The organism is Bifidobacterium breve DSM 20213 = JCM 1192 (assembly GCF_001025175.1).
GTDB lineage: Bacteria > Actinomycetota > Actinomycetes > Actinomycetales > Bifidobacteriaceae > Bifidobacterium > Bifidobacterium breve.
Map to the genome: position 1 here is coordinate 1 of NZ_AP012324.1, position 115343 is coordinate 115343.

The window sequence follows — 115343 nt, forward strand, 5'->3', positions numbered from 1 at the left end:
ATGGTTGATGTTTCCGGTGACCCCACAATCGAAGCTGCCCATATTTGGTCAAACACACTTACCCTTCTTAAGCGCAACAGCACTCTGACCGCACGAGAGAAGGGATGGCTTGAGGGAATAGTTCCTGAAGGTGTGTTCGGCTCAACCATCGTGCTGTGTGTGGATAACAATGACACACTGCAGGCCATTCAAGGCAATCTCAACGAATCATTGTTGCAAGCACTGCACACCGCAACCGGTGAGAACATGTTCCCCGCGTTCAAAGTAGTGCCGCGCAGTGAACCGCAACCGGTCTCCCCTTATCCAACGAATGCTTCGCCGACTCTCACTGATTTCGGCAAGGAACCGTATGGCGCGCCGGAACCTGTGATTCCTGCTGTTGAACAGCAGTTCTCTGTGCCGCAGCAAAAAATGAATCGCGATCCGGAAACTCATCTCAATAAGAGTTTCACTTTCGATTCGTTTGTTCCCGGTGACTCTAATCGCTTCGCGCGAACTGTTGCATTGGCTGTGGCAGAGGGATCAGGCCAGGATTTCAATCCGTTGTGTATTTATGGCGGTTCCGGTTTGGGCAAAACACATTTGCTCAACGCCATCGGCAATTACGCCTTGGTAAAGGATCCCGGCCTGAAGGTTCGATACGTCACTTCCGAGGAATTCACCAACGACTTTATTGACGCTCTGCAAAATACCAATCAGAGTCAAGGCCAGATAGCGGAATTCAACCGCCGATATCGCCAGGTAGATGTGCTGCTTATTGATGATATTCAGTTCCTAGGCGGCAAGGAAGCCACTCTGGATCAGTTCTTCCATACGTTCAATTCGCTGCATCAAGCGAATAAACGCATTGTCATTGCGTCTGATGTGGCTCCAAAAAACCTGAAAGGTTTTGAGGCTCGACTGATTTCCCGCTTTGAATCCGGCCTGACCGTGGATGTCAAGCCGCCGGATTTGGAGACACGTATCGCCATTCTGCGCATGATTGCCGCAATGAACGGATCGAAGATTCCCAATGACGTTCTGGATCTTATTGCCGAACGTTTCACGGAGAATATACGTGAATTGGAAGGCGCGCTGACCCGCGTCACCGCCGTTGCCTCGCTGAGCAACCAGCCGGTGACCCGCGCTTTGGCGGAGCAAACGCTTCAAGACTTCTTTACCACCGATGTGGAAATCAAGCCCACCGACATCATCGGTCAAGTGGCAAAGTACTTCCACTTGACGTTTGAGGATATCGTCGGCTCATCACGTACCAAGAACGTGGTGATTCCCCGACAGATAGCCATGTATCTCGCTCGCGAGATGACCAGCATGAGCCTGATGGATATCGGCGAGGTGTTTGGAGGTCGCGATCACACTACGGTAATGCATGCTTGCACCCGTATTGGCGACAAAATGCAGCAGAAACAGGAAATCTATAACTACGTTATGGAACTGACTGTGCGTTTGAAGCAGAACGCAGACTGAGTATGCCTATGGCTTCCTTTACGGGAGCCATTTTTTTATATCTGCGCATATCCGAGAGAATCGTTCCTGAAGACCGATTTCGGCACTTTTTCAAACCGAGCCAGAAAAAGTGCCGAAAACCGTCCTCAGAATCGATTCTCCTCGCCGATAATCATGTTCAACACGCCGTGCAAAGACCCAATAATCATGAAAGTTATCCACATAGTTGTTCACAAATGTGGGCAAACTCGGCGGATAACTCGTGGATTACCCACTATTTTTCGGTGGAAAATTGGTGCATAACATGGTCTTCTGTGTGGAAAACTTAACAATTGACTTTTTCCTGTGGATAAGTCGCCTATTTATCCACACGCTATACAGAAGTTATCCACAACACTCCCCAGTGGATAAGCCGTTACCGCAGTAGCCCTCCATCTACTTATCCACACTATCCACCGCACTTATTACGACGATTACTTACTTGCATACATAAGATCACCGTCATGGTGATAATCGGCCGCATCAAGCACGCAAGCAAAAGAACCAACCAACCGCTAGAATGTTCTTCAGCAAAACCGACGAAGGGAACAACCTGACATGAAAGTCGAAATCGATACCGCCGCATTGGCTGATGCCGTGGCCTGGACCTCCCGCGTCATTGACGCTCGTCCCTCCAACCCAATTCTCGCTGGCGTAAAACTTGAAGCCATTGACGGCACCCTGCAGTTCTCTGCATTCAATTACGAGATTTCCGCTCGTCACCACATCGAAGCTGGTGTTGATGAAGTCGGTTCCGCTCTGGTTCTGGGCAAGCTTCTGGCTGATATCACCAAGTCGCTGCGTTCCGAAAAAACCTACCTGACCACCGATGGCTCCACGCTAACCATCACCTCTGGCAAGTCGAAGTTCACGTTGCAGCTCATGCCCGATGCCGAATACCCTGATTTGCCGGTTGTGCCGCCTATGCTCGGCCAAGTTGATGCCCAAACTTTCGTCCAAGCCGTGAACCAGGCATCCGTCGCCGTCTCCCGCGAAGAAAACCGTCCGGTACTGACCGGCGTGCGCATGCAGTTCCAGGACGACAAAGTCATCATGACCTCCACCGACCGCTTCCGTTTGGCTCGTGCCGCGTTCACCTGGACCCCGCAAGACGCCAATGTGGACACCATCACCCTAGTGCGTGGCTCTTTGCTCAAGGACGTGGCTCGTTCTCTGGACGAACACCAGAACATCCGCCTTGATTTCGATGCCGATAACCCCACGTTGCTCGGTTTGAAAATGCCGGTCGCGTATCCACTTCGCAGCTCATCGACGGTGAGTTCCCGGCTGTCGACCGCTTGTTCGCCGATGAATACCCGATTCAGGCCGTAGTGAACAAACAAGATCTGCTTGACGCCATTAGCCGTGTGGCTCTAGTCGCCGAGCGCAACGCCCCGATCCGCATGATGTTCACCGGCCAGGAGCTCGCCTTGTCCGCCGGTTCCGCCGACGAAGCGCAAGCCAATGAAACACTCGATATCGATATGGATGGCGACGAAATCACCGTGGCATTCAACCCGTCCTACCTCAAGGAAGGTTTGTCCGCGATTGCCGAGCCGTTTGTACGCATCAAGATGACCACGCCGGTCAAGCCGGTGGAATTCAACGGGCAGCAGGAAGCCGATTCCGATGAATCGATGGACTACCGCTACCTGCTGGTGCCGATGCGCTTTAACAGCTGACGCAGAATCTCTCACATACTGCACATGCATATCTCCCGTCTTGCACTCGACCACTACCGCTCATGGAGCCAGGTAGTGGTCGATTTCGTACCAGGAGTCAATATCCTGGTCGGCAAGAACGGCTTGGGCAAAACCAATCTGGTGGAGGCCGTTGAAGTGCTCTCCACCGGAGCTAGTCATCGTGCCTCCAGCATGCTGCCGCTTATCGAACGCGGCCAAACCACTGCCACTATTCGCGCCAACGTAGTAGACGACGATGGGCAAAGCACCACGTATGAGGCATCGATTCATGCTCGCGGCGCGAATCGGGCACGCATCAATTCAGGAACCTCGCTCTATTTACGCGATATCATCGGCCGCATTCCCAGCGTTTCGTTTACTCCTGAAGACCAGAGATTGGTATCGGGTGATCCTGGTGCCCGGCGAACGTTGCTCAACCAAGCCGGAGCCCTGCTGGAACCCGGCTATATGCAGTCGTTGCATCAATTCACACGCATCGGCAAGCAGCGCGCCACATTGCTGAAGCAGCTTGGCGCCAGCGCGAATACTGGGCAACCGGTGGATGCCGTATTAAGCGGTTTGGAAATATGGACCGGACAGTTTATCGAAGCAGGTGTGGAACTGACCCGTATGCGTGCGAGAGTCATCGACTTGCTGGCTGAGCCGTTTGCCGCGCTGTACGCTGAGTTGACTGGCAACGATGACACCGTCAGCCTGACGTATGCGCCGTCATTTGACGAAGTGCTGATGCAAGACGATCCACGATTGAGCATCAGTGAACATTTCCAGCGCATCTACCCTGGAGAAGTGGCTCGAGGCGTCAATCTTATCGGCCCTCAACGTGACGATTTGACCCTGAATCTTGCTGATATGCCAGCCCGCGAATTCGCCTCGAACGGCGAGATGTGGACCATGGCGCTGGCCTTGAAAATGGCGCTATTCCAAGTGATACGCCAGAGATTGGGCCTTAAGCCCATCGTTATCCTTGATGATGTGTTCGCCCAGCTTGACGACAACCGTCGTACCCAGATTCTGGATTTTGCGCGCCGGCAAGATCAGGTGCTTATCACCGTGGCGTCAGAAGGCGATGTGCCCACGCATGAATCGGACAATGTGCTTGATATTGCGCAATTGATGCCATCCGCCGCGCAGTCTGGGGGCGGGAGCGAGACACAATCATGAAGCCTCCCATTGCCTGTCAGCTGCATGTGGACGAAACCAAACTACCCGCAGAAATATTTGAACGTCTCTCTCACCGCGGGGCGATACTGAAAGACCGACGCCGCAGACGCGAGGAAGCCTTTGAGAACTTCGGCAAGCCCGGCCGTGATCCGGCCGAGTTGGGCAGCGTGATGAGCTCAATCGCAGGCGGTGGCGTATGGGCTGCGAACATGAAATTGGCGCAATTGCGCAACCATTGGGATCAGGTGGTAGGCGAGGCAATCGCCAATCATTCGGCAGTCGCTGATTTCACCGATGGAGTCTTGACTATTCGTGCCGAATCCACAGTGTGGGCCACTCAACTGACCTATTTGATTCCGCAACTGACCGATACCATTCGCAGGAATCTCAAAGGACTGACCATCAACGAAATCAGAGTCACCGGTCCGGCGGTCGGATACAGCCGGAAATGGGCCCGGCGTCGATAACACCCTAGAATAGGGGAAATTCGTAGAAGCCCTGCTATGGCGCTCGTCGTAGTAGACGAGTAGAATCACATGCAATATGGTCAAATGGCTGGAAGAGCCCTTTACGGGCCTCATAAGCCATATCGCCTCTGCAAATGACCTTCATTACAGAGGTTGACCCCGTAGTCACGGAAGGAAGCCTGTTGGCAGAAGAAACCAGCAAAGAGGAGCAGCTGAAGGCGGCTGCGGAACGCATCAACAATGCGGAATTGACCGAAGGCGAGCTTGACGAATCCATGGCTCCCGAGCATTATGAGGCCTCTGACCTTCGAGTGCTTGAAGGTCTTGAAGCCGTGCGTATCCGTCCAGGTATGTACATCGGCTCCACCGGTCCGCGTGGTTTGCACCACTTGGTCTACGAAATCGTCGATAACTCGGTCGATGAGGCGCTGGCTGGATATGCCAGCCATATTGAAGTCACTATCCTGCCGGACAACGGTATCCGCGTGGTGGACGATGGCCGAGGCATTCCGGTTGATGAGGTTCCTGGCGAAGGCGTCTCCGGTGTTGAAACCGTGATGACCAAGCTGCACGCCGGCGGCAAGTTTGGTGGCGGCGGCTACGCGGTGTCCGGCGGTCTGCACGGCGTGGGCATCTCCGTGGTGAACGCCCTGTCCACTCACGTGGACATCGAAGTGCGCCGTCAGGGCTTCCACTGGACCCAGACTTATGTCGACCAACATCCGGTTGCGCCGCTGAAACAGGGCGAGCCGATGGCCGAGGACGAATCCACCGGTACATCCGTGACCTTCTGGGCCGACCCGAAGATCTTTGAAACCACCATCTATGATTTCGAGACGTTGCGTTCCCGCTTCCAACAGATGGCCTTCCTGAACAAGGGCCTGAAGCTTAGCCTGACTGACGAACGCGTCACTGACCAGGCCGGCGACGAAGTGGCCGGCGACGCCGAAGGCGAGCCCGGTGAGAAGCACCAAACCGTCACCTACCAGTACCTCAACGGCATCAAGGATTACGTCGACTACCTGGTCAAGGTGCGCAAGGCCACACCGGTGGAAGAGGATGTCATCAGCTTCGAGGCCGAAGACCTCAAGCTCGGCATTTCCGCTGAACTCGCCATGCAGTGGACTACCGCCTACTCCGAGGCTGTGCACACCTTTGCGAACACGATTTCCACCACTGAAGGCGGCACCCACGAGGAGGGCTTCCGTGCGGCACTGACCTCGCTGGTCAACCGTTACGCGCGTGACAAGGCCATCCTCAAAGACAAGGACGAGAACCTGTCCGGCGACGACGTGCGTGAAGGCCTGACGGCCGTGATCTCCGTCAAACTCACCAACCCGCAGTTCGAAGGCCAGACCAAGACCAAGCTCGGCAACTCCGAAGCCAAGACCTTTGTGCAGCGCGTGATGACCGACAAGCTCGGCGACTGGTTCGACGCCCACCCTGCCGAGGCCAAGAACATCATTCAGAAGGCCATCGAAGCCTCCCGCGCCCGTCTGGCCGCCAAGAAGGCCCGCGAAAACACCCGCCGCAAGTCCATCTTCGAGTCCGCCGGCATGCCCGACAAGCTCAAGGACTGCCAGTCCTCCAACCCGGAAGAGTGCGAGCTGTTCATCGTGGAGGGTGATTCCGCAGGCGGTTCCGCCATTCAGGGCCGCAACCCGATCACACAGGCCATCCTTCCGCTGCGAGGCAAGATCCTCAACACCGAACGTGCCAGCCTGGACCGTATGATGAAGTCCGACACCATCGAATCGCTGATCACCGCGGTCGGTGGTGGCTACGGCGAAGACTTCGACATCTCCAAGGTGCGCTATCACAAGGTCATCATCATGGCCGATGCCGATGTGGACGGTGCGCATATCGCCACCCTGAACCTGACGCTGTTCTTCCGCTACATGCGTCCGATGATCACCGCCGGTTACGTGTACGTGGCCATGCCGCCGCTGTACCGCTTGAAGTGGACCAAGGGTCCGCACGACTTCGTGTACACCGACGCTGAGCGTGACCGTGTGCTTGCCGAAGGCAAGGCCAACGGTCGCCAGCTGCCCAAGGGCGAAGGCATTCAGCGCTACAAGGGTCTGGGCGAGATGAGCTATCAGGAGCTGTGGGAAACCACCATGGATCCCGAACACCGCATTCTGAAGCAGGTACACATCGAGGATGCGGCCGCAGCCGACGAGACCTTCTCGATGCTGATGGGCGACGAAGTGGAGCCGCGCCGCCTCTTCATCCAGCGCAACGCCAAGAACGTGCGTTGGATCGACGCGTAAAGGAATCCTCCGCAAGCGGAGGACACAATTCCTTGGCTCCCCTCTTTGAGGGGAGCTGTCGAACGCAGTGAGACTGAGGGGAGCAGTCACTGCGACATGGACTCCCCTCGGTCAGCTTTGCTGACAGCTCCCCCTCAGAGAGGGGAGCCAGATAGGACTAAAGGAACGGTATAAGTGGCAGACGAAACAAACAACACCGGTGACGAACAGTTCACCCCGGATGGCTCGATGGAGCCGTTGAGCCCGCAGGAAGCGGACACCACTGACTACGGTCTGATGGAAAGCGGCGAACGCATCCAGCGCAAGGATTTGCAGCAGGAGATGCGCGAATCCTACCTAGCCTACGCCCTTTCCGTCATCGTGGAACGTGCTCTGCCGGACGTGCGCGACGGCATGAAACCCGTGCACCGCCGTGTGATCTACGCGATGTACGACGGCGGCTATCGCCCCGACCGCGGCTACAACAAGTGCTCCCGCGTGGTCGGCGACGTCATGGGTAAATACCATCCGCACGGCGACTCCGCCATCTATGACACTTTGGTGCGCATGGCCCAGTCCTGGTCGATGCGCAACCTGCTCGTCGACGGTCAGGGTAACTTCGGTTCCCCTGGCGACGACCCTGCCGCCGCCATGCGTTACACCGAATGCCGCATGGCCCCGCTGGCCATGGAAATGGTGCGCGACATCGACAAGGACACCGTCGACTTCGTGCCCAACTACGACGGCAAAACCCAGGAACCGACTGTATTGCCGGCCCGCTTCCCGAACCTGCTGGTCAACGGCTCCGCCGGCATCGCCGTGGGTATGGCCACCAATATTCCGCCGCACAACATGCGCGAGGTGGCCGAAGGCGTGCACTGGGCGCTTGAGCATCCGGACGCCAGCCGCGAAGAGCTGCTGGAAAACCTGATTCGCATCATCAAGGGACCGGACTTCCCCACCGGCGCCACCATCCTCGGTCACAAGGGCATCGAACAGGCCTACCGCACCGGCCGTGGCCTCATCACTATGCGTGCCGTGGTCAACACTGAGGAGATCAACGGCCGCATGTGCCTGGTGGTCACCGAGCTGCCGTACCAGGTCAACCCGGATCGTCTGGTCGTCTCCATTCGTGAGGCCGTGCGCGACGGCAAGATTCAGGGCATCGCCGACATGCGCGACGAAACCTCCGGCCGTACAGGCCAGCGCCTCGTATTGGTGCTGAAGCGTGACGCCGTGCCGAAGGTGGTGCTGAACAACCTGTACAAGCACTCCCAGCTGCAGCAGACCTTCGGTGCCAACATGCTGGCCCTGGTCGACGGCGTGCCGCGCACGCTGAGCCTGGACGCCTTCATCCGCCATTGGGTGAACCACCAGCTCGACGTGATCGCCCGCCGTACCGCATACCTGAAGCGTGAAGCCGAGGAACGCGACCACATCCTGCAGGGCTACCTCAAGGCTCTCGACATGCTGGACGAGGTCATCGCCCTGATCCGAGCCTCCGAAGACACCGATACCGCCCGTACCGGTTTGATGGAGCTTCTGGACATCGATCAGGTGCAGGCCGATGCCATCCTAGCCATGCAGCTGCGCACGCTGACCCGCATGAACCGCGACAAGATCGTGGCCGAACACGAGGAATTGCAGCGCAAGATCGCCGACTACATCGACATTCTTGCCAAGCCGGAACGCCAACGCAAGATCATCGGTGACGAACTCGACGAGATTGTGGGCAAGTACGGTGACGAACGCCGTACCAAGATCCTGCCGTTCTCCGGTGAGATGAACGTCGAAGACCTGATCGCCGAAGAGAACGTGGTGGTCACCGTGACCCACTCCGGCTTCATCAAGCGCACCAAGGCCGACGAATACCGCGCCCAGCACCGTGGCGGCAAGGGCATCAAGGGTACCAAGCTGCGCGAGGACGACGTGGTGGATCACTTCTTCCTGACCTCCACGCACAACTGGCTGCTGTTCTTCACGAACAAGGGTCGCGTCTACCGCATCAAGGCCTATGAGCTGCCCGAGGGTTCTCGTGATTCCAAGGGCCAGCACGTGGCTAACCTGCTGCAATTCGCGCCCGACGAGTCCATCCAGGCCGTGCTGTCCATCCCGAACTACGAGGTGGCCAAGTATCTGGTGCTCGCTACCCGTTCCGGCAAGGTCAAGAAGACCCCGCTGGCCGAGTACGACTCCCCGCGTCAGGGCGGCCTCATCGCCGTGCGCCTGATGGCCGACGAGAATGGCGAGAATGCCGACGAGCTGATCGGTGCCGCGCTGTGCAACGCCGAGGATGACATCATCTTGGTCTCCAAGCTCGGCATGAGCCTGAAGTTCCAGGCCAACGATGAGCAGCTGCGCCCGATGGGTCGTCAGACTGCCGGTGTGCAGGGCATGAAGTTCCGCGAGGGCGACGAGCTACTGGCCATGGATGTGGTATGGGGCGACTCCGACAAGGATCTGTTCGTAGTGACCAACGAAGGCTTCGCCAAGCGTACGGCCATCAGCGAATACCGCCTGCAGGGCCGTAACGGCCTGGGCATCAAGGCCGTGCAGCTGGTCGAAGGCCGCGGCTCTCTGGTCGGCGCGCTCGTGGTGTCCGAAGACGATCAGGTCATGGCCATCATGAAGTCCGGCAAGGTGATTCGTTCCAACGTGGACGAGGTCAAGCGCACCGGGCGCAACACCCAGGGTGTTACCTTCGCCAAGCCTGATAAGGGCGACGAAATCCTTTCCATCGCACGCAACGAAGAAAAGGATGACCCCGAAGAGGAGGTCGCCGACAACGGCACTGCCGAAGCAGGCCAGTCCCCCGCCGAACCGGTGAACGAGTCCAACGAGACCGCACAATCCGGTGAGAATGTGAACAACGTGGACGAGGCGTGAGCCGAGTCCCGAAAGGCTGGTAGCCTCACTAACAGCAGAGGCTACCAGCAGGCTCTTAAGGAGAAACGATGAACGATCAGTTCGACAATAACGAGTCCGAGGTGATTCAGCCCAATATCGGCAATACGGTGAATGATATGGTGACACCTGAACCCGTTCGGGAGGCACCGCGCAAGGCCCGTTCTGTTTCCAGCGAGCCGGAAGAGGTTACCAGCAGACCGAAGACTGTTCGTCCGGCAGCTCGTCGCAGCACTCCACGCGCCCGCCGCATGAGCCTGTCCCTGACCCGTGTGGATGCATGGTCCGTGGCCAAGGTGACATTCATGCTTTCGATTGCCGGCGCCATTATCCAGATTGTCGCCGCAGCCGTCGTCTGGCTGCTGCTCGATTTGGTCGGTGTATTCAGTCAGATTACCCAGATTGTTTCTTCCACTGGCTTGGATGCTGGCGGTCTTGATCTGAAGAATGTGCTGTCCCTGACCACCGTGGTGTCTGGTGTGACCATCTTCTCCATTATCGAAGTGGTGATTTTCACCATTCTGGCCACCATTATTGCGTTGATTTACAACGTGGTCAGCTCGCTGGTCGGTGGCGTGCACGTCACCCTCGGCGATGACTGAGTTTTAGCTATACCAACAAAACTCCCCTCAGTCCGATTCATGGACTGAGGGGAGTTTCGTATATTCATAGTCATTAGTGCTTGGCCGGCACAAAACTTTCGCGGGCGACCAGCTTGGTCGAGAGCATGGTGTGGCAGGTGATGTCATCATTGAAACTGATCGACTGGGAAAGCATCAGCAGCGCGTTTCTGGCTAATGCCGTCTGATCGATGGCATACGTGGTCAGCGGCGGTGAAATGTACTGGGCGATGGACTGGTTGTTGATGCTGATGATGCTGACATCGCGCGGCACCAAAATGCCGGCCTTGGTAAAGGCCTGAATCACGCCCACAGCCAGGGAATCAGTGGCCACGATAAAGCAGTCAGGCATATTGCTGCCGAGCTTGGCCACAATCGTTTCGCCGTGCTTGCGGCCGGTTTCCACGCTGACCTGGCCGCCGGTAAATATCAGCCCTGCGGTTTCCAGGCCAAGGCGTTCGCACCAGTCGCGGTATGCCATCGTACGGATGTCTTCGGGGTACTCGTAGGTGCCCATCATGCGGCCTTCGCCGCCGATAAATCCGATTCTGGTCATGCCGCGGGCTCTGGCTTCGCTCAAGGCGTCCAGTATGGTTTGCAGCAGATCCGGCTGCACGGAGCTGAAAAGATTCGGGGCTGGGTTCACATCGATGAACACACCATGTGGCAGTACTTCATGAAGCCTTTCCAGGCTCTCGTAGGAGTGCGGTTCGGGGCCGATGGATACGAAGCCGTCATACTGGGTGCTGTTGTCAATGAGTTTGTTGATATCGGTGTAGAACGACAGGGTGATATGCATCTGCTGCGCTGTGGCGATCAAGGTGCTGCGCAGCTCGCTGTAATAGGCGTTACTCAGCTCCTCATCACTGGGAATGGCGTCCAGTACGGCGATATCGTGCGGAGCCACCAGTCGCCTTTCCTGTGTTCCGTAACCGAGTTCTTCACAGACCTGCAGAATCTTGCGGCGGGTCTCTTCTTTGACGGAGAACGTCGGATCGCCGTTGAGCAGGCGTGACACGGTTGCCGGCGAGAATCCGGCCCGTTGAGCGATTTCTCTGATAGTGACCATGCGTATGCCCGATATATTCTTTCTGCGCCGTTTGCGTACTATGTACTTGTTCCTGCATTACTACCCGTCATTAGGTAATTGGTAATGTATGTTTACCTGATACCTATCGTAGCGCACATCAATCGGAGTGCGGCAAAGATGTGCGCCAGTTGGCGGAAAAACAACACACCGCCCGAATGAATAGCATCATTCGGGCGGTGTTGTGCGGCAATGTCTGCTTGCTGTTGAGTCACATTCGGCTAACGGCATTACCTATGCGTTACTTGGTTTACCGGGCTGCGGACTCCTTGTCGAGCAGCGCGGCCTTGGCGATGTCCTCGCCGTACTTGGCGGCATCGGACTCATCGTGCAGGTTGGCTTCGATCTTGGCCGCGATACGGGCGTGAACCTTTTCGTCGATCTTCACGAAGAAGGCGAAGATCAGAAAGCCGATGATGATGAATGCCAGCGGCGTCCAGAAGGCGAAGCCCTCGAAGGTGGTGATGTTGGCCTGGGTCATGTCGGCGGCGGTGGTCTTGTCGACGCCGGCGAACAGCGCGTTGGTGGCAAAGACCATGAAGTAGGTGCTCAGTGCGTTGTAGGACAGCGCCTGGCCGAAGTTACCGAATGCAAAGGCGGCAAGACGGCCTTTATTAAGCTTTTTCTGGGGTTCGGCAGTTGATGACGACATCAGTGTTTCCTCATTTCCCGTGATACTGACTGCGGGGCGGCCGGCGTTGGCCGTTATTTCTGTCGTTGAACAAGATAATGCGTTACCTATGCAAAGTAAAACCATAACTAAATGCATTATCTAATAGTGATACTAGGAATGTCCGCAATGTGATTGCGGTGACGATTACTGCTCCTTGGTATCTAGCTCGTATAGGTCTGCGTCAGACTGTGCGGTGATGCACCATGCGATACTGCCGAGCTTGATTTTCATCGATATGCAGGTTATATTTAGTAAACATTTTATTTACTAGTTCAGTCACGGTGCCGTGACGAATTCGATGCAAGGAAAGGCGAAAACCATTATGACCAACTTGCAGTCAGCTCAGCAGTTCTCTCAGGCCTGGCTTACCGACCCGCGTGTGTTTGCCGTCAACCGGCTTGCCGCGCATTCCAGCCACAAGTTCTATGATCACGCTCCCCAGTGCGGCGAAGCCATGGATCTCAAGCAGAGTCTGGACGGTCAATGGCGCGTGCAGATGGTGGATCTCGCTGATTTGGCGGACAACGAGCTTGCTGAGGCGGCGTTTGCTCAGCCGGGATACGACGCTGCCGGCTTCTCCCCCATCGAAGTTCCCTCCGCATTGGAGACCAAGGGATTCCTGAATCATCAGTATGTCAACCAGCAGTACCCGTGGTCCGGCCATGAGAGCCCAGTGGCACCGGATGTGCCGAAGCATAACCACGTGGCGCTGTACCGTCATGAGTTCTCTTTGGAACCCAAGGCAGCTGCCGTGTTGGAGGCCAATAAGACTGCTGCGGATGATACCGCCAAACGTCGCGTTACGTTGACATTCCAAGGCGCGGCCACGGCTATTGCCGTCTGGCTCAATGGCGCTTTCATCGGCTATGCCGAGGATTCCTTTACTCCCAGCGAGTTCGACGTGACTGATGTTCTGCGTGACGGCGTCAATACGTTGGCCGTGGCTTGCTTTGAATTCTCGTCCGCCAGCTGGCTCGAGGACCAGGACTTCTGGCGTCTGCACGGCATCTTCCGTTCCGTGGAGCTGGAAGCCCAGCCGTTGGTTCATGTGAACGACCTGCGCGTGCTGGCCGATTACGACCACACCACTGGCGAAGGTTCGTTGGACGTCGTCGCACTGGTGCGCAATGCTGGCACTGCTGCCGCCGTTGCCGCCACAGTGCTCGATGCTGCCGGCAACACTGTCTGGCACAGCAAGCTGACTGCCGGAGCTGATGCCGAGACGTTGACCGTGAAGGCCAATGTCGGCAAGGTCAACCCGTGGAGTGCCGAAGAGCCCACGCTGTACACCCTGCAGGTGGTGGCAACCGATGCCGCCGGTCAGGTAATCGAAGCAGCGCTGCAGCGCATCGGCTTCCGCCACTTCGCCATCGAAGACGGCCTGATGAAGCTCAACGGCAAGCGCATTGTGTTCAAGGGCGTCGACCGCCACGAATTCGATGCCCGCACCGGCCGCACGATTGCCGAAGCGGACATGATTGAGGACATCCACTCGTTCAAGCGCCTCAACATCAACGCCGTGCGCACCTCCCACTACCCCAACGAGACCCGCTGGTACGAGCTGTGCGACGAGTACGGCATCTATGTGCTGGACGAAACGAACCTCGAAACCCACGGCAGCTGGACCGATCCGGGCGATGTGTTCCAGCCCGCACGCGCCATCCCGGGCAGCAAGGACGAATGGCGCGCCGCCTGTGTGGACCGCACCGCAAGCATGGTGCGCCGCGACTACAACCACCCGAGCGTGGTGATCTGGTCGCTGGGCAACGAGGCGTTCGGCGGTGACGTGTTCTACTCGATGCGCGACTTCGTGCACGAGAACGACCCGTTCCGCCCGGTGCACTACGAGGGCACGTTCAACGACCCCGAATTCAGCGCCGCCACAGACATCATGAGCCGTATGTATGCCAAGCCTGATGAGATTGTCAAGCTATACCTCGGCGAGGACGGCAAGAAGCCGTACATTTCCTGCGAATACAGCCACTCGATGGGCAACTCCACCGGCGGCCTGCACCTGTACACCGAACTGGAGCGCTACCCGCTCTACCAGGGCGGCTTCATCTGGGATTACGTCGATCAGGCCTTGTGGCAGGACTGCGGCGACGGCACCGAGCGCCTGGCCTACGGCGGCGACTTCGAAGACCGTCCGAACGATTACGAGTTCAGCGGCGATGGCGTCATGTTCGCCGATCGCACCCCCTCCCCCAAGGCTCAGGAAGTCAAGCAGTTGTATGCCAATGTGAAGCTCGTGCCGGACGAGTCCGGTGTGACCATCACTAACGACAACCTGTTTGTCTCCACTGCCTCCAGCCTGTTCACCGCGCGCGTGTTGGTGGACGGTGTGGAGCGTTGGCATGCCAACTACCGCTTCGATGTGCCTGCCGGCGAGACCGTGCGTGAGCCGATCGCCTTCCCGAAGGTCACCGATTTGGTGGCTCTGTCCGGCAGCGCCGAAGTGACCTACGAAGTCGACCAGCGTCTGGCTGAGGCCACTGACTGGGCTCCGGCCGGCTACGAGCTGACCTTCGGCCAGTATGTCGCCGCGGTTTCGTTCGATGATGGTGCCGCGGATGCCGTTGTTGCCGGCGATGCCGAAGTGGCAGCCGATGGCTTCAACGCCGGTATTCACACCGACTTCGGCGAAGTGCTGCTCTCCAAGACGCAGGGTGGCATGGTCTCCTTCAAGCGCGATGGCCGTGAAATGGTGATTCGCCGCCCGAACCTGACCACCTTCCGTGCGCTGACCGACAATGATCGCGGTAACGGTTCCGGTTTCGAGCGCGCCCAGTGGATGGCCGCCGGACGCTATGCCCGTGTGACCGATACGTCGGTCGAGGAGACTGCCGATGGCAAGGGATTGAAGGCCACCTACAGCTATGAACTGGCCGACGCCAAGCACACGCCAGTCACCGTGCACTATGAAGTCGACGCCGCACTGCGCGTGCACCTGACGGTCGAGTACCCGGGCGAGGCGGATGCCGCCACGCTGCCGGCATTTGGTCTCGAATGGATCCTGCCCAAGCAGTACGACCGCCTGCGTTTCTACGGTCTGGGACCGGAGGAAACCTATGCCGACCGTCTGCACGGCGCCAAGTTGGGCGTCTTCTCCCGTACCGCTGCCGAGGATTGCGCGCCGTACCTGCTGCCGCAGGAGACTGGCAACCATGAGCAGGTGCGTTGGGCGGAAATCACCGACGAATACGGCCACGGCATGCGCGTGACCGCAGCCGGCGGCACCCGATTCGCCACCAGCCTGCTGCCGTACAGCTCGCTGATGCTTGAGGATGCTCTGCACCAGAATGAGCTGCCGAAGCCGCGCCACACCTTCCTGCGTCTGCTGGCCGCCCAGATGGGCGTCGGTGGCGACGACACGTGGGGTGCTCCGGTTCACGACGAGTTCCAGGTGCCGGCCGACCAGCCGCTCAAGCTGGATGTGACACTCGAACTAATCTGAGTTGCCGCGGCGCTCCTGTTGAGGAGTTGCCGTTGTAGACCTGTAGAACACTGAGGGCGGTTATCGGGATTCCGGTAACCGCCCTCAGCGTCAATAATTTAGGAAATAAGCGGCTTCGTCCTAAAATCTTGTCACTGACTCTGTCTCAGTGACAGAAATTTAGGGGCATGGGGCTGATTTCCTGAAATCCTGTCACTGAGTTGCCGCGAACGACAAAAATTTAGGACGAGTGGGCTATTTTCCTAAATTTCTGACGCTGTCGGAAAAAACAATTGGCCATCTGCGGGAGGCTCATAGTTGGGCACGTGTCGCTGCCGGGGAGTTGATCGGTCATCCATGGAGTCTCATGGTCGCGGTGGTGACTCGCATTGCGATTTTCTCCACCTTCAGAATGATGTCGTGTTTACTGGCGGCTTCGTATGATGACGAACGATGCTTACGTATTTGGGTTATTTTTCGACGTCGTTCACTATTGCAATCGTAATGTGGCCGATTCTTTCGGCCGTACTTACTTTGCCGATTCTGGCTGGGCTGTACCATCGCCACCATCGTATGAAGTTGTTGTCTGCGGGAGCCGCATATCTGACGGTACTGTATGTGCTCGGTTTGATTACATTCACACTGTATCCGATGCCGGATGACCCGGAAGCGTTCTGCGCGGCGAATGCCGGCCAGTTCGCACCACAGCTTGACCCGCTGCGTTTCATCTCAGACATCCAAAACGGCGGATTGAGCGGCATACTGCAGCTGGTAATGAACGTGGTGCTGTTCATGCCGCTTGGTTTCGTGCTCACTCGGTGGCTGCGCTGGCGTTGGTGGGCGGTGCTGATTGGCGGATTCGCCGTATCGTTGTTCATCGAAAGCTCGCAGCTCAGCGGTTTCTGGGGCCTCTACCCGTGCGCCTACCGTCAGTTCGACGTCAACGATCTGATGACCAATACGTTGGGTGCGATGGCGGGCCTCGCCGTGGCCGTGTTGTTCGGCAAGTGGGTGCCGATGGCCCACATGCCCGAACGCAGCGAGTATAATGAACACCCTGGCGCGGTGCATCGTCTGGTGACGTTCATCATCGATATGGTTTTTGTGGCCTTGGTATACGTCCCGCTCACCTTGTTGGTGACGTTCTTGTTCTACTGGGCGGCTGAGCCTTTGCAGAACGGTGATTTCATGCTGTTCGGTGGACATCTGACCGTTGGCGTTGGTTGGCTGAACTTCCTTGCGCCAATAGGAGCCAGTCTGGCGTTCCTCATTTTCGAGTTCCTGATTCCGTTGGGGCATAAGGGCCGCACGCTTGGCGGCATGTATACGCACATGACCATTGAAACCAAGCCGCGCAAGGGAATCGCGCGCGCCGTGTTCTACATTCTGCGCACGCTGATTATGGGCGCAATGGTGGTTATGTTCATTATCGGATTCGGACACAACGCGCATATCATGCACTACACCTTCTACGGCTTCGTCATCCTGTTCCTCTTCGCGGTGTTCGCCCATCGCATGCCTTGGGACTTTGTGCCAGGATCTTCGGTGGCGCCGGCCCCGGCTGTGTCCGTGTATGGAGCGGCGGACGTCGCTGCGGCACCGGCTGAGTCATCTGCCGCGAATGCACATTCGGACAAAGAGGGTGCGGCAACCGTGGCGGGTGATGATGCTGTACCTGGCGCGCCCGATTAGGATGCTGCGTCGAAGGGCGCGGTGAATACGAAGAATACGGGTGATGCGCGTGCCGAAGGCGATGAATCCGCCGCCACAAATCCGAATACTGTGGGACAAGATGAAAAATAGGCCGATTTTTGGCTGTTGTCCCATTCCCATAGTTGTGGCCTGATATGGCATAACCGTAGGAATGGCGGTATTCCAACGATTCTGATTTCTTGTGTTGGGACAATCGAACAGTCAATCGATTGATGCTGATGTTGTCCCACAGTCTCGTGGGACAACATCGCAAAAACAGCGATTATCGTATGTTGTCCCACGCTGAATAGCATCGGCCCCTGCCCTTCATGAGTGGAAGGACGGGGGCCGATTGGTTTATTCGCGATTGCGATCGCGGCAGTCTGTCAGAGGATCACAGCACGCCCTGGGCGACCATGGCGTTGGCCACCTTGACGAAGCCTGCGATGTTGGCGCCAGCCATCAGGTCGCCTTCCTCGCCGTATTCCTTGGAGGCAGCCAGGGAGTTGGCGACGATGGACTCCATGATGGACTTTAGCTTGGCGTCGACCTCCTCGAAGGTCCAGCTCAGGCGGTAGCTGTTCTGGCTCATCTCCAGGCCGGAGACGGCCACGCCACCGGCGTTGGCAGCCTTGGCCGGGCCGTACAGCAGGCCGGCGTTCTTGTAGACCTCAATGGCCTCCGGAGTGGACGGCATGTTGGCGCCTTCGCACACCACCTTGCAGCCGTTGGCAACAAGAGCCTTGGCGGACTCCTCGTTGATCTCGTTCTGGGTGGCGCACGGCAAGGCGATGTCGCACTTGACGGTCCACACGCCGGAGCAACCCTCGTGGTACTCAGCGGACGGCACACGCTCGGCGTACTCCTTGATACGACCGCGCTCGACTTCCTTGATTTGCTTGACCACAGCAACGTCGATGCCGTTCGGATCGTAGACGTAGCCGTTGGAATCGGACACGGTCACGACCTTGGCGCCCAGCTCCTCGGCCTTCTGCGCGGCGTAGATAGCCACGTTGCCGGAGCCGGAGATCACGACGGTCTTGCCCTTGAAGGAGTCGTTCCTCAGCACGCGCAGGGCTTCGGCGGTGTAGTAGCAGACGCCGTAGCCGGTGGCCTCAGTACGGGCCAGGGAGCCGCCGAATTCCAGACCCTTACCGGTCAGGACGCCGGAGTACTCGTCGCGGATGCGCTTGTACTGGCCGAACAGGTAGCCGATTTCGCGGCCGCCCACGTTGATGTCGCCGGCGGGAACGTCGGTGAACTGGCCGATGTGACGGCACAGCTCGGTCATGAAGGCCTGGCAGAAGCGCATGACCTCGGCGTCGGACTTGCCCTTCGGGTTGAAGTCGGAGCCGCCCTTGCCGCCGCCCATCGGCAGCGTGGTCAGGGAGTTCTTCAGGATTTGCTCAAAGCCGAGGAACTTGATGACGCCCTCGTTCACGGTCGGATGGAAGCGCAGACCGCCCTTGTATGGACCAATGGCGGAGTTGAACTGCACACGGTAGCCACGGTTGACCTGCACCTTGCCTTCGTCGTCAACCCAGGCCACGCGGAACTTGACCACGCGTTCAGGCTCGACGAGGCGCTCCAGAACGCCGTTCTTTTCGTATTCGGGGTGCTTGGCAATGACCGGCTGCAGGGTGTCGAGCACCTCGTAGACGGCCTGCAGGAACTCCGGCTGGTCACCATCGCGAGCAACGACCTGGTCGTACACGCGCTTCACGTACTCATCAGTGAGCATAATTCTCCCTAGAGGTTGGGTTATCAAATAAGGCGATTATATTGTATGTACGGTGTCAAGGGGTGACAAGAAATTGCTCAGGATGTGGCGTGGAGCGGATGTGGCCTACGCCACCAACTCCGATGCATCGGCGCGAGCGATGGCCTGCTCGTAGTCTTTGGTGCCCTTGAAGACTTCCTTGGTCCACGGGTTGATGCCCTGCTTCTTGGCGCGCAGCAGGATGTAGCCGAGTGCCAACACGTTGGCCACTAGCGCGATTAGGGACACCGCAAGGTTCACGTTCGGGTTGTTCACGGACTGGGTGGAGAACACGGAGTAGTCCTGGAACATCGGGAATACCTGCGCGAACATGCACCAGATGGCCAATGTATTGGCGCGATTCTGGATCCAGCCGCCCTTGTTCCAGAAGAAGTTGGCCACGGTGGGCGCCAGCAGCAGTGCAAGGCCGCAGTACCAGGAGTGGGTGGGCAGGCAATTGTAGGTGTAGCAGAAGTTCCACAGATCGTAGGCCACGATGAACACCCAGGTCATGTCCGGCCAGAGCATGTCGTCCTTCTTCTTGGAGGCGTAGATGCCGAACCAGCCGGTCATGCAGAAGATATTGAGGATGCCGGCCAAGCCGTTGAACACGTTGTGCCAGCCACCGTAGAGGGTCACGCCTTCAGTGGAGATCCAGGTGGTGCCCCAGCCGCGGATGGCGGATTCGAAGTCAGAGACCACGGCGATGAGGATGTTGATGGCCACGATCACGAACGGGAAGCACTTGAACCAGTGGGATTTGCCGATAGAGCCCCACTTGTATTTGAGGGCCATAAAGCCGATGCAGCCGATGGTGGCCGCGTAGAGCTTGGCGTAGTGGAACCAGCTGGTCATGTGCACGTAGGTCGGATTGTTGAGTGCCCAGTCGGCGCCCATTGCGGCGGCGGTGTAGATGGTGATGAAGTAGACGGTCAGCACAGCCGGGACGACGAGGAAGGCGACGATGCCGCCGGTTTTGGTGCGACGAGCCAGTTCATTGGCGCCAATAAGGCAGCAGAAGACGAGTATCCAGCCAATCCATTGGTAGATGGCGTTGTCGCCGTAGACCTGAAACAGCATGAGCGGTCCTTTCTGATATGTGGTGCGCCCCGCGATTCTCCATCGGATTCCGAGCGCCGACGCCGCTTATTGACGCAGCGTCAATTTCTCTCACGGCATAGTGTATCCCTATGTTGACATGGTGTCAATATGGGTTCTGTGCATGCGGTTTCGCATCATTACAAGGTTGACAGGCTGCTGAAATTTGTCTGTGATGCACTAGAATCGGATTGGATGTTGAGAAGTTGGTTGCGAAAAGATAAAAACCCTTGGAATCGGCATGATTCCAAGGGTTATCTGTGGAGCTAGCCGGGTTCGAACCGGCGACCCTCTGCTTGCAAAGCAGATGCGCTACCAGCTGCGCTATAGCCCCAGTGAAAAAAAGAGCGGCACGCGGGCCGCTTCACTTTTTTCTGTGGGCCCGGGAGGACTTGAACCTCCGACCTCATCCTTATCAGGGATGCGCTCTAACCAGCTGAGCTACGGGCCCGATTCATACGCTCTAAAAGCGCACAAGTAGTTATAATACCGATTCCCTTTGACTTGTCAATGCGTAAGAGACGGCGTGTCGCGGGTGGTGCCTTGCTGGGGGAGTGCGGTTGTGTCGTGCTGCGGACGGACAATATGCGGCATGAAGATTGATGGGCTGGAAGTGCAGGTGGTGCGTAAACCCATCAAGAATATGTACCTGCGCATCAAGCCGCCGAATGGTGTGGTCATGATTTCCGCGCCGCGGCGGATGGCCGAGCAGACCATTATTGATTTTGTCCGGGATCGGAGGCCTTGGATTGATAATCACCGGCGTCGTATGGCACTTGCCCGAGAGCGTTCGGTGATTGGCAGCTTGGGCGATTCCTGGCAGCGTGGCGCCGGCCATGGGGGAGTGGGCCTTGCTTCGGGCGGGTTCGATGGTGTAAACAACGGCAGTAGTGTGGCCACCGATAATGCGGCATTGACGTGGACTAAAGAGTTGCGTGAACGTGCGTCGGCCAATATCAACGCACAGTTGCCTGCGTTGCTGGCCAGATGGGGGCCGATTGTTGGCCGTACTCCTACGCATATCACGTTGCGGGTGATGACTTCTCGTTGGGGGTCATGCACGCCTCGTACCGGCCGAGTCCGCCTGAACCTTCAGTTGGGCCTTATGGAGCCGCAATTCCTGGAATATGTGCTGGTGCACGAAATGACCCATTTGTGGGAAAGCGGTCACGGTACCGGATTCCAGCGGCGCATGACTACGTATCTGCCGAATTGGAAGGCGTTGCGCCGCGATCTCAATCGTCGTGTGGTGCTGTAGGGGGTTATTCGGGATGAGGTAGTTGTGGTTCCTGCCATAACTGCATGGCAACGCTGGCCCGTAGTGTGACGGTGGTTGTCTGCTTCCTTTTATTCCGGATAGTCGCCGTCGCCACTCCTGGTAGTCCTTGGGGGTGGAAGGATGCCGGCCCCTTGCCGGTTCCTGACGATGGATCATGGTCGACACCCGAGTGTCGTTTCCTTGTCAGTTTCGGACGTTTGCGGGTCGGCCTGCCTTTCGGTGGGGTCGGGGCGACGTGCTTGTGTCCGAGATATCGGCATCCTTTCCCGGCGATGTTGACAGCCGAACCGTAGTCACGTGGGATGGTCCGCCCGCAGCCGGGGCACTGGTATTCCCTGGCTTTGCCGAGGTTCTTGTGGAGCGGACCTGCAGGCCATCGTCGACGAGATCAACGACACCCCCATGAAGGCCCTGGGCCGGGAAACGCCCAACGAGGCTTGGTATCGCGAACTCGGCAAGGTAATGTCGAGGACAAGCCACCCAAGGACGAGCGTTGCACTTACAAATTGAATCTGGATGTCGTTCCTCTTCCGACAGGTGCGAATACCCTTGGCCCAAGGTGCAACACCCCTTCGTTTGGTTATCTGGACAATCTCCAATCTAACGGGTGTTGCACTTTCAATTAGACAACGGGACCTGATGATCTACCAACAAGTGCGGCACATCGATGAACTCGAACGGCACATCAGCGAACTTCAGCTGGAGCTGAAGTAGCGTGAAGGCCAGCAAGAGTGAGCTGATCGGTCCAACCGAGCTACTCAGCCAACCAATCCAGCCAGTCCGATCAGACCGACCTAACTGATCAGAACGGGCCTTCTGACCAGTCCGAACCATCTGACCGACCTGTACTTGTTGACTAAGTGTGCGGCCCGTCATTCGTTATGGAACATGCCGGCCATGTATACAGGCAGGTAGGTTACATTCCCTTCGACTGAGACGTTGCACGGGCCAAGCACATAGCCTGTATTGAGATGGTATTCAGGGTGGGCGAGCACGTTGTCCATTGCGCGATGGCGTTTGTAGGATTTGCCGGACTTCACTTCAATCGGCAGCACGTGATCGTTGCGGTCTTGGATGAGGAAATCGAGCTCGCCAAGCTTCTTACTGTTGTAGTAATACAGGTCAAATCCGTGAGCGCGTAGCTCTTGGGCCACCGCATTTTCATAGATTGAACCGTAGTTGATATCAGGGTTGCCGTCGAGTACGTCGAGCGCGGTTTTCTTGAGAAACGAGCCGGTAAGCAGACCCACGTCGTTGTAAAAGAGTTTGAAGAGGTTACGTTCCTTGCTCATCTCCAACGGTGTGCACGGTTCGTCCACGTTGTACGCGGCGACGGCTACATCCGCATTGACCAGCCAATCGAAATCGGAAGCAACCGATTGGAATCTCATGTTCTTTTCGATTTTGGCGAAGGTAAAGCGCTTGTTTGGGTTATTTAACTCGCTGGGCACCAAATCGTAGATAGCGCGGATATGCAGCCGGTCTTCTTTGCGCGCGTATTGGCTGATATCGCGGCGATATTCACGCTTTATGTTCTCTTGTATAGTGCGCACGTCCGCAACGCTGCCGTTTGCCACGAACGAGTCGACTGCGGCAGGCATGCCGCCGATGACCAGATATGTGGAGTATAGCTCCATGAGCCTTTGATGAATGAACTCATCCACTTCCTGGTGCTTGGCAAAGCATTCGGCAAGCATATCGAATACGTCGTTGCCGATATGCTGCGACCAGCAGAACTCTTGGAAATCCAGTGGATACATATCCAGCTCGGTCAGGTACCCGACCGGTACCGAGCGTATATCTTCGAGCTCGACTCCAAGTAGCGAGCCGGAAAGCGCGTAATCGAACCGACCATCATCTACAAGGAACTTAATTGCGGTGACCATTTCCTTGCAACGCTGGACCTCGTCAAAGAAAATCAGGGTTTTGCCGGGTGCTAATGGCGTATTTACGGCCAGTTCCAGCCTCATCAGTAGGTTTTTGGCATCGCGGGGCCGGTCGAATAATGCAACGAGGTCAGGGTTCTCGATGAAATTGAGCTCGGCGATATGGTCGTAATGCTGTTGGGCAAAGTGCCTGATGATATAGGTTTTGCCAATCTGACGGGCTCCGGTGACCAGCAGTGCAGTGCGTTTCGGCGCGGATCTCCAAGCTTCCAGCTGTGTCTCGATTTTTCTTCGCAGCATGAGAATCTCCAGTCATTTGTAGGCCTTGCATCTATGCTGGGCACGTTTTCCAACTGTTTATAGAGCATATTTTACACTTTTCCAACTATAAGAATGCGGTTTTGGCTACGTTTTCCAACCTCAGAATGGGGAGTTTTATACACTTTTCCAACTTATGTATGTGGAGATTCTCTATTTCACGTGAGACGAAAGTGGCTCCCCTCTTTGAGGGGAGCCACGGAATACAGCTTTTACTTATGCCAGGTGAGAGCGCATGAACCACTGGAACTTTTCGAGTTCCTGCACGTGATCCTGAATAACGTTGGAGCTGATGACGTCCAGCTCATCCAGCTCAGCGATGGCCTTGCGGTCGTCGGCGATGAAGGCGTCGTAGTACTCGATCAGCGCCTTGAGGTACTCCTCGGTGCCCACGCGGCCCTCAGCGTCGAACGACTTCCACGTGCGGTTGCGCACGATGGCGTCCGCGCGGCCGTCCGGGGTGCCGCCCAGCGTAGCGATGCGTTCGGCGGTTTCGTCAGCCTGGGCCAGCACGGCCTCGACCTCGGGGTCAAGCATCTCGTGAACGGCGATGAAGTTCGGGCCGGTCACATTCCAGTGAGCGTGCTTCAGGACCAGAGCAGCCTCCTGCTCCTGGCTCAGTCGGTTCTGCAGAATCGCGATGGCCTTCTCGCTGGTCGCCTCATCGAGTCCCGGCATAACAAATGCAAGTGTCATAATGTTCCTTCTTTCTATCGGTGGAACGTTGCTCTTCAATTCTACGATCTGCGGTTCTGCCCCGGGCCGAACAAATAGGTGGTGAATATCACGTGACTATTAGGACCAATTGCAAAAAACTCTCACTGGCAGCGGCTCAGTGAGAGTTTTTGCAAAACGCGGTTAGTTGGCGTCGTCAGTTTGGGGTTCCTCCGGCAGTGGCGCATGGTCCGGGGCACCGGCTTTGCGGACTTCGATGGTTTCGATGCGGCGGCCATCCACCTTGGTGATGACCATGTTGTAGCCGTCGTCGGAATGCAGCACGTCGCCCATCGCACCCATCTTGCCGGTCTTGGACAGGAAGTAGCCGGCGACCGTCTCGTACGGGCCGTCCTCCAATTCGATGCCGGTCAGATCGGCGAAGTCCTCAATGGTCATGCTGGCCTCGATCGTGGCCACACCATTGACGAACGCGGTGCGGGTGGTGCGTTCGCCGCCCTTCTCGCTGGGCAGATCGTACTCATCGCGAATATCGCCCACAAGCTCCTCAGTCATATCCTCAAGCGTCACGATGCCGTCCGTGCCGCCGTACTCGTCGATGACCACGGCCAGATGGATGCCGCGCTTACGCAGCAGTTCCAGGCTCGGCAGCAGCTTGGAGGTGCCGGGCAGGGAGATGCCTTCGCGCACCACATCGCGCACGATCTTGGCGTTCGGATCGCGCACGTCCAGCAGATCGCGCACATGCACGAAGCCGATCACGTCGTCGAAATCCTTGCCGGTCACCGGGTAACGGGAGTACGGCTGGTCGCGTACGAACGCGGCGGCCTCGGCCAGGGGCTGGTCGCCCTCGATGAAGACCACGTCGGCACGCGGGCGCATCACCTCGGCGACGATGGTTTCGGACGCATCGAACACATCGTCCAGAATCGTGCGTTCGTCCTTGGAGAGGTTGGTGTTGGAGCTGACCAGCACGCGCAGCTCGTCGTCGGACACCTCGGACTCGGTCTGCTGCGGGTCGAAGCCGAGCAGGCGGACGATGCCGTTCGTGTTCTTGCCGATGAGCCAGATGATCGGGCGGCAGACGGCGGCGAAGGCGTCGATGGCGGGCACCACGGCGCGCGCGATCTGCTCGGTGCGCTGCATGGCGATGCGCTTGGGCACCATCTCGGAGATAACGATGGAGCAGTAGGAGATGATGAGGGTCAGGATGATGTTCACCAGGCCGCCGGCGATGCCGGGGTGCACACCCCAGCTTTCGACCACCGGAATCAGGTAGGGGGCGATGGAAGAGGCGCCGAATGAGGCGGACAGGAAGCCGGAGAGCGTCACACCGATCTGCACGGTGGAGAGGAAGGTGTTCGGGTCACGTGCGATTTTGGCGACTTTGGCGCCGCGAGCGTCCTCCTGCTCCATTTGCTCGATCTGCGAGCCGCGCAGAGAGACCAATGCCAACTCGGTGCCGGAGAACACGGAACCGATAACGAGAAATACAAAAATCAGGAGGATGTTCAAACCAAGTGACATGCCTTTAACTCTAGGGGAGTGGCACGTCAAATTGGGGTGTGCTGGCTGGGCAGGGTTTGCTGGCTGCGCTGGCTATGTGAGGCGTGATGTGTGCCGACGTGCGTGACGGTGTGAAATAGTATGCAATGGTACGCAATCGTGTCATATGGTGTAATTTCGTGTAATTTGGTACGCATTCGTGTAATATAGTACGCAATCGTGGCAGATGGTACGTGTTGTGGGCAGGAGTATGGTCATGGCAAGCAATCCCTTCAAACCAACCGCCGGTAAAATGCCGCCGATTCTTATTGGTCGGCACTCCATCATCGAGGATTTTTCCGAAGCGTTGACCAACGGAGTAGGGGCTCCTGGGCGCATTATGCTGGTCACCGGGCAGCGTGGCTTTGGAAAGACGGTGATGCTCACCGAATTTCGGCGTATCGCCAAAGCGCAGCATTGGGAAGTCATTGGAGAGACGGCGTCCGCGGGGCTTGTCACGAGACTCATAGCGGCATTATCGCCTTCGGGATTGCGCCTGGATCAGGCCAACATCAGTCCTTCCATTGGAATTTCCGGCATTGCCACGGCGAGTCTCGGGCAAGCGCACTTTTCTGCGGAATTCAATCCGCTGACGTTGCGCAACGCGTTGAATAAACAGTTGGGCAGTAAGAAGCTCGGTAAGGGGAAGGGCATTCTTATCACCATCGATGAGACGCAAGCGGCCTCACACGATGATTTGGTGGCTATTGCTACAGCCGTGCAGCACGTCATTACGGATGCCGATGAAAGTGATACGCCTGATGCCGACAAGAAAGGCGTTGCCATCGTATTTGCCGGCTTGCCGTATATGGTCAACGATTTGCTGGATAACGAGGTGACCACATTTTTGCGCCGCGCGTTGCGCCGTGAGCTAGATAATGTGCCGCTTCCAGACGTCAAGAATGCGTTCTTGGAGACGGTTGCGGATTCCGGTAAGACCATCAGCGAGGAGGACGCGCTGGAGGCCGCTCGCCAGTCCGACGGATATCCGTATATGGTGCAGCTCGTCGGCTATTACATGTGGCAATCCGCGCAGCGTCGAGGCTCGAATGTCATTACTGCTGATGATGTGACAACCGGTGTTTCCGATGCGTTGCTCGCCTTCGACGATGCCGTATGCGCTCCGGCGTTGGACGGTACCACCAGCGCAGAACGGTTGTTCCTTACGGCGATGGCCGAAGATTCGCCGAATCCCACGCAGGTTGGCGATATTGTGGATCGCACGCGCAGAAGCCGCAGCTGGGTGAGCAAGTACCGGGCGATTCTCATCAAGGATCAGCTCATTCGACCAGCTGGGCATGGGCGGCTGGAGTTTGCGGTGCCGCATTTGGGGCAATATTTGCAGTCACTATAGAACTGCAAACAAGGCTCAGAAGCTCAGCACTTCCACTTTGCCGGAGTCGAGCTGGTAGCGGGCGCCGACGATCATGAGCTTGTCGTCGGCGAGAGCCTGCTGGATAACGGGGGACTGCTCCGCCAGAGTCTCAATGGTATGGGCCACGTGCACGCGCTCAATATCCTCGTGCTCCTCAAGTTCCGCCTCGCGCGCTTGCCACACGGACATGCCGGCCTGGCGTAGGATAATCGACTCGGCGGTGGCGATGTGCTCATCGAGATCATCCATGGCGTCGGCGGCTTCCAACGAACCATCTGCCTCGGAGGTGATGGTGCGCATCAGGTCGTCAAGCTCCTGCGTGGCGGCCTCGATTGCGCCGCAATGCTCATGGCCCAACACGCAGATCAGACTGACATGCAGCTTCTTGACCGCATACTCCAACGAAGCGATGACGGCACTATCGATGAGCTGGCCGGCGGTGCGTACGGTGAACAGGTCGCCCAAGCCCTCATCGAAGATGATTTCCGGAGGCACGCGCGAATCCGAGCAGGCCAGCACGGCCGCATCCGGATTTTGGCCGTCTAGCAACGTCTGGCGAGTTTCCTTGTCTTGCCATGGATGGTCCGGCTTGCCTTCGGCGAATCGGCGATTGCCTTGGAGCATACGGCTCCACGTCGCATTTGCGGTCGATTCCTGTTCAACGTCTGCCTGAGCCATGAAAACCTCCATTATCAGCGGACTGCTGGTACCCATAGTAGCGATTGGAAGTGCGGATTCGCGGCTGCATGCATAATCTGGCTTTGCCCAAAGCATAATGAGAACGCTCACAATCTCAATCCTGTTTAAGGGTGGGCCGTGATGATAGTCAGCACAAGGGCTGTGGCTGGTGTGATAAGGCTCATATGTTCTGTCCGTGCGAGCCCTGTGCCGCCACACTACGATGGGTTCTGGTAATCGCCTGAAGAATCCTGAAAGGACCGAAAATGACTCTTCTGCAGCATGAATTGACCGATTTCAAGGTGAACGCATTCCAGAACAACGAGTTCCACGAGGTGACCAAGGACGATGTGCTCGGCCACTGGTCCCTGTTCTTCTTCTACCCGGCTGACTTCACGTTCGTGTGCCCCACCGAGCTTGAGGACTTGGCCGAGAACTACGCCAAGTTCAAGGAAATCGGCTGCGAGGTCTACTCCGTCTCCTGCGACACCCACTTCGTGCACAAGGCCTGGCATGACGCCAACGAGAAGATCGCCAAGATTGAATACCCGATGCTGGCCGACCCGACCGCCCTATTGGCCAAAGATCTCGACACCTACAACGAAGTTGATGGCATGGCCGAACGCGGTGACTTCATCGTGAGCCCTGAGGGCAAGGTTGTGGCTTACGAGGTCATCTCCTCCAACGTGGGTCGTAACGCCGAAGAGCTGCTGCGCCGCGTGCAGGCCTCCCAGTTTGTCTACGAGCACGGCGACCAGGTTTGCCCTGCCAACTGGACCCCGGGCGAGGAAACCATTGAGCCCAGCCTCGACCTCGTCGGCCAGCTGTGACGGTTTGAACTAAGGCATGTTGTTTGCCCCCCGCTGGCGGGGGGCTGTCGGCAACGCCGACTGGAGGTGGTCGCGGCAATAGGTGAACCAACCCCCACCCGCTTCGCGGGAGCCCCCGCCAGCGGGGGCCTGTGTATATGCAAGGAGTTTCAATCATGACTCAGACCAATAATCTTTATGACGTCGTAGTCATTGGTGGCGGACCTGCAGGCCTTACCGCGGGTCTGTACTTGGCCCGCGCTCGCTACCGTGTGCTGATTCTCGAAAAAGACGATTTCGGCGGGCAGATCACCATCACCAACGAGGTCGTCAACTATCCGGGAGTTGGCCGCACCACGGGTCGTGCGCTCACCCAGACCATGCGTCAGCAGGCACAGGGCTTTGGCGCTGAATTCCTTTCCGCCGAGGCCACCGGCCTTGACGTGGACGGCGACATCAAAACCGTGCACACTTTGCGTGGCGACATCAAGACCTTCGGCATCCTCATCGCCACCGGCGCCAGCCCGCGCAAGCTGGGCTTCGAGGGCGAGGCCGAATACGCAGGCCGTGGCGTGGCTTACTGCGCCACCTGCGACGGCGAGTTCTTCGCCGGCAAGGAGGTGCTGGTGGTTGGCGGCGGATTCGCTGCGGCCGAGGAATCCGTGTTCCTGACTAAGTACGCCTCCAAAGTCACTGTTCTCGTGCGTGAACCGGACTTCACTTGTGACGCCGCAGTGGCCGCCGAGGCCAAAAACAACCCGAAGATCGACGTGCGCTATCAGGTCGAACTGAAGGGTGTCACTGCCGGTCAGGGCGGCCTGCGTGAGGCTTCGATTCTTGATTTGGCTACCGGTCAGACCGAAACTTGGAAGCCCGCCGATTCGGGCACGTTTGGTGTCTTCGTGTTTGCTGGCTATGTGCCTGCCACTGATTTGGTGTGCGGCGTGGTGGAGCTCGATGATCACGGTTACGTGGTCACGCATGACTATCTTGAAACCTCGGTGCCAGGCGTGTATGCGGCTGGCGATTTGCGCGTCAAGAACCTGCGCCAGGTGGTCACCGCCACCGCCGATGGTGCGATTGCTGCCGTGGAGCTGGAGCGTTACGCCAAGCAGATGAGCGAGAAAACCGGCATGGTGCCGCCTCGCCCCACCGTCTCCGCTTACGAGGAGTCCGAAGCGAAGGCCGCCTCCGCCGCCTCGGCCGCCGGCACGACGCCCGCTCCGGCACCCGCCAAGCGCAGTGCCGATGCCGCAGCCGCAGCCAGTGCCGCCAAGAAGCCCGGCGAGCTGTTCTCTGCCGCCATCAAGCAGCAGCTTGATGTGGTATTCGGGCGCATGACTCGCCCGGTCACGATTGCCCTTGAGCTGGATGACACTCCACTTTCGGCGGAATTGCAAGGCTTTATCGGCGAGATGGTCGCCTTGTCTGGTGGCAAGTTGAACTCGGTTGCCGTCGATGCCGCAGGGCTGATTACTGCGGTGGACGGTTCGAGTGCGCCTACGTCGTTGGTAGTCGGCGAGCCGCTGACCGTCACTCTGCCGAGTGGCACCGAACTGCCTACTTATGGTTCGTTAGACGATTCCGGCCGCGCCACATTCGACGTTGCCGGTGTCCTGCCACTCGCCCGCCCGGCCGTGCGCATCTGCGTGCCAGCCGAGGGCGACGAGGCCGGCAAGGACGGCGATGGTTCGCTGGTCTTCACCGGTCTGGCCTTCCACGGCGTACCTTCCGGCCATGAGTTCAACTCGTTTGTGCTCGGCCTGTACAACGCGGCCGGTCCCGGCCAGCCGCTGGGCGACGATCTGATCGAACGCGCGAAGTCCATCACGGATTCGCTGAACATCATGATTCTCGTCTCGCTCACCTGCACGATGTGCCCGGAAACCGTGCTCGCCTCCCAGCGTATTGCCTCTCTGAGTCCGGCCGTGCGCGCCGAAGCCTACGACGTCTCGCACTTCCCCGAACTCAAAGACCAGTACGGCGCGATGAGCGTGCCCTGCATCGTCATCACCCACGCCGACGGCACCCAGCAAGTCGAATTCGGCAAAAAGAGCATCCCCCAAATGCTCGAACTGGTCGGCGCGTAAGCCGCACGGCCTCAGCCGTATTCAACAGCAACAACAACGATTCTGCCAAAACCATGACGTGCATCGATTGATGCGCCCGATTCCGGCAGAATCGTTGTTCCGTCATGTCTTCATTTCCCGGTTTGACATGTTTTCGTTTCTGACTTTGACATGATTTTGATTCTTAGAAAACGTCCGCAGCCCCCTACCGGTGATTTGTTTGTTAACGGATTACACTGGAGTACCGTAAGGCAGGAACAATGGAGGGTTTGTGGGCAGAACTACGCCATAACCCCGTTTAGAGGAGTATTCACTGGGGCGGCAGCATGGAAGTGCTTTTGATCGGTAATACCGATTACATTACCGAACAGTGGATTCAGCATGCCTTTCCCCGAGACCATGTGGTGATAGCGGAACGAGAAGGCACCGTAGACGGCAATGACCGTCTCAGAATCGTCAACATGTCTGACGCCAACACCCTTGCCGAAACCCTTACCACATACGAATTTGATCGCATCGTATTCTTTTCCGAAAATCTGACCCCACGCAGCGACCGGTACGGCGATCTGGGAGCATTGCGAAGATTTCTGCATGCCATTCGCAACAGGCAAACGCAAATGCTGATGGTCAGCGGCCCCGAATCCGAATTTACCTATCCGGAAAACGCCGACGTACGTGATACCAGCAAAAGCCTGATATCTCGAGCGTCGGAAGAACTCTGCCTGTACTACGCACGCACCTACCGTCTGGAAGCGAAGATCATTCGCTGCCCATACTTGTATGCACCCGAACGCAATGGGGCAACCGCATATTTCGGCAGGCTGTTCGAACAGGCGTCAGCAGGGTCGATCTCATTCCGTGAACGCGAACAGCAGCAGACATGCTTTCTCTGCGCCGACGATCTTGCCGAACTGATCTACCGCATGTTCGACGATTGGACCGCCGAAAGCGATATATTCCATGTGCCCAACGTGTTCAACTTCACATACGGTGATTTAGCTGATGTGATCAGCGCGGCATTTCCCGGATTGTCGGTGACTTTTGGCGAAGACAGGCCCCAAAGTTACCCAGCAGACGATCATGTGCTGCGATTGCGCTATGGCTGGTCGCCGCGATATTCGCTCAAACAGGATCTTCCCCTGGTGCTGCAACGCTGGAAAGAGGCGCGTGCTCAGGAACAATCCGGAAAGCACCCGATCTGGGATTTTCTGCGCAACCATTCAAAACCATGGATCGCATTCGAAATCTGCGTCACGTTCATACTGGAGGAACTGCTTCGCACCGCGGTACAAGGCGACAGTCAGCTGGGAACCGTGGATTTGCGCCTATTTTTCGTGGTGATCGTCGGCACGATGTACGGAATGAACGCAGGCGTGTTCGCGGCCGCGCTCGCATGTGCCGGCATGGCGTTGTCGTACGCGTCGAACGGCGCGTCATTCGCTCCGTTGTTTTACGACACGTCGAACTGGCTTGCGTTCGTAGTGTATTTCGTTGCCGGCGCAGTATGCGGATACGTGCAGATGCGCAATCGCGAAAACCTGCGATTCATGCGTGACGAAAACAGTTTGCTGCGTGAACGACTTGCGTTCCTGCGTGACCTGTACGACGATGTGCTTGATGATCGTCGTATGCTGCGCGGACAGATTATCGGCAGGCGCGACAGTCTCGGCAAAATGTATGCGATGACCCGTGAATTGGACGAAGTGCTGCCTCGAAAGCTGTATCACGCGACCATTCGCATTATGCAAGATACGTTGGGCGGCGATAGTTTCGGTATTTACCGAATCGATAATGGTGGTCGTTTCGCGCATTTAGTGGCCGCGAGTCCGCAGACCGAATCCTTATTCAGTAAATCGGTGCTGCTTGAGAATTATGCCAACATTGTCACGGCCTTGGATCATGGCGGATTGTGGGTAAACCGCAATCTTGAACAAAACCTTCCAATGTATGCGGCGGGCGTGCGTGCCGATGGCAAGCTGGCCGTGGTGATTGTGCTTGCCAAAGCGCAGCCCGACCAAATGAACCTGTACTTCCAGAACCTGTTCACCATCATATGCGGCTTGGTGGAATCCGCGATGGTGCGTGCCTTCGATTATGAGAATGTTGCGTGGCAGACGATGCTGGTGCCCGGCACGGAATTCTTGAACACTCAGGTGTTCCTGTCCAAAGTGCTGGCTGCAAACGAGCTCAAGCACGCTCATATGAGCAATCATCTGCTGTTGCGTGTGGAAGACGCCTGGCAAGACGATGGTAGCCGCCTGATGGGAGCCATTCGTCAAACGGATGAGGCCGGTGTACTGCAGGACGGCAATGTGTATGTGCTCATGGATCAGGCCAGCGAGCATGAGCTGCCGATCATCAACGGTCGTTTGGCCCAGGCTGGATTGCATGTGAAGCTGGTTTCAGGCCACGAGGAAGATTCGTTGCTGGCTGAGGCTTCGGAACAAGTAGCTGCCGAGTCGCAAGCGGATGAAACGCCGCGCAGTGACGCTGCGCCGAATGACTCCGCATCGCATGAAGGTGGCGCAGCATGAATGCGACGGTGATGGCGATGCTGCTTATCGCCGTGCATGTAATGATATGCGTGCTGCTGTGCGTATTGTCTCGCGTTGGCGTGCTTCGTGTGGAGGGGCGACTGCTTCCTTTCATGCTGCTGGTGCCATTGTGGGGGCCGTTATGCGTGCTGTTGCTGCATGCGAGCACGCTGATTCGCGTTGGCGCGCACACGGCTCCGGGGCTTGAGCAAATGCGTGTGGATGATGAGGAACGTCGAAGCGTTCTCGTTGAGGAACGAGCCGATTTCGCCAATACAGTGCCGTTGGAAGAGGCGTTGATCGTCAATGATTCGAGTCAGCGGCGCAGTCTGGTGATGTCCATTCTCAACGATAATCCCAGCCGTTATATCGATGTGTTGTCGCAGGCCCGACTGAATGAGGATGTGGAAGTCGTGCATTACGCGGCTACCGCCATGGCGCAGATCAGTGCCAAGGAAGATCTTGCATTGCAGCGCTGCCGTAACGATTATCTGCAGCATCGAAATTCCGAAACGATGTTGGAACGCTATTGCGATGCGCTGGAACGATATGTCAATTCCGGTATTGCGCAAGGATACGCTTTGCAGTTGCAGAAACAACGATATGCCGAAGTGTTGCAGGAACGACTTCGCCAACATGGCGATTATCACGTTGCGTGCCGTCTTGCGCAGATGCAGATTGATCTTGGACTCTTTGATGATGCCGCGCACACCGTTGACGGCGCTATGGAACGGTGGCCGGATCAAGGCGATGTATGGCTGATGCGTCTACGACTCGATGCCGCACGCAATGATGGCGATGCGTTGCGTCAAACCGTTCAGCAGATCGAAAGCAAGCATATTTATCTCGGTGGCCAAGGAAGACGAGCTCTGCGGTTCTGGACTAGAACCAAGGAGGCTGAACGCGCATGACCAGAGGATTCCTGTCAGACGTGTTGGCCAAGTGGAAGCGATTCCGCTGGCAAGGTCTGGTCAAAGTCTGGGCCGTGTTCATGGCCATCGCTTTGGTGTTGCTGGTGGAGAGCCTGGGCGTGCATTACGGTGCCACGCGGTTCGACATCACGTATTTGGATCGGGCCAAAGCCATTCCTGCTGCCAATGCCATCGCTGGACAAAAAGCCACGAATCTGTTGGTGGTTGACAGTTCGCAAGAGGGTGTCAGCGATGCCGAAGCCATGCTCGACCAGATTCTGCTTGATATGAAAGTCCCTACCACTACGGTTGACGTGGCTGACGAAAACGCTGAATTTCCAGCGTTGAATCACTACAGCACCATAGTGGTGGCCATGCCTAATCTCGACCGTCTGGGCGAGCATGTGCTGCAGATCATGCAATGGGTCAAAAAGGGCGGCGGCGTCATGTTCGCCATGACCCCGGAGAAAACCGGCTATTTGGATGTGATCGGCCCGCAGATCGGCATTGAATCGTCCACATACGAATATGTGGCGACTGAGGGCATTACACCGTCCGAGGATTTTATGTTGGGGGGGGGGCAGACATACACGTTCAGTGACCCGTTCAAATCGTCGCTGAGCGTCGCGTTGAATGATCGTGCACAGGTGGAGGCGGTCAGCAGCAATGGCAGAACGCCATTGGTGTGGAGGAACGCGGTGGAGTCAGGAACGGCTGTGATGTGCAATATCGGCATTTACGGCAAGGTGTTTCGAGGATTTTACGCTTCGGCGTTCAGTCTGCTCGGTTCTGCCACGGCCTATCCGGTGATCAACAGTGCGGCTTTCTACTTGGACGATTTTCCGTCTCCGGTACCGTCTGGCAATGGCAAATACATCAAACGTGACTACAACATGAGCATTTCCGAATTCTATTCTCAAGTATGGTGGCCAGATTTGGTGCGTCTTGCTGAACGGTACGGTATTCGTTTCACCGGTGTGATGATTGAGAATTACGGCGATGACACCAAGGATGATCCGGTACGACAGACGGACAACACACAATTCGAGTATTACGGAGGATTGCTGCTTCGGCAAAACGGCGAAATCGGATATCACGGGTACAACCATCAGCCGTTGGTGTTGCCGAATACACATTACGGCAAGGAATACGCGTACGTGCAATGGCCGAATCGCAAAGCCATTGTGGCATCATTGCAGGAACTGATCGCATTCCAGAAAGACGTATTGCCGGCCGCAACATCGTCGGTATACGTGCCGCCGTCGAATATCCTCTCCCAAGAGGCGCGAAAGATCATAGGCGAGGATGTGCCGCAGATTCGCGCCATCGCCAGTACGTATATGCCTTCCGACAGTTCCTTGCCGTACATACAGGAGTTCGGTGTTGCGGCCGATGGCGTGGTGGAGGCTCCACGTATCGTGTCCGGCGGCATGGTGGGCGACACGTACATGCGTCTTGCCGCGGTTTCCGAATTGAACATGCACTATGTGAGCACGCACTTCATGCATCCCGATGATCTGCTTGATGAAGATCGTGGTGCGAAAGAAGGCTGGGAAACCTATCGCAAGGGATTGGAAGATTATTTGGATTGGTTGGAACAGTCGGCTCCGTCCATTCGTATGCAGACTGGAACGGAATGCGCTGCGGCGGTGCAACGATTCTCAGGATTGACGGTTTCGATGGAAACAACCGATACCAGTTGGGATCTGAAACTTGGCAACCTCACCGATCAAGGGTGGCTGATGTTCCGTGCCAGTAATGGTACGCCCGGCAATGTGCGCGGCGGAAGCCTCACCAAGCTGACCGGCAACTTGTATCTGCTCAAAGCCACGAGCGCCACGGTTCATATCGAACGCAAGACTGGGGGAGCGGCATGAGAATCTGCCTGGTTTTGGAAGGATGCTACCCGTACGTGCATGGTGGCGTATCCACATGGATGCACAGCTATATCGAAGCGATGAAAGAGCACGAGTTCGTATTGTGGGTGATCGGTGCCAAAGCCGAAGACCGCGGCAAATTCGTATATGACTTGCCCAGCAATGTGGTGGAAGTGCATGAGGTGTTCCTCGACGACGCCTTGCGTCTGAGCGGTGAACGCGCGCAAGTGTCGTTCGCCGAAGAGGAATTGCGGTCATTGCGCGAACTGGTGAATCTTGGCAGCCCGGACTGGGATGTGCTGTTCAACCTGTTCCACACCAAAGGCGTGCATCCGCTGTCGTTCCTGCAAAGCCGTGAATTCATTGACCTGTTCACGCAAATCTGCATGGAGGAATACCCGTATGTGGCCTATGCCGACGCTTTCCATACTGTGCGCTCCATGCTGCTGCCGGTGTTATACCTGATGGGCAGCGAAGTACCGGAAGCGCAAATCTATCATGCGATTTCCACCGGATATGGCGGATTGTTGGCTTGTTTGGGTGGTTCCATCAACCATGCGCCGGTATTGCTTACGGAACATGGCATTTATACGCGCGAACGTGAAGAGGAGATTATTTCCGCCGAATGGGTGCTACCGGCTTTCCGTCCGCGATGGATTCGTTTCTTCTACATGCTTTCGGAACAGATCTACCAGCGTGCATGGCGTATCACTAGTTTGTTCGGTCGTGCCCGTCTTATCCAAATCGGTATGGGGGCTCCCGCCGACGCCTGCCAGGTTATTCCCAACGGCATTCAATACGAACGTTTTTGCGATATTCCACTGAAACCCGACGATGGTTGGGTCGATATCGGTGCGGTGGTGCGCATGGCGCCGATCAAAGACGTGAAAACCCTGATTCATGCGTTTCATGAGCTTTCATCTCGCGTTGACAATGTGCGTTTGCATATTCTCGGCGGTGTTGACGATCAGGAGTATGCCGACGAATGCTATGAGCTTGTGGAACAGTTGGACGTGCGCAATCTTGAATTCACGGGCCGTGTGAATGTGGTGGAATACATGCGCAAGCTTGATTTCACCGTGTTGACCAGCATTTCCGAAGGCCAACCATTGTCGGTGTTGGAATCGTTCGCAGCCGCACGCCCGTGCGTGACCACTGATGTCGGCTGCTGCCGTGAGCTTTTGGAAGGCGAGGATGGCGATGATTTCGGCACTGCCGGTTTTTATGTGCCTCCCATGTACCGCGAAGGCTTAAGCGGGGCGATGGAACGCATGTGTTCCAGCCGTACGTTGCGTGAAACCATGGGGCAGATCGGCCGCAATCGTGTGAACGCCTATTACCGTCATGAGCGCATGCTTGACGATTATCGCAGGCTGTATGCCGATACCGCGGATCAGTTCGGATTGGAACGCTGATATGGCCGGTATTGGATTTGAACTGAAGAAACTGTTCCATCGTAGGGGCTTGATGGCGATGCTGCGAGCCTACGGCTATGCCGGCGTGATTTGCGCAGGCCCGATGCTGCTGGGCGTGCTTCTGCAGTTTGGCGTGCTGATCGTGAGCGGTTGGTGGCAGGTGGACCGCCCCGACCGCGATCTGCTTGTATGCATGATCACATACACATTGCTTGCCTCGTTGGTGTTGACAAGTTTTCTGTCGATGCCGGTCACACGTTTTTTGGCGGATATGCTGTTTGATCACGATGAGAAGATGATTCTGCCGTCGTTTTGGGGGTCTACCGGCATCATGTTGGTAGTGGGCGCGGTGTTGTACACGGTGTTTCTGCTGTTTTCTGGAGCCACGCTGATGCAGGGCGCGTTGTGTTTATGGCTGTTTCTTGAAATGGTCGTCAACTGGAATGCGATGAGTTATTTGACGGCCATTAAAGATTACAAAAGCATTCTGTATTCTTTTGTTGCGGCGGTGCTGGTGGCGTTCGTCACGTCATGCGTGTTGCTTGTGTTGGCATGCTCTCCTGTGGAGTCGCTGTTGTTCGCAGTGGTGCTTGGCTATGGTGTGATGCTGGTATGGGATGTGCTGCTGTTGCATCGGTATTTTCCGCAAAGTCGTGAGAATCCGTGGCTGTTTCTGCAGTGGGTTGACCAGTTTCTGCCGTTGGCGTTGACCGGATTGTTTACCACCATTGGCTTGTTCGCCCATTTGGTGATCACCTGGTGTGGGCCGCTTGGCATCAAAGTGAAGGGTCTGTTTTATGGTGCGCCATATTACGATGTGCCCGCCATGCTTGCGTTTTTAACGATTCTGATCACCACGGTGAATTTTGTGGTGTCGGTGGAAGTGAATTTCTATCCGACATATCGTTCGTATTACAGTCTGCTCAACGATGGTGGCACGGTTAAAGACATTACCGTTGCCGAAAATGAAATGCTGGCTGTGCTCAATCGAGAATTGCATTACACGGCGTTAAAGCAATTGTTGGTGACCGCTGCCGTGATTTCGTTGGAAAAAACAGCGCTGAACGCGCTTCCTTTGGGTTTCAACGATGCAATGCATGGATATTTTCGTGTGCTATGCGTCGGATATGCGCTGTATGCGGTCGGCAATACCGTGATGCTGATCCTGCTGTACTTCACCGATTATTCCGGTGCGTTGACTGCATCGGCATTATTTGCAGGGTCGACGGTTATTTTCACGGTGATAGGACAGTTCTTCACTACCACACTGTTCGGCTTCGGTTTTCTGATGGGAGCGTCGCTGTTTGCTATTCATGCGACATTCCGGCTCGCCTCATACACCGACAATCTGCCATACCGAGTGCTGGGGCAGCAGCCGATTGTGGCACAGACGAAACGTGGACGTTTCCCCGAACTGGGCATACTGCTTGAACATGGCGAACAACGAATCGATCAATCACTGCATCGCACGGAATATAAGAGGCACGTGCGGCGCGAGTGCGGGACGAACATTACAGAAGCGAACAATACAATCGGGGAGGAATCGTAAATCATGACATGGTGGAATCGACGCAACACAAAAGCCATTACCACGCTTGTCAAGCAAATAGCGGCATTGATAGCAATGCTGATGGTGCTTTCCTGCGCCGGATGTGCGACTTCATCACCCAGCGATAATGAACAATCGCAATCATCGGATTCAACGCAGACGCATGAGCAAGTCAAGAAAAGCGCTGAACAAAGCATCGACGGCGCACACTTGCGCGACAACGAATCGTTATACAAGGTGTATGACGACAGCGGCGTGGAAACCATGTATCTGACGGTATCGCGCGGTAATTCGTCGGAAGGAACCGACCATAGCTGGAGTGAAATCAACCAGTATTCCGTTGATGACTATGCGGCAATGGGCGTTGGACGCTACAAGGTCAATGGTTTGCTGCAGGTCGGCGACGAACAGGGGCCGGTTTCCGGGGAGCTTGGTTTTGGCGAAAGCGCGCCGAACGCCACCGTGCAGGTACGTGGTCAGTCATCGAGTAAAAACGAGCAGAAGAATTACAAGATCGAGTTGAAAAGCGGAAAAGGCAAGTGGCGTGGCCAGCGTACCATCGCATTGAACAAGCATATGGGTGAAGGTCTGCGTTTCCGTAACAAAATGGCCTTTGATCTCATCAAAGGCATCGACCAGATGATGGGGCTGCGCACGCAATTCGTGCACTTGTATGTGAAAGACGAGACCAGCGGATCAGATTCCTTTGACGATTACGGTCTGTATACGCAGGTCGAACAGCTCAACAAAACCGCATTGCAAGCGCACGGACTTGATAAGAACGGCCAGCTGTATAAAGTCAATTATTTCGAATTCCATCGAGACGAAGACGTGATCAAACTCGCCGACGATCCCGACTATGATCAGACGAAATTCGAAGAAAAACTGGAAATCAAAGGCGACAACGACCATACCAAACTGATTGCCATGTTGAACGCGCTCAACGATTATTCAGTGCCGATGAGCGACATTCTCGGCAAATACTTCGATACCGAAAATCTCGCATACTGGATGGCATTCCAGCTGTTGACCGGCAATACCGATACGCAAAGCCGCAATATGTACCTGTATAGTCCCACGAATTCCGACACCTTCTACGTGCTCGACTGGGACAACGACGGCATGCTCATGCGCAAGGAATATGAGATCAAACAACGTTCCGACGGCAAAAGCTGGGAGAACGGCATCAGCAACTACTGGGGCAACATGCTGTTTAGCCGCTGCTTGCAGACCAAGTCGTTCCGAACTGCGCTCGACAAGGCAATACAAGACGAATACAAGTACATGAATGCCAATCGCATCAACTCCATGGTGAAGCATTACCGCAGCATTACGGAACAATATGTGTGGAAAATGCCTGATTCCATGTATGAAGGCGTTACCAAAAGCCAATATGATGTGATCGCGAACCAGCTGCACAGCGAAATCGAACAGAACTACCAGACATACCAAACCGGGTTCAACAAGCCCATGCCGTTCTACATCGGCACACCTACCCCTACCAATGGCAAGCTCAAACTCAGCTGGGATGTCTCCTACGATTTCAACGATGAGGATTTGCGTTATACCGTCACCGTGTCCAAGGATTACGAAGGTAAGGATGTAGTGTTCACACAGAGCGACCTCGTATTGCCGGAAGCTGTGATGGACATGCCCGGTGAAGGCCAGTACTTCATCAAAGTGAGCGTGCGCAACGCATCAGGCGAGACCCAGGACGCGTTTGACTACTACGTCACCGACGGCAACAAGATCTATGGCACCAAGTGCTTCTATGTGAAAGCCGGCGGCAGCATTGTGGAGGATGCCAATGTTCAATGATGGTGGCAATCGAGGAACGTCGCTGCTGCAGCGCGTCAAACGTCGGGTCAGCGAAGAATTATCCGTTCCGCCGAGCACCGCCAAGGAACGGTTCCGTCATGAGCTCAAATATCTGATCTCATACGCGCAAAAAGCTGATTTGAACGTGCGTATGGCGCCGCTGCTTGGTCTCGACAAACATGCGAGCAACGGCGGCTATATGATTCGCAGCCTGTATTTCGACGATTATTGGAACACCGCATATCGGGAAAAAGTCGATGGTGTGCTGCTGCGCAAGAAATACCGTATTCGCATCTACGATTACAGCGACCGCGTGATCAAACTGGAACGCAAACGCAAAAGCGACAGTTGGATTTACAAGGAGGATGCGCCGCTCACCCATGAGCAGTTCGACCGCATTCTTGCCGGCGATTACGAGTTTTTGCGCGACAGCGAACATCAATTGTGCCGCGAGTTTTATGTGGAATGCATGTGCAATGTGTTGCGTCCGCGTGTGATCGTCGATTATGAGCGCGAACCGTGGATTCTTGACGCTGGCACCGTGCGTGTCACTTTCGATATGAACGTGCGTGCGGCGGTTGGAGGATTCGATGTTTTCGACGCCACGCTGCCGGTACTGCCTGTGCTTGAGCCGGGAAAACTGGTGATGGAAGTCAAATTCACTGAATTTCTACCGCAAGTGGTGCGCGATCTGTTGCCAGGCAAGGCGCAGGAGTTGACATCGGCCTCGAAATACGTGCTCTGTTATGACAAAGCCTCGTATTTGCGGGGATTCGGCTACTGGCAGGAAGGCTGGAGCGTGCCGAGCCTGTAAAGACAGTCTATGATCGGCTGGCATTTCCCGAAATCAAACGTTACGAATCAAGGAAGCAAGAGAGAAAGAACAGCATTATGAGCGTTAATGATATGATCAAAAAGTCGGTGCTGAAATCCTTCAGTCAATACAATGTGCCCAAAATGGCGTTGGCATTGCTGGTGGCGTTGATTGTTGGCATCGTCATCTACTACGTGTACCGCCGTTTCTACACGGGCGTGGTGTATTCGCGCAGTTTCGCGGTCACATTGGTGGGCATGTCCGTGCTCACCTGCATGGTCACGTTGTCCATCAGTACTAATATCGTGATTTCCCTTGGTATGGTCGGTGCGTTGTCGATTGTGCGTTACCGTACCGCGGTCAAGGATCCGATGGATCTGCTGTATTTGTTCTGGTCGATTACTTCAGGTATCGCGGCGGGTGCGGGCATGTATGTGCTGGTGATTGTTGCCGGATTGGTGATGATCGGTATGTTGGCGCTGTTCTACTCGCATCAAGACAAGGGTCGCGTATACATTGCAGTGATCCACTATATGGGCGATATGGTTGGCGATGAGATCACGCGTGCGTTCGGGCGTACCAAATTCTTCGTCAAATCCAAAACCATGCGTGGCGAACGCACGGAAATGGCCGTTGAAGTGTTCTGCGACGACAAGGATATGGCGTTCGCCGAGCGTATCCGTGCGATTGACAGCGTCGAGGACGTCACTCTGATACAGTACAACGGCGAATACCACGGATAGTTTTTTCGACGAGAGGAAGACCGCGTGACCGACATGCCGGAAATGGGCGGAATGCCGTCTAATGACGAGCTGGTGCCTTTCTTTACATTCGAAGACATCGATCATGCGCTCGAAAACGGCGAATTCTGCTGTTATCTGCAGCCTAAATGCAATGCGGAGACGGGAACCATTGTAGGAGCCGAGGCGTTGGTGCGCTGGAATCACCCCAAATATGGCGTGATTCCCCCAGGATGGTTCGTCCCGGTATTGGAAAGAGCCGGGCGTATCTGCCATGTGGATGTGTTCGTATGGCGCTTCGTGGCTGAGATGCTGGGCAGATGGGAGCATGAAGGACGCAATCTGGTACCGGTTTCCGTGAACGTGTCCATGATGGATATCAACCAGATGGATGTGGCCGACGTGATCGGCGGGCTGCTGAACGAATATAACATCGACGCGCGTCTGTTGCAGGTGGAAATCACCGAAAGCGCCGTGGCGAAAAACCTGCCCGTGGTGAAGGATACCATCCGCAAACTGCATGCGAGAGGCATCGTGGTACTGATGGATGATTTCGGTTCGGCATATTCCTCGCTGAACATGCTCAAAGACATTAATGTCGATGTGATCAAACTGGACACGAAGTTCATCGAACTGAGCGATGAGAATGCCGGTAAAGGCATGAAAATCATCCAATCCATGATTGTGATGGCTAAGAAGCTGCATCTGATGATCATCGCCGAGGGCGCCCAGACCAAGGAACAGGTCGATTGGCTGAAAGCAATTGGATGCGGATACATCCAAGGATATTATTTCTACCCTCCACTGCCGGTGAAACGGATGGAAACGCTGTTGGCCGAGCGTGCCGACGGTCGGCACTATTGGGATATGTCGTGCGATTACCTGCATCGCGATCATGTGACCGTTAACGGCCGGGTGCTGTTGGGAGCCTCCGCGTTGGCGGCCGACGCCTTTGAAATCCTGGCTGATGGTCTGGCGGAAATATCCCGGTTGAATGTGGCGACAGGCGAATACCGTGCCATCAAACGAGATGGGGTGATTCCCGATCCGGAAGTCGACGAATTCGGCGCCTACATGCGTGCGGTGGCCACCAACCGGGTGGTGCATCCTGACGATGCCGGACGATTCTTCGACGATCTGAATCTGCCTTCACTCCGGGAACGGCTATACAGGCAGGAAACCATGCTGGGGATATACCGTAGCGAGGTATTGGCCAAAACCGGCGTAGTCACATTCGCGGTGATTCCCACTCACGCATGCTCCCCATCCAACCCTTGGGCTGTGGTGCTGGTCGGACAGAATCTGCCCATCGGACTATTGGCATGCGGCGATGCCGATAATTACCGCAGGGACTCGCTGACGGGGCTGCTCAACCGCAATGCCTACGATGACGACTTGGAGTACATCCAGGCCACGCATGACCAGCCGCTGACGGTGGTGTACGTCGACATGATCGGACTGCATGAAATCAACAACCATTTGGGGCATGCCAAGGGCGATTCGGCGTTGTGCGAACTTGCGGATGCGATGCGTGCCTGCTTCGATGACGACAGGATCTACCGCGTCGGAGGCGATGAGTTCGTGATTGTCAGCTGCAACCATACGGTGAGCCAAAGTATGCGTCGGATGGCGCGTATGCGTCGGGATTTTCTGGAAGGTGATTGGGATATATCCGTAGGCATGGCCGAATCCGATGATGGAGGGGATCTTCCAGACCTCATCAATCAGGCGGAAATCCGTATGCGCGAGGACAAGAAACAGTATTACGTCAATGGTGGAGGCAAACGCCAGCTCCGCATGCTCAACAACCGGCTTGAGAATATTTTGGTGCGCAATGATGATATGAAAATGCTGCTTGAATATCTGAATGTACGTTATCCGGTGTCATTTATAGTCAATCTGAATACCGATACGCAGCGTTCGATCATGGTGCCCGATTTCTTTCAGCGTATGCTTGATGGTCATGACGGTTCCTTCCGCGAAGCATTACGTGAGTTTTGCCGTGTGAGGATTGCTCCCGAATATCAAGAAGGACTCCTGCGACTGCTTGACTACGATGTCGTCCGTAGCCGGCTCAAGTCGGAAGGCGCAGTGCAATGCGGTTACGTGAAGAACGACGGTGAGCGGTTCATGTTGACGATTCTTGCCGACAACAGATCCACGGACAAGACCATGTGGGTGTTCGAACGTAAGGACCTGCCGTACGGAAGGGCAGGTTGTTCGATGGATGATGGCACCCCCCCCCCTACCGATTCTTAGGATGGCAGAGATTATAAAAACTTATAAAAGAATATAAAGGGCGATTGCCGCGTTTGCCTGCGTGCGGTCTGGCTTGTTTTGTGCTGATCTTGGCTGAGAGCGACTACCCCTCAGTCAGCCTGCAACCGATAACTCCCTTCACCAAGGGGAGCTGTCGTTTTTTACTCTGCATATGTGGATATCGTTGGTCGTTCCACCATAACTAGTGCGGAACAAGGGTTCGACTCGCACATCTTCTGTAGGAGATTGGGATTGGTCATGGATCGTACGGCTATGAAGCAGCTTGAGGCTTGGAAGACGTCTCGAAATAGAAAGCCGCTCATTATCCGAGGCGCCCGTCAGACGGGCAAAACGTGGCTGTCGGAGGAGTTCGGGCGTACACGATATGAGGCAGTGGCGCGTATCGACCTCATGAACGATGAGCGTGCGAGGAGTTTCTTTGACGGCGATCTAGATGTGAGCAGGATATTGCGTAACATCAGCCTCGAAACAGGTGTTCCTATCACGACAGATACCTTGGTGCTCCTTGATGAGATTCAAGAATGTCCGCGTGCATTGACTGCGCTGAAGTATTTCTGCGAAGATGCTCGTGAATATCACGTTATTGCGACTGGCTCCTACATGGGTATTGCCCGACATGCAGGCACTTCGTACCCGGTCGGCAAAGTCGATACGTTGACATTGCGTCCAATGGATTTCATGGAGTACCTTCGCGCCATCGGCCAAGGAATGATGGCCGATGCTATAAGCGACGGCACAGGTATTGCAGATTTGGATTCTGCAAAAAGGGACCTCCGGCGCGAAGCGGGCACTACCTTATTGGATATGGCAGTAGGGGTGTCTCTTTGCCCCTTTCACCATCTTGCAATAATTCTTTCATGTAAGAACTCTCTGTTAACATGTAAGAATTATTGCAAGATGGTGAAAGGGGATGCTCATGTTGCCGGCTAAAGAAAGTTTGACAGTTGAGTTCAAGAGCGAGCAGAAGCGCCCTCAATCGCATGATGAAATTGTTGACAACGTAGTGGCTCTAGCCAATACCGAAGGCGGCATACTGTATCTCGGTATTGAAGACGATGGCACTGTGACCGGCGTATGTGACGAGCATCGCAATATCAATGGACTTGCGGCACTAATTTTCAATAAGACTGTTCCGCAGCTTCCCGCTCGCGTGGCGCTCTTGTACGAGAACGAGGTGCCGATAGTCAGTATTGAGGTGGGTAACAGTCAGCAAATCGTGTCTACTAGTCAGGGGAAGACACTACAGCGCCGGCTGAAAGCAGACGGCTCGCCTGAGGTCGTTCCGCTGTTTGTTTCCCAATTCATTAGCCGTTTATCTCAGCAACGGTTCTACGATTTCAGTGCGCAACCTGCCCCAGAGGCTCGGTTGGACGATTTGAATCCAGACTCACGGAACAAGTTGAGAAGCCATATTCGCAGTGCCAATGCGCAAAACTCGTTGTTGTCTTTTACGGATGAGGATTTCGATCGGGCACTTGAGCTGGTTGTTGATGGCCCGTATGGATTGCAGCCATCTGTTGCTGGTCTGCTCACCATTGGTTCGGTTGATGCTATTCATCGATCGATTCCAGCCGCATCGGCTGTTTTTCAAGTGATGAAAGGCATGTCTCCAAAGGTCAATATGGATCCGTTCGTGTTGCCCTTGGTGGATATGTTTGATCGTGTAGGCGAGCTGATGGAGCCGTGGAATCCCAGCCACGAAGTCATGAGCGGCTTGATTCGTGTCGATCTGCCAGACTTCGATCGAGGGGCATTCCGTGAGGCAATGATTAACGCTTTCTGCCATCGCGATTATGCACGAATGGGTTCGGTGAGGTTCCTGGTTGATGATGATGGGTTGACCATAGCTAATCCCGGAGGATTCATAGAGGGTGTCTCCGAAGATAACCTGCTTACTGCACAACCGCGTTCCCGTAATCCGCAGCTTGCTCTGATTTTGAAAGCTGCCGGATATGTTGAACGTACCGGGCGAGGTGTGGATACCATCTATGCCGGGTCGATTGCGGCAGGCGGTTCTTTCCCGGATTACTCGCAGTCCAGTGCCGAAGAAGTCATTCTGTTCCTCCGCCGTGTGGTGCCTGACGAGGCATTCGTGACCATGATTGGAGATGAGGAGCGTCGACGAGGAGCACCGTTGCCAGTCTGGTCGCTGATTGTGCTCTCACTACTGCGCGAGCATCGTAGGCTTACTATGGTCCAGTTGTGCGATTTCTCCCATTTGGAGCATCGACGCATCGTGTCTGCTGTTGAGAATTTGGTGGAAGCTGGTTTGGTAGAGGGGGTCGGCAGTGGGAGCTCTCGCTCGTATATGCTGAGTGCCCAAGTGTACAAACGTTCAGAGGGGTTGGCGTCTTACGTGCGTCAGCGTGACATCGATGCCACCCGGCGCAGTGGCCTTGTTCTGGAGTTCGCCGAAAAAAATGATGGTGTCGTCACTACGGCGGATGTCATGGATCTATTCGGCCTGAGCTATATCAGTGCATACCGGTTGTTGAAGAAGCTCGAAGATGTGGGCAAGTTGCGCCGCGAGGGGAATGGGCCGTCATCCCGATACGTGTTGGGATGATTGGCGCGCGTGAAAGTAAGTTCTTTCATCACCTTTCAATAATTCTTTCATGTAAGAACTCTCTGTTTACATGTAAGAATTATTGTAAGGTGATGAAAGATGCACACAAAAACGGGGAAGCCCCGCTCACATCGAGCGGGGCTTCCCCATATGCGCTGGTGTGTAGATCAGCCCGTGTTCTGCAGGCCGGCAGCAACACCTGAAACGGTGCAGAGGATCAGATAGATGAATCCTGCCTGCTGGCTTTGCGAGAGCTCTTCCTTGTCCACCTTCTTGCGCAGCGACTTGAGCGCCAGCACCTGGGTGACGGACAGCGCGTCCACATACGGCGAACGAATGCGGATGGCCTGGCCGAGCACGTGGCGGTGCTGCAGCGGCCACTTGTCACCCACGATGTCCAGAACCCACTTGCGGGTGAGCTCCATCTCCTCGAGCACCTTCTTGTTGAGGTCCTCGCGGTCGCCGAGGGCGAGGTACATCTTGGCGATGCGCTCGTCCGTCTTGGCGATGGACATCTCGATGTTGTCGATGAACGTGGAGAACAGTGGCCATTCCTCGTAGGCCTGACGCATGGTCTCCAGATCGCCGAACTTCTCGCATGCGGTACCGAGGCCGTACCAAGCGGCCAGGTTGATGCGTGCCTGAGCCCAGGAGAAGATCCACGGAATCGTACGCAAATCGTCTAGGGACTTGGCGCCAAGGCCGCGCTTGGCCGGGCGGGAGCCAATCGGCAGCAGACCGATTTCGGTCAGCGGCGTGACGATCGAGAACCACGGGGCGAAGCCATCGGTGTTCAGCAGGTCGAGGAAGCGGTTGTGCGCGGCCTCGTCGAGCTGAGCAGCCATGTCGGCGTACTTCTTGGTCATGTCGGTGTTGCGCTTCTCCACGCTCGGGGCGGACTGCAGCAGGGTTGCCGCAGCCACGGACTCCACGTGGCGGATGGCAAGCACCGGGTTGCCGTAACGGGCGAAAATGACCTCGCCCTGTTCGGTGAGCTTGAAGCGGCACTTGACGGAACCGACCGGCTGGGCGAGCACCGCACGGTTGGCCGGGCCGCCGCCGCGACCGACGGCGCCGCCGCGGCCATGGAACAGCGTCAGGTCGATGTCGTGCGATTCGGCCCACTTGGCGATGCGTTCCTGGGCGGAGTGCAGCGCCAGCGTGGCGGAGGTCGGTCCGGCGTCCTTCGAGGAATCGGAGTAGCCGAGCATGACCTCGAGCTTGTTGCCGGTGGCCTTCAGGCGAGCCTGAACCTCGGGGATCTTAATCATTTCTTCGAGCACATCCACCGAGTTCTGCAAATCCTCAAGCTGCTCGAACAGCGGGATTACGTCGATGGTGGGCACATCCTCCGGGTGGGAGAATGCCAAGCGGTTGAGCTCGTAGACATCCTTGATGTTCTGGGCGCTCTTGGTGAAGGAGATGATGTAGCGGCGGGCGGCCTTGAGGCCGTTGCGCTTCTGGATGGCCCCGAGCGCGCGGAAGGTGTCGAGCACCTCGTGGGTCATCGGCTGCAGATCGCCGCGTTCGCCGTGCAGACCGTGCTCGCGGATATCCGCAAGGGCGCGGGCGTGCACCACAGAGTGCTGACGGAACTCCATCTCCACCATGTGGAAGCCGAAGGTCTCGGTCTGCCAAATCAGATCCTGCAGCGGGCCGTAAGCGGAGCGCTTGGCGCCAGCCTCGGCCAGCGAACGCTGCACCACCTTGAGATCGTTGAGGAAGTCGTCGCAGGAGTGGTACATGAGGTCGGCATCGCGCTCGATGGTGTAATGCAGACGATCGGCCATCACCAGCATGACCGCGCGGTGCATCTCCTTGGTGGAGATCAGTGCGGCCTTGTCGGTCAGACGCTCGCTCATTTCCTTCTGGTGGCTCCACAGGTTCTTGAGCTCGGCGCTCGGCGGCGTGGTCTCGGCCTCCATCGTGAGGTTGCGGCCCACTGTACGGGTGGCTTCCTCGAGAGCGGCGATCACGTGATCGGAGAACTTGCGGGCCACAGCGCGGCTCACCTTGGCGGTGACGTTCGGGTTACCGTCACGGTCGGAGCCAATCCAGCTGCCCGGGTGGAAGAACGCGGGGCAGGCAGGTTCGACGAGTCCGGCCTGGTCGCCCAGAATCCAGTCGTCGAAGCGACGGTAGACCTTGGGGATGGTGTGGAACAGCGTGTTGTCGAAGATGTCGAGAATCGTGTCCGCTTCCTCAACCGGGGTCGGCTTCTTCAGCGCAATCGGAGAGGTGCGGAACAGGGCGTCGATCTCGTTGTAGAGGCGGCGCAGGCATTCCTTCTTGTCCGAGCCGCCGAGAATCTTGTATTCCCCGAGCAATTCGGAGATGCGGCGGATCTTGCCTTCCACTGCCTTGCGGCGTGCTTCAGTGGGGTGCGCGGTGAAGACGGGGTGGAACTCAAGCTGGTCGAGCAGCTCCTTGGCCTTGGCCGGGCCCATCTCGTTGATGAGCTGGTGGTAGGCGACGGTGAGCTCGTTGATCGGATCGACCGCCTGCTCGCCGGATACGTTGTTCTCGCGCTCATGGAGCACGGAAACGCGGTAGTTCTCCTCGGACAGGTTTGCCAGATGGAAGTACGTGGCGAATGCGCGGGCCAACAGCTGGGCGTCGTGCAGCGTCATGTTGTCGATGACGTTCACGGCCTCTTTCAGGCCATCCTGTGCGGGGTTCGGATCCTCCAACTCGGCGAAGTGTTCAGCGCTGGCTTCCACCGAGTAATTACGCACGGTGTCGAACGTGGAGAGCAGTTCGGGGTTGTATTCGCCCAGTACGTCACGCAGGATCTTCAAACACAGATCCATGTCGTCCTTGAGGCTTTGGGGAAGATCATGCTCCTCGGGGCCCTTGCGGCCAGTTCCGGTGGTGACGATGGCGGCGTCAGCAGGAGTGATCTGTTCTTCTGGTGTTGCCATATAACCTCCTTTGCCGAATATCAGGTTGCTCGGTCTGACGGTCGTCCGCGGCTCCTCCGCGGTTGTTGAGGCCGTCCGTTGCGAGCCCACAGCCTGTATTCAACGTGGTTGTTGTGTGAGCAACAGTGTATCCCCATGAAATCGCCACTTACGTTACGAAGTCCATATAGTGCGCAGCGGTGATGTTCATTTCGGGGGGCATTTGCCCGAATATTGGACAACATATGGGACGATGTCCGAAGCGCGGAAAAATCAGGCATCAGGCGATTGCCGCAGGGGTAGGCGGGGAGTAGTAATGGACAACGTGAGCGAACAGAAGAAAAATAATGCGCCTGAGGTGAAAGGCGCATCGGCCGTACGAAAATTCCACACCCACTCTATTCCGCTGGACATGGAAGACATTGCGCGTGACTGGGATAAGCCGGTGGTGGATGCCGGTATCGCGGCCAAGGCGAGCGTTATTGTGCGCGTTGGCATGCTGGATTTGGGGGCCGGCACTGGATCGTTCCGCGTGCGTGAGATGATGCACCGCATCGCCTATCCATTGGGCGTGCATGTGCGCGCCGATGTGAACCTGACGGACATCGAAGCTACCTGCACCGATGGCCGCAATCGCATCACCGAAGTCGTGGATTTGCCGACTACCGGCGTGAACACCGAACGAATCTGGCTGCTTGAGCATTTTGCCGACTGGTTCTCCGTGAACCTCGGTAAGGGATCGATGTATCACGTCGATTCGCAGTTGTCTGATGGAGTGGTCAAACATCTTGATGAGCGCGATGCCTCGCAGTATTCGGCTGATCTGTCCAAGCGGCTGCGTGAACGGGCCAAGGCTCGTGCCGCTGCGGCCGACGGCAGCGTTGATGATGCTTTGGATGTGGCGTTGAGGGCCAAGGTCACGGTTACCTCTGTGGCTAAATCCTTGGATGATGACAACGAGGAAGCGCACCGTCTGCTGGCGGACAGCGAGAAGGTCACCCCGATTGAAGACAAGGCGGCCGAGGAAAAAGCCTACGATGATGCCGAGGTGTTCGCCGGCGATTCCAACGAGGCGGTCGAGGCGGCCAGTTCTGCCGGGGCCGAGAGCCTGATGCGGCATGAGGCGGGAAATGCTCCGGACAATGACGAGAACGCTGCCGGCGAGCCGGCGCGTTCTGACGGTTCGGGCGTGCGTGCATCGGAAGGTGACGCTGCAGATGCCGCGACTGAGCCGAGTTCGGCCAAACGCAAGAGTCGCGTGCCCAAGGAATACGCCGAACATTTCAACGAGCGTTCCGATGAAGAGAAGGCCAAGGGCGGCATCACTGTGCGTCAGGCACACGAGCGGCTCGATCTCATCGAGCGCCGCAAGCCGTTGTACAAACCGTGGTTCTCCGGCTTAGCCTCCGCTTTGGCTTGTGCGGCCTTCGTGTTCCTGCTCGGTGGTGGCCCGTATGACATGATTGGTGCGTTCGTAGGAGCGGGCCTTGGCCAGTGGATGCGCCGGCGACTATTCGCGCATCATCTGAACCAGTTCTTTGTCACCTTTGTATGTGTGGCTGCGGCGGCGCTCGCCTGCACGGGCACTTTGCGACTCATCGGCATCTTCGACCCGGTCGCACTTTCGCATGATACGGCCTATATCGGTGCCATGCTGTTCGTGATTCCGGGCTTCCCGCTTATCACCGGCGGCCTCGATATGGCCAAGATTGACTTCCCCTCTGGCATTCAGCGCGTGGCCTACGTGCTGTGCATCATCCTGATGGCCACGCTCGCAGGCTGGGCTGTGGCCGTGATGGTGCACCTGCACCCGGAAGGTTTCGAGCCGTTGGGATTGAACCCGTGGGTCAACGGTTTGCTGCGGTTCGTGGCGGCGTTCGTCGGCGTGTGGGGCTTCTCCGTGCTGTTCAATTCGCCGCAACGTATGTGCCTGACGGCCGCGCTGATTGGTGCAATCACCGACACGTTGCGTTTGGAATTGCAGGACTTCAGCGTGGCACCCGAGATGGCGACCTTCATCGGCGCATTCCTGGCGGGTATTCTGGCCTCTGCATGGCGTTCATCCGTCAGGCGCGGCTGGCTGCCACCGCACCTTGGCTATCCGCGCATCTGCCTGACTGTGCCGTCTATCGTAATCATGGTGCCCGGCTTGTATATGTACCGCGCGATGTGGTACCTCGGCAGCTTCGACACTGTCAATGCTCTGGATTGGGCATTCCGCGCATTTATGGTGATTGTCTGTTTGCCGATCGGTTTGGCGATGGCTCGCGTGGTCACCGATAAATCCTGGAGATACGACATTTAGCCGTTGTGCTGGCTCCCCTCGGGTGAGGGGAGCCAGGCAACATAACATAGCGTCTCAGTATGGTGACACTGGAAGGCGCTTGAGACCTTGCATCCATTACCATCGGGCGAAGTGCGTTGCAGTCGTGTTCATGGTTGTGGCGGCCGGCACGGCGCTGGTTCAGCGCCCATCACACATCAACACAAACTCATGCCATGGCGATAGCCGCTTGGCGTCATGATCGAGGAGGGTCGTTGGCCAACGATTTCTGGATTCTGCTGGCCATGGTCATCTATTTTGCGGCCATGCTGTCCATCGGATTCATCTACTCCAAGCGCTCCAACTCCTCCTCCAAGGAATACTTCGCGGGTGGTCGCGGCGTGGGGCCGTGGCTCACGGCACTAAGCGCCGAAGCCTCCGACATGAGCGGCTGGCTGCTCATGGGCCTGCCGGGCTTGGCCTACTTCACTGGCGCGGCCGATCCGATGTGGACTGCCATCGGCCTGGCTCTCGGTACCTATCTCAACTGGAAACTTGTGGCCCGCCGCTTGCGTCGCTACTCGGTGGTGGCCGGTGACGCCATCACTATTCCTGATTTCTTCGCCAAGCGATTCCATGACGAGAAGGGCGTGATTTCCACTATTGCGGCCGTAATCATCTTGGTGTTCTTCAGCGTGTATGTGGGCAGCTGCTTCGTGACGGTGGGCAAGCTGTTTGCCACGCTGTTCGGCTTCGACTACCACATCATGATGATCATCGGCGCGGTGGTCGTGTTCGTCTACACCGTGGTGGGTGGCTATCTGTCTGTGGTGATGACCGACTTCATTCAGGGCATGCTCATGTTCTTTGCGCTCGCGGTGGTGTTCATCGGCACTGTGGCCAGTGCAGGCGGCATCGACAACACCGTGGAATTCCTGCGCTCCATCCCCGGCTATCTCTCCGGCACGCAGGTGGCCGCGCCCAAGCTGGACCCGGCCACCGGTCAGCAACTGGTCGAGGCGGGGAAGGCCGTGTTTGGTGCGCCCTCCGATTATGGCATTATCACCATTATTTCCATGCTGGCGTGGGGCCTGGGCTACTTTGGCATGCCGCAGGTATTGGTGCGCTTCCTTTCCATCCGCAGCGTGGAGGAAGTGCGTAAGTCCCAAATCATCGCCACCTCTTGGTGTGTGATTTCGCTGGGCTGCGCAGTGTGCATCGGCCTGGTGGGTCGTGCCATGATGCCCACCGAACTGTTGACCTCCACCGACGCGGAAACCATTTTCATCGTGCTGGCGCAGACCCTGCTGCCGAGCTTCATGTGCGGCGTGGTGGTCTCCGGCATCTTCGCCGCCTCGATGAGCTCCAGCTCCTCGTATCTGATTATTGGCGCTTCGGCCATGGGCGAGAACATTTTTCGTGGATTGCTGCATAAGAAGGCCACGGATCGGCAAGTCATGATTGTGGCTCGTGTGACGCTGGTGGTTATGTTCCTGTTCGGCATTGTGGTGGCGTCTGACCAGAACTCTTCGATTTTCCAGGTCGTCTCCTATGCGTGGGCTGGTCTCGGCGCATCGTTTGGGCCATTGATGCTGTGCTCGCTGTATTGGCGTCGTGCCAACAAGGCCGGTGCCGTGGCCGGCATGTTGTCTGGTACGACGACCGTGCTGATTTGGCATAACCTCGTCAAGCCTTTGGGTGGTGTGTTTGCCATTTACGAGCTGCTGCCTGCGTTCATCATTTCGTTGCTGTTCATCGTGGTGGTCTCGCTGTTAACCGCCAAGCCGAATGAACGCATGCTTTACGAATTCGACCACTACATGGATGATCCGCTGCCTGGCACCCTGCCGTCCGGCACCGTGCTCGTCGACGAACCCATGGAAGCCATGGAGGCCGAAGTCCGCAGCGGCAAGTGACGCGTACCCGCTGCGCGGTTGGCTTGGCGCTGTATCCTTTGGCCCCGCGAAGTCGCATGAATTTGCCGGCTTCGTGGGGTTTCTTCGATGGAAGGGATACATTTAGCCCGCTCTGCAAGGTCATCGCATCCACTGATGCCTCTTTGTTGAGGTGCGGCTGTCTCTATTGAGCTATTCACGCGGCGTTATCGGAATAATTGGAAGCAGCGGCTCGACATTCAAACGTTTGTACAGCGGAATACGGCGTAATTTTCGGGCATCGCTGACCTGTCGAATGGTCTGCCGCGTAGTGAGCTGAACCGTTTTGCCCGTGACCTCTTGTATCCTTTCGGCGACTCTTCGGGCAAGAGCCTCTTCTCCCGCTTCATCGCCAATATCTAATTTGGTAACTTGAATGTACTTCCAACCGGCATCCTCTATCATTTGACGGCGTCGTGCGTCGTTCAGCCATTGTCCGGCATGATGAGATCCTTCGTATTCGATGCATATCTTGAATTCGGGGTACGCAAGGTCAAGATATATGGGTTTGGTGTTGTTCCCTACGAATATCGGGTAATTCACTAGTGGGCAATCCAAGCCATATTTCATGAGAGCCAGGCGGGTTCGTGTTTCCATGGAGGAATCCGTGCCGGCGCGTGCCAAAAGTAGAGCGTGGCGGCACTTCTTATATCCGCGGAACAGATACGAATTAGCGCCGCTCTCTTTAACGGCGCGTACTTGAGCCTCGACCTCGTCGAGATACAGAGACAAATTATCTGAGGTTGTTCTGCAGAGTCTTCGATCTCGGCGCATCATGGAATCTGCGAGAACGACAAGTTCCTCAAGTTCAAGATACGCGGCGAACATGGCCCATGTGCAAGCCGGCGAAGTACATGTGAACTGCCCGTCAACCATGACCGTGTCTAGTGGGAAAGGCCATACAACCACTTTGATTCCCACAACGTGCCGCTTGGCATTGGCGTGTGGAACCGCAACAATGGTTGCAGTTGCAAGGCCTCTGTGTTTGCTCAATATGCGGGGCGCCTCGATTGATAAAAGCTCCAACGCCGTTGTCAGGGCATAGGGCGGTCGCCAGCCGCTTCGCCGTTGCACATCTGCACACGTCTGCATTCGTTGATATTTCTGCATTGTCAGCTCTGTCAATGCGATTGAGCTGCCCATGATGATCACCCCCTCGTGATGTTCTGCTTTGTGTTTGAGAAGTGTAGGGGTTGACTGCCCGCTCTGTCTACCGCCTCAATTTTTCGGTGGATAGATGTGGATAAGTCAGTGGATAACTGGGGGTATTCGTTGAGGTCTGTCAGACCAGTGTGGCTCCGAATACATTGGATAAGTCATGCGGAGCCCTAAATGAGGCCTGCCCCTGCCCCTTGCGCACGCCCTCCTTACCGCTGGTTCTGGTTCACGTGGGGTGATGGGCGCGGGGAGGTGGAACCCGTGCCCTTTGTAGGTGAACCAGCGCGTTGGTCTAACAGTCCCATTCATGTTGGCTGCAGGACATCCATGATTACAAGGAACGCAGGGATTTGCGGGTCCGATGGCGGGGCACCATCGACGGCATGATTAAGCTTGAACGAAATCCCCATGGCGTTCAAGCAAAGGTGGCATGATGGCGGGTATGAGTAGCTTGGTGCGTATTGTCAATGCCGGTGTTCCGGGGTCTCAGGACCGCGTGGACGTGGTTCTTCGCGATGGGGTTGTTGCGTCCGTCAATCCTGCCGGAACGGACCTAGCCTCGCATGGCGCAATGCCGGCTGGAGCGCATACGGCATTCTCGGCGCACACGTCGAACGCCGCTGACACTGGCAGCACCCCGACTCCAACGCCAGCCGCCGCACCTGCTGACGAAACCACCATCAATGCAGATGGCCTGTGGATCATCCCCGGCTTGTGGGACTGCCATACGCACTTCACGCAATGGGCCAAGACGTTGGGCCGTCTGGATCTCATCAACGCTCGCTCGGCTGCTGAGGCGATGGATATGCTGCACCGTCACTTGGACGAGCGCCGCGCCGCCGGCACGCTTGACCCGGATGCCTTCGTGGTGGGCATGCGATTCCGTCACTCGCTGTGGGCTGATGATGAGCAGCCCACGTTAGCCGCCATCGACGCCGTGACCGGCGACCAGCCGGTGGCCCTCTCCAGCGCGGACATGCACTGCGGTTGGGTGAACTCTGCCGCGGCTCGCAGACTTGGCGTACATGTGGATGAATCCGGACTGGTCGGCGAGCTCGAATGGTTTAACGCCTACACCACCTTCGACAAAGCACCGGGCGCCGCCGAGGAGACCGATCGTCTGCTGCGCGAGGCCGAACAGGACGCCGCAAGCAAGGGCGTGGTCGGCATCCGCGATTATGAGATGGCCGAAAACATCGACACGTGGATTAATCGTTTCGCGGCCGGTATCAATGGCTTGCGTGTGGACGCCGGTGTATATCCCGAACGGCTACAAGTCGCCATCGATGCAGGGTGGCATACCGGCAAGGAATTGCCAGGCAGTGCCGGGCTTGGCCATGTAGGCGCCATGAAGCTCATCTCGGACGGCTCGCTCAACACCCGCTCTGCCTACTGTTCCACGTCGTATTCGGGCATCGAGCCGCCGACGTATGGCACCCTGAGCTACACGCCACAGCAAATTGAAGACTATATGCGCTTGGCCACCGAGCATGGCTTCGATATTGCCTGCCACGCCATTGGCGACGAAGCGAACACCATTGTGCTCAACGCAGCAGCTGCCACGCACGCACATGGATCGATCGAGCACGCGCAGATGCTCAAGCCCGTCGATATCCCACGCTTTGCCGAGTTGGGCCTTACGGCCAGCATCCAGCCGCAGCATGCCATGGATGACCGCGACGTCATTACCCGTTTCTGGGCCAATCCGGCTGGTATCCCCTATCCGTTCAAAGCCCTTCATGACGCAGGTGCCATGCTGCGCATGGGTTCCGACGCGCCTGTGGCCCCACTGGACCCGTGGCTGGCCATTTCCGCCGCCGTGTTCGGCATCGAAAGCTCCGATCGCGAGCCGTTCCAGCCCGAGCAGTGCCTCGATGTGCGCACCTCACTGGCGGCTTCGACCGCAACGGGTCGTGACCATCTCGCAGTCGGCGACCCGGCTGATGTGGTATTACTCGACACTGACCCGTACTGCGTGTCCGCTCCTGAAGCCATGCGTGCTATGTCGGAACATGTCGTAATGACGTTGTTGCGCGGGGAACGTATGTATTGATGCAATCCATCGCATGAAGTGACTAGATGCCTATTTCGGCGGTCGTGTTATACGAAGAGTGGCGTTGAATTTTCGAATTGAGAGCTATGAGCGTCTGATTTTCCGTTTCAAGGGGCGGATTTGAGTTTCTCCGGAGGTCTATCTCCGTTTCAAGGGGCTGCTCATTCGCTGAACCTTCAGTAGGAACCCATCTGTACTAACGTCATTCCGCCATTTTCATGCCGTGTCTACTTGGGCATCAGCCCCTTGAAACGGAGATAGACCTCCAGAAAACACGAAATCAGCCCCTCGAAACGGAGATAGGGCAGCAAAAACCGTCATGAAGCACGAATAAGGGTTTTCGGCGAGCAAGCTCTGTCATGTTTGCAATGGACTCTGTTTGGATCTCATGCTGTGAGGTAGGTTTGCGCGCCCATGCGCGCTATTTTGACTATACGATGGCGTGAAATCAGCGGCCTGCTGTGTCACAATGCAAAAACGCCGTGTCGATCCCAGTTGAGGCGACACGGCGCTTGCTGCGAGTAACGGGAAAAATCAGTACTTCATGCCCATGGCCTCACGCACCTGGTCGAGGGTTTCCTCGGCGATGGCGTTGGCGCGCTTGTTGCCGTCGTGCAGGATGTCGCGGATGGAATCCATGTCCTTGGCCAGTTCGGCGCGGCGTTCGCGGTGCGGGGCCAGGAACTCGTTGACGGACTCGATGACGTACGCCTTCAGCGCGCCGGCACCGGAATCGCCGATCTCCTCGGCGATGTCCTTCGGGTCACGGCCGGTCACCAGACCGGCGGTGGTCAGCAGGGCGGAGACCTGCGGACGCGCAACCGGGTCGAAGGTGATGCGACGCTCGGAGTCGGTCGGGCTCTTCTTGATAAGCTTGGCGGTCTCCTCGGCTGTGGCGCCCAGCATGATGGAGTTGCCATATGACTTGCTCATCTTGCGTCCGTCAAGACCCGGAATCTCCGGTGCTTCGGACAGAATTGCGGCCGGCTCCGGGAACACCGGATTCTTCTTGGCGTAACGCTCGTTGAAGCGGCGCGCAATGGTACGGGTGATTTCCACGTGCGGCAGGTTGTCCTTGCCGATTGGCACGACATTGGCCTTGCAGAAGAGGATGTCGCACGCCTGATGCACCGGGTAGGTGAGCAGCAGGCCGGTCAGCGCGTGGCCGGAAGCCTCCATCTCGGACTTCACGGTCGGGTTGCGGTGCAGCTCGGCCTCGGTGACCAGGGACAGGAACGGCAGCAGCAGCTGGTTCTCGGCCGGCACGGCGGAGTGGGTGAACATCATGGTCTTGTTCGGGTCAATGCCGGCGGCCATGTAGTCGAGCACCAGGTTCAGCACGTTGTCCTGAATGTGCTCGGTGGTGTCGCGGTCGGTGATCACCTGATAGTCGGCGATGATGATGTTCGTGTTCACGCCGCGCTCCTGCATGGCGACGCGCTCGCGAATCGAGCCGAAGTAGTGGCCCAAGTGCAGGCGGCCGGTCGGCCGGTCGCCGGTCAGCATGGTGAAGCTCGACGGCTTGGCCTCAAGCTTGGCAAGCGTTTCGTCCGAACGCTTCTTCGCCGCGAGGAAGCTCGCGCTCATCTCATTGCCTGCCGCTGTCAGTTGCTGCTCGTCGGTCATGCGAAATCCTTTGAATAGGCCTCAGATAAACGCTTTTTATGGTAAAAGTGTGAGCCGACAACGAACAAGCCAGTATTAGTGGTACTCTCTATTGTTGATGAATCGAACAGCACAGTAATTCGCAGGGGGTCAGATGGGCCGCGGACGTCAAAAAGCAAAACAGCAGAAAATTGCCCGAAAGCTCAAGTACCTGACCACCGATACCGATTACGATGAGCTGGCAAAAGAGCTAAGCGAGCAGGAGCCGGGGACGGGCTCTCCTGACCCGTTTGCCGACGTTGATGACCAGTATGCGGACAAGGATGTGGATTCTGCTGCTGACGCCGACGCCGCCAAGGTCTCGCCCGCCGCGCAGGCGGACGACCTCGACGAGTACGCCAAGTGGGCAGCCGAAGCCGCCGCAAAGGCGACCAGCGGCGAATTCCCGGCCTCCGCGCCGGCCGCGCCCAAGCCGAAGCCGGCCCCGCGCAAGCCGATTCCGATGCCCATGCCCTCAGCGCTGAAGCCGAAGAAGAGCTGAACTCCATTACTTATTAGCCGCGGATCGATTGACTTACTCGGCGATATTTGGGGTGCACTGAGGCGTGCTGAGACGTTCGCCGTATCGGGCTTGGAATTCTTGACGTGATAACGCCTTTGTGCAGTTTGAATGCGCGAATGCCGTGCAATGACGTGCATAGGGGAGGGAACGTGCCTGATATCAGCGGGCGGGATGGATCGAAGCCCACCATGCTCATCATGGACAACGACCGCATGGCCTTGATGGCATTGCAGTCGATTCTGGCGAAGGCACTGCCCGACTTCGAATTGTTGCCGCCGGCGAGCGAAGGCAGCAAAGCCATTCAGCTGTGCACGGCCACCAAACGCCCGCCTGCTGTGCTATTGGCCGATATCGCGATGAACGACATCAACGGCCCGGATGTGGTGCGTGCAATCCGCAGGGAAAACGCGACCACGGCGATACTGGCCATTACCGCCTCGATTGTGGGCCGACATGCCAAAGAGATGGCCCGGGCCGGCGCGCAAGGCATCATGAGCAAGAACGATGATGTGCGGTTGCAGGCCGTGGCGATTCGTCAGGTACAGGCCGGCAAAACATGGGGCGATGGTGGCGACGTGCGGTTCGAGACCGCGGTCGTTGCGTCCGCGCGCATCAAGGCCGAGAAGGACAACCGGCTGAGTGCGCGTGAGATGGAGGTTGCGGAACTGTGGTCCCGCGGCCGGACTATGCCGCAGATCGCCGCCGAACTGTCCATCACCGAAACCACCGTGCGCACGCATTTGATGCGTGCGGCCGACAAGCTCGGCGCCGGCAATCTCAAGGAACTTATCGGCGCATGGATTCGCATGAACCTGCACTGATGAAGGCGCCGATGGGTGTGTGGGGACGCGGTAGAAGAAGCGCAAGGCGCATAAGGGGAGCGGCCCGGTGAAACGTCCGATTATCATTTCGCAGCATTCGTCGTATTCGTATAGTCACGCCGACGGCAAGAAGCATCATCAGATTGATATCGATATAGAACTCAAGCATCCGCTGGCGATGTTCGGCCCGATCGGTGTGCTTGCGGTGGCGGCCATCGTCTATGCGGTGACCGGGTCGTGGCTGGCCACGGCGTCGGCGGCGCTGACGGCAAGCGTGCTGCTGGTATTACTGGGCATTGCGTTGCGCTGGCGCAAGTGCGTGGTGAATCAGGAGAACGAAAACGAGCAGATGGAATCGGCGCTGGCCGATCTGCGCCACGGCAACCAGCTCGCGATCGAACTGCACGACACGCTGTCCAATGATCTGACGTATATCTCGACCATCGCCCGGAATAATCTGGCCGCGCCAGCCGGCATCGATGGTGGCGACTGGCAGCGCGTGCTGGATCGCAGCCAACGTGCCTTTGCGGAGGTGCATGGCATCATCGATTTTCTGACCGAGCAGAGCGGAATGGACGCCGGCTTCCGGGACGAGTCCTTGCCGGTCGGTGGCACCGGGACATCTGAGGTGGCGACTGCAGAATCAGGGCAGGTTGATTCGCCGACGAAAGAATCCGCCCTGGCTCGTGACCCGGTAGGCGCCGGGGGCTGTCCAGCGATTGCGAATGAGGTGGTTGACAATGCCGTGCCCGAGAACGCCGGTGGCGATGACCGTACGCAATCCACAGCGGGCATGCCGCAGTCCTTCGTCACGCGTGTGAAGGCGCAGATCACCGATACCGAGGAGTTTCTGGAGGCGCAGGGCTATCGGGGGACGGCCGCGGTCAACGGCATCGCCATGGTCGTGGACCCCGAGGCGGCGGCCGAGGCGCTGTCGCTGATGACGGAGATCGGCACGAATATCCGCCGCCATGCACCGGCGGGAGATGATTCCTACCTGCTATTCGTCACCCTGTCTCCCGAATGGATTGAGATTCGCGAGACCAACGATATCCGTGACGATGCCGACGCGCAGAGTGGCCTGTCCGCGCAGGAGCGGTCGGGGCGTGGGCTGGCCATGCATCGCACCCGTGTGCAGGAGTTGGGCGGTGAATTGACCACCCGTTCGGATGATGGCATGTGGATGATTTACGTGCGTATCCCGTGCGTGCGGGGCTGATGGGGCAGAAGCTGCGATGTCCGGCGTCCGGCGCTGATTGTGCCCTGTCCTCACAAATGAGGACGACGACCGCAGCCATGTCCCCATAACCGAGGATTGCGGGTGTTCGGCTCTGCGGCGGCTCCCTATGGTGGCGTCCATAAGGACCAATCCCAGGGAGGGCAACGATGGCAAGTGATACGGAATTATGGCGGGGAACTGATTACGGATGGTGGCTGGCTGCGGACACGTCCGGTGCGGTCGGTGCCAGCCTGATCGCGTTCGCGGTGCCGCTGATGATGCTCGCCACGACAGGATCCTCTGCCGCCGCCACCACGACGGAAAGCATCTGCGTGGTGGTGCAGACGGTGCTGGGCCTTGCCGGCGGCGTGATTCAGGACCGGTATGATCGCCGTACGCTCATGCTGATCTGGGGTGCGTCCGGTGTGATGCTCTCGGCGGTGGCGGCGGCAGCGGTGATGCTGTTCGGCAATGCGCCGAAGACGAGCGGTCATGGGGTTAACGGGGCAAACGCTCCGGCATTCGGCGGACCGTATGCCCACGTGCTTCCGATCGCGCTGCTGTGTATCGTCGTGCTGTTTTCGGTGCGCGATGGCCTGTTGGAGAATACGTCGAATGCCATGCTGCGTGGCGTGGTGCCGGATGAGCAGCTGCCGCACGCGATGGCGCTGAATGACGCCAGGGATTCGACGGTCACGCTGGCAGGCGGGCCGTTGGGCGGTCTGCTGATGACCGTGGGACATGCGGTGCCGTTTCTGACCAGCGCGGTGCTAAGTGTGCTGGGCGTGGTGTCCGCATGGCGTATTCGCCGCTATTGGAAACGCGCAACTGTGGATGATAGCGGCCATTCAGGCAATGCCGATGATGCCGCCGATGATGCTATCGATGTTTCCGGTGCCATCACCGCTGCCCCACGCTGGCGCGACGCACTGGACGGCATGATCTGGCTGCTGTGCGACCGGTTCCAACGCCATCTCATCATCGCAGCGACCATGGTGACCGGTGCCAGCAATGCCTTCCTACTGTTGACCGCGCTGGACATCTCCCAAGGTGGCAGCCAGCTGATATCCGCCGGATTCATCAACGCCGCCTCCGCCGTTGGCATGTTGCTGGGCGCACTGATGGCCTCGCAACTGGTCAACCGTGTACCCGGCGGCGTACTGGTGGGTGTGATGTTCGCCCTGCTCGCCGCAGGATTCACCGGTGCCGCGTTGGTGCCCTCCATGGTTGGCAAGGCCATATTTGTGGCCTGCTCGGTACTGGCATTGCCCGCGGGCAACGCGGTGCTTGGAGGCCTCAGCAATACCTTGGTGGGCAAGGACAAGCTCGGCCGCGTTGGAGCGGGCAGCATGGTGTTGCAGTACGGTGCCTATGGCGTGGCCGTGGCACTCGCCGGCTGGGGTATGCAGACCATCGGCTACGGTCCGACCTGCCTGATTCTGGCCGCCGTGCTGGTAGCTGCCGCCGCTTACGCGCTGACGATGCGCAGCCTCATCACCCTGCCCACGCCGGGCCACTGGGCCGAGCATATCCAGCGCTGGGGCATCGCACAGTTCTGATAAAGGGCATCCGATACCGGGCATCCGACGATTTACAGCGGTAGCAGATCACTCAGGTCGTCGCGCTCGCCGACCGCGCTGATGTGGCCGGCGTCCTTTTCCTCTGCCCACGTGGTGATGCCGCAGGCCAGTCGCAGCCAGACTTCCGGGTCCAGTTCGATGACGTCCGGCGGGGTCAGGTTATGCGGGTCCGATTCCGGGCCGTCCAGGATCTTGACCGCACCCCACGGCGCAACGCGCACCTCCACGCCGGGGCCGGGCGCGCGCCGCTCCAACAGGAACAGCGAGTAGCGCACAGCCATCGCCCATACCGGGCGCGGCAGAACGGGGGAGGTGGTCAGGCGATGTGGTGTGTTGTCGGCCAGTTCCAGGGCTGCGTCACGCCATTGCGCCAGCGCGTCACGCCCGCGTTTCAAGTCCTTTTCCAGAATTACAGCCATGCGTTCTATCCTTGCACTGAGCCACGAAAGACGGCATTGTGCAAACGATGGCATACTGTGGGATGCGGAATGATAAGACATGTGATACTCTCTGACTGAGAACGTATGCAACAACTTTCTGCCAACGCTGTTACAGAGAGTTCATGCACACGTTTATGCGACGATACCAATCGCGCGGCATAATAAGCACGGGCACTTATCCCGGAAGGAAAGTCAGAATGACCGAAATTACCGCACCGAAGTCTCCCGTTACGGCGGAACAGTTCGCCGACGAGATTCGTGAACAACTGAAATACACCCAAAACGTCACCGCCGAGCAGGCCACTGCCGCCGACGTGTACGTCGCCGTCTCCAAGGCCGTGCGCAACCACCTCGCCGATTCTTGGTTCAAGACCCAGGCCGACACCGTCAACGGCAACACCAAGGCCGTCGGCTACCTGTCCGCCGAGTTCTTGATGGGCAAGCAGCTGGAGAACGCACTGCTGAACGCTGGCCTGACCGACCAGTTCGACAAGGCTGTGGAAGCCCTTGGCTTCAAGCCGAAGGACATCGTGGACGCCGAATACGAGCCGGGCCTTGGCAACGGTGGCCTTGGTCGTCTGGCCGCCTGCTTCATCGACTCTCTCGCCTCCCTCGGTGTGCCGGCCTTCGGTTACGGCATCCAGTACAAGTACGGCATCTTCAAGCAGAAGTTCGACGAGAACGGCAAGCAGGTTGAGACCCCGGATTACTGGCTGGCCAACGAAGAGCCGTGGGGTCACACCGACTACAACCGTGACCAGAAGGTCTCCTTCGGTGGCAAGGTCGTCGAAAACGCCGACGGCACCAAGACCTGGGAACCGGCCTGGTCCGTGCGCGCCGTGCCGGTGGACTACATGGTTCCCGGCTACAAGTCCCAGCGTGTGAACACCCTGCGCCTGTGGACCGCCAAGAGCTACGACGAGTTCGATCTGCTCGCCTTCAACCGTTCCGAGTACATGGACGCCGTGGCCCCGCAGGTCAAGGCCGAGAACATCTCCAAGATTCTCTACCCGGAAGACTCCACCAAGGTCGGTAAGGAACTGCGCCTCGAGCAGCAGTACTTCTTCGTCTCCGCCTCCCTGCACGACGCCATCCGCGTCTTCTACCCGGGCCAGGACAAGCCGGACCTGACGACCTTCCCGAACAAGATCGTCTTCCAGCTCAACGACACCCATCCGGTGATCGGCATCCCCGAGCTCATGCGCATCCTCATCGATGAGTACGGCTACGACTGGGATACCGCGTGGTCCATCACCACCAAGACCTTCAACTACACCTGCCACACCCTGCTGCCGGAGGCCCTTGAGGTCTGGCCGGCCAGCCTGATCGGCGAGCTGCTGCCGCGTCACCTCGAGATTATCGAGAAGATCAACGCGCAGTTCGAGGCCGAGCTCAAGGCCAAGGGCGTTGCCGCCGACACCATCAAGGACATGGCCATCTACACTGGCGACGCCGTGCGCATGGCTTACCTGGCCACCTACGGTGGCTCCCACGTCAACGGCGTTGCCGAGCTGCACTCCCAGCTGTTGAAGGACGTTACCCTGAAGAACTTCTCCGACGTCTACCCGGACAAGTTCACCAACGTGACCAACGGCGTGACCCCGCGTCGCTTCGTCAAGCTCGCCAACCCGCGCCTGTCCGACCTCATCACCGAGGGCCTGGGCACCGACAAGTGGGTGAGCGACCTCGAACTGCTCAAAGGCCTCGAACCGCTTGCCGCCGATGACGAATTCGTCAAGAAGTTCGCCGCCGTCAAGAAGGCCAACAAGCACGCATTCGTGGGCTTCGCCAAGGACCACTACGGCATCGATATCGACGAGAACACCCTGTTCAACACCATGGTCAAGCGTCTGCACGAGTACAAGCGCCAGTCTCTGAAGATTCTCGCCGTAATCTCCACCTACGCCGACATCAAGTCCGGTAAGGTCAAGGCCGAGGACATCACTCCGCGCACCGTGTTCTTCGGTGCCAAGGCCGCTCCGGGCTACTACCTGGCCAAGATGACCATCGAGCTGATCAACAACGTTTCCCGCGTGATCAGCAGCGATTCGGCCGTCAAGGGCAAGCTCGCCGTCCACATGCTGCCGAACTACAACGTCGAGATGGCCCAGAACCTCATCCCGGCCACCGACCTTGACGAGCAGATCTCCCAGGCCGGCAAGGAAGCCTCCGGCACCGGCAACATGAAGTTCGCTCTCAACGGCGCCATGACCGTCGGCACCCTCGACGGCGCTAACGTCGAAATCCGTGAGCGCGTCGGCGCCGACAACTTCTTCCTCTTCGGCATGACGGTCGACGAGGTGGAAGCCCAGTACGCCAACGGCTACGATCCGGCCAAGTACTACGAGGCCGATCCGCGCCTGAAGCAGGCCATCGATCTGGTGGCCGACGGCACCTTCTCCAACGGCGACCGCAACGCCTACTCCCCGCTCGTGGCTGACTGGCTGACCAAGGACTGGTTCATGACCTTGGCCGATTTCTCCGCCTACATGGGCATCCAGTCCGAGATCGAGGCCCTCTACGCCGACGAGCTCGAATGGAACCGCAAGGCCGTGCTCAACGTCGCCAACTCCGGCTACTTCAGCTCCGACCGCTCCATGGAGGACTACCTCGAGCGCATTTGGCACACCGCTCCGCTCGCGTGATTGCGGAGCGTCCTCGGCGTTGCTCCTCGGTCGACGTACCTTCGTACGCCTTTCCTCGGTGCGCCTTGAGGCCGCACGCGCAATCGCGCTCGCTCCGCTGGCTTGATACCTGGCTCCTGCTGGCGGGAGCTGGCTGGCAGAGCCAGACCGAGGGTGGTTTTTCTGTGACCGCCCCCAGTCAGCTGTGCTGACAGCCCCCGCCAGCGGGGGCGAAGATCTAGCTAAACGCCAAAGGGCCCTGCAACCAACTTCATACGTTGGTTGCAGGGCCCTTCGTGTGTTGAAAGACTGTGTGGGCTATCAGGCCTCAGCCGGAGCCTCAACTGCAGGCTGCTCGCCGTCGGCCTCGTCCTCGGCCTTGTTCAGGCCCAAGTCAACCGGCGAGGAGCTGTTCTCCCACGGCTCCTCCCACGGATCATAATCCGGGTTCTGCTGCTTGTAGATGTACAGGCCAACTACTGCTGCCAGTGCCGCGCCGAATAGCAGTGCGAAGAACTTCCAACCGTTAGAAGACTTGCTCTCCATGACGGCTCCTTTCTGTGAGGACATCTGGTCGGTATGCCCATTCAAACCGACTCTGCACCCCATTCTATGCCGTCGTTTGTGACGATTGGGTGGGGAACACCTATCGCATGTATTGCTCATGGCATAGTAGCTCCGAGCATCCGGCGCGTTGGATACAGTGGGCACATGCATATGCCCACCAAACAAGAAATCCGTTACCAATGGGAGCGTGGCGGCCCGGTGATGACCTGGGCGCTGATTGCCGCATGCACAGCAGTATGGCTGGTGGAGGTACTGCTGGGTTTCTTGTCGCCGACGTTGCAGAACTGGCTGATCTACCGTGGCATGTTGGCACCAGCCACAATGTTGGCTGAACCGTGGGCCATCGTCACCTCGATGTTTCTCCATGCGCCCAACTCAATACTGCACATCCTGTTCAACATGATTGCGCTGTATTCGGTCGGCCCGGTGCTGGAACGGCTCATCGGTCACTGGCGATTCCTCGGGCTGTACATGATTTCCGGCCTTGGTGGCGCGCTGGGCATGATGGTGTGGGCTGTCGTGGCCCCTGGCGGCCAAAGCTGGCAAACGGCCGCCTACGGGGCTTCAGGGGCGTTGTTCGGCTTGTTCGCCGCATTGCTGGTGGTATATCGCCGCATCGGGGCGGATATCCGTTCGATGCTGATATGGATGGCGGTGAACTTTGCGCTGCCGTTTGTGGTTGGCGGTGTGGCTTGGCAGGCGCATGTCGGTGGCTTTGTGGTGGGTGGCTTGCTGACATGGCTGCTGATCGGCGGCATCCGGCCTTGGCGAGGCAAAAGCCTTGCCTGGCGTATGCAGGTGTATGGCTGGTCGGTGACCGTGTTGGTCATCGCGCTTATCGTGGCGTGCAATTTTGCCAATCCATATGGCTGGATGTGGCACTGATACCGTTGTGGATTCCTCCGGGGCAGTGTCCGATCATCTTGTCGACTTGTGCACAACTGTGCATGAAAGTGCATAAGACGGTGGATAACTTATGTGGATAAGTTGGCCATAATCCCGTAATTCAAGGGATATGTCTGTGGATAACTTAGGAAAGAGATGCGATGTTATCCAATGATTTCCCGCCTCGGCAACCGTTTGTGCACCGGTTATGCACCAAAAAGAGCCTGTTATCCACTAGTTATCCACTATGTTTTCCACATTCTGTGGAAAACTACACGCGTGTAATTCATCCACAGCAGGTGGATAACAATGTGGATAACTAGTGGATAACCGGTGGATAGTTGTGGGTAAGTGACTGCGCGAGGGCGAAGGAGGCCGGAGCGGCGGCAATTGCCATAATGGAACAACAATGTGCCGTACGCCGGATCTGCTGACAAAGGCGGCTCGGCACCCGTCGCAAGACAAAAACGCAAAAAGCCGGCCCTGCTCGCAAGCAGAACCGGCTTTCGTAATAAGACGATAGGCGAACTCAGCGCCAGCCCATAGTCATCAGGAAGCCAATCATAATCAGGGCGAAACCGATGGCAAGGTTCCAAGCGCCGATATTCGGAATCGGCCAGGAACCGGACGGGGAAAGGTAGTACACCACGCACCAAATCAGGCCAATGATCATCAATGCGCAGAATACCGGAACAAACCAACGCGGGTTGGACTTGGTGCCCTTGATGGTCTCCTCAACGCGCTTGGTGTTCTCCGCCTGACGGCTCATCATGCGCTGCATCTGCGGGGTCAGCGTGGCCTTGTCGGCAGTGGCGTTCAGGACAGCTTCGACCTTCTCCATGTCAACGCCGTAGTTCTCATCCTCTGCAGCGGTCTCGTCCGCAGCGTTCTCGGACTTGGCGGCATCGTCCGTGGCGGCCTCAGATGAGGTCTCGCCCTGCCAGTCCTTCTGGTCGTTCGAGTCGGTTTCGTGCAGCTCTTCGTCAGCCATCAGCATAGTCTCCATTCAGTAGGCTAAAAGTCATAATAGTGGCTACACTCGAAACCAGTAAACTCGCCGCGTATAAAGATGGGAAATCATGTCCAGGCACGTAGGCAAACACAGCACGAAGCGCTCTCTGCTGGGAGGCGTTGCGGTGTTCGTCGTCGTCGCTCTGACTGGTTTTCTGCTGAGCACCAACGTACGCGTGAACCGTACGGCGACCGTTACCAATGACACGGCAGATCTGGTGGAACAGGGCGTCAGCGAGGTCAACCAACTGCAGAATGACGTGAACGATTTGCAGCGGCAGGTGACCAATCTCACCGATGTGCTGGGTTCCGGCGACCGGAATGCCGGCGATCAAAGCAGCCAGGGAGACAGCAGCGACAACAGCCTTATGATGCCCGAGCTGGAGGGCGCTGGTGTTACCGTAACCCTCAACGATTCGCCGTTGTGGGAAACCGCAGTCAACAACAGCGGTTCGACCACCAACATCAACGATTACGTGATTCATCAGCAGGATGTGGAATCCGTGGTGAACGCGCTGTGGGCGGGCGGCGCCGAGGCGATGATGATTATGGATCAGCGCGTGCTGTTCAATTCGGCCGTAATCTGTTCCGGCAACGTGCTGTCCATACATGGTAAGAAATACGCGCCGCCATTCACCATCTCGGCCATCGGGGATCAGGCCTCCATGCGCAAGGCGCTGAACGATTCCGAAGCCATCACCATTCTTAAGCAATATGTGACCGCATTCGGCATCGGCTACAAAGTGGAGAACAAGGACGATCTTAATTTTCCGTCCACCGCGGCCTTGCTGCAGCAGCTGAAATATGCCACGGTGAATGAGACGCAGTCCAAGGACGAGGAGAACACCCAACAATGAGGCACGGCAACCATGGCAGCGACGCCAGCATCGCGATGGATAATGTGCCTGCATACGCAGCGGGCGCAGGCAGTGCCGCATCAGTGCAGCCATCGCGCGGCGGTGACTCGCGTCGCAGGCCATCCGCTCCGAGGCGCGGCGCATTATGGCAGGTGCTGGGCATCATTGCGGAACTGTTGCTGACCGCCGCTGCGATATGCGCGCTCTATATCGTCTGGCAGATGTGGTGGACCGGCGTGGAAGCCGAACAAGTCCAGAATGAGACCACGCAGTCCGTGAATTGGTCCGACCCCAGCAACAACGGCGGTGATGTCAAGGTGGCCGAGGCGCAGGAAGGCGATCCGCCGGTCCAGCCCGAAAAACCGGCGTATGGCGATCTGATCGCACAGGTGTACATCCCTCGTTTTGGCTCTCAGTGGCACCGCAACTTGGTGGAGGGCACCACGCTGGAGCAACTGAACCGTCACGGTCTGGGGCACTATCAAGACACCCAGATGCCTGGTCAGGTCGGCAACTTTGCCGTAGCTGGCCATCGTAATGGCTACGGACAGCCGCTTGGCGACGTGGACAAACTGCAGGAAGGCGACCCGATCATCATCCGTACCAAGGATTACTGGTACGTCTACCATTACACGCGCTATGAGATTGTGCTGCCCACCGACATATACGTGATTGCGCCCAACCCGGAGAACTCCAGCGTGGAGCCCACCAAACGCATGATCACCCTGACCACTTGCGAACCGAAGTACAGCACTCCGACCCACCGATGGATCAGCTATGGCGAGCTCGCATATTGGGCCAAGGTGTCTGATGGCGTGCCCAAGGAACTGGCCACCACCGATTCGTCCGGTGAGGTGCGTTTTGCCACCAAGGAGACCCCGTCCCTGGTTTCCAAGATCGGTTCTTTGGACAAGGTGGTGTATGGCGCACTGGTGGCATGGCTGATTCTGTTCATTGCCGCAGCCGTGGCCTGGCGCTGGCCGGTGCTCAAGGCGATTCGTCTGGGCGAACGCCGCCGCCCTGATGCCAGCATCTATGGCACGCTGCTGCGCTTGCAGCCAGGTGTGGCGCCAATCCGCTGGCTACTGCTGGCTGTGCTGCTGTTTGCCGGTGCCGCGGCCCTGTTCCAGTGGGTATTCCCCTGGGCGGCCGCCAACATTCCGTTCCTGCAGCAAATGTCGAACTTCGTGGTGTCCAACTAGGCCGTGCGCATGTTCGGGTGCAAGCACGGCAAAGCGCTGTAGTATGGCTTGCAGCATAGGTTTTTCAAGGAGAGCAGTATGACCGATTCCGCACGCATCCTGGTGGTGGATAACTACGATTCCTTTGTATATACGATTGTTGGCTATCTGAAGACGCTTGGTGCCACGATTGACGTGGTGCGCAATGATGCCATCGATCCCGCCGCGCCCGGTGTTCTGGACGGCTACGACGGCGTGCTGATTTCCCCCGGACCCGGAGCTCCCGCCGAATCCGGTGCCAGCGAGGATATGATTCGTCTGTGCGCAGCCACCGGCGTGCCGATGTTCGGCGTGTGCCTGGGTCTGCAGGCGCTCGCTGAGGTCTATGGCTGCACAGTGGATCATGCGCCCACCATCATGCACGGCAAGACCAGCTTGGTGGAGCATATCGATGATGAGATTTTCGAGGGCGTGGCCAATCCGATGACCGCCACCCGATACCATTCGCTGGCCGTTGAGCCCGATTCGGTGCCGGATACGCTGCAGGTCACGGCATGGACGCAGGACGACCACATCATCCAGGGGGTGAGGGTCAAGGACAAGCCGATGTATGCGGTGCAATTCCACCCGGAATCCGTGATGACACAGGATGGCTACCGTCTGCTGGCCAATTGGCTGAAGGTGTGCGGGCAGGATAACGCCGTAGCTAAATCCGCCGGATTGCAGCCCAAAGTCACGAAGTAACGAGTAATGATTGACCCCCGCTAGCAGGTATCGCTAGCGGGGGTCAATGCTCATCATCGGTCGCGAGACGGGCTATTGCCCGTTAGTGTTGGTGTGGCCACCACTGCTGTTGTTGGTATTGCTACTGGCCCCAGCCTTGGTAGTGATGGTGACAGTCGAGCCTTCATCGACCTGCGAACCGCCAGCCGGATCGGTGTTGACCACCACTGCGTTGCTGTCGCTTGGTCCGCTGACCTGTACAGTGAACCCGGCTGCCTCCAGCGTGAGTTTTGCAGTCGCGTAGTTGGTGCCGGCGGCAATGGTCGGCACGGTGGCCTGCTTTTTGCCGGCGGATACCCAAATGGTGATGGTGCCGCCCTGTTCGATGGAGGAACCGGAGCCGGGTTCCACGCGGGTAATCGATCCGGCAGGCACCGAATCGGAATTCTCGGATTCCACGGTGAAGTTGAATTTGTCGTTGTACTGCTGCAGCACGGCATCCTTTGCCTGGCCCACCAGGTTGTCCGGCACCTTGGTCATGCCGGTGGACACCCACAGGGTGATCGACGAGCCCTTGGTGGCGGACTGCCCGTTGGCGGGATCGGTGCGGGTCACCAGATCCTTGGCCACGGAATCACTGTCTTCGGTCTTGACCACGGAGTTCACTTCAAAGCCGGCATCCTTGAGGATATTGCGGGCCTCGTCCTGAGTGCGCTTGGAAACGTCCGGAATGGAGATGGACTGCGGTCCGGCCGAGAACCATACCTGCACCTTGGAACCCTTGACCACCTTGGTGCCGGCCTTGGGGCTCATTCGCGTGCATGTACCTTCCGGCTCGGTGGAATCGGTGTCACGCTTCTCCACCATCGTCAATCCCGCCGCCTTGAGCTTGGCGTCCATGCCATCCTTGGAGGTGGATGCGGTGCATTCAGGTATGGCGACCAGCTCTTCGGTGGACGTATGCGACCCGTTCATGGCAAACGCTACGCCAACCACGATGGCGATAACCGCGATTAATGCCACAACCACACCAATAATGATGCGCTTGCGCTTCTTGGCCTTGGCCGCAGCCGCACGCTGCTCGGCACGCGACTTGACGTTTGCGGCATTGGTGCCATTGGTGGCCGAGATCTGCTCGAATTGGCCGGTTACCGGATTGAATGCCTGCGTAGGCTGCTGAGGCTGTCCCAGAGCTGCGGTCGGCAGGTCGCGCTCGGCATCCCTGCGGGCCTTCATGTTGGAGAGGTCGGTCAGGGGGTTGAACGCGGCCGCCACCGGAACGCCGCCGTTCATATAGGTCAAGACATCGTTCTTGAACTCGGAAGCAGTGGCATAACGGTTCTGGCGATCCTTGGCCATGGCCTTGGCGCAGATCGAATCCCACATCTTCGGCAGGCCCGGTACTACGGCGGAAGGCGGCGTGGCCACCTCGGAAACATGCTGGTATGCGATGGCCACGGCGGAATCGCCGGTGAACGGCGGGCGGCCGGTCAGCATCTCGTACAGCACACAGCCGGCGGAGTACAGGTCGGAACGCATGTCCACGGTTTCGCCGCGTGCCTGCTCGGGGCTCAGGTACTGTGCGGTGCCCACCACGCCCTGCGATTGGGTCATGGTGGCGGCCGAGTCGTCCAGTGCGCGGGCGATGCCGAAGTCCATGACCTTGACCACGCCCTGCTCGGAAATCATGATGTTGCCGGGTTTGATGTCGCGGTGGATGATGCCCATACGATGCGAGTAGTCGAGGGCGTTTAGCACGCCGAGCATTACCTGCTCGCAGTCGCGCTGGCTCAAGGCGCCGTTCACCTTGATGATGTCGCGCAGGGTCTGGCCCTTGACGTACTCCATCACGATGTACGGCAGATGCTCCACGTCGCCGTTATCGGTGGTGACCGTCTCCTCGCCGGAATCGTAGATGTTCACGATGTTCGGGTTGTTCATCTGCGCGACCGCGTGCGCCTCACGGCGGAAGCGGGCCAGAAATATGTCGTCGTTGGCCAGATCCGCGCGCATGATCTTGATGGCGACGGTGCGCCCCAAGCGGGTGTCGAGAGCGACATGGACTTCAGCCATGCCGCCGCGGCCAATGAGCTGGCCGAGCTGGTATCGGCCATCGGCCAGTGCAGTAGGCATATTGCTGCTCATTGCTTATTCCCTCCCAATAATGAGGCCGGAGCCTCCATAACGATGCGCGGTGTGCTCGACACCCTACGGGGCAGACGGCTACCGGACGTGATCATGGTGCTGTCGGTCATTTCGGTCTGCTGGTCAAGCAGACGACGTTCGATGCGGGCCAGTGTGCGGGACACCACCAGAGCGTCCTTAGGACGGTCCAGCGGATCTTTGGCCAGCATGGACATCACGAATTCACGCAGCTGGATATCCACAGAATCGGGCAGCGGAGGCACGGCATTGTTCACGTGTGCGGCCGCGATATCCACTGGAGTGGCACCGGTGAACGGACGGTGGCCGGCGAGCCCTTCGTAGGCCACAACGCCCAGAGAATAGATGTCGGATTGCGGCGTGGCCTGCTGGCCCTGCGCCTGCTCAGGCGAAATGTACTGCGCGGTGCCCACCACCATGCCGTCTTGGGTGATCTGACCCTGGCCGGTGGAATAGCTGACGCCGAAATCGGTGATTTTCACCTCGCCGCTATCGGAGACCATGATGTTGGCCGGCTTGACATCGCGGTGAATCACGCCGTGTGAGTGTGCGATGAACAGGCCGCGCGCGGTCTGGATGAGAATGGGCAGCAGTTCGATGGGATCCATCGCGCCCTTCTCGCGGAACAAATCGGCCAACGACTTCGAGGGCACGTATTCCATAATGAGGAATCCGATGCCATCATGCTCATAGTATTCGAACAAGGCGGCGATGTTCGGATGCGCCAGATTGGCGGAGTTGTGGGCCTCGGCACGCAGACGGCGAAGTTTGGCCTCGGCATTGGTCATGTCCGAACGCAAAGCCTTGATGGCCACCTCGCGTCCGAGCTGGATGTCGTAGCCTTTCCAGACCTCGCCCATGCCGCCCTGCGCAAGGCGCGCGTCAAGGCGGTATCGGCGGTGAATGAGCTGTCCTTCGATGAGTTTCATTGCTGCAGCGCCTCCTGAATCATCGCGCGCATAATCGGGCCTGCGGCGAACGAACCGTACAGATCTGTGTTATGCACCAGCACTGCGACGGCAATCTGCGGATCGTCTGCCGGCGCGAAGCCGATAACCCAGCCGTCGATGCTGCTGTTATCGGTGCCGATTTGTGCAGTACCGGTTTTTGCGGCCACAGATATGCCATTGATGGCAAGCGTCGGGTTGGCCTTGGTAACCACGCTTTCCATCATGGTGGTGAGCTTGTCTGCAGTATCCTTGTTAAACGCCTCGGCCATGACCTGCGACTTGGTTTCGGAAAGCACGGTCAGATCGGAGGCGCGTACGCGATCCACCAGGGTGGGACGCATCAGCTTACCGTCATTGGCGATGGCCTGGGCGACCATTGCCATCTGCAACGGCGTGGCCGTGGTGTCGCCCTGGCCGATGGAGGCCAATGCCAGTTTGTCGGCGGTGGAGCTGGACGGGAACGTCGATGCGGTGGCTGTCATCGGGGTGCCGGTGTTCTCGGTGCCGTCAATGGTGATGGTGCTGCCGAAGCCAAGCTTGGTGGCCATATCGCTGACCTTGTCTTGTCCCAGAGCCACGCCAAGCTGGGCGAAAGCGGTGTTCGAGGACCAGGTAATCGCGTCCTGCAGCGAAATCTTTCCGTCAGTGCCGTTGGCTTGGTACACGGCGTTCGGCAACTGGGTATTGGTGCCAGGAAGCGTGTATGAGCTGCCTGCGGGAATCTGCGTATCTGTCTGGTAATCGCCGGTTTCCAGCGCGGCGGATGCCACGATGGTCTTGAACGTGGAGCCGGGCGGGTACAGCTGTGAGGTGGCGCGGTTGATCAGGGGGCTATCGCCGCCTGCCGCAAGCTCGTTGTACGTCTTGGTGGCGGCATCGGAATCATGGGTGGCCAGCTGGTTCGGATCGTAGCTGGGGGTGCTCACCATGGCAAGGATGCGGCCGGTTTTCACCTCGATGGCCACGGCGGCGCCGTCCCTGGTGCCGAGCTGGTCGTACGCGACCTGCTGGATCTTGGGGTTGATTGACGTCTCGATGGACGCGCCTTGATTGGCGCTGCCGGTCAGCATGGCCTTGGCGCGCTGCCAGATCAGCGAGTCGGCCTCGCCGCTAAGCAACATGCTGCGCGAGGCTTCCAGGCCGCGATCCGCAGTCTGGTTGATGGAGAAGAATCCGGTGACCGGTGCGTACAGCGGTCCATTCGAATAGGTGCGCTGGTACTTGAATGCGTCATTTACCGGCTCCGATTGAGCCATTACCGTGCCGTCGGAGGCCAAAATGGCGCCACGATAAGCGCCAAGCTGATGGTAGAGGGCACGGGCGTTGCGAGAGTCGTTGTTCAGCGTGCTGGAGCTGATGGCCATGATGATGGTAGATGACAGGCCGAGTACCACGAACAGAGCGATGACGGCGGTAAACAGCTGGCGCAGGTATTTGTTCATGCGCGTTCACCTCCGTTGGATGTGTCGATGGGGAAGTTCGTCTGGATCTGCGGCACCGGTGGGGCAGGAGGCATGGATGGCACCTGGGGCACCGAGGGAAGGACCCCGGTACGGACCGTGTACTCGGGTTCCTCAGCGGTGTTTGGAATCTGCGGGTCGTTTGCTTCCTCAGACACGTCGTGCGGCGTGGCCGAGGCTACACGCGGGCGGACAATGGGCTCGGTGGCGCGTGCGCGGGCCTTAAGCTCCTTGTTGCGCAACGCCGCAAGCGCTTCATGCTGGAAGGTATCTGAAGTCAGCTCAGGCTCCGGCTGGTTCGCCGAATTGGAAATGACGATAAGCAACGCCGCAAGAATGTAGTTGGCGATAAGACTGGAACCGCCGGCTGCCATATATGGCAGGGTCAGGCCGGTAAGCGGAATGACGAGCGTGATGCCGCCGACCACGGTGAATACCTGGAAAGCCATGGTGAACACCAGTCCGGAAGCAAGCAGCTTGCCGAAACCGTCCTTGATTTTCATAGCGACGATGAAGCCGGAAGCGATGATGATCAGATAGAGCATCAGAATAGCCATGACGCCCACCAGGCCGAGCTCCTCGCCGAGGGAGGCGTAGATGAAATCGGAGTTGGCGAAGGTGACCAGAGATGGATGTCCCTGGCCCAGACCGGTACCGATCATGCCGCCGGATGCCAGGCCGAAAATGCCGGTGACCAGCTGCCAAGAGCCGCCGGGGGACTTGGTGTACTGTTCGTTGCTGAACGGGTGCAGCCATGCATCGACTCTCGAACCCACATGGCTGAACATGCTTGCGGCCAGCATCGCACCTGCGGCAAAGGTGATCAGACCGATGACGATCCAGCTTTTGCGGCCTGTGGACGTGTACAGCATGGCCACGAACATGGCGAAGAACATGAGCGAGGTACCCAGATCGTGTTGCACGACGAGCACTCCCATCGAGGCGATCCACACCACGATGATAGGGCCTAAGTCCTTGATGCGGGGCAGCTGCAATCCCAGCACCTTTTTGCCGCCGACAGCCAGCTGATCGCGATGATCGAAGAGATAGGCGGCAAAAAAGAACGCGAGAAAAAGTTTGGCGAATTCACCGGGCTGGAAGCTGCCGAGGCCTGGAATGCGCACCCAGATACGAGCGCCGTTGATCTCTGTGCCGATAACCGGCAGCATGGGGGAAAGCAACAGTATCAGACCCACCACCATCGACACGTAGGAAAAGCGCCTGAGAACGCGGTAATCTCGCAGGAAGACGATGATCAGCGTCGAAAGCCCCAAAGCAACGTACAGCCATATGATCTGGCGCTTGGCGATATCCCATCCCTCGCTCTGATCGATGCGGGCGATCATCGTGATGCCGGTGGCGGTGAGCAGCAGTACGCACGGCATGATGGATTGGCTGGCATACGGCTGGAAGCGGGCGGTCAGCCCACAGAACACGAGGAACAGTGCGGCCGCCGCGCACAACATGATGGCGTATTGCACGGGGAATGCGCCGGTGGTGCGCTGGAACATCTGGATGAACGCCAGCGCGCTGATAGCCACGGCAAGCAGGAGCAGCGCAATTTGGCGGAAACGGGTAGCGATCATTGCGATCCTCCCGTGGTGGCGTCGTCGGCTGCCCCAATGCCGGACTCGGACTTGTTGGTATTGCCGGAAGTGGACGAGTTGGATGAGCCTGACGAGTTGCTGGATGTGGACTTCTTGGCCTGCTCGCTCTCCTGCTGCTTCTTGAACTTGTTCATTTCGCTACGAATAATGCCCACATGCGATTGGGCCTCGTCCAAGGAGCCCACCGAAATACCCCGATTGAGCTGATCGCGCCAAGTCTGCGGCAGATTCGACACGGTAATCGAGGTGCTGGAAACCTCATGAGACAGCGCCAAGCCGAACAGATTAGTAGGTACGCCTTGGTAAATAGCCACTTTGCCGTTGCTGTTGCCGACGTAATACCGGGTCTGGCTCCACATGTACGTGCCGGTGCCGGCACCGAACAGCACCGCCACAGCCAGAAGAATGGTGATGACTATGGCCAATCGGTTCCGCTGATGCTTGGCACGTGTGGCTTTCTTCTGCTCCACATGCTCGTCCCTGATGGCCTTGGCCACCTCGGGATCGTTCGGGTCCGCGGAAAGACGGCCGTCAGGCTTTTGCACTACCGGAATTTCGCCAGTATCCGGGTTATCGCGCTCGCCGGTCTCCTCGCGGACGGCGGAGGGCTGCACCACGCGGGTGGTGGATGGCTCGGCGCTGGCTGGCGCTGCATCGTTATGTTGCGTGTCCGCTGGCTGCATCAGTGCCGCAGCGCGTTTGGCGGGCGAATGATCGTCCCTCAGCGCGGGGGCGGTGGCCACCGGTTCGTTGACGATATCGGCAATCGGCTCCAGGTTGCGGCTGGCTGCGCCGCCCACCAGCGGGGTCTGATGTGGCAGATCGAAGGCGTCGGCATCCAAAGCCAGCGTGGCGTCCGCAATCACGGCGGTGACGTTGTCGGTGCTGCCGGCGCGTAGGGCCATCTGCACCAAGCGTTGCGCGCATTCGCCTTGATCGGCCAATGCGGTCATCGTCTCTTTGATGGTGGAGTCTTCCAGTACACCGCACAGGCCGTCGGAGCACAGCAGCCAGCGATCCGCGGGGTGGGCCTTGCGAATGGAGATGTCCGGGTGCGGGTCGATGTCGAAATCACCGAGCACGCGCATAACGACATTGCGTTGCGGATGGTTCTTGGCCTCCGCAGGTGTGATGCGGCCGGTGTCGATCAGGTGCTGAACATAGCTGTGATCGCAGGTAATGCGGCTCAGGTGGCCGTCACGCAGCAGGTATGCGCGGGAATCGCCGATATGCGCCACTACCCAGTAGCCGGCGACCAATGCCACTGCAGTGACGGTGGTGCCCATGCCGGCGAGCTTGCGTTCGCGTTTGGCTTTGCCGACGATGGCGTCATGCGCGGCCATAACGGAGGTTTCCATCATGCGGGAGATGACCTCGACATCACCGCCGGTATCGTCCTGCTCAATATGAGCCAGAGACCGGATGGCGATGGAAGATGCCGTGTCGCCGCCGGCATGACCGCCCATACCATCGCAAATGGCGATCAGATGCTCGCCGGCGAAGGAGGAATCCTGATTGTTCGCACGCACGGTGCCCACGTCGGACACAGTGGTGGAATACAGGAACAGCGGTTGTGAAGCGGCGGAATTAGGCATGCGGCTACCTCAGTTCAAAGGTTGTGGCGCCGATGCGCACGGGGACGCGAGTGGGCAGAATGGTGGGCTGGCTGATGCGCTGCTGATTGACCACGGTGCCGTTGGTGGAGTTCAGATCTTCAATAGCCCACTGGCCGGAACTGGGATCGCGATAGACGCGGGCGTGGTGGGAAGACACGAATTCGTCGTCTAAGACCACGGTATTTGACGCGGCGCGGCCCAAGCCGATTTCGGCTCCGGTGAGTGGCACGGAACTGCCGGCCAGCGGGCCGTCAATAATCACCAGCAAAGTGGGGTTGACGTTTCCGGAGGCAACCGGCGCGCTGGACGAAGTGGCACGGGAGACCGGTGCTTGCGGCGCCTCGGCCTTCTCCTTGTGCATCTCTCGTTCGCGACGACGGCGAGAACGAGACGGGCGCGGGCTGAACGTCTCGATGTCTTTGTGCAACGAACGTACCGCCAGCCATATGAAAACCCACAGTAGGATGAGGAATCCATACTTGAGCAGGGCGAATGTCAGTTCGGTCATAGATAGATGACTTTCGGGCGGGGCGCTCGACTACTCCTGCGCTTGCGCGGAGGCCCAGTACAGGATGCGCGTGCGGCCGATGGTGATGGTGTTGCCGTCGAGCAGCGTGGCGGCGGGAACCTGATGGCCTTCCACGTATGTGCCGTTGGTGGAACCAAGATCGCGCGCGATTACGCCGTTGTCCGTGATGTCGATTTCCAGATGCTTGCGGGAGATGCCCGGATCATCGATGACGATGTCGCAGCCGGAGCCGCGGCCGATCATCGTCTTGTCTTTGGTGAGCAGGTACTGGTTGCCGTTGACCTCGAGCACGGGGCTGTCTTCGGTCTGGGTGTCTGTGGTGACAGGCACGGCGTTGCCCTGCACGGATTCGGAGGCGAGGTTGAAATTGCCCTTGGACAGATCCAGGTCTTCTTCAAAGATCACTACGACCGGGCCCACGAAGGCATAATGCTGGCTCTTGGCGTACTCGGTGAGGTTGTCGGCAAGCTCGTTGGCCAAAGTTTCGCTGCCCCATGCTTCGATGCGGTCGAAGTCCGGAGTGCTCAGCTTAAAACGGTATTCATTCGGGGCCACCGTGCGGTCACGGCCCACAGGCATGGCTTCGGCATCAATTTCACGCTCCAGCGCACTGGAGAGGTCGACAGGCTGCAGGTCTTTGGAGCCGAATTTGGCGAATACTCCGTTGACTGCACCCTCCACGCTTTTTTCAAAACGGTCGAGAACGCTCATAGTCCTCCCTTTCTAATCTTCACCTATCCTACGCGGCTGTAGGAATATGGGGGGTAAAAACAGGCCCGTTTGCCGGCGATGAGTGCAAAATTTCCAAAAAATAGACAGGAAAAGAGGGCGTGATGTGTCGTTTGGCACATCTCAGTGGGGTGGAACAGCCAGTTTGTGGCGGGTGCGCCCCACTACTGGCCTCTCAGCGGTGCAAAATATCCAGATGCTGGCGGTTTTGCCCTGCTGGGGAGCTGCCAGTGGGGCAAAACCACCAGTTCGTGGTGTATTGGCTTCGCTGAAAGCGTCTCAGTGGGGCAAATCTTCCAGTATCTGGTAAGACGTCTCCACTGAGGGCTTGCTGGTGGGGCCAACTTGCCATGTACTGGCAGAATCGCCTCACTGAGTATGTTTCAGTGGGGCGGAACAGCCAGTTCATGGCGGTTTTGCCCCACTGGAGGGGATTAGGACAGCGCCTCGCGTAGGAAGTCGCGCTGGAGTGTGAGCAGATTCTCGGCCACCGTTTCGTCGTTGGTCATATGGGTGATGCCCGTCAGCGGCAGGAAGGTATGCGGACGGCCTGCTGCCATCAAGGCTTGCGAGAGACGCAGGCTGTGGGCGATGGTGACGTTGTCGTCGGCAAAGCCGTGGATGAGCATCAGTGGGCGTGTGAGCTTCGGCGCGTCCTGAACGATGCCGTTGCGGTAATACACGTCCGGGTCGAGGCCCAGATAACGCTCGGTGTAGTGCGTGTCGTACAGCGTCCAGTCGGTGGGCGGGGCACCGGCGCAGGCGGCCTTGAACACGTCGGGTGCGTCCAGCACGGCCAACGCGGAGAGGAATCCTCCGTAGGACCAGCCGATCATGCACACCTTATCGAGGTCGGGCATAGGAATTGCCTCCCGCTTGCGGGAGGTGGCGCAAGGCGCCGATGGACGGTTCTCAGCCTTGGCTAAATCGCCCTCGGTCAACTGCGTCGAGAGTCCCCGGTCGGCGTTCAGCTTGGCGATGGCCTCGGGCAGAGCGTTGACGGCCTCGACCTGATCGGCCAACGTCACGTCCTTCATGTCTTCGAAGATTTCGCGATCCCAAGCCGGGCCGCGACCGGTGGTGCCGCGATTGTCTGCGGTAACCACCAGGAAGCCTTGATCGGCCCACCACTGGCTTTCCCAGTAGAACGACTGCGAGGCGATGACCTGCTGGAATCCTGGGCCGCCGTACGGTTTCATCAGTACCGGCAGCTTATCGGCGTGCGCGTAAGGGCTTTCGGGGCTTGGCGCGATAATCGCCGTGTACATCTGGTGCTCGCCGAGGCGTGTAAAGGTGACGTTCGGCGTGAATCCGGGTTCGGCAGCGGTGCTGGCGATAGTGGTTTCTGCTGGTCCTTCTCCCTGGGAGGAACTGTCGGCCGTAGGGAGATTGAGCGGAGTCTCGGTCGTCACCGGTGTGCTCCCCTCAGTCCGCTTCGCGGCCAGCTCCCCTCGGAGAGGGGAGCCAAGGATGTGGAACATCTGAGCATTGGCATGGGTCATGTCGCGACCGGAAACGACCATGCCGTGCTCGGCGCGCGAGGCGGTCCACTGGCCAGGCACAGTGGTCACGGGTGTGATATCGCCGCTGTAATCGATGCTCACCACGTCGAAGCTTCGAGCATCATGCCCACCAATCATGGACGCGATGGACTCGTCGGATGCGCCAGCACCGTTGGTGGTGCCGTCGTCATCGCTGGACTCGGCCCATGCGGACGGCACCTCGGGGGCGATCTCCGGCGCGCGCTGCACTACAGCCAGCACGTCGGTATCAGTCACATCGAGCACAGTGCGCACATTCCAGCCGGCGGGCGTGAACGGCCGGCCATCCACGGTCAGACGGTTGGTGTCGGTGTCCATGTCGTTCAACGAGCACACCAGACGGCCATCTGTCGTGTAGGCGGGCGTGCCCTGAATCAGATCGATCCATTGCTCATTCGCATGCTCCTCAAGTACGCGGGTGGCGCCGAGCGTCGGGGCGGACGATGCAAATGAAGAGGTCTCGCCGATTTCGTTGTCGCCGCCGAACTCCACGACATCAGTTTCCACAATCCTCTCGCTCTGATCGGCACTGGCTGCCTGAGCCCAAGTGGCGGCAACGTCATCGCTCAGCGCCTCCGGCTCTTCGGCGGTCTCAACCGCCACCTCGAGCACCTGATCGCGGGTCTGGCGGCGGTTCTGCACCAGCACCAGAGGATCATGGCCGAGCTGCCAATTCACGGCAGCCACATATTCGTAGGCTTCGCGATCCCATGCCACATCAGCATTGCCGGTGATGCCGGCGTATCGGTAGTTCTCATCGAACGCAAGGCTGATTACGGTCAGACACACATCGGCATTGCGGGTCAGCGCGCGCGGGTAGCGGCGACCGGTGGCAGCGGTCTCGGGATTGGCCGGATCGCTGATGTACCAGGTCGGTTCATCGGCGGTATCAAAGGACTCGAATAGCACATGTTGCGAATCCGGCGACCACCAGAAACCGTCATAGCGATCCATCTCTTCGCCGGCCACAAACTCGGCCAAACCAATCTTCCAGGTGTTGTCAGCTGGGTTGCCGTCCTCGTCCTCCACACTTACGCCGTAGATGGCGGTGATACGGTCGGTGAGCGGCTGGTCGCCGTCCTCCTCATCGCCGTACAGGCCCTCACTCAGCGCGGATTCCTCGGCATCTGCCTCTACTTCAACGCCGTTGTCCAGCTCACCTTCGGGCACTTCGAACGGTTCGCCCTCAGCCGGCCAATCGCCAATGTCGACCAGCATCAAGTAGGTGCCGGTGGTGTACAGCACATGCTCGCCGTCTGGGGCGATGCGCGGGTTGAGCACCGGCGTATACATTGCCGGATCCTCGTCCAGCCATTCGCCGGCCAGCTCGCGGGTGCGACTGGTCGGCGCGCCAGTTGCAGCATCGTTGCCAATCTCCGTCAGAAACAGCCGACCATTGATGGTAAACACCACGCGATCACCATCGGCGTCAACGGAATAGCTCACGATGCCAGCGCCGCCTTCACGGGCACGTTCGCGGCGTGCTTTCTCCTCGGCCGGCACATTTTCGCTATCAGCGGTAGCGCCCAGTAGCTCACGCGGATCGGCCAGCTTGGTTTCGTGATGCTCGCTCGAGTCATCAAACCAACTCAGCCACAATGCGGTGACGAGATCCTCGGGGCCGTCGGAGCGCAGGAACAGCGCTCGCGAACCGTTGCCTATGGTTTGCGCGGAACGCGGGGCTCCGCAGGTGAAGCGCAGCGTACGTGCCCTGCGACGAGGCAGATTGGCGATTGCATCGGTAACATCATTGGTTTCGCTCATGCTTCCAACCTACGCGCTTGTACGGTCAGGGGGAGTTGCTGCCGGCAACGAAGCAATACATCGGTTCGTTCACAATTTTGCCTTGCTGGCGGCTCCTCAGTGAGGCATTTTGTCGACTGGTCCGAGGTTTTGCCTTGCTGGCGGCTCCTCAGTGAGGCATTTTGTCGACTAGCTCGAGGTTTTACCTCACTAACGGCCTCTCAGTGAGGCAAATCATCGACTGGTCCGAGGTTTTGCCCCCCCCCGCAACAGGTGGTGGGCGATAAGAATCCGCTCCGGCAGGCTTGCTGGCCGTAAGATAGTGGACATGCAGGTGACGATGATCGACGAAAACAAGTACGCCGAAACGATGACGGACGTGGTGCTGCCCGCCCTCGAGCAATGCCGAGATGAAGGCTGGTACGACCCGTCCGCTGCCGAGCGATCGGCTGGTATTGAGCCGCTTTCCGGCATTATGGATACAGGCGGACGCTCTGGTCAACTGCACTACTTGTGCTACGACTCGGCCAAGTTCGACGCAATTCGCGAGCAAGGCGCCACCGCCACCTTCCGCGGGGCCATCGTCATCAGCCACGGGTTCACCGAGTTCGCGGAAAAATATGACGAGCTGGTCTGGTACTTCCTGCTTGCCGGCTATTCGGTATGTGTGCTCGAGCATCGTGGGCACGGCAAATCTTCCCGCGACGTCGAGAACCCATGCATGGTGTGGATCGATGATTGGCGCCGATATGTGGCCGATTTGGCCGGCTTCGCCGAAACCATCGGACAGCAGTACGCGGCCGGCATGCCGCTGAACCTGTTCTGCCACTCGATGGGCGGCGGCATCGGCGCACTGGTGCTTGAGCAGTATCCGACCTTGTTCGACAAGGCGGTGCTCTCCGCCCCGATGATCGCCCCCGCCACTGGTATGCCGTTGGGCGTGGCCCGTGTGCTGGTCGGCGCGCTGTGCGGTCTGGGTTTCGGCAAAAAGCGCGTGTTCGGACAGTCCGACTTCACCCCGGAATTCTCCATGGAAGGCAACGAGGGCGCCTCCGCGGCGCGTGAACGCTGGTATTTCAAACTGCGTTGCGAGAACCGTGAGTATCAGACCTATTGTGCGGCCTTCGAATGGGTGCGGCAGGCGCTGAAGATGAACCGGGCTGTGCTCAGCCCCACCGCCTGCGCCGAAGTGGAGACGCCAGTGCTGCTGTTCCAGTCCGGGCGCGATATCTGGGTGCTCAACAATCCGCAGAACCGTTTCGTCCAACTGGTCAAGGACGGCGGCGGCGAGGCGGACATGGTGCGTTACCCTGAATCGCTGCATGAGATTTTCTCGATGCCGAACGCCATCTACAAGCCGTACCTCGAGAGAATCCTGAGCTTCTACGACGATCCGATGATTGCCAGCGCCACGTACTGATTGAGTGGAATATATCAGAATTTCACTGTGGGTAAAACTCCGGAATGATTGCCGCGCTCTGGAATTGGGTGAAGTGAAGGTCAAAGGTTGAGAGCCCGGGAGGGTTCCGGAACCGGCCACGATAACCGTTGCCAGCCCGTGATACGGGTTGGCGGCTGGTAGCCAAGCCGATTCTCTCCTAATCGAGGAGTACCGATTATGGCAATGTTTCCGGCTTTGATGAATGACACTATGTTCTCGGATCTGTTCGATGACCCGTTCTTTGAGGGCTGGCGCAACACGGACAACGCGATGAGCGCTGCGATGCCTGCCAACATGATGACCACCGATGTGCGCGAGACCGATAAGGGCTACGACGTCGACATCGATATGCCTGGTTTCAAGAAGGACGACATCAACCTTGAGTTGAACAACGGCTATCTGACCGTGTCTGCGTCTCGCAGCAGCGAGCATGAAGACAAGGATCCGGCTGCTGAAGGTAAGGACTCGGATGAGCAGTGCGCTTGCGCGTCCGATTCCGGCAAGTGGCTGCGCCGCGAACGCTACATGGGTTCGTGCTCTCGTAGCTTCTATGTCGGCGATGACGTGAAGGAATCCGACATCCACGCCAGCTACCAGAACGGCACGCTGTGCGTCCAGGTGCCGAAGATGCAGGCTCAGCCGCAGGTTGAGGCCAAGCATCGGATCGCAATTGAGGGCTGATTGAGATTGTTGCGCTCAGTCTCTCTTGAAGCTTAGCTTCGTAGTGTGCTTGCCCGGTGTCCAGCATCGGGCTCGCCCCCTCTGACGAGGAGGCTGTCAGCGAAGCTGACTGGGGGAGAGATTAGCGCAATCGATTGCAAGCTAGACTCTGTTCCCTGTGCTGTCTGTCCTACGCTTTCAGCGCCGACTATTGTGACAGACGGCGGGAAACATAGCCAATACGAATGCCGGATAGGGTGTATGCCCTGCCCGGCATTTTGCTGTTTTGAGCACCCTGTTTTGCCATGTTCTTATTCCGGTCGTGTGCCGTTCTGCCACTGTACATATCCGATGGGTAGAGTGACTTCGAAACGAGGCAAGAGAGGACATGCATATGGCAGACGACGCGCGCAACGCAAGCGGCACACCGGCACCGACGGCAAGTCATGCCGGCCATTCCGGCGGACATGTTGTTTCCTCCCGTGCCACTGCGGTCGGCCTGATGGCAATTGTGCTGTGGAGTTTCATGGCCGGAACGGTGCGCATCGTCGCCGAAAGCTTCGGCGCCACGCTCGGATCGGCCCTGATATATACGGTCGGCGGTGTTCTGCTGCTGGTGTTCCGCCGCCCGGCGCCAATCCGTGAGTTCCCCAAGAAGTATCTGATTATCGGTGGACTGCTGTTTGTGTTTTATGAATCGTCGATTTCGCTTTCGCTCGGTTTGGCCTCTACGGCCGCTTCGTCGGTGGAAGTGAGTCTGGTCAACTACCTATGGCCCACGATGATGGTGCTTCTGGCGGCGGGCGTATCCCGTCGCAGGCATGCGGTGTGGAAGGTGCTGCCGGGCGCGATCGTGGCCACGGTTGGCGTCGCGCTGGCGGTTGGCGGTAATTCCGGGCTTGACTGGCAGGCAGCCGCTGGACACATAGCTGATAATCCGCTGCCGTATGTGTTGGCTTTTGCGGGCGCGCTCGCATGGTCGGTGTATGCGGTGTTCACGCCGGCCTGGTCACATGGAGTGGATGGCACTTCGGTGTTCTTCCCGTGTGTAGCCGTGGCATTGTGGATTATCCATTTTGCTTCCGGGCAGGGCTGGCCTGCAGAGCCGCCGAGTCTGGTCGCATGGCTGTTCGTCTTCATTGCGGCTGCCGCAATCGGCGGTGGCTATGCCTGCTGGGGCTACGGCATTCTGCACGGCTCGATGGAGCGGCTGGCCATCGCCTCCTATGCCACGCCGGTGCTCTCCACTGGGGCCAGTGCGGTGCTATTGGGATTGGCGTTATCGTTGCCGTTCTGGTGCGGTGCGTTGCTGGTGGCCGCTGGTTCGGTGCTGAATTATCTGGTCAGCGCGCGTCGCTCAGACCCCACCACGTAGTGAAATCTCCACCACGATGTGAATTGCCCACCACGAGGCGTCTCAAAACGGCTTAATTCCGCGAATCATCAAATCCCGCTCACCGCGTGATGGGCTTTTTACTACGCGGTGGGAGGTTCACCGCGTAGTGGAATTAACCATAATCACTTGCCCCGGCGCTCGGACGGGCGGCGGATCGGGTCAAGCAGGGCGTCCGGATTGGAAATGCCGAACATGCTGCGTCCGCCGGTGGATTCAGGGTGCTTGGCGAGGATGGCCAGAGAAATCGCACCCGGAACCAGAATGATCACGGACAGGGCGGCCAATCCCCAGTTCACAAAGAATCCGAGGCACAGCACGATAGCCGCCACAACCACCACGGTGCCGATAATGGTCAGTCGCGCCTGATGCAGGTTGGAGACGCGGGTCCAGGAAGCATTCTTGGCCGCGGCGACGTCGGTCTCGGATGACTTGCCGGCGGAAGTCGGGCGTTGTTCGTTCGCGTTCGTTATACCTGCCAGCATATGCCCTGACGTCTGATGATGCGTTCCGGACAAAGTCTGAATAAAGGTTGAGAACTCTCGGGATGTTCTGTGAAATCCGACACTCTTCCCTGAATTGCGCGATAGGCTTACATGAGCTCTTGGGAAGCGTGGGGGTGAAGGTATGAGGAACTCCGTCTGGAAGACGTTGATGGAGCTGTCGCTGATTCGGGGAATCGTTCCTCAGACCGTATTCGGCGTGACCGCAGTGGCGGCACTCGTATTGCTGATCGGATTGGTTGTGGGCAAGCGGAACCGTGCGCATCGCATGCACCCGCTAATCGTGTCATTGATCGTCGCCGTGGCCGCCGGTGCTGTAGGCCTGTTGGCGGCATGGTTGGTATCCGACGTGTTCATGGCATTCGAGGTCTCGCTCGGCTGGCCGGTGATCTTTACCATCGCCGGCGGCATCGCGGCGGTCGGCTTCGTAATTGCCGCAGCTGTGATCGTCCAAGGACTGCGCCGCGTCGTCGCCATCATTCTGGTGCCGTTGATACTGGTCTCCACGGCACTCGGCGTGGATTCGATCTATGGCGAATACCAGACCATTGGCAACCTCGTCGGCTATTCGCCATATGCTTCGCTGAGCTCGGTCAAAGTGCACGAATCCGCGATGAGCGTGGACCAATGGCGTAAGCGTGCCCAGCGCAACGATTTGCCCGACATGCCGCAAACCGGCAAGGTGCTTACTGTCACCATTCCCAATACGAAATCGAACTTCGCCGCGCGCCCGGCAATGATCTATCTACCGCCCGCCGCGCTTAGCGAGATGCCTCCGACGTTGCCGGTTATGGAACTGATGGCCGGGCAGCCGGGCAGCCCGAGCCGCCTTATCGACGCGGGCAACATCGCGGCAATGATGGACTCGTATGCGGCCAAGCATGACGGTCTGGCGCCAATCGTGATTGTGCCCGACCAGAATGGTGAGGCGTCGCATAACAGCCTGTGTGCCGACACCACCCAAGGCAATGCCGAGACCTATCTCACCAAGGATGTGGTCGTGTGGGCTAAGAGGAATCTGCCTGTGGCCAAGTCGGCGAAGATGTGGGCGATTGGCGGCTTCTCGCAGGGTGGCACCTGCACCACGCAGCTCGGCCCGCGTCATCCTGAGTTGTACGGCGCGATGCTGCCGGTGGACGGTGAGCTCAAGCCGACGAATGGTACGGTCGCCAAGATGGTCAAGGAGTATTTCGCCGGTGACCAGTCCGCTTATGACGCACAGGTGCCGGTTAATGTGATTGCCGCCACCGGCTCGTCGGACCAGGCGCTGTTCTCCGGCGCGGGCGAACGGGATAAAGAGTCGATACATAATATGCGTCTGATTGCCCAAGCCGCACGCAAAGTCGGCATGGACGTCACCGAACTGGTCGTGCCGGATACCGGACATGACTGGCATGCGGTGCAAGCCGTCTGGCGGGCCGGGCTTGACTGGTTCGGCGAACGAACCGGATTGGGTGAGATGCCGCAACCGTTGAAGGACTACAACCAAGTGGAGGTGTTGCAATGAGCGACGAACAGCAGCATGAGGGCGGCAGGAAGCCGCAGACCTCGCATGCGTCCAAGTCTCATGCGCCGAAATCCGGCCATGTTGCGGACAGCTGGCGTGAACTGGCCGAGGACGCGCGGCAGTGGGCGGATGGCCATAGGCTGACCGTTGTGGCCACGACGGTGCTGGTCGTGCTGAACTTGGTGGTATGGCTGGTGGCCGCCATGGCCGGATTCGCGTTCCCATTGCGCCTAGACACCAGTATGGCCGAGTTCGATCTCGGCAAACTGGTGTGCTCGTTGTTCCTGGCGCGCGGCGTGATCCAGCTCATCATTGATGCCGTGCTGTGGCTCGTCATGTTCTCCATCGCCGAGCCATGGCTGGGTCGCACCCGCACCGTTGCTGCTGCGCTCGCCTGCGCTGCTGCAGGCGCGTTTATCGGCCTTGGCCTGTGCGCGGCGGCCGGTTGGCTGTTCCAGGATTCCCAGTTCGTCTCCCGCATGCAGTTTGCCCTGAGCCCGCTGGTGCTGCCGGTCGGCGCATTGATGGCGGCCAGCGCCTTCTGCGGCCACCTGTGGCGGCGGCGTATCCGGCTCATCGGATATGTGGCGATTCTGGTCGCGCTGCTCTACAGCGGCAACCCCGGCGACTACTGCATTCTCGCCGCCGCATTGCTCGGTCACATCGCCGGCCGTGTGATGGCCGGTCCACCCGCGCACGCCGAAACCGGCTGGCACTGGCTGCGTAGCACTTCATTCGAAGCGCGTCGCATGTTCGCCGCCATCGCCGTGGTGCTGGCGCTGGGGCCGGTCATTTCCATCACCTCGCATAACCATGCCGGGCCGTTGAGCACGGTCGGCCTACTGATGAGCCCGGCTTCCGTCGACAACGGCACCTTGGCCAAATGCTTGGCCGGAGCCACGCACAGCGGTTGCTTCCTGCAATTCGACCTGTTGCGTGCTTCGATGCCTGGCGCGGTTCTGCGCTCGCTGCTGCCCACAGCCGTGACCTTGGTGCTGGCATGGGGCCTGTATCGCGGTCGCCGGTTTGCGGCCATCTGCGCTGTGGCCATCAACCTGTTCACTGCGGGCGTCGCCATTGCCTATTATCTGGTCGTGCCGCTGAGCTTTGCGCCGAACGGTATGACGTCCTTGCTGCAGCATGGCGCGATTACCGCTTGCGTGGCGAATGCTCTGCCACCGTTGATTTTTGCCGTCGCCTTGGCTGCGATGCTGAAGCATTTCCCGATTCGTGTCGGCTGGCGCCGGCTGATCGGCGGCGTCGGTGTAATCGTGCTGGCCTTACTGGCCTGCGCCGCCGTGTACCTTATGTACGGCATCGCCCAGCCGGACGCGTTTGCGCCTCGGGCCACGGCGTCGTCGCTGTTGGCCGAACTGCCGGGACGGTTCCTGCCCATCGGGTTCCTGAGCCATATGAAGTTGTCGTTCGTGCCGCGTACGCCATTGGCGTCCGTGGTGTATCAGGGCGTTGGCTTGGTGTTCTGGATCGTGGTGCTGGCCGTGGTGATGCGTTGGATGAGCGACGTCAGTGAGTCGAATGAACGGGCGCAGGCCCGTGCCGAACGGCTGGTTGAGACCGGCGGCGAATCGATGAGCTTCATGACCACGTGGGAAGGCAACGACTATTGGCTGTCGCCCACGGGCAAATCGGCCGTGGCATACCGTGTACTCAACGGTATTGCGTTGACCTGCACTGGGCCATTTGGCGATCCGGCGGAGTGGATGGACGATCTGACCGGATTCACGCAGTATTGCGTGGAACGGTCGTGGTCGCCGGTGTTCTACAGTGTGCATCGCGAGCAGCGTGATGCGCTGCTGGCTGAGGGATGGAACTCGATTGAGGTCGGTAGTGAAATGGTTGTGGACCCGCGTGTGTGGAAGACCACCGGCAAGAAATGGCAGGACGTGCGTACCGCCATCAACAAAGCCAAGCGCGACGGCATCACCGATGTGCAGTCCACGTTCCTGGAATCGCCGCTGGAAGTGCGTGAGCAGATTGAGGACATCTCCGAGGAATGGGCACAGCTCAAGGCTTTGCCGGAGATGAAGTTTACGTTGGGCGGTGTCGAGGAACTGCGTGACCCGCGCGTGCGTCTTCTGTATGCCGTCGATGCGGATGGGCGTGTGCTGGGCGTCACCAGCTGGCTGCCCACATGGCGTGATGGGCGCGTGATCGGTTGGACACTGGACTTCATGCGGCATCGTACCGACAGTCCTAACGGCATCATGGAGTTCCTGATTGCGCGTATGGCCGAGCGTCTGCGTGATGAGGGGGCTGCGGATCCGGAGCGTGCCGCAGAATTCATGAGTTTGTCCGCGGCTCCGTTGGCCGGTATGAACCCCGAGCGGGACAATGCCGGCGAAGGTGGTGCGCCGGCCGGGGAAGGCACACAGGTGCTCCAGCATGCGCTGCAGATCGTGGCCGATTGGATGGAGCCGGCGTACGGCTTCCATTCGTTGTTCAACTTCAAGCGCAAGTTCCAGCCCACCGAGGCACCGGTCTACGTGTGCTACCCGGACCCGGCGGCATTGCCCCAGATCGGGCTGGCCGTGGTGCGCGCCTACGTGCCCAGCGTGACGCCCGCCGAAGTGGCCGGCATGCTCAGCACGCTGCGGTCGTAGGGTGTGGGGCGTACGGACCCTGACAATTGTGTTCGCGGTTGAGGCTCTAGGCCGTTTGCCTGTTCGTTTACGTACGGACCGGAGACTGGCCGATTCGAGCCCAAGATGGGGCTATCTGCTTTCAAAGAGGTGCCTTCAGCTTCTTGCGGATAGCTAACTGCCTTCGGAGGGGTACCTGAACCCTGAAATCCCAAGTATGAGCGTTGCAATGACGGCGTTTGTACTCGGGATTTCCCATATTCGGTACCCCTTTGGACGGAGATAGCATTCCGCGGAAGCCCGAATATACCTCTTTGAACGGAGAAACCCCAGCGAGGAGGGCATAGAAGTCGCTATCTCCGTTTCAAGGGGCTGATTCGGCCTGCTCCGGAGGTCTACTCTCGTTTCGAGGGGCTGATGCCGAAGTATTCACGCTCCGAAACTGGCGGAATGGCGTTGGCGCAGATGGGTTTCTACATGCGTTCTAGTGGATGACTAGCCCCTTGAAACGAAAGTAGACCTCCGGCGGAGGCCGAATCAGCCCCTCGAAAGCGTTTTTGCCGTTGCGGAGATTTTCCAGCCGTACCGTGAACCGTCTCAACGGTGTAACGTGGGGCGTATGAGCGAACTTACCGAACATAATGACGGCAACACGCAGGTCGCATACTTCGCCGGCGGCTGCTTCTGGGGGCTGGAGCGCTACTTCCAGAACGTCGACGGTGTCACGGACACCACGGTTGGCTACGCGCAATCCACGGTCGAATCGCCGACCTACGAGCAGGTGTGCGCGGGCGGCACGGATGCAGCCGAAACCGTGCAGGTTACTTTCGACCCAGCACGGGTAAGCCTGCGGACACTGGCATTGCTGTTCTTGGAAGTCATCGACCCGTTCTCGGTGGATCAGCAGGGCGAGGACCGCGGCCGGCAATACCGCACCGGCATGTTCTACACGGACGAGACGCAGCGTGCCGTGTACGTGGCGGCCTTGGAGCAGCTGGTCGACCGTCAGCCGCAGCGCCCGGCCGTGTTGGTCGAGCCGCTACGCAATTTCTACCCGGCCGAGGCCCATCATCAGGATTATCTGATCAACAATCCCGGCGGCTACTGCCATGTGCCGATTGCGGCGATTGCGAACGTGAAGCGCCGTCAGAAGTACGTGGAGCGTATCTGGGACTTGACGCTCGAGCAGTTCGCGGTCACGCAGAACGCCGCTACTGAACGCCCGTTCGTCAACGAGTATGACGAGGAGTTCGAGCCCGGCATTTACGTGGATATCGTCAGCGGCGAGCCGTTGTTCTCTTCGCGGGACAAGTTCGACTCCGGCTGTGGCTGGCCCGCGTTTTCCCGGCCGATTAAGGGTGACTTGCTGACTGAGCACGAGGATCATCGCATTCCGGGGCGTGATCGTATTGAGGTGCGCACTTCCGACACGCAGATTCATCTGGGCCACGTGTTCGCCGATGGTCCGGCCGATCGCGGCGGCCTGCGCTACTGTATGAATTCCGCCGCGCTGCGATTCGTGCCGCGCTCGCGCATGGCCGAGGAAGGCTACGGCGACTGGGTTCCGGTTGTGGATGGGGAAGCTGACGGTCCGGTCGGGAAGACCGATCAGCCTGGGGCAGCTCACGAACGGTAAGCCGCGACTGTACGAGCTGCATGAGATGTGGTATTTTGCTGAATATAAGCGCCGAAAGGACCGGACAGCAACATGAGCATGGAGAACATTGCGGGCGCTCGCAAACCTGCCAAGCGTGAGGATGAGCGGACGGTTGCCGGCGAACATCGTATGATGCGTCGCGCGGACCGTGAGGTGACTGACCCCGAGCAGATCGCTGCGATTATCGCCGCTTGCGACATCGTCGAAGTGGCATATGCGGATGCTGAGGGCCTGGCCATCGTGCCGTTGAATTTCGGATTTGATTATGAGTATGACGAGGCCGATGGTGTTGCCGCAACAGCCTTGGTGAACGGTGCTGAGACGGTCGGCAGCACGGGAGTCGTGGCAGCCGATGAGGTGGGGTGCCCCGGCAAACTGACGCTCTGGTTCCATTCCGCGCCGCACGGCCGCAAGCTCGACGCGATTCGTGCCGCAGCCGGCGGGCGTCTGCCCGTGGCATTCACCATGCAGGCCGACTGCGAGGTGGTGGCGGGTCGCACCACGTGCAATTGGGGCGAGGCGTTCAAGTCGATTGTCGGCAATGGCGAGGCCTCGCTGGTCAAGGATTTGGGCGAATGCCGCCACGGCTTGCAGGCGCTGATGGCGCAGCAGGCGCACATGCCGCACGTCGAATTCACCGACGCGCAGGTGCGCAGCGTCACAGTGTGGAAGATCGAGGTCGATTACTTCACCACCAAGGTCCGTGCCAAGCCCGCGCCCGCGCACATGCATCAGCGCCCTGCCGTGCCGCGCGCAGGTGTGATCGGTGCCCGATAACATCATTGCAGCAAGGATGGGATGTCGGTTGTGGTGCGGCTCAACGGTTCTTAACGTACCGGGTGCCGCGGCCGGCGCCCAGTTTGGTGATGGTGCCGTTGTCAAGCAGTGTCTTCAGTGTACGTTCAACAGTGCTGGCGCTGATATCGGGCAATTGTTGAAGTATGTCCGCTTTTGAGAGCGGCGATAATATGCGATCAAATAGATTGCCGATACGCTGCTCCTTGGTGGGTTTTCTATTGCTGCCCCAGCCGGACACTTCCCCAATCCGTTCGTCGAACTCTTTACAGGCAGTGAGGATGACGCCGAGTAAATAGTTCACAAATGGTGCATAGTCGTTGACGTTGTCGTTCCAGCCGTATGTGCTCGCGGCAAGTGCCTCGTAATAGGTGTCTTTGGTCCGCTCGATAAGGTGTTCAATGCTGATATATTTACCTACTTGGTAACCATTGCGGTAGAGCAGTAGCAAGGTCAGCAGCCGGCTCATTCGACCATTGCCGTCATTGAATGGGTGGATGCAGGTGAAGTCGAAGGTGAACATTGCTGTGGCGAGCAATGGATCGATATGTCCGTCTTGGATGGCTTCTGTATAGGCGGCGCAGGCGCGCTCGACGAGCTCCGGTGTGATGAGTGCGTTTGGGGGAGTGAAACGAATGATTTGTTTTCCGGTGGCGTCGCGCTCGATGATGACATTGTCGCTGTCTTTGAAATGTCCGCCGAAAGCGAGGCCAGTGTATCGGAACAGATCGCGATGCAGTTGGAGGATTGTATTTGGGGTCGGTGGAATGTAGTCGTGGCTTTCGTGGATGGTGGCGAGTACGTCGCGATAGCCGGCGATTTCCTCCTCGGCACGATTGCGTGGCGTGGTTTTTTCTGCAACCAGTGCGTTGAGTCGCTTGTCGCTGGTAGAGATACCTTCAATACGATTGGATGCGTTGGTGCTTTGAATGCGTGCAACCGTGATGAGTGTGTTCAGCAAATCAGGCCTGATTGCAGCCTGTACGCTTTGACGACCTTTGGCTTCGTGGATGGCGGATAGCAGTGTTGTGGTTTGTGGGGTGAGCAGTTCCTTGGCGGCGGTGATGTAGTCGAAGTGCTTCATTGTGAATCTCTTTCTGCATCATCGAATAGTTTTCTGCATCATATTCTATCAATATGATGCAGAAAAGTGGATTGTTGTTCCCTTGATGATGGTGTTGCTCAAATCTCACCTTCCGCTGGCGGGAGGTGGCTCGCAGCGCCGGTGGGTGGTTTGCTTTCGAACCCGATAGACTTGCCGCATGGCAGCAGTGACAGTGGTAATTACCAGTTGCAATCAGGGTCCGTTGATTCGCGAAGCAGTCGAGTCGGCATTGTCCCAGACGGTTCGCCCGGAACGCATCATCATCGTGGATGATGGGCCTGATGATCAAGCGTCCGTCAATGTGTTGAGTGCAATTCTCGACGATTGCCGGCATGGAGTGCCGGATACGGGCGGTGTCGCCGTCGATCTTATCGGGCAGGTGAATGCCGGTCCTTCCGCTGCGCGCAATCGTGGTGTCGCCGCTGCCGAGACGCCGTTCGTGGTGGTGCTGGATGGCGATGACCGTCTGATGCCGACCTTCATTGAGCGCACGTTGCCGTTGCTTACTGCTGATGATTCGATGGTCGCGGCCTCTGGCTGGCTGCGTACGTTCGGGGTTCTGGACTCAGTGGTCCAACCGATCGGTGGCGACGCGGGGGCGTTCGTGTCACATAACTGCTGCTCGGCCACATTCATGATTCGGCGCTCGGCTTGGGAGCGTTGCGGTGGCTACGACGAGTCGATGCGCAGTGGCTTTGAGGATTGGGATTTCTTCTTGTCGTTGCTGGAGAGTGGGTTGGCTGCGAAAGCGGAAGATGATATCGACGGTATTGGGGATGCCGGCGGTATCGATGATACCGATGGTGTCGAGGATGCTGGTAGTGCAGGCGGTGCTGTGGATATTGGCGGTACTAAGGATACCGGGAACATTGAGGCTGTCAGGGATGCCGGTAACACCAAGAATCCCAAGGAGGGCACGGCTCACATCGGCATTGTTCCCGAGCCCCTAATCGAATACCGCACGGCCCCGGCCTCCTCAAACGTGACCAGCATGACCAAGCGCCTCGATCTCATGCGCTTCCTGATCGTCAAGCATCGCGACCTCTATGCCGCGCACATCGCCAACGCCATCCTCGGCGTTGAAGCCATCTCCATGAGCCGCTTAACCATGTGGGAATCGTTGATGTGCGGTGACACCACCGCCAGCCAAGCCTTCATGCTCCACCCCACCTACGGCGACGGCGGAATGGCCGCCGCCGTACGCTTGCGGAGTTGAGAGGCATCAGCTGACCAAATGCCGATAGAGCTCCGGATCGATTGGCCGGGCCAACCGCAGGATCGACAGCGTGACCTTCACGCTGCCTTGTCCGCTTGCGTCAGGTTTGGTGGTGAGCTGAGGGTTGTCAAACGCGGCAACGTGGCCAACGTAGTAGTACTTACCCTCGGCCTCTTCCGCCTTGCGCATAACGAATAACGGGACGAAATGCGTCTGGCCCCAATTCGGGCCAATGCCGTTAAGCGCCCATCGGAATTCGGGAGACTGCGGAGTTCGTCCATTCTTGCTGAAGTATTTCATTTCCTGTGTGCTCAGGAATTCATCTTCGTATTGACTTGCCGCGTATTTCACGAAGATGGGCATGGTATTGGTTTCCTTGTCGAGGAGGTAACCACCCACGTTTTGCGGAGTATTCTCCTTCTTCCATCCGCACAGTCGCATGACGTCTGCCATGGAATATTTGCGTTCGTACAAGAACATGTGGTCAAAGACCTGTTGCCTGGCGGCGGCCTCACGGAATATATCTCGGCAATTGGCCATACCGGTGCGCAGAGTGTCCGCAAAGAAGATACGGAACGTTCTGTTCGTGGCAAGCATATCGGCGAATCTGCTGTTCAATCGATATGCGGTACCGTTTTCTGTGCCGGTGCTGTTCGCGGCTTCGACTAATGGCTGATTGCCGAAACGATTGCAGTTTGGGCCGGTGAAATATGAGTAATCGAGCACGCTGATCGCAGAGTCGAATTGCGTGTCTGAACCATCGGACTGCGGGAATTCAGTACGAATCGCATCGAGCAATTCGCTGCGGCCGATTGGCGAGCCCGCACTCCAATGCTGCGGTACGTCGTCGTCGAGCCGTTCGCTGACGAAATGGCATAGCTGAGCAAGAATGACCAATTCGTGCGGTCGCAATCCGGGCAGCAGCAGCTCCGCTGCCATCTTGAGTATCGCGTCTTCAACGTCGGTCACCGGCTCCAACTGATCCTCAAATGTCGCTTCATGATGTTTGCCTTTGCCCAGGCTTTTTTCACGGGAACGCACGAAATCAAGATAGTTGCTGCGCTTCGATGCGATGGTATACGGCAGTGAGGGGTCGTAGTTATAGATGTCCGTAAGCATGGGGATGCGGCCCAGCTCGTAACGGACTTGGCGATACTGTTCGGACAGCTTTTTCATGTCGGACCAGTCGGCGGTGTCCAAAGACTTAAGGATGCGCTCCTTGGCGATCGGGTCGAAACTGATGGACGACAGGCCGATTGACTTTCTCTGCAGGTTCTTGCGAGCTCTGTCGCGGTCGCCGGTGTTGCCGTATAACGCCACCGGAATCAGATAGTTGTTGTTGTAATTGCCAATGAAATCGATAACCACAACGCTTTCTTTGTGCGGGAATTTGCGCAGTCCGCGCCCGAGCTGCTGCGTGAAGATAATGCTGGATTCGGTGCTGCGCAACATGACGATTTGGTTGACGGCGGGAATATCAACTCCCTCATTGAACATATCGACAGTGAAGAGATAGTCGAGTTCGCCTTCAGTGAGCTTGCGGACGTATTCGTCTCGCTGCGTTTGGGACACGGGCCTGCCGTCATCGTCCGTGCTGGTAACGGCAGCGGTGCGATAGGGGCGTTCAGCTTGTTGATTCCACTGTTGGTTAAACAGCTGGGATAGCTTATGGGCTTCCTCCTGTCGGCTGCAGAACACGAGTCCGGTGACCGGAATGTTGAACTGCCCATATTCTTGCAACTTGTCAATGATGTAGCGGACTCGCTTTTCGGTGGCAAGCTGCTCGATCTCGTACTTGAGCTGTTTCGAGTCCTTCTCATCAAGGCCCTTGGAGACATCGAGACGATGGGCGATTCCATTCGGATCGTCGTTGGAGCCAAGGTATTCCGCAACACCGTAGTAGTGGAATGGACAGAGCATGTTCTCGTCCAACGCCTTCTGCAAGCGAATTTCGTACGCGATGTTATGCCCGAATAGCTCGAAGATGTTGATGCCGTCGGTGCGCTCTGGCGTGGCGGTCATGCCGAGCATGAAGTCGGCATCTTTGAAATGATTGATGACGCGCTGATATCCTTCGGCTCCAGCGTGATGAACTTCGTCAACCAGAACGTAGTCGAATTCATCGGATTTGAATTGCGCCAAAACCTCCGGCTGCCGCATCGTCTGTACCGTGGCGAATACGTAGCGGCGGTCCTGTTGCTTGCTGGTGCCTGAATACAATCCCAATTCGGATTCATCGCAGCCGAGCACCTTTTGGTAAGACTTCATTGCAGTTTGAAGAATCATCTGCTGCTGGGCGATGTACAGCATGCGCTTCGGCTGGCATTCGCGTACGTCGAATGCGGAAAGGTGCGTTTTTCCGGTGCCGGTGGCCGACACGATAATTGCGCGGTGCTCGCCTTGTTCACGAATCTTCTTGAGATTCGCCAACGCCTCCTGTTGCATGGCGTTTGGCTGAATATCATGCCCCTCAAGCGACTGCAGAATCTCATGACGCGGTGGGGCGTATTTCTTGAAATCTTCCTCATACTGTTTGATCCATTCTTCGGTCAGCGGAACGGAATCAGCCACCTGTGAGTCGATTTCATCCTGGAACTGCCCGACCAGCTCTCCATCCGCCAGCGATGAGACTTTGAGATTCCATTCGCGTTGCGTGGTCAATGCGGCTCCAGTGAGATTGGAACTGCCAACGTACAGGTCGTAATAGGGTGTGCCGTCTTTCATGCGGCGAGAAAAGATATATCCCTTGGGATGGAATGGTTGTCCTTGAGCTATTGCGGAAACTGAGGTATTACGGGAACCTTCCCACACGCGAACGTCAACACCAGTGGTGTTCTGAAGATGCAGCAGCTCCCAGAATGCCCTGGGATCGTTGAAATGATTTTTCGTTGAGGTAATCAGTGTGCCCGCTCGGGTCGCTGTTTCATGGTGACTTCTGAAGTCTTCAAATAAGCTGAGCACGGCCTCAGCCGAGACGAATGCGACAGAAATGTCGAAGGAATCGCTAGTAGCCAAGGAATTGCCGATTTCCTCGCGCATGGTCAATCCACCGGGGCGATTTGCGATGAGGGTCGGCTTATATTCGCCGGGAGCATCTGAGCGCGGCTCGATCAGACCTGAGATGACATCTTCGAGGATCGAGGGGGTTGGATCAGAATCGTGATGTTGCGTGTTGGCTGGAGAGTCTGAGGTGCTGACCAGATTTATAGACATGTTGCCCTGTTCCCTTGCGATTCGGATCGTTTGATGAATGCCTGACTGCGCTGTGGCGCGTTCATCGGAGCGTCAGTTGTTTGTCCGCGATAATCGCGACTGCTTCGCGATCTACCGGAGCCCAGTTCAATGTCGGCATATCAGCAGGATTCAGCCATCGGATATCAGTGTGCTCGGTGAGATGCGGCGTACCGGCGATGAGGTGACAGATGAATGTGGTGAGCCGCACGGTTCCAAAGTCGTAGGCGTATTCGCTGGTACATACCTCTTCCGCGACCTCAACTTCGCATAACAGCTCTTCTTCGATTTCGCGGTGCAAGGCTTGCCGCGCTGTTTCATGAGGCTCAATTTTGCCGCCGGGGAACTCCCAGTATCCGGCCAACGACTTTCCCGGGCCGCGCTGGGCGCATAGTACGGTGCCGTTGGTGACGATTGCAGCTCCTACGACGTTAATGATTTTGCGTTCCCGCTCCATGAACAACCAGGATACAACGCTTCAAGATCCACAAGCGATCCACGATCCTCGGCGGTTTTGCAATATCGATCCTGATGCTTTTGATTATGCGATCGGACGGGTCGAAAATGTCGGTGTGGACGCTACCGACTATTGTGGTGAGCAGGAGAAGCAGTCTGTTTCCGAGGTGAGATTCGGGAACGGTCCGACTCTCGGCAGTGATTTATCCACGCAGACAAGCCAAAGGAGCCTCGCCATGATCCTCGTCACCACCACCCCGTCTGTCGACGGATACACCATCACCAACTACCAGGGCATTGTCTTCGGCGAAGTGATCTCCGGCGTGAACATGTTCAAGGACATCGGCGCGGGCCTGCGCAACATGTTCGGCGGCCGCAGCCAGGGCTATGAGGAAGAGCTGATGCGCGCCCGTAACGAGGCCATCGCCGAAATGCAACAACGCGCGGAGGCGATGGGTGCGCACGCCGTGGTCGGAGTAGATATCGACTACGAGGTGCTCGGCACAGACAATGGCATGCTCATGGTTACCGCGTCCGGCACGGCTGTGCAGCTCGCGCGCAAGGCCTGAAAATACCTATATTGAGGGCGGTCGGGTGGCCTGCTTGGCTGCCCACGCAGTTCGTGCAGCTTACAGCGCGCAAACAATCAGATAAATCGCCACGACGTGGCAGGCGTACCCGATGACCGTGCCCAAGTGAAACACCTCGTGGAACTCGAACCAGCCGGGGACGGGGTTCGGCTTGCGCAGTGCAAAACACACGGCACCGGCGATATACGCAGCGCCTCCGCATGCAATAAGTATGGTCGGCGCCGGGCCCACTGCGGGAGCCGTCCAGAGTTGCGGAATGAGCGTCACCGGGGCCAATCCCAGCACAACATACACAGTGGTGAACACCCAATTCGGGGTTCGTAGCCAGACGATATGCAGTATCGTGCCGATGGCCGCGGTCGCCCAGATCACCGTGAGATATGGCCGGCGAATCGCCGGGTTGAGCGCGAACAGTACGGGCGTATTGGTGCCGGCGATGATGAGGAAGATATTCGAATAATCAATGCCACACAGCACGCGGGTCACCTTCGCGCTGCGCCACGGCACGACGTGCAGCAGCGCGCTGTTGCCGAACAGCAGCATGGCCGAGGCGCCGTACACTGCGCAGGCCGCCTTGACGGGGCCGGCCGGCGCGATACAAATGAGCACGATGGATGCCGCGATGCACAGCGGCAGGGTGGCGAGGTGCAGCCATCCGCGAAGGCGGGGCTTGCGTATGCCGAATGCGTCCACGGGAACAATCTGACGCTTGACCGCTTTCAGCGCGGCTTTGGCCTGACGGTAACGTGATTGCGCGGCCTTGTAGCGGGCCGATGCGCGATCCAGTTCGGCGGGGCCGGTGCTTGCACCGGACTTTTGGCTCGCGGTCACGGAAGGCGTAACTGTTGAGGCGGAAGCCATTTTTCGCCCAGATGGCGTACTGATGGAAACGCTCATACGAATCACCTCGCCATGGCCGGCGACGCTCTCCCGACCACTAACTTACGCTACCGTAACCTAGTATAGGTCGACACAATAATCAAGGTTGATTCGTCCGACAGGTGAATGGACAAAAATCCTATGAACCCAGCAAAGCGGTCCTCGGTCCCGGACAAAGCAAAAGAGCCGGAACCTTTCGGTTCCAGCCCTTTACTTGCTGGTGCGAGTGGGGGGAGTTGAACCCCCACGAGCATACACTCACTGCCACCTGAAGACAGCGCGTCTACCATTCCGCCACACTCGCAGACAGTCGACCAACTTACACCCAGCCGTCCAATCGCACAACGTCCGGCGTGTCGCGTTGGTGGCAGACATGTATTGTTCGTGAATCTCCTACGGGTGCTGTGATTTTTTGAGTGTAGCGCTGCTCCCCTCGGTCACTTCGTGGCAGCTCCCCTCAGAGAGGGAAGCCAGAAGGAGATTGCGCAAGCTACGGCTAGGCTCACAGGCCTGGTTTGCGCTCGCCGTTGCCGTAGAAGTGTGCCAGAGCCTCGTCGCGGAACTCGTCGAAGTAGCCGCCGTCGATCGAGGCGCGGATGTCGTCCAGCAGTTTCACGAAGAAATGCTCGTTATGAATCGTGGCCAGTGTGAACCCGTTGAACTCGCGGGCGCGCAGCAGGTGATCGACATACGCGCGCGAATAGTGCTGGCACGTGTAGCAATCGCACCCGGCCTCCAGCGGCCCGAAATCGAACTTGTGCTGGGCGCGCTTGATGTTGTACCGGCCGGCGCGCGTGTAGATCGCGCCGTTGCGGGCGCAGCGCGCGGGGGCCACGCAGTCGAAGGTGTCGCCGCCGTTCTCCACGCACGCGAAGATATCGTCCACGGAGGCGATGCCCAGCACATGGCGCGGCCGGCTCTCCGGCATCGCGTCGCAGATCCAGGCGCAAGTGTCGCCGATGATGCGTTTCTCGATCGCGCCGCCAATGCCCACGCCGTCGAAGTCCAGCGACGCGATCTGCGAAGCCGCGCGCCGGCGCAGATCCTCATAATTCGCGCCCTGCACCACGCCGTACAACGCCTGGTAGGGCTTGCCCAGACGCGTTGCCGTCAGCCGCTGATGTTCCTCCACACACCGGCGGGCCCAGCGGAACGTGCGCTCCACCGAATCCTCCTGATAGGACCGCGTATTCATCAGCGTGGTCAGCTCGTCGAACGCGAACATGATATCTGCGCCAATTTTGTGCTGGATGCCCATCGAAATCTCGGCAGAGAACCGGTGCGCGTCACCGTTCAAAGGAGATTTGAACGTCACGCCGTCCTCGTCCACCCATGCCATGCGTTCCTTGCCTTTGGCGATGATGTCGTCCGACTTCATGCCGGTTACATCCATCGCCAGCGTCTTCTTGAATCCGACGCCCAGCGACATCACCTGGAATCCGCCCGAATCGGTGAACGTCGGACCGTCCCAATTCATAAAGCGCGCCAGCCCGCCGGCTGCGTCGAGCACATCCTCACCAGGGCGTTCAAACAGGTGGAAGGCGTTGGCCAGCAAGCACTGCGCGCCTAACTCCTTCATCTGCTCGGGCAGCACGGCCTTCATCGCGGCCTGCGTGCCCACCGGTACAAATGCGGGCGTGCGGATGTCGCCGTGCGGCGTATGGATAATGCCGGTGCGCCCGTAGCGGGCGCCGTCACGCCCCAACCCGTTCGCTGCCGAAGGCAGCCGTGTAATCGTCTCGAAGTGGAAAGCGCTGCGGTCGCCGGGCTTTCCAGCCTGCGCTCCCAGCGGATGGTTCAAAACATCGCTTGTCATAGTTTCACTTTAGGCAAAAGGGCCAGAAATTGTGAAGAACTCGGTTTCGAGGGGCTGATTTTGTGTTTTCCAAACATCTATCTCCGCTTCAAGGGGCTGATGCCCAAGTAGACGGCTCACAAGAATGGCGGAATGGCGTTAACGCAAGGCTCCTGATACTCTGATTTGGCCAGCTGAACAGCCCCTTGAAACGGAAGTAGACATCCGGGAATCGCCGGATCGGCCCCTCGAAACCGAGATACCCATGGTGCTCTTCGATGATTACTCATAGACTTTCAACTAACGTTCAGAAAATCTCCAGATTAACTGCCTTTACTACTGAATTAGCGCATGAGAGTGGCGGCGAACAAGCGCCCAGAGCCGCTGAACAAACGTGATAGGAATTTTAGAAAAGGAGCAGCAATGGCTGACGAATTCAACCCGCAGGGCGTCGACCAGACCCCGCAGAACAACGAAAATCCCGCCCCAAACGGCAACGAGACTGAGACTCAGGCATCAGCTCAGACCGCAGCTGAGGGCGATGCCGCAACCACTTCATCTCACGAGGACAGCAACCCGACCCAGCAGATGCCTTCCGCGCAAGACGATGCCCCGACCGCTGCCACCGAGCCCATTCCGGACTACGCCGCAGCCAAGGGCGAGAGCACCGTGGTCTCCAGCGCTCCAGCCTCCACTCCGGCTGCAGACACGCAGTCCGCAACTCCGCTCTACCGCCCGGCTCCAGAGTTCGGCGCGTATGGCCCGACTCCGACGCAGCCCGAGCAATCCGCGTCAAACACCGCTCAGCAAGGCGCCCAGCCCACGCAGCAGTTCCCGTATGGTCAGGCCTTTTCGCAGCAGCCACAAGGCCAGCGCAACCCTTACTTCACCAACAACCAGCAGCAGGGCAACAGCAACCCGTTCAACCCGCAGCCGCAGCAGCCGCAGAACAATGGCAACCCGTTCGCTACTCCAAACGGCCAGCGTCAGGGTGGGCTGTTTGGCTTCGGCTCTGGCGCCGGCACGCCGAACGGCCAGAATCCGCAGGGCCCGCAAGGCCCGGCCCAACCCAATAGACCTGGTCTGTCCAAGACGGCAAACGCCATCGTCGTTGCTGTGGTCGCCGCGCTGGTCGCCGCGGCTTTGTGCCTCGGCCTTGGCTACGCGGCCATCACTAACGGCTGGGTGACTGTCCCGACCTCCAGCTCGCTCTCGAACGTCACTTCAAACAAGTCCGGCTCCGGCTCTGCCACTGCCAAGACTGGCGAAGCCCCCGATTGGCAGACAGTTGCTAGCGGCGTCTCCGGCTCTGTGGTCTCCATTCAGACCGCAATGGCCAACGGCACTGCCAAGGGATCCGGTGCAATCATTGATACTGAGGGCCACATCATCACCAATAACCACGTGATTTCCGGGGCTCAGCAGATTCAGGTGACGCTTGCTAACGGCAACATCTATTCCGCTCAGCTCGTCGGCACCGACACCACCACCGACCTTGCCGTGATCAAGCTCGACAACCCGCCGAGCGGTCTCAAGGCCGTCGAATTCGCCGATTCCGACAAGCTCGCCGTCGGCGAGAACGTGATGGCTATCGGTAACCCGCTCGGCTACGACGACACCGCCACCACCGGCATCGTCTCCGCCCTGAACCGCCCGGTGACCGTGACCGACGACAACAATAACGAGATCGTCACCAACGCCGTCCAGATCGACGCGGCCATCAACCCCGGTAACTCGGGTGGCCCGACCTTCAACGCGGCCGGCCAGGTAATCGGCATCAACTCCTCGATTGCCTCTACCGCAACTTCCTCCGACTCCGCCGGCTCGATCGGCATCGGCTTCGCGATTCCGTCTAACCTCGTCAAGCGCGTTGCCGACGAGATCATCAAGGATGGCTCGGTTAAGCACGTCGCCCTTGGCGTGGTCATCAAGTCCGACACGGTTGAAGCCGACGGTGTGACCCGCGGCGGCGCGACCATCACCAAGTCGAGCGCCACTGGTTCCGCAGTCGTCTCCGGCGGCCCGGCCGACAAGGCTGGCCTGAAGGAAGGCGACACCATCGTGGCCTTCAACGGTAACGCGGTCAACAACAACTACTCGTTGCTGGGCTTCGTGCGCGCCGCAGCTCTCGGCGATAAAGCGACGCTGACCATCGTGCGCGACGGTAAGACCATGGACGTCGACGTCACGCTCGACCAAGAGGAATCTTCCGTAAACGGTTCGTCCAGCTCGAACTCGAACGGCAACAACCAAAATAACCAGAACAACCAAAATAACCAGAACAACCAAAATAACCAGAACGGCAACGGCCGGAATGGTTACGGCAATGGCAACGGCAACAACGATGGCGGCACCGGTGATGGCGGCGGCTTCTCCGACCCGTTCGGTCTGTGGTAAAGCTGGTTCAGCGCGTCACACGGCGTTGAGCGGTAACCGTTGAACGCCGTGTCAGACAGGCAAAGGCCCGTAGCAGTGAGCAACTCCTGCTGCGGGCCTTTCGTATACGCGGGAAGCGTTTGGCTGGGTCGGCCGGAGCGGCGGCAGATATCTTGTTCCGTGGGCTTTTGTATGCACGGGAATCGTTCTGGCAGGACGTCAGCTGCAGGCGCATAAGCTCTGTGAGCCCCTCATATGCACGGGAATTCTTGGCGGAATCGTAGGAGGGGGGATTGATGCCTTCTGACTGATCCGCCAACGTAGTTTCGCAGCCCGGCATGTCGCGTTCAGGCCGCTGATAGGGTAGGCCAAGCGCTGATTCGGGCAATGTCTCGAGCGATGCGCACAATAATTCAATACATAACTAAAAACGATTTCTTTACGCCGTGTATCGGATGGTCGCGCGGAGCCGAAAGGCCCTAAGCAAAGCCGCCGGTGGGTTAACAAGGCGTGACCGCAGCGCCGATTGCGCGGGCCACGCTTGCCGCAATCGACTCCGTATACGAGCGTAAGGAGCAATGATGAGCGGACTCATCAGATTCTTCACCAAAATCCTCGACATCTGCCGACTTGTGCCGATGCTTCCCGTTGTTGTTATCGCCGCAATCCCGCTGGCATTGCTGGGCGATTGGCGCCCATGGGGCAACGCAATTGCGATGCCGGTGCTGGGTAATCCTGGTGTAGGCCAATGGCTGATAATCGCGCTGGTGGCAATCATTGTGATTGACACAGTGCGTGGCATGATTGACGATTTGCGCCACGGACAAGTCGGCGTCGATTTGCTGGCCGTAGTGGCGATTCTTTCCACCGTTGCCGTCCGCGAGTACTGGGCAAGCTGGGCGGTCATGCTGATGATTACGTCCGGCGAGGCCATTGAGGAATACGCGCAGGCCAAGGCCGAGCACAGTTTGACCGCATTGATGCAGGCAGCACCGCAAACCGCGCACGTCGTCAACTTGCCTGGCGTGGGGTGTGGGGATGCCGCCGATGAGGACGATTCGTCCGATGGCTTCCGGCGTGTAGGCTCGGTTCCGGCGACGTCCTCCCCTCAGTCGACTTCGCCGACAGCTCCCCTTGGAGAGAGGAACCAAGTACCGCCGTCGAGGGGAGCTGACTCGCGGAGCGAGACTGAGGGGAGCTGGTCGGCTGAGGCCGCCACGCACCGCTTCGACACGGTGCCGGTCGAGCAGGTGAAGCTCGGCGATGTGCTCATGGTGTTGCCGGGCGAAACCGTGCCGGTCGACGGCGAACTGCTTTCCGGCTCGGCCACGCTCGATCTGAGCAACATCAATGGCGAGCCGGTGCCGCGCGAGGTGTTCGCCGGTGCCCGAGTGATGTCTGGCGCAGTGAACGGTTCCACTGCCTTGACCATGCGCGCCACCCAGGTGGCCGCCGATTCCCAGTACCAGCACATCCTCGAACTCGTCGCTTCCGCACAGGAGTCCCGTCCGGCCGTGGTGAAAACCGCTGATCGCCTGGCTGTGCCGTTCACCGTGTTGTCTTTGGCGATCGCCGGCATTGCGTGGGCTGTCTCCGGCGTGCCGACGCGATTCGCCCAGGTGTTGGTACTGGCCACGCCCTGCCCGCTGCTTATCGCTGCGCCTGTGGCGTACATCGCCGGTACTGGTCGACTTGCCGCCGCCGGTGTGCTTATCAAGGCACAGGATGTGCTCGAAAACCTCGGCCGCGTCACTCAGGTATTCTTCGACAAAACCGGCACGCTCACCGTCAAGCAGCCGCAAGTGGTGCGCGTTGAGATGCTGCCCGGGGCTAAAACCCGTCTTAATGAGGATCATGTGCTGATGATGGCCGGCGTTGTGGAAAGCTATTCCGTGCACATCCTGTCGAAGGGCATCGCCAAGGCCGGTGCCGACGCGATGGCCCGTCTACGTCAGCGGTTCGCGGACGGCCAGCGTCGCTGTCCCGAGCCTGAGGCGAGTTGGCCCGGCCATGGCCGTGAATATCCGGTTGTCAAGGACATTAATGAGGACTCCGGCAAGGGCGTGTCCGGCAAGGTGAACGGCCATGCCGTCCGCGTCGGGCGACTGTCGTTCGCTGCGGCCGACGATGACGGCTTCTTGACTGCCGAGGTAGCGGGTGTAAGCCGGGCGGATGGCCCACGGCAGGAGGCGGCCGACCTCTTCAGCCCGCTTCACGGACAGTCCCCTCTGGGCGGGGATACTGAGGCCGGATCTGGCCGCACGATTGCCGGGAACACTAAGGAAAAGGAAACGCTGCGTACGCGATTCGGTATGCTACAGCCGGACGAAATGGCCTCCTACGTGTCCGTTGACGGGCAACTGATCGCCCGCATCGTGCTGCGAGATGTACCTCGCGCCAACACCAAAACCGCGCTCGCCAATCTGCACGAACTGGGTGTTACCAAGCTCGCCATGCTTACCGGCGATAAGCGCGCCTCGGCCGAAATCATCGCGGACGAAGTCGGCATCGACGAGGTCCACGCCGAGCTGTTCCCCGAAGACAAGGTTGCCGCCGTCAAAGCTGCCACGGAGGCAAGCGCCGCGCCGGCCGGGCGCGCGAATCACGCCGCCAGCCCTGTGTCCGATGCCGTAGATGGCATCCGGTCCGATGGTTCTCAACCGTCGCGTTCTCGATGCAGCCGCGCCGCCGCAATCCGCAAGCCGGTCACGATGATGGTCGGCGACGGCGTGAACGATGCCCCGGTACTTGCCGTCGCCGATATCGGCGTGGCCATGACCGACGGCACTTCCACTGCTGCTTCCGAAAGCGCCCAAGTGGTCATTATGAATGACGATATTGCCGCTGTGCCGCGCGCTATCGCCATTGCACGCCGTACCAAGCGCGTGATGCTGCAGGCCGTGATCGCTGGTCTCGTACTCGCCACCATCGGCATGATTGCCGCCGCCTTCAACCTCATTCCAGTGGTCGTCGGCGCTTTCCTCCAAGAGGCCATCGACGTGGTCAGCATCCTTTGGGCCCTCACTGCCCTCATCGACCGCGACTAGGCGGGGTATCTCCTCGACTGAGTCGCGGTTTTGCCCCGCTGACGGTCTGTAAGCGGGGCGATTCTGTGGGTTAATAGGGGTTTTGCTCCACTGACAGGCTGTAAGTGAGGTAATTTTGCGGTCTACTCGTGGTTTTGCTTCGCTGGTGGGGGTCAGTGGGGTGCTTTGGCTGGTTAGTCGCGGTTTTGCTCCGCTGATGGGCTGTAAGCGGAGCAATTTCTCGGGTTACTCGCGATTTTGCTCCGCTGGCGGTCTGTGAGTGGGGCAATTTCTTGATCGACTCGTGGTTTTGCCCCGCTGGCGTGAGGCTGGCAGAGGGTATCAGGCACAGGATTCCCACCACTCGCCCCTGTTGCAACGGAAGGCTTTGCGATAACCTGTAACGCGTGACTGAATCTGAGAACACTGAACTTCGTATTGCTGTAATTGGCGCTGGTCCGGCCGGCGTCTACTCATCCGATATCTTCCTGCGCCAGCTCAAGAAACTCGGCGAGGAACTCGGCCTCGGCACCAAGGCCCGCATCGACCTGTTCGAAAAGCTGCCGGTACCGTTCGGTCTGGTGCGTTACGGCGTGGCCCCCGACCACCCGTCCATCAAGTTCATCGCCTCCGCACTCGAGAAGACGCTTGATAACCCGGACATCCACCTCTACTGCGACGTGGAATTCGGCAAAGACGTGACCCTTGATGATTTGCTTGCCCGCTACGATGCCGTGCTGTTCGCCACCGGCGCAGTCAAGGACAAGCCGCTGAACCTGCCCGGGGCCGACCTCGATGGCGTATACGGCGCGGCCAAGTTCGTCGAATGGTATGACGGCTACCCCACCGGCGCCCGCGAATGGCCGCTTACGGCCGAGAACGTCGCTGTGATCGGTGGCGGCAACGTGGCCATGGATGTGGCTCGCGAGCTCATGCGCAACGCCGACGACCTCAAGGCCAAGACCGATATCCCGGACAATGTCTACGAGGGCATCGACAACAACAAGGCGAAAATCCTCCACCTGTTCATCCGCCGCGGTGTGGCCCAGGCCAAGTTCAGCGTGCAGGAGCTGCGCGAGATGGAGAAGTTGCCCGGCGTGCAGCTCATCATCAATGAGGACGACTTCGATTTGGACGACGAGACCATCGAGGTGGCCGGCAAGGACAAGCTCACCCGCCAGATGGTCGAGGAGCTGTTCGCCATCCGCGAGATGGCCGAGGACATGGAAGATGACGGCGACGTCGACTTCGAAGGCAATCCGGCCGACCGCAAGTACTACGTGCACTTCAACTCCGCACCCACGGAAATCCTCGGCGAGGACGGCAAGGTCAAGGCCATCCGCGTGGAGCGCACCGAAACCGGGGCCGACGGCAAGATGAGCCACACCGGCGAGTTCACCGACTACCCGGTTGAGGCCGTCTACCACGCCATCGGCTACAAGCCGGCCGAGGCTCCCGGCATTACTTACGACGAGCACGGCGCTCACCTGGCCAACGCCAATGGCGATGGCCGCATCACTACCGAAGCGGACGGCGGCGAAGTGCGCGACCGCCTGTACGCCACTGGCTGGGCCAAGCGCGGCCCGGTGGGCCTGATCGGCTCCACCAAGTCCGACGCACTTGCCATCGTGACCAACATGCTTGAGGATCTGGCCAAGGCCGCCGAAGGTGGTCGCGTGGCCGAGGATCGCGACCCCGAATCCATCGACCGACTGCTGGAAAGCCGCGGCGTCAAGCCGATTGACTTCGCTGGCTGGAAGAAGGTCGACACCTTCGAGCGCGCCGAAGGCGCCAAGGAGGGCCGCGAGCACAAGAAGATCATCGAGCCCGACCAGATGCGTGAGCTCGCTCTGGCCTGATTGACTATCAGCTCATCGCATCGGCAACTGCACCAGCAGCTACGCAATCGGCGCGATTGATACATCGATAAATAAGGACGCCGGTTATACGCCGGCGTCCTTATTTATATAAAAGCCAGTGTCATGCCAGTCGAGCAGGCCGATGGGCCAAACGATCCAAGCAGCTAAAGCAAGCCAAACAAGCAAAGCGTCCCGATCAGACCAATCGGTAAAGCGGTAAAACAGGCCAAGCAGCCGCACTGTCAAGCATCGTCAATCCCATGTAAACAGGCTATTCCGATCCCGCAAACCGCACCGTAAGCACCGCCGACCCCCATCCGATTCACCCCTCGGCGCACATCCAGCCAATATTCAGGCAGTGATTTTAGTGTGAGCCTCATGGATGCCAAAGTACGGGTGCACGGCCATTTCAACGGCCTGAAGACTACGCTGCTGTTCGCCTTGATGTGGGCCATCATCATGCTGATATGGTGGGCCACGGGCGGCAGGCAGCAGACGCTGGGCATCTACGTCATTATCGGGTTGGCCACCACGTTCGGCTCATACTGGTTCTCCGACAAACTCGCCATCGCATCCATGGGAGCCAGGGAGGTCAGCGAGCAGGAAGCCCCCGAAATCTACCAGATCGTGCGCGAGCTGAGTGCCAAGGCCGGCAAGCCGATGCCTCGCATCTACATCGCGCCCACCATGAGTCCGAACGCCTTCGCCACCGGCCGCAACGAACGTCACGCTGCCGTATGCTGCACGCAGGGCATCCTGCAGATTCTGAACGCCCGCGAGTTGCGCGGCGTGCTGGGTCATGAACTGATGCACGTGTACAACCGCGACATTCTGACCTCCGCCATCGCCTCTGCCATGGCCACCGTCATCACGTACCTCGGTTATTCTCTGATGTATTTCGGCGGAGGCAACTCGCGCGACGACCGCGATAATTCAGGCGGTCTCGGCTTGATCGGCGTGCTCCTCAGCGTGATTCTCGCGCCGATTGCCGCATCACTGATTCAGATGGCCATCTCCCGCACCCGTGAATATGATGCCGACGAGGACGGCAGCCTGCTGACCGGCGACCCCGAGGCCCTGGCCTCCGCGCTCAACAAGATCTCCTATGGCGCCCAGACCACGCCAATGCGCAAAACCGCCGGCACCCAGTCCGTCTCCGCGATGATGATTGCCAATCCGTTCTCCGCGGTCGGTTTCTCCAAACTGTTCTCCACGCATCCGCCGACTGATCAGCGCATCGCACGCCTGATGCAAATGGCCAATGAAATGAACGGCACTCCGGTGGCCGCATCCACATATTCCACGCGCGCAATTCACTAGTCCAGCACAGAACTCAAACCGGCACATGGCGCAAGGTGCCGCATAGGTGATACACTTGCCTCTTGTGCGTGGAAGCGCACATGCGGACGTAGTTCATCGGTAGAATGAAAGCTTCCCAAGCTTTAGAGGCGGGTTCGACTCCCGTCGTCCGCTCCATCGATTTTCCTTGAAATTCCAACGGTTTTCCCTCTTTTGAGAGCTTATTTTCCTGCCGTATGACCGCTATATGAGAACAATTCACGTCGTCCGCGTATCGTGATGGGCGATGTGTGAACCCAAGACCGCTGCAACCAATGGCCAACCAACGCCAACCCTCGAACGCACCCCGCACGACATCTTCGTCGGTGCCGGACTGGCGCTCGCCGGAGGCGTCTTCTGGGGGCGTCAACGCCACCGTCTCCAAACTCCTGATGAACGACTATCACGCCGATCCGCTGTGGATCGCCTGCGTACGCGAGCTATTGGCCGGTGTCGTCTTTCTGGTTTGCGCAGGAATCTTCACGCCTGACAAGTTCATCAACTCGCTTAAGGACTACCGTTCCTACCCGAGACTTCTGCTGTGCGCGTTCTTCTGCGTGCTCATGGTGCAGGTCTCCTACTTGAAGGCCATTGACTGGACCAATTCCGGCACGGCTACAGTGCTGCAGACGCTCAATCTGCTGGTTGTACTCGTATTCGTATGTATTATGGGCAAACGGCTGCCCGGCAAACGCGAAAGCATCGGTGTGGTACTCGCTTTTGTGGGCACGGTGCTCATCGCCACAGGCGGCGATCTCAGCCAGCTCAGTCTGCCGCTGCCCGGTCTGCTGTGGGGCCTGACCGATGCCGTATGCACGTCGTTGCTTGCGATTCTGCCCATCACATTAATGGCCAAATGGGGCAACTTCATGGCCAACGGCGTCATGTTCATCGTTTCCGGCCTAATGCTGCTGCCGCTCGTGCACCCGTGGACCACCGCCCCCGCGTTGGATTGGTTCGGCATTGGTCTGATGGTATTCACCGTGGTGTTCGGCACATTCGGTGCCTATTGGCTATTCCTCGGCGGCACCCAGCGCTGCGGTGCAATGCGCGCCACCATGCTCGGCACCAGTGAACCCGTAACCGCCACTATCACCGGTGTCCTATTCGCCGGCGCGGTCTTTACCCCGACCGATTTGGTCGGCTTCGCCATGATTATCATCATGGTGTTCCTCGTGAGATAGTTCACAGCTCGCCTGGCTCCAGAACCTAGTCTGGCGGGCACACCCCGAGCGATAATGAAGCCATGACAATCGCAACACCGGAACGTTATGCCGAAATGCTAGACGCCGCACGACGCGGCGGCTACGCTTACCCTGCCATCAACGTGAGCAGCTCGCAGACGCTGAACGCCGCGCTGAAGGGGTTCGCGGATGCCGAATCCGACGGCATCATCCAGGTGTCCGTCGGCGCAGCCGCATACCTTTCCGGCATCGGCGTCAACGACCGTGTCACCGGATCGCTGGCCTTGGCCGCTTTTGCACACGAGGTCGCCGCGAAGTACCCGAACATCACCATCGCCCTGCACACCGATCACTGCGCCAAGCAGTATCTGGACGAATGGGTGCGACCGCTGCTCGCACATGAGGCCGATCAGGTGGCGCATGGTCAGGAGCCCACATTCCAGTCGCATATGTGGGACGGCTCCACCGTGCCGCTCAAGGAAAATCTGGACATCGCCGAGGAGCTGCTCGATAAGTCGCAGGCCGCGCACACGGTGCTGGAGATCGAGATCGGCGCGGTCGGCGGCGAGGAAGACGGCTATTCCGCCAAAATCGACGAACGCCTCTATTCCACGCCGGCCGATGGCCTTGAAGTGGCCCGTCGCCTTGGTTTGGGCGAGCGTGGCCGATACATGGCCGCCTTCACGTTCGGTAATGTGCACGGCTCCTACAAGCCCGGCGTGGTCAAGCTGCGTCCCGCCCTGCTCGGTGATATTCAGTCCCGTGTGGCGCGCGCGGTGGTCGAGGGTGAGCTGCCCAGCGCCGCCGGCATAGTCGACTTTCCCAACGGCAAGCCGTTCGAATTGGTGTTCCACGGCGGTTCGGGCTCCCGTCCGGAAGAGATTGCAGAAGCCGTGAGCCATGGCGTGATCAAGATGAACATCGACACCGACACGCAATACTCGTTCACGCGCCCGATTGCCGACCATGTGTTCGAGAACTATGACAAGGTCCTCAAGATCGACGGTGAAGTGGGCGAAAAGAAGTTCTACGATCCGCGTTCCTGGGGCCGCAAGGCCGAGGAATCCATGTCCGCCCGCGTGGCTGAGGCATGCAAGCAACTCGGCTCGGCCGGCAAAGCACTCAGATAACACCCAAATAAACTGTCATTCGCCGTGGCGGCGCCTTGGTGTCGGCCCGCCTCGCGCAACGCGCGGCAAAGACACCAGAAGCCCGATTGCGTGAGATGGCCGCGCCCCGAGTAGAGGGTGTAAGGTAGTCTGTTTCCGGCGGAATCGTGCGAATGCGGAGGTGCATCATGCCTGGAATTGTTCTTATTGGTGCCCAGTGGGGCGATGAGGGTAAAGGCAAGGCGACCGATCTGATCGGTACCAAGGTCGATTATGTCGCACGCTTCAACGGCGGCAACAACGCGGGCCATAGCGTGGTGGTCGGCGACGAGTCGTACGCCCTGCACCTGCTGCCCTCCGGCATCATCAACCCGAACCTCACCCCGGTGATCGGCAACGGCGTGGTCGTGGACCCGGAGGTGCTCTTCGA

At 58.3% G+C, this 115343-nt stretch carries 76 protein-coding genes, 4 tRNA genes and 7 pseudogenes (1 of these 87 running past the window's edge); 55 read left to right on the forward strand and 32 right to left on the reverse strand.

What is annotated here, in order from left to right:
* The 7 genes and pseudogenes from dnaA to BBBR_RS00035 all read left to right on the forward strand — a co-directional run bounded on the left by dnaA (position 1) and on the right by BBBR_RS00035 (position 10574).
* Complete coding sequence (gene dnaA, locus BBBR_RS00005; protein WP_003827867.1) at positions 1 to 1467, forward strand: chromosomal replication initiator protein DnaA; 1467 nt, start codon at positions 1 to 3, stop codon at positions 1465 to 1467.
* A gap of 576 nt (positions 1468 to 2043) precedes the next feature.
* Positions 2044 to 3167, forward strand: a pseudogene (gene dnaN, locus BBBR_RS00010) (DNA polymerase III subunit beta).
* Between the two features lie 24 nt (positions 3168 to 3191).
* Entirely contained in the window at positions 3192 to 4349 is a 1158-nt protein-coding gene (gene recF / locus BBBR_RS00015) for a DNA replication/repair protein RecF (protein WP_003827870.1), read from the forward strand.
* Positions 4346 to 4816 (forward strand): DUF721 domain-containing protein, encoded by a 471-nt coding sequence (locus tag BBBR_RS00020; protein ID WP_003827871.1) that lies wholly within the window; start codon positions 4346 to 4348, stop codon positions 4814 to 4816. Before recF ends, BBBR_RS00020 begins: the two co-directional genes overlap by 4 nt.
* A 134-nt stretch (positions 4817 to 4950) precedes the next feature.
* Positions 4951 to 7089, forward strand: a complete 2139-nt coding sequence (gene gyrB, locus BBBR_RS00025) for a DNA topoisomerase (ATP-hydrolyzing) subunit B (protein ID WP_003827872.1) — start codon at positions 4951 to 4953, stop codon at positions 7087 to 7089.
* A 174-nt stretch (positions 7090 to 7263) separates the two neighbouring features.
* Positions 7264 to 9954 (forward strand): DNA gyrase subunit A, encoded by a 2691-nt coding sequence (gene gyrA, locus BBBR_RS00030; RefSeq protein WP_003827873.1) that lies wholly within the window; start codon positions 7264 to 7266, stop codon positions 9952 to 9954.
* 68 nt (positions 9955 to 10022) lie between these two features.
* Complete coding sequence (locus BBBR_RS00035; RefSeq protein ID WP_003827874.1) at positions 10023 to 10574, forward strand: DUF3566 domain-containing protein; 552 nt, start codon at positions 10023 to 10025, stop codon at positions 10572 to 10574.
* Between the two features lie 73 nt (positions 10575 to 10647).
* Here the strand turns inward: BBBR_RS00035 and BBBR_RS00040 are convergent, their stop codons facing one another.
* A complete protein-coding gene (locus tag BBBR_RS00040; protein WP_003827875.1) occupies positions 10648 to 11661 on the reverse strand; it encodes a LacI family DNA-binding transcriptional regulator in 1014 nt (337 codons plus the stop codon).
* Positions 11662 to 11929: 268 nt separating this feature from the next.
* Complete coding sequence (locus BBBR_RS00045; RefSeq protein WP_003827877.1) at positions 11930 to 12331, reverse strand: hypothetical protein; 402 nt, start codon at positions 12329 to 12331, stop codon at positions 11930 to 11932.
* Between the two features lie 343 nt (positions 12332 to 12674).
* Between BBBR_RS00045 and BBBR_RS00050 the strand changes: the two genes are divergently transcribed.
* Together BBBR_RS00050 and BBBR_RS00055 are read left to right on the forward strand one after the other, a co-directional pair.
* Positions 12675 to 15806, forward strand: a complete 3132-nt coding sequence (locus BBBR_RS00050; RefSeq protein WP_032738099.1) for a glycoside hydrolase family 2 TIM barrel-domain containing protein — start codon at positions 12675 to 12677, stop codon at positions 15804 to 15806.
* Positions 15807 to 16238: 432 nt separating this feature from the next.
* Positions 16239 to 17477: a VanZ family protein gene (locus BBBR_RS00055; protein WP_003827880.1), complete on the forward strand. Its 1239-nt coding sequence runs from the start codon at positions 16239 to 16241 to the stop codon at positions 17475 to 17477.
* 394 nt (positions 17478 to 17871) lie between these two features.
* On the opposite strand, the gene gdhA is transcribed toward BBBR_RS00055, so the two are convergent.
* The 4 genes from gdhA to BBBR_RS00075 all read right to left on the reverse strand — a co-directional run bounded on the left by gdhA (position 17872) and on the right by BBBR_RS00075 (position 20785).
* A complete protein-coding gene (gdhA, locus tag BBBR_RS00060; protein WP_003827882.1) occupies positions 17872 to 19218 on the reverse strand; it encodes an NADP-specific glutamate dehydrogenase in 1347 nt (448 codons plus the stop codon).
* Between the two features lie 105 nt (positions 19219 to 19323).
* Positions 19324 to 20316 (reverse strand): DUF5692 family protein, encoded by a 993-nt coding sequence (locus BBBR_RS00065; protein WP_003827883.1) that lies wholly within the window; start codon positions 20314 to 20316, stop codon positions 19324 to 19326.
* Positions 20317 to 20595: 279 nt separating this feature from the next.
* Positions 20596 to 20668: transfer RNA gene (locus BBBR_RS00070), tRNA-Ala, on the reverse strand.
* A 43-nt stretch (positions 20669 to 20711) separates the two neighbouring features.
* A tRNA-Ile gene (locus BBBR_RS00075) sits at positions 20712 to 20785 on the reverse strand.
* A gap of 141 nt (positions 20786 to 20926) precedes the next feature.
* On the opposite strand from BBBR_RS00075, the gene BBBR_RS00080 reads away from it, so the two are divergent.
* Together BBBR_RS00080 and BBBR_RS11400 are read left to right on the forward strand one after the other, a co-directional pair.
* Entirely contained in the window at positions 20927 to 21592 is a 666-nt protein-coding gene (locus BBBR_RS00080; RefSeq protein WP_003827884.1) for a M48 family metallopeptidase, read from the forward strand.
* Between the two features lie 381 nt (positions 21593 to 21973).
* A pseudogene (locus tag BBBR_RS11400) lies at positions 21974 to 22123 on the forward strand (IS30 family transposase); the annotation flags it as partial.
* Between the two features lie 362 nt (positions 22124 to 22485).
* On the opposite strand, the gene BBBR_RS00090 reads toward BBBR_RS11400, so the two are convergent.
* The 3 genes from BBBR_RS00090 to BBBR_RS00100 all read right to left on the reverse strand — a co-directional run bounded on the left by BBBR_RS00090 (position 22486) and on the right by BBBR_RS00100 (position 26019).
* Positions 22486 to 23799 (reverse strand): ATP-binding protein, encoded by a 1314-nt coding sequence (locus tag BBBR_RS00090; protein WP_003827887.1) that lies wholly within the window; start codon positions 23797 to 23799, stop codon positions 22486 to 22488.
* 234 nt (positions 23800 to 24033) lie between these two features.
* A complete protein-coding gene (locus tag BBBR_RS00095) occupies positions 24034 to 24513 on the reverse strand; it encodes a Dps family protein (RefSeq protein ID WP_003827888.1) in 480 nt (159 codons plus the stop codon).
* Positions 24514 to 24675: 162 nt separating this feature from the next.
* Positions 24676 to 26019, reverse strand: a complete 1344-nt coding sequence (locus tag BBBR_RS00100) for a hemolysin family protein (protein ID WP_003827889.1) — start codon at positions 26017 to 26019, stop codon at positions 24676 to 24678.
* A gap of 235 nt (positions 26020 to 26254) precedes the next feature.
* On the opposite strand from BBBR_RS00100, the gene BBBR_RS00105 reads away from it, so the two are divergent.
* The gene (locus tag BBBR_RS00105) at positions 26255 to 27391 is read left to right on the forward strand and encodes an AAA family ATPase (RefSeq protein WP_015438195.1); all 1137 of its coding nucleotides are present in this window, start codon (positions 26255 to 26257) and stop codon (positions 27389 to 27391) included.
* Positions 27392 to 27406: 15 nt separating this feature from the next.
* Here the strand turns inward: BBBR_RS00105 and BBBR_RS00110 are convergent, their stop codons facing one another.
* Entirely contained in the window at positions 27407 to 28090 is a 684-nt protein-coding gene (locus BBBR_RS00110; protein WP_015438196.1) for a carbonic anhydrase, read from the reverse strand.
* A gap of 266 nt (positions 28091 to 28356) precedes the next feature.
* Here BBBR_RS00110 and ahpC point away from each other — a divergent pair, with 266 nt between their 5' ends.
* The 13 genes from ahpC (at position 28357) to BBBR_RS00175 (ending at position 47472) form a co-directional block, all read left to right on the forward strand.
* Positions 28357 to 28920, forward strand: coding sequence for an alkyl hydroperoxide reductase subunit C (gene ahpC / locus BBBR_RS00115; RefSeq protein ID WP_003827892.1), 564 nt, complete (start codon positions 28357 to 28359; stop codon positions 28918 to 28920).
* 155 nt (positions 28921 to 29075) lie between these two features.
* Positions 29076 to 30989 carry an FAD-dependent oxidoreductase gene (locus tag BBBR_RS00120; protein WP_015438197.1) on the forward strand — a complete coding sequence of 638 codons (1914 nt, stop codon included), beginning with the start codon at positions 29076 to 29078 and terminating at the stop codon, positions 30987 to 30989.
* Between the two features lie 305 nt (positions 30990 to 31294).
* Complete coding sequence (locus tag BBBR_RS00125) at positions 31295 to 33502, forward strand: NAD-dependent epimerase/dehydratase family protein (RefSeq protein WP_003827894.1); 2208 nt, start codon at positions 31295 to 31297, stop codon at positions 33500 to 33502.
* Positions 33499 to 34413 (forward strand): hypothetical protein, encoded by a 915-nt coding sequence (locus BBBR_RS00130; RefSeq protein ID WP_003827895.1) that lies wholly within the window; start codon positions 33499 to 33501, stop codon positions 34411 to 34413. Before BBBR_RS00125 ends, BBBR_RS00130 begins: the two co-directional genes overlap by 4 nt.
* Positions 34410 to 36290: a DUF2194 domain-containing protein gene (locus tag BBBR_RS00135; protein WP_025300914.1), complete on the forward strand. Its 1881-nt coding sequence runs from the start codon at positions 34410 to 34412 to the stop codon at positions 36288 to 36290. Before BBBR_RS00130 ends, BBBR_RS00135 begins: the two co-directional genes overlap by 4 nt.
* Positions 36287 to 37705 (forward strand): GT4 family glycosyltransferase PelF, encoded by a 1419-nt coding sequence (pelF, locus tag BBBR_RS00140; RefSeq protein ID WP_032738102.1) that lies wholly within the window; start codon positions 36287 to 36289, stop codon positions 37703 to 37705. Before BBBR_RS00135 ends, pelF begins: the two co-directional genes overlap by 4 nt.
* A 1-nt stretch (position 37706) precedes the next feature.
* Entirely contained in the window at positions 37707 to 39254 is a 1548-nt protein-coding gene (pelG, locus tag BBBR_RS00145) for an exopolysaccharide Pel transporter PelG (protein WP_003827899.1), read from the forward strand.
* 3 nt (positions 39255 to 39257) lie between these two features.
* Entirely contained in the window at positions 39258 to 41072 is a 1815-nt protein-coding gene (locus tag BBBR_RS00150) for a CotH kinase family protein (RefSeq protein ID WP_003827900.1), read from the forward strand.
* Positions 41062 to 41886 (forward strand): polyphosphate polymerase domain-containing protein, encoded by an 825-nt coding sequence (locus tag BBBR_RS00155; protein ID WP_003827901.1) that lies wholly within the window; start codon positions 41062 to 41064, stop codon positions 41884 to 41886. The genes BBBR_RS00150 and BBBR_RS00155 overlap by 11 nt, the downstream gene beginning before the upstream one ends.
* 77 nt (positions 41887 to 41963) lie before the next feature.
* Complete coding sequence (locus BBBR_RS00160) at positions 41964 to 42629, forward strand: DUF4956 domain-containing protein (RefSeq protein ID WP_003827902.1); 666 nt, start codon at positions 41964 to 41966, stop codon at positions 42627 to 42629.
* 33 nt (positions 42630 to 42662) lie between these two features.
* A complete protein-coding gene (locus BBBR_RS00165) occupies positions 42663 to 44885 on the forward strand; it encodes a GGDEF domain-containing protein (protein ID WP_033519496.1) in 2223 nt (740 codons plus the stop codon).
* A 273-nt stretch (positions 44886 to 45158) separates the two neighbouring features.
* On the forward strand, positions 45159 to 45836 hold the full coding sequence (locus BBBR_RS00170) for an ATP-binding protein (RefSeq protein ID WP_225851445.1): 678 nt from the start codon (positions 45159 to 45161) through the stop codon (positions 45834 to 45836).
* A complete protein-coding gene (locus BBBR_RS00175) occupies positions 45817 to 47472 on the forward strand; it encodes an RNA-binding domain-containing protein (protein ID WP_003827905.1) in 1656 nt (551 codons plus the stop codon). The genes BBBR_RS00170 and BBBR_RS00175 overlap by 20 nt, the downstream gene beginning before the upstream one ends.
* A gap of 167 nt (positions 47473 to 47639) precedes the next feature.
* On the opposite strand, the gene BBBR_RS00180 is transcribed toward BBBR_RS00175, so the two are convergent.
* Positions 47640 to 50393 (reverse strand): phosphoenolpyruvate carboxylase, encoded by a 2754-nt coding sequence (locus BBBR_RS00180; RefSeq protein ID WP_003827906.1) that lies wholly within the window; start codon positions 50391 to 50393, stop codon positions 47640 to 47642.
* A 295-nt stretch (positions 50394 to 50688) separates the two neighbouring features.
* On the opposite strand from BBBR_RS00180, the gene BBBR_RS00185 reads away from it, so the two are divergent.
* Positions 50689 to 52677 (forward strand): threonine/serine exporter family protein, encoded by a 1989-nt coding sequence (locus BBBR_RS00185; protein ID WP_003827907.1) that lies wholly within the window; start codon positions 50689 to 50691, stop codon positions 52675 to 52677.
* A gap of 233 nt (positions 52678 to 52910) precedes the next feature.
* Positions 52911 to 54551: a sodium/proline symporter gene (locus tag BBBR_RS00190; protein ID WP_106620575.1), complete on the forward strand. Its 1641-nt coding sequence runs from the start codon at positions 52911 to 52913 to the stop codon at positions 54549 to 54551.
* A gap of 171 nt (positions 54552 to 54722) precedes the next feature.
* Here BBBR_RS00190 and BBBR_RS00195 read toward each other — a convergent pair whose 3' ends face one another.
* Positions 54723 to 55712, reverse strand: coding sequence for a hypothetical protein (locus BBBR_RS00195; RefSeq protein ID WP_003827909.1), 990 nt, complete (start codon positions 55710 to 55712; stop codon positions 54723 to 54725).
* A 448-nt stretch (positions 55713 to 56160) separates the two neighbouring features.
* Here BBBR_RS00195 and BBBR_RS00200 point away from each other — a divergent pair, with 448 nt between their 5' ends.
* Positions 56161 to 57780 (forward strand): amidohydrolase, encoded by a 1620-nt coding sequence (locus tag BBBR_RS00200; RefSeq protein WP_032738105.1) that lies wholly within the window; start codon positions 56161 to 56163, stop codon positions 57778 to 57780.
* A 534-nt stretch (positions 57781 to 58314) separates the two neighbouring features.
* Here the strand turns inward: BBBR_RS00200 and trpS are convergent.
* A complete protein-coding gene (trpS, locus tag BBBR_RS00205; RefSeq protein ID WP_003827911.1) occupies positions 58315 to 59406 on the reverse strand; it encodes a tryptophan--tRNA ligase in 1092 nt (363 codons plus the stop codon).
* 133 nt (positions 59407 to 59539) lie between these two features.
* On the opposite strand from trpS, the gene BBBR_RS00210 reads away from it, so the two are divergent.
* The 4 genes from BBBR_RS00210 to BBBR_RS00225 all read left to right on the forward strand — a co-directional run bounded on the left by BBBR_RS00210 (position 59540) and on the right by BBBR_RS00225 (position 63546).
* Positions 59540 to 59926 (forward strand): DUF3073 domain-containing protein, encoded by a 387-nt coding sequence (locus tag BBBR_RS00210; protein WP_003827912.1) that lies wholly within the window; start codon positions 59540 to 59542, stop codon positions 59924 to 59926.
* A gap of 170 nt (positions 59927 to 60096) precedes the next feature.
* The gene (locus tag BBBR_RS00215; RefSeq protein ID WP_050755801.1) at positions 60097 to 60768 is read left to right on the forward strand and encodes a response regulator; all 672 of its coding nucleotides are present in this window, start codon (positions 60097 to 60099) and stop codon (positions 60766 to 60768) included.
* Positions 60769 to 60835: 67 nt separating this feature from the next.
* Positions 60836 to 61987, forward strand: a complete 1152-nt coding sequence (locus tag BBBR_RS00220) for a sensor histidine kinase (protein WP_003827914.1) — start codon at positions 60836 to 60838, stop codon at positions 61985 to 61987.
* 167 nt (positions 61988 to 62154) lie between these two features.
* Positions 62155 to 63546: an MFS transporter gene (locus BBBR_RS00225; RefSeq protein WP_003827915.1), complete on the forward strand. Its 1392-nt coding sequence runs from the start codon at positions 62155 to 62157 to the stop codon at positions 63544 to 63546.
* A gap of 32 nt (positions 63547 to 63578) precedes the next feature.
* On the opposite strand, the gene BBBR_RS00230 is transcribed toward BBBR_RS00225, so the two are convergent.
* Entirely contained in the window at positions 63579 to 63986 is a 408-nt protein-coding gene (locus tag BBBR_RS00230; RefSeq protein WP_003827916.1) for a sterol carrier family protein, read from the reverse strand.
* A gap of 218 nt (positions 63987 to 64204) precedes the next feature.
* Here BBBR_RS00230 and BBBR_RS00235 point away from each other — a divergent pair, with 218 nt between their 5' ends.
* Positions 64205 to 66652, forward strand: a complete 2448-nt coding sequence (locus BBBR_RS00235) for a glycogen/starch/alpha-glucan phosphorylase (protein WP_003827918.1) — start codon at positions 64205 to 64207, stop codon at positions 66650 to 66652.
* 300 nt (positions 66653 to 66952) lie between these two features.
* Here the strand turns inward: BBBR_RS00235 and BBBR_RS00240 are convergent, their stop codons facing one another.
* A complete protein-coding gene (locus BBBR_RS00240) occupies positions 66953 to 67177 on the reverse strand; it encodes a hypothetical protein (RefSeq protein WP_014483248.1) in 225 nt (74 codons plus the stop codon).
* Positions 67178 to 67342: 165 nt separating this feature from the next.
* On the opposite strand from BBBR_RS00240, the gene BBBR_RS00245 reads away from it, so the two are divergent.
* Complete coding sequence (locus BBBR_RS00245; protein WP_003827920.1) at positions 67343 to 68083, forward strand: rhomboid family intramembrane serine protease; 741 nt, start codon at positions 67343 to 67345, stop codon at positions 68081 to 68083.
* Positions 68084 to 68612: 529 nt separating this feature from the next.
* Here the strand turns inward: BBBR_RS00245 and crgA are convergent.
* Complete coding sequence (crgA, locus tag BBBR_RS00250) at positions 68613 to 69080, reverse strand: cell division protein CrgA (RefSeq protein WP_025262649.1); 468 nt, start codon at positions 69078 to 69080, stop codon at positions 68613 to 68615.
* Between the two features lie 82 nt (positions 69081 to 69162).
* Between crgA and BBBR_RS00255 the strand changes: the two genes are divergently transcribed.
* From BBBR_RS00255 to BBBR_RS00265, 3 genes are all read left to right on the forward strand, one after another.
* Entirely contained in the window at positions 69163 to 69951 is a 789-nt protein-coding gene (locus BBBR_RS00255; RefSeq protein ID WP_003827923.1) for a DUF881 domain-containing protein, read from the forward strand.
* A complete protein-coding gene (locus tag BBBR_RS00260) occupies positions 69948 to 71153 on the forward strand; it encodes a class E sortase (RefSeq protein WP_003827924.1) in 1206 nt (401 codons plus the stop codon). The genes BBBR_RS00255 and BBBR_RS00260 overlap by 4 nt, the downstream gene beginning before the upstream one ends.
* Before the next feature lie 78 nt (positions 71154 to 71231).
* Entirely contained in the window at positions 71232 to 71876 is a 645-nt protein-coding gene (locus BBBR_RS00265) for an anthranilate synthase component II (protein WP_003827925.1), read from the forward strand.
* A gap of 72 nt (positions 71877 to 71948) precedes the next feature.
* Here BBBR_RS00265 and pknB read toward each other — a convergent pair whose 3' ends face one another.
* The 9 genes and pseudogenes from pknB to BBBR_RS11285 all read right to left on the reverse strand — a co-directional run.
* Positions 71949 to 74000 carry a Stk1 family PASTA domain-containing Ser/Thr kinase gene (gene pknB / locus BBBR_RS00270; RefSeq protein WP_003827926.1) on the reverse strand — a complete coding sequence of 684 codons (2052 nt, stop codon included), beginning with the start codon at positions 73998 to 74000 and terminating at the stop codon, positions 71949 to 71951.
* The gene (locus BBBR_RS00275; protein WP_003827927.1) at positions 73997 to 74947 is read right to left on the reverse strand and encodes a serine/threonine-protein kinase; all 951 of its coding nucleotides are present in this window, start codon (positions 74945 to 74947) and stop codon (positions 73997 to 73999) included. Before BBBR_RS00275 ends, pknB begins: the two co-directional genes overlap by 4 nt.
* The gene (locus tag BBBR_RS00280; protein WP_003827928.1) at positions 74944 to 76410 is read right to left on the reverse strand and encodes a peptidoglycan D,D-transpeptidase FtsI family protein; all 1467 of its coding nucleotides are present in this window, start codon (positions 76408 to 76410) and stop codon (positions 74944 to 74946) included. Before BBBR_RS00280 ends, BBBR_RS00275 begins: the two co-directional genes overlap by 4 nt.
* Positions 76407 to 78014, reverse strand: coding sequence for an FtsW/RodA/SpoVE family cell cycle protein (locus BBBR_RS00285; protein WP_003827929.1), 1608 nt, complete (start codon positions 78012 to 78014; stop codon positions 76407 to 76409). Before BBBR_RS00285 ends, BBBR_RS00280 begins: the two co-directional genes overlap by 4 nt.
* Positions 78011 to 79630, reverse strand: a complete 1620-nt coding sequence (locus tag BBBR_RS00290) for a PP2C family protein-serine/threonine phosphatase (protein ID WP_003827930.1) — start codon at positions 79628 to 79630, stop codon at positions 78011 to 78013. Before BBBR_RS00290 ends, BBBR_RS00285 begins: the two co-directional genes overlap by 4 nt.
* A 4-nt stretch (positions 79631 to 79634) precedes the next feature.
* Positions 79635 to 80159: an FHA domain-containing protein FhaB/FipA gene (locus BBBR_RS00295; protein WP_003827931.1), complete on the reverse strand. Its 525-nt coding sequence runs from the start codon at positions 80157 to 80159 to the stop codon at positions 79635 to 79637.
* Positions 80160 to 80189: 30 nt separating this feature from the next.
* Positions 80190 to 80891 carry an FhaA domain-containing protein gene (locus tag BBBR_RS00300; RefSeq protein WP_003827932.1) on the reverse strand — a complete coding sequence of 234 codons (702 nt, stop codon included), beginning with the start codon at positions 80889 to 80891 and terminating at the stop codon, positions 80190 to 80192.
* A gap of 452 nt (positions 80892 to 81343) precedes the next feature.
* A pseudogene (locus BBBR_RS11280) lies at positions 81344 to 82882 on the reverse strand (prolyl oligopeptidase family serine peptidase); the annotation flags it as partial.
* A 162-nt stretch (positions 82883 to 83044) separates the two neighbouring features.
* Positions 83045 to 84214 (reverse strand): annotated as a pseudogene (locus tag BBBR_RS11285) (DPP IV N-terminal domain-containing protein); the annotation flags it as partial.
* 307 nt (positions 84215 to 84521) lie between these two features.
* Between BBBR_RS11285 and BBBR_RS00310 the strand changes: the two are divergent.
* The 3 genes from BBBR_RS00310 to yddG all read left to right on the forward strand — a co-directional run bounded on the left by BBBR_RS00310 (position 84522) and on the right by yddG (position 87669).
* Positions 84522 to 85613, forward strand: a complete 1092-nt coding sequence (locus BBBR_RS00310; protein ID WP_003827935.1) for an alpha/beta fold hydrolase — start codon at positions 84522 to 84524, stop codon at positions 85611 to 85613.
* A gap of 198 nt (positions 85614 to 85811) precedes the next feature.
* Entirely contained in the window at positions 85812 to 86315 is a 504-nt protein-coding gene (locus BBBR_RS00315) for an Hsp20/alpha crystallin family protein (protein ID WP_003827936.1), read from the forward strand.
* A gap of 373 nt (positions 86316 to 86688) precedes the next feature.
* Positions 86689 to 87669 carry an aromatic amino acid DMT transporter YddG gene (yddG, locus tag BBBR_RS00320; protein ID WP_016462043.1) on the forward strand — a complete coding sequence of 327 codons (981 nt, stop codon included), beginning with the start codon at positions 86689 to 86691 and terminating at the stop codon, positions 87667 to 87669.
* A gap of 143 nt (positions 87670 to 87812) precedes the next feature.
* Here yddG and BBBR_RS00325 read toward each other — a convergent pair whose 3' ends face one another.
* Positions 87813 to 88172: a hypothetical protein gene (locus BBBR_RS00325; RefSeq protein ID WP_003827938.1), complete on the reverse strand. Its 360-nt coding sequence runs from the start codon at positions 88170 to 88172 to the stop codon at positions 87813 to 87815.
* 142 nt (positions 88173 to 88314) lie between these two features.
* Between BBBR_RS00325 and BBBR_RS00330 the strand changes: the two genes are divergently transcribed.
* The 4 genes from BBBR_RS00330 to BBBR_RS00345 all read left to right on the forward strand — a co-directional run bounded on the left by BBBR_RS00330 (position 88315) and on the right by BBBR_RS00345 (position 94731).
* Positions 88315 to 89697: an alpha/beta hydrolase gene (locus tag BBBR_RS00330; RefSeq protein WP_003827939.1), complete on the forward strand. Its 1383-nt coding sequence runs from the start codon at positions 88315 to 88317 to the stop codon at positions 89695 to 89697.
* Entirely contained in the window at positions 89694 to 92318 is a 2625-nt protein-coding gene (locus tag BBBR_RS00335; RefSeq protein ID WP_003827940.1) for a bifunctional lysylphosphatidylglycerol flippase/synthetase MprF, read from the forward strand. Before BBBR_RS00330 ends, BBBR_RS00335 begins: the two co-directional genes overlap by 4 nt.
* Before the next feature lie 598 nt (positions 92319 to 92916).
* Complete coding sequence (gene msrB / locus BBBR_RS00340; RefSeq protein ID WP_003827941.1) at positions 92917 to 93933, forward strand: peptide-methionine (R)-S-oxide reductase MsrB; 1017 nt, start codon at positions 92917 to 92919, stop codon at positions 93931 to 93933.
* 72 nt (positions 93934 to 94005) lie between these two features.
* Positions 94006 to 94731, forward strand: coding sequence for a pyridoxamine 5'-phosphate oxidase family protein (locus tag BBBR_RS00345; protein ID WP_003827942.1), 726 nt, complete (start codon positions 94006 to 94008; stop codon positions 94729 to 94731).
* A 40-nt stretch (positions 94732 to 94771) separates the two neighbouring features.
* Here BBBR_RS00345 and BBBR_RS00350 read toward each other — a convergent pair whose 3' ends face one another.
* Positions 94772 to 95833, reverse strand: coding sequence for a Fic family protein (locus BBBR_RS00350; RefSeq protein ID WP_003827943.1), 1062 nt, complete (start codon positions 95831 to 95833; stop codon positions 94772 to 94774).
* A 178-nt stretch (positions 95834 to 96011) separates the two neighbouring features.
* On the opposite strand from BBBR_RS00350, the gene BBBR_RS00355 reads away from it, so the two are divergent.
* The gene (locus BBBR_RS00355; RefSeq protein WP_003827944.1) at positions 96012 to 97070 is read left to right on the forward strand and encodes a glycosyltransferase family 2 protein; all 1059 of its coding nucleotides are present in this window, start codon (positions 96012 to 96014) and stop codon (positions 97068 to 97070) included.
* A gap of 6 nt (positions 97071 to 97076) precedes the next feature.
* On the opposite strand, the gene BBBR_RS00360 is transcribed toward BBBR_RS00355, so the two are convergent.
* Together BBBR_RS00360 and BBBR_RS00365 are read right to left on the reverse strand one after the other, a co-directional pair.
* Positions 97077 to 100283 (reverse strand): DEAD/DEAH box helicase, encoded by a 3207-nt coding sequence (locus BBBR_RS00360; RefSeq protein ID WP_003827945.1) that lies wholly within the window; start codon positions 100281 to 100283, stop codon positions 97077 to 97079.
* A gap of 61 nt (positions 100284 to 100344) precedes the next feature.
* Positions 100345 to 100758, reverse strand: coding sequence for a (deoxy)nucleoside triphosphate pyrophosphohydrolase (locus BBBR_RS00365; RefSeq protein ID WP_003827946.1), 414 nt, complete (start codon positions 100756 to 100758; stop codon positions 100345 to 100347).
* A gap of 235 nt (positions 100759 to 100993) precedes the next feature.
* Between BBBR_RS00365 and BBBR_RS00370 the strand changes: the two genes are divergently transcribed.
* Entirely contained in the window at positions 100994 to 101326 is a 333-nt protein-coding gene (locus BBBR_RS00370; protein WP_015438229.1) for a putative heavy metal-binding protein, read from the forward strand.
* 60 nt (positions 101327 to 101386) lie between these two features.
* Here BBBR_RS00370 and trhA read toward each other — a convergent pair whose 3' ends face one another.
* The 3 genes from trhA to tgt form a co-directional block, all read right to left on the reverse strand.
* Positions 101387 to 102244: a PAQR family membrane homeostasis protein TrhA gene (gene trhA / locus BBBR_RS00375; RefSeq protein WP_025262659.1), complete on the reverse strand. Its 858-nt coding sequence runs from the start codon at positions 102242 to 102244 to the stop codon at positions 101387 to 101389.
* Positions 102245 to 102444: 200 nt separating this feature from the next.
* Positions 102445 to 102530 (reverse strand) — tRNA-Leu (locus BBBR_RS00380).
* A 198-nt stretch (positions 102531 to 102728) separates the two neighbouring features.
* Positions 102729 to 104042 carry a tRNA guanosine(34) transglycosylase Tgt gene (gene tgt, locus BBBR_RS00385; protein ID WP_003827949.1) on the reverse strand — a complete coding sequence of 438 codons (1314 nt, stop codon included), beginning with the start codon at positions 104040 to 104042 and terminating at the stop codon, positions 102729 to 102731.
* 402 nt (positions 104043 to 104444) lie between these two features.
* On the opposite strand from tgt, the gene BBBR_RS00390 reads away from it, so the two are divergent.
* The 9 genes and pseudogenes from BBBR_RS00390 to BBBR_RS00425 form a co-directional block, all read left to right on the forward strand.
* The gene (locus BBBR_RS00390; RefSeq protein ID WP_032738106.1) at positions 104445 to 106418 is read left to right on the forward strand and encodes a S1C family serine protease; all 1974 of its coding nucleotides are present in this window, start codon (positions 104445 to 104447) and stop codon (positions 106416 to 106418) included.
* A 560-nt stretch (positions 106419 to 106978) separates the two neighbouring features.
* Positions 106979 to 108976, forward strand: a pseudogene (locus BBBR_RS00395) (HAD-IC family P-type ATPase); the annotation flags it as partial.
* Positions 108977 to 109096: 120 nt separating this feature from the next.
* Positions 109097 to 109444, forward strand: a pseudogene (locus BBBR_RS11290) (HAD hydrolase family protein); the annotation flags it as partial.
* A 386-nt stretch (positions 109445 to 109830) separates the two neighbouring features.
* Positions 109831 to 111282 (forward strand): FAD-dependent oxidoreductase, encoded by a 1452-nt coding sequence (locus BBBR_RS00400; protein ID WP_003827952.1) that lies wholly within the window; start codon positions 109831 to 109833, stop codon positions 111280 to 111282.
* Positions 111283 to 111660: 378 nt separating this feature from the next.
* Complete coding sequence (gene htpX / locus BBBR_RS00405) at positions 111661 to 112602, forward strand: zinc metalloprotease HtpX (RefSeq protein ID WP_003827954.1); 942 nt, start codon at positions 111661 to 111663, stop codon at positions 112600 to 112602.
* Positions 112603 to 112684: 82 nt separating this feature from the next.
* A tRNA-Gly gene (locus BBBR_RS00410) sits at positions 112685 to 112758 on the forward strand.
* Positions 112759 to 112867: 109 nt separating this feature from the next.
* Positions 112868 to 113804, forward strand: a pseudogene (locus BBBR_RS00415) (DMT family transporter).
* 62 nt (positions 113805 to 113866) lie between these two features.
* A complete protein-coding gene (gene fbaA / locus BBBR_RS00420; RefSeq protein ID WP_003827956.1) occupies positions 113867 to 114934 on the forward strand; it encodes a class II fructose-bisphosphate aldolase in 1068 nt (355 codons plus the stop codon).
* A gap of 167 nt (positions 114935 to 115101) precedes the next feature.
* Positions 115102 to 115343, forward strand: partial view of an adenylosuccinate synthase gene (locus tag BBBR_RS00425; RefSeq protein ID WP_016462059.1) — the 5' portion only. It continues 1045 nt past the right edge of the window; only the first 242 of its 1287 coding nucleotides appear in the window; its start codon is at positions 115102 to 115104; its stop codon lies beyond the right edge, outside the window.

Coding starts and splice junctions, on each gene's coding strand:
- dnaA (WP_003827867.1), top strand. CDS start 1: ATGGTTGATGTTTCCGGTGACCCCACAATCGAAGCTGCCCATATTTGG.
- recF (WP_003827870.1), top strand. CDS start 3,192: ATGCATATCTCCCGTCTTGCACTCGACCACTACCGCTCATGGAGCCAG.
- BBBR_RS00020 (WP_003827871.1), top strand. CDS start 4,346: ATGAAGCCTCCCATTGCCTGTCAGCTGCATGTGGACGAAACCAAACTA.
- gyrB (WP_003827872.1), top strand. CDS start 4,951: ATGACCTTCATTACAGAGGTTGACCCCGTAGTCACGGAAGGAAGCCTG.
- BBBR_RS00035 (WP_003827874.1), top strand. CDS start 10,023: ATGAACGATCAGTTCGACAATAACGAGTCCGAGGTGATTCAGCCCAAT.
- BBBR_RS00040 (WP_003827875.1), bottom strand. CDS start 11,661: ATGGTCACTATCAGAGAAATCGCTCAACGGGCCGGATTCTCGCCGGCA.
- BBBR_RS00045 (WP_003827877.1), bottom strand. CDS start 12,331: ATGTCGTCATCAACTGCCGAACCCCAGAAAAAGCTTAATAAAGGCCGT.
- BBBR_RS00050 (WP_032738099.1), top strand. CDS start 12,675: ATGACCAACTTGCAGTCAGCTCAGCAGTTCTCTCAGGCCTGGCTTACC.
- BBBR_RS00055 (WP_003827880.1), top strand. CDS start 16,239: ATGCTTACGTATTTGGGTTATTTTTCGACGTCGTTCACTATTGCAATC.
- gdhA (WP_003827882.1), bottom strand. CDS start 19,218: ATGCTCACTGATGAGTACGTGAAGCGCGTGTACGACCAGGTCGTTGCT.
- BBBR_RS00065 (WP_003827883.1), bottom strand. CDS start 20,316: ATGCTGTTTCAGGTCTACGGCGACAACGCCATCTACCAATGGATTGGC.
- BBBR_RS00080 (WP_003827884.1), top strand. CDS start 20,927: ATGAAGATTGATGGGCTGGAAGTGCAGGTGGTGCGTAAACCCATCAAG.
- BBBR_RS00090 (WP_003827887.1), bottom strand. CDS start 23,799: ATGCTGCGAAGAAAAATCGAGACACAGCTGGAAGCTTGGAGATCCGCG.
- BBBR_RS00095 (WP_003827888.1), bottom strand. CDS start 24,513: ATGACACTTGCATTTGTTATGCCGGGACTCGATGAGGCGACCAGCGAG.
- BBBR_RS00100 (WP_003827889.1), bottom strand. CDS start 26,019: ATGTCACTTGGTTTGAACATCCTCCTGATTTTTGTATTTCTCGTTATC.
- BBBR_RS00105 (WP_015438195.1), top strand. CDS start 26,255: ATGGCAAGCAATCCCTTCAAACCAACCGCCGGTAAAATGCCGCCGATT.
- BBBR_RS00110 (WP_015438196.1), bottom strand. CDS start 28,090: ATGGCTCAGGCAGACGTTGAACAGGAATCGACCGCAAATGCGACGTGG.
- ahpC (WP_003827892.1), top strand. CDS start 28,357: ATGACTCTTCTGCAGCATGAATTGACCGATTTCAAGGTGAACGCATTC.
- BBBR_RS00120 (WP_015438197.1), top strand. CDS start 29,076: ATGACTCAGACCAATAATCTTTATGACGTCGTAGTCATTGGTGGCGGA.
- BBBR_RS00125 (WP_003827894.1), top strand. CDS start 31,295: ATGGAAGTGCTTTTGATCGGTAATACCGATTACATTACCGAACAGTGG.
- BBBR_RS00130 (WP_003827895.1), top strand. CDS start 33,499: ATGAATGCGACGGTGATGGCGATGCTGCTTATCGCCGTGCATGTAATG.
- BBBR_RS00135 (WP_025300914.1), top strand. CDS start 34,410: ATGACCAGAGGATTCCTGTCAGACGTGTTGGCCAAGTGGAAGCGATTC.
- pelF (WP_032738102.1), top strand. CDS start 36,287: ATGAGAATCTGCCTGGTTTTGGAAGGATGCTACCCGTACGTGCATGGT.
- pelG (WP_003827899.1), top strand. CDS start 37,707: ATGGCCGGTATTGGATTTGAACTGAAGAAACTGTTCCATCGTAGGGGC.
- BBBR_RS00150 (WP_003827900.1), top strand. CDS start 39,258: ATGACATGGTGGAATCGACGCAACACAAAAGCCATTACCACGCTTGTC.
- BBBR_RS00155 (WP_003827901.1), top strand. CDS start 41,062: ATGTTCAATGATGGTGGCAATCGAGGAACGTCGCTGCTGCAGCGCGTC.
- BBBR_RS00160 (WP_003827902.1), top strand. CDS start 41,964: ATGAGCGTTAATGATATGATCAAAAAGTCGGTGCTGAAATCCTTCAGT.
- BBBR_RS00165 (WP_033519496.1), top strand. CDS start 42,663: ATGCCGGAAATGGGCGGAATGCCGTCTAATGACGAGCTGGTGCCTTTC.
- BBBR_RS00170 (WP_225851445.1), top strand. CDS start 45,159: ATGAAGCAGCTTGAGGCTTGGAAGACGTCTCGAAATAGAAAGCCGCTC.
- BBBR_RS00175 (WP_003827905.1), top strand. CDS start 45,817: ATGCTCATGTTGCCGGCTAAAGAAAGTTTGACAGTTGAGTTCAAGAGC.
- BBBR_RS00180 (WP_003827906.1), bottom strand. CDS start 50,393: ATGGCAACACCAGAAGAACAGATCACTCCTGCTGACGCCGCCATCGTC.
- BBBR_RS00185 (WP_003827907.1), top strand. CDS start 50,689: ATGGACAACGTGAGCGAACAGAAGAAAAATAATGCGCCTGAGGTGAAA.
- BBBR_RS00195 (WP_003827909.1), bottom strand. CDS start 55,712: ATGGGCAGCTCAATCGCATTGACAGAGCTGACAATGCAGAAATATCAA.
- BBBR_RS00200 (WP_032738105.1), top strand. CDS start 56,161: ATGGCGGGTATGAGTAGCTTGGTGCGTATTGTCAATGCCGGTGTTCCG.
- trpS (WP_003827911.1), bottom strand. CDS start 59,406: ATGACCGACGAGCAGCAACTGACAGCGGCAGGCAATGAGATGAGCGCG.
- BBBR_RS00210 (WP_003827912.1), top strand. CDS start 59,540: ATGGGCCGCGGACGTCAAAAAGCAAAACAGCAGAAAATTGCCCGAAAG.
- BBBR_RS00225 (WP_003827915.1), top strand. CDS start 62,155: ATGGCAAGTGATACGGAATTATGGCGGGGAACTGATTACGGATGGTGG.
- BBBR_RS00230 (WP_003827916.1), bottom strand. CDS start 63,986: ATGGCTGTAATTCTGGAAAAGGACTTGAAACGCGGGCGTGACGCGCTG.
- BBBR_RS00235 (WP_003827918.1), top strand. CDS start 64,205: ATGACCGAAATTACCGCACCGAAGTCTCCCGTTACGGCGGAACAGTTC.
- BBBR_RS00240 (WP_014483248.1), bottom strand. CDS start 67,177: ATGGAGAGCAAGTCTTCTAACGGTTGGAAGTTCTTCGCACTGCTATTC.
- BBBR_RS00245 (WP_003827920.1), top strand. CDS start 67,343: ATGCATATGCCCACCAAACAAGAAATCCGTTACCAATGGGAGCGTGGC.
- crgA (WP_025262649.1), bottom strand. CDS start 69,080: ATGCTGATGGCTGACGAAGAGCTGCACGAAACCGACTCGAACGACCAG.
- BBBR_RS00255 (WP_003827923.1), top strand. CDS start 69,163: ATGTCCAGGCACGTAGGCAAACACAGCACGAAGCGCTCTCTGCTGGGA.
- BBBR_RS00260 (WP_003827924.1), top strand. CDS start 69,948: ATGAGGCACGGCAACCATGGCAGCGACGCCAGCATCGCGATGGATAAT.
- BBBR_RS00265 (WP_003827925.1), top strand. CDS start 71,232: ATGACCGATTCCGCACGCATCCTGGTGGTGGATAACTACGATTCCTTT.
- pknB (WP_003827926.1), bottom strand. CDS start 74,000: ATGAGCAGCAATATGCCTACTGCACTGGCCGATGGCCGATACCAGCTC.
- BBBR_RS00275 (WP_003827927.1), bottom strand. CDS start 74,947: ATGAAACTCATCGAAGGACAGCTCATTCACCGCCGATACCGCCTTGAC.
- BBBR_RS00280 (WP_003827928.1), bottom strand. CDS start 76,410: ATGAACAAATACCTGCGCCAGCTGTTTACCGCCGTCATCGCTCTGTTC.
- BBBR_RS00285 (WP_003827929.1), bottom strand. CDS start 78,014: ATGATCGCTACCCGTTTCCGCCAAATTGCGCTGCTCCTGCTTGCCGTG.
- BBBR_RS00290 (WP_003827930.1), bottom strand. CDS start 79,630: ATGCCTAATTCCGCCGCTTCACAACCGCTGTTCCTGTATTCCACCACT.
- BBBR_RS00295 (WP_003827931.1), bottom strand. CDS start 80,159: ATGACCGAACTGACATTCGCCCTGCTCAAGTATGGATTCCTCATCCTA.
- BBBR_RS00300 (WP_003827932.1), bottom strand. CDS start 80,891: ATGAGCGTTCTCGACCGTTTTGAAAAAAGCGTGGAGGGTGCAGTCAAC.
- BBBR_RS00310 (WP_003827935.1), top strand. CDS start 84,522: ATGCAGGTGACGATGATCGACGAAAACAAGTACGCCGAAACGATGACG.
- BBBR_RS00315 (WP_003827936.1), top strand. CDS start 85,812: ATGGCAATGTTTCCGGCTTTGATGAATGACACTATGTTCTCGGATCTG.
- yddG (WP_016462043.1), top strand. CDS start 86,689: ATGGCAGACGACGCGCGCAACGCAAGCGGCACACCGGCACCGACGGCA.
- BBBR_RS00325 (WP_003827938.1), bottom strand. CDS start 88,172: ATGCTGGCAGGTATAACGAACGCGAACGAACAACGCCCGACTTCCGCC.
- BBBR_RS00330 (WP_003827939.1), top strand. CDS start 88,315: ATGAGGAACTCCGTCTGGAAGACGTTGATGGAGCTGTCGCTGATTCGG.
- BBBR_RS00335 (WP_003827940.1), top strand. CDS start 89,694: ATGAGCGACGAACAGCAGCATGAGGGCGGCAGGAAGCCGCAGACCTCG.
- msrB (WP_003827941.1), top strand. CDS start 92,917: ATGAGCGAACTTACCGAACATAATGACGGCAACACGCAGGTCGCATAC.
- BBBR_RS00345 (WP_003827942.1), top strand. CDS start 94,006: ATGAGCATGGAGAACATTGCGGGCGCTCGCAAACCTGCCAAGCGTGAG.
- BBBR_RS00350 (WP_003827943.1), bottom strand. CDS start 95,833: ATGAAGCACTTCGACTACATCACCGCCGCCAAGGAACTGCTCACCCCA.
- BBBR_RS00355 (WP_003827944.1), top strand. CDS start 96,012: ATGGCAGCAGTGACAGTGGTAATTACCAGTTGCAATCAGGGTCCGTTG.
- BBBR_RS00360 (WP_003827945.1), bottom strand. CDS start 100,283: ATGTCTATAAATCTGGTCAGCACCTCAGACTCTCCAGCCAACACGCAA.
- BBBR_RS00365 (WP_003827946.1), bottom strand. CDS start 100,758: ATGGAGCGGGAACGCAAAATCATTAACGTCGTAGGAGCTGCAATCGTC.
- BBBR_RS00370 (WP_015438229.1), top strand. CDS start 100,994: ATGATCCTCGTCACCACCACCCCGTCTGTCGACGGATACACCATCACC.
- trhA (WP_025262659.1), bottom strand. CDS start 102,244: ATGAGCGTTTCCATCAGTACGCCATCTGGGCGAAAAATGGCTTCCGCC.
- tgt (WP_003827949.1), bottom strand. CDS start 104,042: ATGACAAGCGATGTTTTGAACCATCCGCTGGGAGCGCAGGCTGGAAAG.
- BBBR_RS00390 (WP_032738106.1), top strand. CDS start 104,445: ATGGCTGACGAATTCAACCCGCAGGGCGTCGACCAGACCCCGCAGAAC.
- htpX (WP_003827954.1), top strand. CDS start 111,661: ATGGATGCCAAAGTACGGGTGCACGGCCATTTCAACGGCCTGAAGACT.
- fbaA (WP_003827956.1), top strand. CDS start 113,867: ATGACAATCGCAACACCGGAACGTTATGCCGAAATGCTAGACGCCGCA.